This is a genomic window from Pauljensenia sp. C0254C2, from assembly GCF_056583835.1.
Genome location: NZ_JBWPJO010000002.1, coordinates 173,014 through 288,356 on the forward strand (window position 1 = coordinate 173,014; position 115,343 = coordinate 288,356).

At 57.1% G+C, this 115,343-nt stretch carries 107 protein-coding genes, 2 tRNA genes, 1 other RNA gene and 2 pseudogenes (2 of these 112 only partly in view); 41 read left to right on the top strand and 71 right to left on the bottom strand.

All coding sequences use genetic code 11. The annotated features are described in order from the left end of the window. The 5 genes from AC1DA5_RS02360 to AC1DA5_RS02380 form a co-directional block, all read right to left on the bottom strand. Nucleotides 1–391 carry the 5' end (the start) of a DEAD/DEAH box helicase gene (locus AC1DA5_RS02360; protein ID WP_070725263.1) on the bottom strand. The gene continues 2,180 nt to the left of window position 1, outside the view, so only the first 391 of its 2,571 coding nucleotides appear in the window; its start codon is at nt 389–391; its stop codon lies off the left edge, out of view. Then, nucleotides 384–863 carry a YbjN domain-containing protein gene (locus AC1DA5_RS02365; protein ID WP_480289118.1) on the bottom strand — a complete coding sequence of 160 codons (480 nt, stop codon included), beginning with the start codon at nt 861–863 and terminating at the stop codon, nt 384–386. The genes AC1DA5_RS02360 and AC1DA5_RS02365 overlap by 8 nt, the downstream gene beginning before the upstream one ends. Beyond that, on the bottom strand, nt 860–1,315 hold the full coding sequence (locus AC1DA5_RS02370; protein WP_058237451.1) for a hypothetical protein: 456 nt from the start codon (nt 1,313–1,315) through the stop codon (nt 860–862). Before AC1DA5_RS02370 ends, AC1DA5_RS02365 begins: the two co-directional genes overlap by 4 nt. 70 nt (nt 1,316–1,385) lie before the next feature. Then, nucleotides 1,386–1,874, bottom strand: coding sequence for a YbjN domain-containing protein (locus AC1DA5_RS02375; RefSeq protein WP_480289119.1), 489 nt, complete (start codon nt 1,872–1,874; stop codon nt 1,386–1,388). Nucleotides 1,875–1,876: 2 nt separating this feature from the next. Then, complete coding sequence (locus AC1DA5_RS02380; RefSeq protein ID WP_480289120.1) at nt 1,877–2,350, bottom strand: type III secretion system chaperone family protein; 474 nt, start codon at nt 2,348–2,350, stop codon at nt 1,877–1,879. Nucleotides 2,351–2,635: 285 nt separating this feature from the next. On the opposite strand from AC1DA5_RS02380, the gene AC1DA5_RS02385 reads away from it, so the two are divergent. The 4 genes from AC1DA5_RS02385 to AC1DA5_RS02400 all read left to right on the top strand — a co-directional run bounded on the left by AC1DA5_RS02385 (nt 2,636) and on the right by AC1DA5_RS02400 (nt 7,722). After that, complete coding sequence (locus AC1DA5_RS02385; RefSeq protein ID WP_480289121.1) at nt 2,636–3,667, top strand: phosphatase PAP2 family protein; 1,032 nt, start codon at nt 2,636–2,638, stop codon at nt 3,665–3,667. A gap of 330 nt (nt 3,668–3,997) precedes the next feature. Next, nucleotides 3,998–5,851, top strand: a complete 1,854-nt coding sequence (locus AC1DA5_RS02390) for a ribonucleoside triphosphate reductase (RefSeq protein WP_480289122.1) — start codon at nt 3,998–4,000, stop codon at nt 5,849–5,851. Next, the gene (locus tag AC1DA5_RS02395; protein WP_480289123.1) at nt 5,848–6,660 is read left to right on the top strand and encodes an anaerobic ribonucleoside-triphosphate reductase activating protein; all 813 of its coding nucleotides are present in this window, start codon (nt 5,848–5,850) and stop codon (nt 6,658–6,660) included. The genes AC1DA5_RS02390 and AC1DA5_RS02395 overlap by 4 nt, the downstream gene beginning before the upstream one ends. 117 nt (nt 6,661–6,777) lie before the next feature. After that, complete coding sequence (locus AC1DA5_RS02400; protein ID WP_480289124.1) at nt 6,778–7,722, top strand: variant leucine-rich repeat-containing protein; 945 nt, start codon at nt 6,778–6,780, stop codon at nt 7,720–7,722. Between the two features lie 82 nt (nt 7,723–7,804). On the opposite strand, the gene AC1DA5_RS02405 is transcribed toward AC1DA5_RS02400, so the two are convergent. Then, entirely contained in the window at nt 7,805–8,791 is a 987-nt protein-coding gene (locus AC1DA5_RS02405; protein ID WP_480289125.1) for a LacI family DNA-binding transcriptional regulator, read from the bottom strand. 141 nt (nt 8,792–8,932) lie between these two features. Here AC1DA5_RS02405 and AC1DA5_RS02410 point away from each other — a divergent pair, with 141 nt between their 5' ends. Beyond that, a complete protein-coding gene (locus tag AC1DA5_RS02410) occupies nt 8,933–11,029 on the top strand; it encodes a beta-galactosidase (protein ID WP_480289126.1) in 2,097 nt (698 codons plus the stop codon). A 48-nt stretch (nt 11,030–11,077) separates the two neighbouring features. Beyond that, nucleotides 11,078–12,349 carry an MFS transporter gene (locus AC1DA5_RS02415; RefSeq protein WP_480289127.1) on the top strand — a complete coding sequence of 424 codons (1,272 nt, stop codon included), beginning with the start codon at nt 11,078–11,080 and terminating at the stop codon, nt 12,347–12,349. A gap of 4 nt (nt 12,350–12,353) precedes the next feature. Here the strand turns inward: AC1DA5_RS02415 and AC1DA5_RS02420 are convergent, their stop codons facing one another. The 3 genes from AC1DA5_RS02420 to AC1DA5_RS02430 are packed head-to-tail and all read right to left on the bottom strand — an operon-like array spanning nt 12,354 to nt 14,446. Continuing rightward, nucleotides 12,354–13,202: an SIR2 family NAD-dependent protein deacylase gene (locus tag AC1DA5_RS02420; RefSeq protein ID WP_480289128.1), complete on the bottom strand. Its 849-nt coding sequence runs from the start codon at nt 13,200–13,202 to the stop codon at nt 12,354–12,356. Then, a complete protein-coding gene (locus tag AC1DA5_RS02425) occupies nt 13,202–13,939 on the bottom strand; it encodes a glutamine amidotransferase-related protein (protein WP_480289129.1) in 738 nt (245 codons plus the stop codon). The genes AC1DA5_RS02420 and AC1DA5_RS02425 overlap by 1 nt, the downstream gene beginning before the upstream one ends. 57 nt (nt 13,940–13,996) lie before the next feature. Next, entirely contained in the window at nt 13,997–14,446 is a 450-nt protein-coding gene (locus tag AC1DA5_RS02430; protein WP_092648899.1) for a hypothetical protein, read from the bottom strand. 284 nt (nt 14,447–14,730) lie between these two features. Here AC1DA5_RS02430 and AC1DA5_RS02435 point away from each other — a divergent pair, with 284 nt between their 5' ends. Continuing rightward, nucleotides 14,731–16,203 (top strand): uracil-xanthine permease family protein, encoded by a 1,473-nt coding sequence (locus tag AC1DA5_RS02435; RefSeq protein WP_092649153.1) that lies wholly within the window; start codon nt 14,731–14,733, stop codon nt 16,201–16,203. A 98-nt stretch (nt 16,204–16,301) separates the two neighbouring features. Here the strand turns inward: AC1DA5_RS02435 and AC1DA5_RS02440 are convergent, their stop codons facing one another. After that, the gene (locus AC1DA5_RS02440) at nt 16,302–16,976 is read right to left on the bottom strand and encodes a LytR C-terminal domain-containing protein (protein ID WP_157886399.1); all 675 of its coding nucleotides are present in this window, start codon (nt 16,974–16,976) and stop codon (nt 16,302–16,304) included. Between the two features lie 61 nt (nt 16,977–17,037). After that, a complete protein-coding gene (locus AC1DA5_RS02445; RefSeq protein ID WP_058237437.1) occupies nt 17,038–17,490 on the bottom strand; it encodes a hypothetical protein in 453 nt (150 codons plus the stop codon). 179 nt (nt 17,491–17,669) lie between these two features. On the opposite strand from AC1DA5_RS02445, the gene betT reads away from it, so the two are divergent. The 10 genes from betT to AC1DA5_RS02495 all read left to right on the top strand — a co-directional run bounded on the left by betT (nt 17,670) and on the right by AC1DA5_RS02495 (nt 28,474). Beyond that, nucleotides 17,670–19,967 carry a choline BCCT transporter BetT gene (gene betT / locus AC1DA5_RS02450; protein WP_092649152.1) on the top strand — a complete coding sequence of 766 codons (2,298 nt, stop codon included), beginning with the start codon at nt 17,670–17,672 and terminating at the stop codon, nt 19,965–19,967. 186 nt (nt 19,968–20,153) lie between these two features. Continuing rightward, nucleotides 20,154–20,238, top strand: a tRNA-Ser gene (locus AC1DA5_RS02455). A 110-nt stretch (nt 20,239–20,348) separates the two neighbouring features. Then, a complete protein-coding gene (locus tag AC1DA5_RS02460) occupies nt 20,349–20,585 on the top strand; it encodes a hypothetical protein (protein ID WP_480289130.1) in 237 nt (78 codons plus the stop codon). 4 nt (nt 20,586–20,589) lie between these two features. Next, nucleotides 20,590–20,823: a hypothetical protein gene (locus AC1DA5_RS02465; RefSeq protein WP_070725231.1), complete on the top strand. Its 234-nt coding sequence runs from the start codon at nt 20,590–20,592 to the stop codon at nt 20,821–20,823. Between the two features lie 709 nt (nt 20,824–21,532). Beyond that, a complete protein-coding gene (locus AC1DA5_RS02470) occupies nt 21,533–22,093 on the top strand; it encodes a TetR/AcrR family transcriptional regulator (RefSeq protein ID WP_480289131.1) in 561 nt (186 codons plus the stop codon). 129 nt (nt 22,094–22,222) lie between these two features. Continuing rightward, nucleotides 22,223–22,318: signal recognition particle sRNA small type (gene ffs, locus AC1DA5_RS02475), an RNA gene on the top strand. A gap of 68 nt (nt 22,319–22,386) precedes the next feature. After that, entirely contained in the window at nt 22,387–25,374 is a 2,988-nt protein-coding gene (locus AC1DA5_RS02480) for a DNA polymerase III subunit gamma and tau (protein ID WP_480289132.1), read from the top strand. A gap of 9 nt (nt 25,375–25,383) precedes the next feature. Further along, nucleotides 25,384–25,980: a recombination mediator RecR gene (recR, locus tag AC1DA5_RS02485; RefSeq protein ID WP_092648896.1), complete on the top strand. Its 597-nt coding sequence runs from the start codon at nt 25,384–25,386 to the stop codon at nt 25,978–25,980. Between the two features lie 101 nt (nt 25,981–26,081). Beyond that, nucleotides 26,082–27,398 carry an aspartate kinase gene (locus tag AC1DA5_RS02490; protein ID WP_058237420.1) on the top strand — a complete coding sequence of 439 codons (1,317 nt, stop codon included), beginning with the start codon at nt 26,082–26,084 and terminating at the stop codon, nt 27,396–27,398. Then, nucleotides 27,395–28,474, top strand: a complete 1,080-nt coding sequence (locus AC1DA5_RS02495) for an aspartate-semialdehyde dehydrogenase (RefSeq protein WP_480289133.1) — start codon at nt 27,395–27,397, stop codon at nt 28,472–28,474. Before AC1DA5_RS02490 ends, AC1DA5_RS02495 begins: the two co-directional genes overlap by 4 nt. Nucleotides 28,475–28,566: 92 nt before the next feature. On the opposite strand, the gene trxA is transcribed toward AC1DA5_RS02495, so the two are convergent. The 3 genes from trxA to AC1DA5_RS02510 all read right to left on the bottom strand — a co-directional run bounded on the left by trxA (nt 28,567) and on the right by AC1DA5_RS02510 (nt 30,416). Then, nucleotides 28,567–28,932: a thioredoxin gene (gene trxA, locus AC1DA5_RS02500; protein ID WP_058237418.1), complete on the bottom strand. Its 366-nt coding sequence runs from the start codon at nt 28,930–28,932 to the stop codon at nt 28,567–28,569. Nucleotides 28,933–29,093: 161 nt separating this feature from the next. Continuing rightward, complete coding sequence (locus AC1DA5_RS02505; RefSeq protein WP_480289134.1) at nt 29,094–29,864, bottom strand: TetR/AcrR family transcriptional regulator; 771 nt, start codon at nt 29,862–29,864, stop codon at nt 29,094–29,096. A gap of 114 nt (nt 29,865–29,978) precedes the next feature. Then, nucleotides 29,979–30,416, bottom strand: coding sequence for a (deoxy)nucleoside triphosphate pyrophosphohydrolase (locus AC1DA5_RS02510; protein WP_480289135.1), 438 nt, complete (start codon nt 30,414–30,416; stop codon nt 29,979–29,981). Between the two features lie 128 nt (nt 30,417–30,544). Between AC1DA5_RS02510 and AC1DA5_RS02515 the strand changes: the two genes are divergently transcribed. Further along, nucleotides 30,545–30,618: transfer RNA gene (locus AC1DA5_RS02515), tRNA-Gly, on the top strand. 149 nt (nt 30,619–30,767) lie between these two features. On the opposite strand, the gene AC1DA5_RS02520 is transcribed toward AC1DA5_RS02515, so the two are convergent. The 15 genes and pseudogenes from AC1DA5_RS02520 to AC1DA5_RS02590 form a co-directional block, all read right to left on the bottom strand. Continuing rightward, complete coding sequence (locus tag AC1DA5_RS02520) at nt 30,768–32,159, bottom strand: ABC transporter ATP-binding protein (protein WP_072510106.1); 1,392 nt, start codon at nt 32,157–32,159, stop codon at nt 30,768–30,770. Next, the gene (locus AC1DA5_RS02525; RefSeq protein ID WP_035757771.1) at nt 32,156–32,842 is read right to left on the bottom strand and encodes an energy-coupling factor transporter transmembrane component T family protein; all 687 of its coding nucleotides are present in this window, start codon (nt 32,840–32,842) and stop codon (nt 32,156–32,158) included. The genes AC1DA5_RS02520 and AC1DA5_RS02525 overlap by 4 nt, the downstream gene beginning before the upstream one ends. Next, complete coding sequence (locus tag AC1DA5_RS02530) at nt 32,835–33,431, bottom strand: MptD family putative ECF transporter S component (protein ID WP_072510107.1); 597 nt, start codon at nt 33,429–33,431, stop codon at nt 32,835–32,837. The genes AC1DA5_RS02525 and AC1DA5_RS02530 overlap by 8 nt, the downstream gene beginning before the upstream one ends. 36 nt (nt 33,432–33,467) lie before the next feature. Next, entirely contained in the window at nt 33,468–35,216 is a 1,749-nt protein-coding gene (locus tag AC1DA5_RS02535) for an ABC transporter ATP-binding protein (RefSeq protein WP_062613093.1), read from the bottom strand. Then, nucleotides 35,213–37,000 carry an ABC transporter ATP-binding protein gene (locus AC1DA5_RS02540; RefSeq protein ID WP_101486034.1) on the bottom strand — a complete coding sequence of 596 codons (1,788 nt, stop codon included), beginning with the start codon at nt 36,998–37,000 and terminating at the stop codon, nt 35,213–35,215. The genes AC1DA5_RS02535 and AC1DA5_RS02540 overlap by 4 nt, the downstream gene beginning before the upstream one ends. An 85-nt stretch (nt 37,001–37,085) precedes the next feature. Further along, the gene (locus AC1DA5_RS02545; RefSeq protein WP_101486043.1) at nt 37,086–38,663 is read right to left on the bottom strand and encodes a recombinase family protein; all 1,578 of its coding nucleotides are present in this window, start codon (nt 38,661–38,663) and stop codon (nt 37,086–37,088) included. Beyond that, nucleotides 38,660–39,910, bottom strand: a complete 1,251-nt coding sequence (locus tag AC1DA5_RS02550) for a recombinase family protein (protein WP_284896136.1) — start codon at nt 39,908–39,910, stop codon at nt 38,660–38,662. The genes AC1DA5_RS02545 and AC1DA5_RS02550 overlap by 4 nt, the downstream gene beginning before the upstream one ends. Before the next feature lie 46 nt (nt 39,911–39,956). Beyond that, nucleotides 39,957–40,166, bottom strand: a complete 210-nt coding sequence (locus AC1DA5_RS02555) for a hypothetical protein (RefSeq protein ID WP_048707921.1) — start codon at nt 40,164–40,166, stop codon at nt 39,957–39,959. A gap of 532 nt (nt 40,167–40,698) precedes the next feature. After that, nucleotides 40,699–41,514 (bottom strand): N-acetylmuramoyl-L-alanine amidase, encoded by an 816-nt coding sequence (locus AC1DA5_RS02560; RefSeq protein WP_072510112.1) that lies wholly within the window; start codon nt 41,512–41,514, stop codon nt 40,699–40,701. Further along, a complete protein-coding gene (locus tag AC1DA5_RS02565; protein WP_101486036.1) occupies nt 41,514–41,969 on the bottom strand; it encodes a phage holin family protein in 456 nt (151 codons plus the stop codon). The genes AC1DA5_RS02560 and AC1DA5_RS02565 overlap by 1 nt, the downstream gene beginning before the upstream one ends. Nucleotides 41,970–42,049: 80 nt before the next feature. After that, nucleotides 42,050–42,241, bottom strand: coding sequence for an acetyl-CoA carboxylase (locus AC1DA5_RS02570; protein WP_257876680.1), 192 nt, complete (start codon nt 42,239–42,241; stop codon nt 42,050–42,052). Nucleotides 42,242–42,267: 26 nt separating this feature from the next. Beyond that, nucleotides 42,268–42,690 carry a DUF1617 family protein gene (locus AC1DA5_RS02575; RefSeq protein ID WP_101486037.1) on the bottom strand — a complete coding sequence of 141 codons (423 nt, stop codon included), beginning with the start codon at nt 42,688–42,690 and terminating at the stop codon, nt 42,268–42,270. A 16-nt stretch (nt 42,691–42,706) separates the two neighbouring features. Then, nucleotides 42,707–45,304: pseudogene (locus tag AC1DA5_RS02580) on the bottom strand (phage tail spike protein). Between the two features lie 71 nt (nt 45,305–45,375). Beyond that, nucleotides 45,376–46,068 (bottom strand): hypothetical protein, encoded by a 693-nt coding sequence (locus AC1DA5_RS02585; protein WP_072510116.1) that lies wholly within the window; start codon nt 46,066–46,068, stop codon nt 45,376–45,378. 2 nt (nt 46,069–46,070) lie between these two features. Then, a complete protein-coding gene (locus AC1DA5_RS02590) occupies nt 46,071–48,746 on the bottom strand; it encodes a phage tail protein (RefSeq protein ID WP_480289136.1) in 2,676 nt (891 codons plus the stop codon). Between the two features lie 98 nt (nt 48,747–48,844). Here AC1DA5_RS02590 and AC1DA5_RS02595 point away from each other — a divergent pair, with 98 nt between their 5' ends. Both AC1DA5_RS02595 and AC1DA5_RS02600 read left to right on the top strand, forming a co-directional pair. Continuing rightward, nucleotides 48,845–49,009: a sodium:proton antiporter gene (locus AC1DA5_RS02595; protein WP_480289137.1), complete on the top strand. Its 165-nt coding sequence runs from the start codon at nt 48,845–48,847 to the stop codon at nt 49,007–49,009. After that, nucleotides 49,006–49,629 (top strand): alpha/beta fold hydrolase, encoded by a 624-nt coding sequence (locus AC1DA5_RS02600; RefSeq protein WP_048707946.1) that lies wholly within the window; start codon nt 49,006–49,008, stop codon nt 49,627–49,629. The genes AC1DA5_RS02595 and AC1DA5_RS02600 overlap by 4 nt, the downstream gene beginning before the upstream one ends. A gap of 190 nt (nt 49,630–49,819) precedes the next feature. Here AC1DA5_RS02600 and AC1DA5_RS02605 read toward each other — a convergent pair whose 3' ends face one another. Then, nucleotides 49,820–50,245 (bottom strand): polysaccharide deacetylase family protein, encoded by a 426-nt coding sequence (locus tag AC1DA5_RS02605; protein ID WP_024058997.1) that lies wholly within the window; start codon nt 50,243–50,245, stop codon nt 49,820–49,822. A 15-nt stretch (nt 50,246–50,260) separates the two neighbouring features. Then, the gene (locus tag AC1DA5_RS02610) at nt 50,261–50,869 is read right to left on the bottom strand and encodes a major tail protein (protein WP_101486039.1); all 609 of its coding nucleotides are present in this window, start codon (nt 50,867–50,869) and stop codon (nt 50,261–50,263) included. 60 nt (nt 50,870–50,929) lie between these two features. On the opposite strand from AC1DA5_RS02610, the gene AC1DA5_RS02615 reads away from it, so the two are divergent. Continuing rightward, nucleotides 50,930–51,442 (top strand): VanZ family protein, encoded by a 513-nt coding sequence (locus AC1DA5_RS02615; RefSeq protein WP_480289138.1) that lies wholly within the window; start codon nt 50,930–50,932, stop codon nt 51,440–51,442. 312 nt (nt 51,443–51,754) lie between these two features. On the opposite strand, the gene AC1DA5_RS02620 is transcribed toward AC1DA5_RS02615, so the two are convergent. Beyond that, nucleotides 51,755–52,456 carry a TetR/AcrR family transcriptional regulator gene (locus AC1DA5_RS02620; RefSeq protein ID WP_048707960.1) on the bottom strand — a complete coding sequence of 234 codons (702 nt, stop codon included), beginning with the start codon at nt 52,454–52,456 and terminating at the stop codon, nt 51,755–51,757. Between the two features lie 93 nt (nt 52,457–52,549). Between AC1DA5_RS02620 and AC1DA5_RS02625 the strand changes: the two genes are divergently transcribed. Together AC1DA5_RS02625 and AC1DA5_RS02630 are read left to right on the top strand one after the other, a co-directional pair. Beyond that, nucleotides 52,550–53,773, top strand: coding sequence for an MFS transporter (locus AC1DA5_RS02625; RefSeq protein WP_048707963.1), 1,224 nt, complete (start codon nt 52,550–52,552; stop codon nt 53,771–53,773). 161 nt (nt 53,774–53,934) lie between these two features. After that, nucleotides 53,935–54,687, top strand: a complete 753-nt coding sequence (locus AC1DA5_RS02630; RefSeq protein ID WP_101486040.1) for a GIY-YIG nuclease family protein — start codon at nt 53,935–53,937, stop codon at nt 54,685–54,687. On the opposite strand, the gene AC1DA5_RS02635 is transcribed toward AC1DA5_RS02630, so the two are convergent. The 7 genes from AC1DA5_RS02635 to AC1DA5_RS02665 are packed head-to-tail and all read right to left on the bottom strand — an operon-like array spanning nt 54,684 to nt 59,583. Next, entirely contained in the window at nt 54,684–55,031 is a 348-nt protein-coding gene (locus tag AC1DA5_RS02635; protein ID WP_048707966.1) for a hypothetical protein, read from the bottom strand. The genes AC1DA5_RS02630 and AC1DA5_RS02635 overlap by 4 nt on opposite strands. Continuing rightward, a complete protein-coding gene (locus tag AC1DA5_RS02640) occupies nt 55,028–55,465 on the bottom strand; it encodes an HK97-gp10 family putative phage morphogenesis protein (RefSeq protein WP_048707968.1) in 438 nt (145 codons plus the stop codon). Before AC1DA5_RS02640 ends, AC1DA5_RS02635 begins: the two co-directional genes overlap by 4 nt. Further along, nucleotides 55,465–55,797: a phage head completion protein gene (locus tag AC1DA5_RS02645; protein WP_465245940.1), complete on the bottom strand. Its 333-nt coding sequence runs from the start codon at nt 55,795–55,797 to the stop codon at nt 55,465–55,467. The genes AC1DA5_RS02640 and AC1DA5_RS02645 overlap by 1 nt, the downstream gene beginning before the upstream one ends. Before the next feature lie 16 nt (nt 55,798–55,813). Further along, complete coding sequence (locus tag AC1DA5_RS02650; RefSeq protein WP_101486012.1) at nt 55,814–56,131, bottom strand: head-tail connector protein; 318 nt, start codon at nt 56,129–56,131, stop codon at nt 55,814–55,816. A 29-nt stretch (nt 56,132–56,160) separates the two neighbouring features. Next, nucleotides 56,161–57,378: a phage major capsid protein gene (locus tag AC1DA5_RS02655; protein ID WP_480289139.1), complete on the bottom strand. Its 1,218-nt coding sequence runs from the start codon at nt 57,376–57,378 to the stop codon at nt 56,161–56,163. Between the two features lie 25 nt (nt 57,379–57,403). Next, nucleotides 57,404–58,273, bottom strand: a complete 870-nt coding sequence (locus AC1DA5_RS02660) for a head maturation protease, ClpP-related (protein WP_480289140.1) — start codon at nt 58,271–58,273, stop codon at nt 57,404–57,406. Beyond that, a complete protein-coding gene (locus AC1DA5_RS02665) occupies nt 58,270–59,583 on the bottom strand; it encodes a phage portal protein (RefSeq protein WP_048707984.1) in 1,314 nt (437 codons plus the stop codon). The genes AC1DA5_RS02660 and AC1DA5_RS02665 overlap by 4 nt, the downstream gene beginning before the upstream one ends. Before the next feature lie 30 nt (nt 59,584–59,613). On the opposite strand from AC1DA5_RS02665, the gene AC1DA5_RS02670 reads away from it, so the two are divergent. After that, nucleotides 59,614–60,288 (top strand): hypothetical protein, encoded by a 675-nt coding sequence (locus tag AC1DA5_RS02670; RefSeq protein WP_143484522.1) that lies wholly within the window; start codon nt 59,614–59,616, stop codon nt 60,286–60,288. A gap of 3 nt (nt 60,289–60,291) precedes the next feature. Here AC1DA5_RS02670 and AC1DA5_RS02675 read toward each other — a convergent pair whose 3' ends face one another. From AC1DA5_RS02675 to metK, 7 genes are all read right to left on the bottom strand, one after another. Then, nucleotides 60,292–61,896 (bottom strand): terminase large subunit, encoded by a 1,605-nt coding sequence (locus tag AC1DA5_RS02675; protein ID WP_278614602.1) that lies wholly within the window; start codon nt 61,894–61,896, stop codon nt 60,292–60,294. 75 nt (nt 61,897–61,971) lie between these two features. Then, nucleotides 61,972–62,256, bottom strand: a complete 285-nt coding sequence (locus AC1DA5_RS02680; RefSeq protein ID WP_048707996.1) for an Nmad4 family putative nucleotide modification protein — start codon at nt 62,254–62,256, stop codon at nt 61,972–61,974. 106 nt (nt 62,257–62,362) lie between these two features. Next, nucleotides 62,363–62,812 carry a virulence protein gene (locus AC1DA5_RS02685; RefSeq protein WP_278614601.1) on the bottom strand — a complete coding sequence of 150 codons (450 nt, stop codon included), beginning with the start codon at nt 62,810–62,812 and terminating at the stop codon, nt 62,363–62,365. Continuing rightward, complete coding sequence (locus AC1DA5_RS02690) at nt 62,806–63,021, bottom strand: hypothetical protein (RefSeq protein WP_072509750.1); 216 nt, start codon at nt 63,019–63,021, stop codon at nt 62,806–62,808. The genes AC1DA5_RS02685 and AC1DA5_RS02690 overlap by 7 nt, the downstream gene beginning before the upstream one ends. Nucleotides 63,022–63,103: 82 nt before the next feature. Next, nucleotides 63,104–64,630, bottom strand: a complete 1,527-nt coding sequence (locus AC1DA5_RS02695; RefSeq protein ID WP_285445076.1) for a DNA cytosine methyltransferase — start codon at nt 64,628–64,630, stop codon at nt 63,104–63,106. A 3-nt stretch (nt 64,631–64,633) separates the two neighbouring features. Beyond that, a complete protein-coding gene (locus AC1DA5_RS02700) occupies nt 64,634–65,890 on the bottom strand; it encodes a site-specific DNA-methyltransferase (protein ID WP_278614599.1) in 1,257 nt (418 codons plus the stop codon). Then, nucleotides 65,862–67,052, bottom strand: coding sequence for a methionine adenosyltransferase (gene metK, locus AC1DA5_RS02705; RefSeq protein ID WP_285445075.1), 1,191 nt, complete (start codon nt 67,050–67,052; stop codon nt 65,862–65,864). Before metK ends, AC1DA5_RS02700 begins: the two co-directional genes overlap by 29 nt. A gap of 115 nt (nt 67,053–67,167) precedes the next feature. Between metK and AC1DA5_RS02710 the strand changes: the two genes are divergently transcribed. Continuing rightward, nucleotides 67,168–67,377: a hypothetical protein gene (locus tag AC1DA5_RS02710; protein ID WP_251451831.1), complete on the top strand. Its 210-nt coding sequence runs from the start codon at nt 67,168–67,170 to the stop codon at nt 67,375–67,377. Between the two features lie 22 nt (nt 67,378–67,399). On the opposite strand, the gene AC1DA5_RS02715 is transcribed toward AC1DA5_RS02710, so the two are convergent. The 8 genes from AC1DA5_RS02715 to AC1DA5_RS02750 all read right to left on the bottom strand — a co-directional run bounded on the left by AC1DA5_RS02715 (nt 67,400) and on the right by AC1DA5_RS02750 (nt 74,416). Continuing rightward, nucleotides 67,400–67,972: a P27 family phage terminase small subunit gene (locus tag AC1DA5_RS02715; RefSeq protein WP_278614583.1), complete on the bottom strand. Its 573-nt coding sequence runs from the start codon at nt 67,970–67,972 to the stop codon at nt 67,400–67,402. 246 nt (nt 67,973–68,218) lie between these two features. Further along, nucleotides 68,219–68,596 (bottom strand): HNH endonuclease, encoded by a 378-nt coding sequence (locus AC1DA5_RS02720; RefSeq protein WP_004010825.1) that lies wholly within the window; start codon nt 68,594–68,596, stop codon nt 68,219–68,221. 143 nt (nt 68,597–68,739) lie between these two features. Beyond that, entirely contained in the window at nt 68,740–69,198 is a 459-nt protein-coding gene (locus tag AC1DA5_RS02725; protein WP_004007626.1) for a hypothetical protein, read from the bottom strand. Further along, nucleotides 69,189–70,565 (bottom strand): DEAD/DEAH box helicase, encoded by a 1,377-nt coding sequence (locus AC1DA5_RS02730; protein ID WP_285321200.1) that lies wholly within the window; start codon nt 70,563–70,565, stop codon nt 69,189–69,191. Before AC1DA5_RS02730 ends, AC1DA5_RS02725 begins: the two co-directional genes overlap by 10 nt. Continuing rightward, on the bottom strand, nt 70,546–70,824 hold the full coding sequence (locus AC1DA5_RS02735; RefSeq protein WP_101486025.1) for a VRR-NUC domain-containing protein: 279 nt from the start codon (nt 70,822–70,824) through the stop codon (nt 70,546–70,548). Before AC1DA5_RS02735 ends, AC1DA5_RS02730 begins: the two co-directional genes overlap by 20 nt. Before the next feature lie 135 nt (nt 70,825–70,959). Continuing rightward, entirely contained in the window at nt 70,960–73,221 is a 2,262-nt protein-coding gene (locus tag AC1DA5_RS02740; RefSeq protein ID WP_004010828.1) for a phage/plasmid primase, P4 family, read from the bottom strand. Further along, nucleotides 73,218–73,655: a DUF7768 domain-containing protein gene (locus tag AC1DA5_RS02745; protein ID WP_004010829.1), complete on the bottom strand. Its 438-nt coding sequence runs from the start codon at nt 73,653–73,655 to the stop codon at nt 73,218–73,220. Before AC1DA5_RS02745 ends, AC1DA5_RS02740 begins: the two co-directional genes overlap by 4 nt. Then, nucleotides 73,652–74,416, bottom strand: coding sequence for a phage antirepressor (locus AC1DA5_RS02750; protein WP_004010830.1), 765 nt, complete (start codon nt 74,414–74,416; stop codon nt 73,652–73,654). The genes AC1DA5_RS02745 and AC1DA5_RS02750 overlap by 4 nt, the downstream gene beginning before the upstream one ends. Nucleotides 74,417–74,897: 481 nt before the next feature. Between AC1DA5_RS02750 and AC1DA5_RS02755 the strand changes: the two genes are divergently transcribed. Next, complete coding sequence (locus tag AC1DA5_RS02755) at nt 74,898–75,842, top strand: Abi family protein (protein ID WP_036324253.1); 945 nt, start codon at nt 74,898–74,900, stop codon at nt 75,840–75,842. Here AC1DA5_RS02755 and AC1DA5_RS02760 read toward each other — a convergent pair. From AC1DA5_RS02760 to AC1DA5_RS02820, 13 genes are all read right to left on the bottom strand, one after another. After that, nucleotides 75,839–77,806 (bottom strand): DNA polymerase, encoded by a 1,968-nt coding sequence (locus tag AC1DA5_RS02760; protein ID WP_480289141.1) that lies wholly within the window; start codon nt 77,804–77,806, stop codon nt 75,839–75,841. The two genes, AC1DA5_RS02755 and AC1DA5_RS02760, sit on opposite strands and share 4 nt — an antisense overlap. Before the next feature lie 78 nt (nt 77,807–77,884). After that, a complete protein-coding gene (locus tag AC1DA5_RS02765) occupies nt 77,885–78,439 on the bottom strand; it encodes a DUF2815 family protein (protein ID WP_102216792.1) in 555 nt (184 codons plus the stop codon). An 18-nt stretch (nt 78,440–78,457) separates the two neighbouring features. Continuing rightward, the gene (locus AC1DA5_RS02770; RefSeq protein ID WP_004010834.1) at nt 78,458–79,594 is read right to left on the bottom strand and encodes a DUF2800 domain-containing protein; all 1,137 of its coding nucleotides are present in this window, start codon (nt 79,592–79,594) and stop codon (nt 78,458–78,460) included. Further along, nucleotides 79,587–79,994, bottom strand: a complete 408-nt coding sequence (locus tag AC1DA5_RS02775; RefSeq protein WP_004010835.1) for a hypothetical protein — start codon at nt 79,992–79,994, stop codon at nt 79,587–79,589. Before AC1DA5_RS02775 ends, AC1DA5_RS02770 begins: the two co-directional genes overlap by 8 nt. Next, entirely contained in the window at nt 79,991–80,236 is a 246-nt protein-coding gene (locus tag AC1DA5_RS02780) for a hypothetical protein (RefSeq protein WP_036324516.1), read from the bottom strand. The genes AC1DA5_RS02775 and AC1DA5_RS02780 overlap by 4 nt, the downstream gene beginning before the upstream one ends. Nucleotides 80,237–80,241: 5 nt before the next feature. Further along, the gene (locus AC1DA5_RS02785; protein ID WP_004010837.1) at nt 80,242–81,021 is read right to left on the bottom strand and encodes a sigma factor-like helix-turn-helix DNA-binding protein; all 780 of its coding nucleotides are present in this window, start codon (nt 81,019–81,021) and stop codon (nt 80,242–80,244) included. A 414-nt stretch (nt 81,022–81,435) separates the two neighbouring features. Further along, nucleotides 81,436–82,110 (bottom strand): ImmA/IrrE family metallo-endopeptidase, encoded by a 675-nt coding sequence (locus tag AC1DA5_RS02790; protein WP_480289142.1) that lies wholly within the window; start codon nt 82,108–82,110, stop codon nt 81,436–81,438. Beyond that, nucleotides 82,107–82,484, bottom strand: a complete 378-nt coding sequence (locus tag AC1DA5_RS02795; protein ID WP_004010839.1) for a helix-turn-helix domain-containing protein — start codon at nt 82,482–82,484, stop codon at nt 82,107–82,109. Before AC1DA5_RS02795 ends, AC1DA5_RS02790 begins: the two co-directional genes overlap by 4 nt. Before the next feature lie 69 nt (nt 82,485–82,553). Continuing rightward, the gene (locus AC1DA5_RS02800) at nt 82,554–85,583 is read right to left on the bottom strand and encodes a type I restriction endonuclease subunit R (RefSeq protein ID WP_480289143.1); all 3,030 of its coding nucleotides are present in this window, start codon (nt 85,581–85,583) and stop codon (nt 82,554–82,556) included. Beyond that, nucleotides 85,580–86,233: a restriction endonuclease subunit S gene (locus tag AC1DA5_RS02805; protein ID WP_102201770.1), complete on the bottom strand. Its 654-nt coding sequence runs from the start codon at nt 86,231–86,233 to the stop codon at nt 85,580–85,582. Before AC1DA5_RS02805 ends, AC1DA5_RS02800 begins: the two co-directional genes overlap by 4 nt. Beyond that, complete coding sequence (locus AC1DA5_RS02810) at nt 86,234–88,282, bottom strand: type I restriction-modification system subunit M (RefSeq protein WP_480289144.1); 2,049 nt, start codon at nt 88,280–88,282, stop codon at nt 86,234–86,236. Continuing rightward, nucleotides 88,272–88,481, bottom strand: a complete 210-nt coding sequence (locus tag AC1DA5_RS02815) for a type II toxin-antitoxin system Phd/YefM family antitoxin (protein WP_006548061.1) — start codon at nt 88,479–88,481, stop codon at nt 88,272–88,274. Before AC1DA5_RS02815 ends, AC1DA5_RS02810 begins: the two co-directional genes overlap by 11 nt. A 669-nt stretch (nt 88,482–89,150) precedes the next feature. Continuing rightward, nucleotides 89,151–91,151, bottom strand: a complete 2,001-nt coding sequence (locus tag AC1DA5_RS02820) for a SpaA isopeptide-forming pilin-related protein (protein ID WP_480289145.1) — start codon at nt 91,149–91,151, stop codon at nt 89,151–89,153. A 549-nt stretch (nt 91,152–91,700) separates the two neighbouring features. Between AC1DA5_RS02820 and AC1DA5_RS02825 the strand changes: the two genes are divergently transcribed. Continuing rightward, the gene (locus AC1DA5_RS02825; protein WP_480289146.1) at nt 91,701–92,594 is read left to right on the top strand and encodes a TIGR01777 family oxidoreductase; all 894 of its coding nucleotides are present in this window, start codon (nt 91,701–91,703) and stop codon (nt 92,592–92,594) included. Between the two features lie 454 nt (nt 92,595–93,048). On the opposite strand, the gene AC1DA5_RS02830 is transcribed toward AC1DA5_RS02825, so the two are convergent. Then, nucleotides 93,049–94,956 (bottom strand): alpha-glucosidase, encoded by a 1,908-nt coding sequence (locus AC1DA5_RS02830; protein ID WP_480289147.1) that lies wholly within the window; start codon nt 94,954–94,956, stop codon nt 93,049–93,051. Beyond that, a complete protein-coding gene (locus tag AC1DA5_RS02835; RefSeq protein ID WP_480289148.1) occupies nt 94,953–96,320 on the bottom strand; it encodes a glycoside-pentoside-hexuronide (GPH):cation symporter in 1,368 nt (455 codons plus the stop codon). The genes AC1DA5_RS02830 and AC1DA5_RS02835 overlap by 4 nt, the downstream gene beginning before the upstream one ends. Nucleotides 96,321–96,533: 213 nt before the next feature. Here AC1DA5_RS02835 and AC1DA5_RS02840 point away from each other — a divergent pair. From AC1DA5_RS02840 to AC1DA5_RS02880, 9 genes and pseudogenes are all read left to right on the top strand, one after another. Continuing rightward, nucleotides 96,534–97,817 (top strand): annotated as a pseudogene (locus tag AC1DA5_RS02840) (IS3 family transposase). A 201-nt stretch (nt 97,818–98,018) separates the two neighbouring features. Further along, on the top strand, nt 98,019–102,506 hold the full coding sequence (locus tag AC1DA5_RS02845) for a G5 domain-containing protein (protein WP_480289149.1): 4,488 nt from the start codon (nt 98,019–98,021) through the stop codon (nt 102,504–102,506). A gap of 49 nt (nt 102,507–102,555) precedes the next feature. Continuing rightward, nucleotides 102,556–103,596: a YPDG domain-containing protein gene (locus AC1DA5_RS02850; protein WP_480289150.1), complete on the top strand. Its 1,041-nt coding sequence runs from the start codon at nt 102,556–102,558 to the stop codon at nt 103,594–103,596. A 159-nt stretch (nt 103,597–103,755) separates the two neighbouring features. Beyond that, on the top strand, nt 103,756–104,025 hold the full coding sequence (locus AC1DA5_RS02855) for a hypothetical protein (RefSeq protein ID WP_480289151.1): 270 nt from the start codon (nt 103,756–103,758) through the stop codon (nt 104,023–104,025). Between the two features lie 670 nt (nt 104,026–104,695). Further along, entirely contained in the window at nt 104,696–105,013 is a 318-nt protein-coding gene (locus AC1DA5_RS02860) for a hypothetical protein (protein WP_070727911.1), read from the top strand. After that, on the top strand, nt 105,010–106,131 hold the full coding sequence (locus AC1DA5_RS02865; protein ID WP_480289152.1) for a hypothetical protein: 1,122 nt from the start codon (nt 105,010–105,012) through the stop codon (nt 106,129–106,131). Before AC1DA5_RS02860 ends, AC1DA5_RS02865 begins: the two co-directional genes overlap by 4 nt. A 198-nt stretch (nt 106,132–106,329) precedes the next feature. Beyond that, the gene (locus tag AC1DA5_RS02870) at nt 106,330–106,878 is read left to right on the top strand and encodes a hypothetical protein (RefSeq protein ID WP_480289153.1); all 549 of its coding nucleotides are present in this window, start codon (nt 106,330–106,332) and stop codon (nt 106,876–106,878) included. Next, nucleotides 106,878–107,384, top strand: coding sequence for a hypothetical protein (locus tag AC1DA5_RS02875; RefSeq protein WP_070727900.1), 507 nt, complete (start codon nt 106,878–106,880; stop codon nt 107,382–107,384). Before AC1DA5_RS02870 ends, AC1DA5_RS02875 begins: the two co-directional genes overlap by 1 nt. Then, a complete protein-coding gene (locus tag AC1DA5_RS02880; protein WP_480289154.1) occupies nt 107,381–108,106 on the top strand; it encodes a hypothetical protein in 726 nt (241 codons plus the stop codon). Before AC1DA5_RS02875 ends, AC1DA5_RS02880 begins: the two co-directional genes overlap by 4 nt. Nucleotides 108,107–108,211: 105 nt before the next feature. On the opposite strand, the gene AC1DA5_RS02885 is transcribed toward AC1DA5_RS02880, so the two are convergent. Both AC1DA5_RS02885 and AC1DA5_RS02890 read right to left on the bottom strand, forming a co-directional pair. Further along, nucleotides 108,212–109,411 (bottom strand): sensor histidine kinase, encoded by a 1,200-nt coding sequence (locus AC1DA5_RS02885; RefSeq protein ID WP_480289155.1) that lies wholly within the window; start codon nt 109,409–109,411, stop codon nt 108,212–108,214. Then, complete coding sequence (locus AC1DA5_RS02890) at nt 109,408–110,076, bottom strand: response regulator transcription factor (protein WP_058237373.1); 669 nt, start codon at nt 110,074–110,076, stop codon at nt 109,408–109,410. The genes AC1DA5_RS02885 and AC1DA5_RS02890 overlap by 4 nt, the downstream gene beginning before the upstream one ends. A gap of 248 nt (nt 110,077–110,324) precedes the next feature. On the opposite strand from AC1DA5_RS02890, the gene AC1DA5_RS02895 reads away from it, so the two are divergent. From AC1DA5_RS02895 to AC1DA5_RS02915, 5 genes are all read left to right on the top strand, one after another. Continuing rightward, the gene (locus AC1DA5_RS02895; protein WP_480289156.1) at nt 110,325–110,891 is read left to right on the top strand and encodes a hypothetical protein; all 567 of its coding nucleotides are present in this window, start codon (nt 110,325–110,327) and stop codon (nt 110,889–110,891) included. A 5-nt stretch (nt 110,892–110,896) separates the two neighbouring features. Beyond that, complete coding sequence (locus AC1DA5_RS02900) at nt 110,897–112,051, top strand: efflux RND transporter periplasmic adaptor subunit (RefSeq protein ID WP_480289164.1); 1,155 nt, start codon at nt 110,897–110,899, stop codon at nt 112,049–112,051. After that, entirely contained in the window at nt 112,048–112,812 is a 765-nt protein-coding gene (locus AC1DA5_RS02905) for an ABC transporter ATP-binding protein (protein ID WP_480289157.1), read from the top strand. Before AC1DA5_RS02900 ends, AC1DA5_RS02905 begins: the two co-directional genes overlap by 4 nt. Further along, nucleotides 112,796–114,013, top strand: coding sequence for an ABC transporter permease (locus tag AC1DA5_RS02910; RefSeq protein WP_480289158.1), 1,218 nt, complete (start codon nt 112,796–112,798; stop codon nt 114,011–114,013). The genes AC1DA5_RS02905 and AC1DA5_RS02910 overlap by 17 nt, the downstream gene beginning before the upstream one ends. A 112-nt stretch (nt 114,014–114,125) precedes the next feature. Continuing rightward, nucleotides 114,126–115,343, top strand: the 5' portion of a protein-coding gene (locus AC1DA5_RS02915) for a DUF4232 domain-containing protein (protein WP_480289159.1). 234 nt of this gene lie beyond the right edge of the window; 1,218 of the gene's 1,452 nt are visible here — the first part of the coding sequence; it begins with the start codon at nt 114,126–114,128; the stop codon falls past the right edge of the window.

Genomic DNA, 115,343 nt, shown 5'->3' on the forward strand with positions numbered 1-115,343 from the left:
GCCGGTGGTGCACTTCGGAGATACGCGCCGGCCTGTCGGATGCGGCGTGGTCGGCCAGATCGGACAGAATCGGCACCCATGCGACCAAAGACTTCCCGGAGCCAGTCCCGGTGGCGACAACTGTGTCCTGTCCGGCGTGCACGGCGTCCAGTGCGCGCCGCTGGTGCTCCCACACGTGCTCGATACCCAGGTCAGCGCCTGCGTGTGTGACGGAGGGGTTGATCCACCCAGGCCACGGTGCGGTGCGTGCCGGTCGTGCAGGAATGCTGTGAACGTGAACCAGCCGATCGTCACGCGCACCAATGCGCTCCAGCATCGCAAGAAGGTCGTCGATGCCCGCGCTCAGGGACGAGGGCGCCCTCGTCGAACCGGCACCTGCGACATCAGCCATTGGGACACGACGTATGGGTGAACGCTTGACGCATGTAGGCGATGGCTTCGAGGCCGGCACTCACCCCTGCTGCGAGGTTGTCGGACAATTGAGCGTCCGTGAGGCCGCACTGCGTGTCAACGGTAAAGTCAGCGCACACCTGGACGTGGTGATCGGGGCTGTTCATCGTGTAGACGGTGGGAATGAACTTCTCACGATTCCACCAGTCGGATGCGGCAAAGAGCTGCTTCTTGCACCGATCAGGCTGCGCATCGGTATCCCACACCGCGCGAACACACAGGAAACGCTCGCTCGCATCGAAGGAGAAGAGGAAAGGAACCTCCTCGATCACTACTCCGGCTGCCTGATCTTTGACGAGGACACCCAGCTCGTATGTCAACGCGTGGGCGCAGCTGATGACGCGATCCAGGCTGACCGGTGTGGGGCGCTCGGAATCCGCTGAATCAGGCACTGAATGCAGCGACGTGTTCATTGTGCCTCCTCCTCGCGTTCCCATGTAATGAATTCGGGCAGTGTTGCCTCCAGATCGTGGAAGAACGACATGGTCATCGCCATCGAGGTTTCGTAGAACGTGGAGAGCTGCTGGTCAGTCAGACCTGCTGACGTGAGGATGGCGCATTCGGTGTGGAGGCCGAAACTCGTCTGATCTTCCAGGGGCGCCAGGTAAGCCTTGGGCGCTGTGCGCATCGAGTTGCAGGCTTCGATTTCACATTCGAGTGCGTAGAACTGAGCGTCGTTGCGTGCGATGCCTCGCCAGATGCCCCGCATGATCAGCACATTCGGATACGTCGCATCCCACAGGTAAATCGCGTTCGGGGTGGGAACGACGAGTTGGTTGTTTTCCCAGTCATCAAAATGCACGTGATTGCCCGCAAGCAATGTGCGTATGCGCTGGACATCAATGGGACGGGACAACGCAACCATGACGACCTCCTCTGGCTCAGGACGAGTGGCGGATACGTGGAAAAGTGGGCGCACTGGCATTGCCAACACCCTATGACACGTCATCGCTTTCAGCGCGCTGAGATGTCGGGGCCGTAGCGGCTGGCGGCTGGCTTACGCCGTCAATGAAGTCCAGAGCCTGTCTGCCGCCCTTGAGCCCGACATTGACATTGGTTCGAAGCTGCGCATCTGACAGGCCGTGTGCTGTTGAGACGCGTAGGCGGGTAAAGACGAAGGAACGATCCTGAGCATCGGTCTGGACGAACGCCGTGGGTGTCACCCGCTGCGCATTCCACTGGTTGGCTCGTTCAATTAACGTGCCAGCCTGGCGCGAAAAGAGGCGTGTGATCAGGCGCGCAGCACTGACAGTCAGCCACGGATCGTCGCCCTCGGAAAGGGAGACGAAAAACAGGTCACTGCCAAGTCTGACCTGAAGCTGTGTCGGGTCGGACTCGGAGGGACGCGGATGTGTGCCCACGTCGCGCAGTGCGCGCTCAATGCGATCCAGGTCGACAGGAAGAATTGCAGGTACGTCAGACACGGTCAGCGATCCTCCTCGTGCGGTGCGTCCACATCCCAGGTCACCATGTCCGGCAATTGGCGTTCGAGGGCGTGCAGAACTTCAGCAATGGATGCCACCGAGCGCGTGATGAACCCGGTCAGCTGTTCGTCGCTGACGCCGTCCGCAATGATGAGGGTCGTCTCGGCTACGAGCTGGTACCCCTCATCGTCAGCCAGTGGCACGATAAAGAGCTTGGGGCTGAACTCGACTGGATTGATCTTGGCGGCCACCAGTTCAAGTTCGGTGCGGCTGTCTTCATCAGGAGCTTCACCGCGCCAGTGAGCGCGGATACGGAAGAAATCAGGGTGGGACAGATCCCAGGAGTAGAACGCGTTTTGTTCCAGGCTGGTGAACACTGCGTCATCGGTTGAGGAGGGGCGGAAATCGACATGAAGATCCGTCAGAGTCCGGTCCAGTCGGGTCGATGTGACGGGCGAAGTCTGTGATGGTGACACGCTCATCCCTCCCTTGCCAGCTGCCGATGCATTTTCATCATATGCGCTTATCGTGCCGTTTCCTGAGCGAGGTGCCCAGGCCTCATTTTCTTCATCCTACGTGAGGGAAAAGAGGGCGGCAGAACTTCGTTGCGAAGAGCCGCAAGATCCTACATGTCTAGACGAGTGTGACTCGCGCGTCTGGGCGGCGCGCGGCCGTGAAACCGTGCTCGGAAGTTGGCGCATCATGGAATACAGTTTCTATCGGGAATGCTCAACACGAACCGAGGAGTAAGCGAGATGGCCATGCCTGACGAGCCTCGCCCTGACGTGCGGCAGATGCCCGAAGATGGTGCTGGTCAGCGCGCAGCCGGACCACCGGCCTCATCCACATCGCCGTCCGCGCCCGACCAAATCGGGCCATCATCTCGCCCGGCGCAGCAGTGGGCCGCCCGCCCGGATGGATACAGCGCACGGCTGTTCCGCCGGATTGTGTCAGCCGTGGTGTATATCGTCGTGATCGTGGTGACGATTCGCGGCGCCGTCTTCACGGCAGTTGGGCAGGCCTGGGATACGGCATTGATGGAAACGCTGGCCACGTGGCGCCCCACTGTTGCGCCGGTGGGCCGCATCCTGGTTCACCTGGCCTCCTGGCAGGCCGTCGTTGTCATGTGTGTCGTTGTCGCGGCCGTTGCGATTGCGCGCAGGCGGTGGCACCTGGCCGTGCGTGCCGTCATCGTCGTCGTTGCGGCAAATCTGACCACGCAGCTGGTCAAACTCCTGATCGTGCGACCGGATCTGGGATCGTCGATCCACATCGCAAACTCACTGCCCTCCGGCCACACAACGTTTGCCGCATCCATCGCGCTCGCCTTGGTCATCGTGGCGCCTCGATGGGTGCGCACCCCGGCCGCCTACGTCGGGTGGATCTGGACCACGCTCATGGCCATGACCGTCATCATGTACGGCTGGCATCGTCCTTCCGATGTTCTGGTCGCAGTGCTGGTGGCCGGCACATGGGCGCAGCTGCTCGCACCTGTTGAACACCGCAGGCGGCACGGCGTGATGGCGCGGCGCATGTTGTCCTTCTTCTGTGGCTGCGCGATCATCTTCGCGCTCCTCATCGCATGGTATTTCATGCCCAACGTCGACATCGTCTCGCACTTTGCGCCGGGCGCGTGGGACATGGGTTACGCACAGTTCGTTGCCAGTGACCCGGCGCGCACCAGGTGGCTCGCCCTGGCCGTCATGTTCATGCTCAGTGGTGTCGCGGGCGCAGTAATGTGCGAGGTGGACCGCCTGTCGTGGGCACAGCCGCAATCTCGCAACAGTCGGTGAAACAGCGGGCGCGGTCGCCCTCGTCAATGACAACACGCACAAAGTGACCGACGAGAGGGACGCTGTGCAACGCCCACTGGGCGAGATGGGGACTTTCGGCCCATGCTCGACGAGGGAATCATAGCTGACGCATGCGACACGCCGAACCACGACATCTAGTGGGTGGAATTTAAAACGGCAACTAGATATGGTGTTCACGCAACGTCGACAAGGATGACGGCCTGACGCCGCAGCAGCCCGAGTGCGGGCTGTTTTCCCTGTGACGAAACCCCTGACGCGTGGCGGGCTTTCCGCGCGTCGACCCCACATCAAGGCAGAGGAGACTGAACCGTGCGCTATGACGTAGATGCCATCAGCACAATTGATGAATACCTGGAACGCTCCGACTGGCGCGTCAATGCGAACGCAAACCAGGGGTACTCCCTGGGCGGTTTGATCCTCAACGCCTCTGGCAAGATGGTCGCAAACTACTGGCTGGAAAAGATCTATTCACCGGAAGCCGGTGAAGCGCACCGCTCGGGAGCCCTGCACATTCACGACCTCGACATGTTCTCCGGGTACTGCGCAGGCTGGTCGCTCAAACGCCTCATCCAGGAAGGCTTCAACGGTGTGCCTGGTGCGATCGCCTCGGCCCCACCCAAACATTTCTCCTCTGCGTGCGGTCAGATCGTCAACTTTCTGGGCACGCTGCAAAACGAGTGGGCCGGTGCGCAGGCGTTTTCATCTTTCGATACCTACATGGCGCCATTCGTCCGCCTCGACAACATGACGTACGAGGAGATCGTCCAGTGCATGCAGGAACTGATCTTCAACCTGAATGTTCCTTCACGCTGGGGCTCGCAGTGCCCGTTCACGAACCTCACGTTCGACTGGACATGCCCCGACGATCTGATGGATGAAGCTCCGCTGATTGGCGACGAGATCTGCGACTTCACCTACGGCGACCTGCAGCATGAAATGGACCTGATCAACCAGGCGTTTATCGAAGTGATGACCGGGGGAGACGCTGACGGACGTGTCTTCACGTTCCCGATCCCGACGTACAACATCACCAGGGACTTCGACTGGGATTCGCCCAACACGCTGCGCCTGTTCGAAATGACCGCGAAGTACGGCCTGCCTTACTTCCAGAACTTCATCAATTCCGATCTGGATCCGCATATGATCCGATCAATGTGCTGCCGATTGCAGTTGGATCTGCGCGAACTGCTCAAGCGCGGCAACGGCCTGTTCGGGTCGGCTGAGCTGACCGGATCGGTGGGTGTGGTCACGCTTAACATGGCGCGTCTGGGCTACCTGTACAAGGGTGACCTGGACGGACTGATCGGTGCGATGGACCAGCTGATCGACATTGCCTCCGACACGCTGGAGCGCAAGCGCGAAACCATTTCCTACCACATGGAACACGGCCTGTTCCCCTACACGCGCCGCTACCTGGGGTCGCTGGATAACCACTTCTCCACCATCGGCGTGAACGGCATGAATGAGATGGTCCGCAACTTCACCGACGACCAGATGGACATCACGGATCCGCGTGGACGCGAGATGTGCGAAAAGATCCTCGATCGCGTGCGCGACCGCATGGTGCAGCTGCAGGAATCCACCGGTCACATGTACAACCTGGAGGCCACCCCTGCCGAAGGTACGACGTACCGCTTCGCCAAGGAAGACCGCAAACGCTACCCCGACATCCTGCAGGCCGGCTCCGCCGATCAGCCGTACTACACGAACTCCTCGCAGCTGCCCGTCGGCTACACCGACGACCCATTCCAGGCTCTGGAAGAGCAGGAAGTGCTGCAGGGCAAGTACACGGGCGGCACTGTGCTTCACCTGTACATGGGGGAGCGTGTCTCATCTGCGAAGGCCTGCATGGAAATGGTCCGTCGCTCTCTGACTGCTTTCAAGGTGCCGTACGTGACAATCACGCCGACCTTCTCGATTTGTCCGGTCCATGGGTATCTGGCGGGCGAGCACTTCACGTGTGAACGCTGCGCGGATGCCCACCCGAACAGTGCTCCGCAGACGTGTGAGGTGTGGACACGCGTCATGGGCTACTTCCGCCCCGTCCAGTCTTTCAACATCGGCAAGAAGGGTGAGTACGCCGAACGCACAATGTTCACTGAATCAGCCGCCTCTCAGCACGGCGAACTGGTCAGCGCCTTTCCTCCCGTCTCCCTTTCATGAAGGACGAGGCAGGCCGCGGGCGCCTTGTCAACGCCGACGACCTTCAAATAGCTGGGCTCACCCCGATGTCAACGGTGGACTGGCCTGGCAAGCTGGTCGCATCGGTGTTCTGCCAGGGATGTCCGTGGCTGTGCCCGTACTGCCATAACCACGCGATCATCGATCCGACGATCCCGGGCGTGGTCGCATGGTCATCGGTGGAGGATCTGCTGTCACGGCGCCGCGGACTGCTCGATGGCGTGGTGTTTTCCGGAGGCGAGGCCACACGCCAGCAGGCACTGATACCAGCGATGCGTCGGGTGCGCGAGATGGGATTCCTGATTGGTTTGCACACCGCAGGGCCGTATCCGCATCGCCTGCGTGATGTGCTGTCTGAGGGTCTGGTGGACTGGGTCGGGATTGATGTTAAAGCGATGCCGGACACGTATCAGGTCGTGGCGGGGCGCCAGGGAGCCGGCACGAAAGCGTGGGAGGCGCTGGACGTGCTGCTCGAGTATGCCGAACGCCGCCCAGGCGCGGATAGCGCTGGTTCGGCTGGCGACGAGGGTGATGACGGTGCGCGCTCGCGGTCGGTGGATTACGAAGTGCGCCTGACGGTGTATCCCGATGGGCCGCGTGACGGTTTGACGGTGGCGAGAGAAGCGTTCCGGCGCGGCGTTCGCCGCTTTGCCTTGCAGCAGGCCAGGGCGATGGGTGCGCCTGACGGTTTCCGCTCCGACGCGGTGGGGTGGGATGACCAGGTTGAGGCGCTGGCCCGCGACATCGAACAGATCGGGTTCGACACCTTCGCCTATCGGCCCGCGCACTGAATAGGTGAGTGCGGTGACCTCGGACAATAGGACAGAGTTCGCCCGCGCGATCGTCAGGCGTGCAGCGGTGCGCTAGGCTTGTCAGTAACACCATTGGAGCTGATGGAGGCAAACGCGATGAACAATCAGTCAGATCCTCGCAACCTACATCAACTGGCCGCTGACCCCAGTACGGATTATGAGACGCTGAGGGATATCGCCTACCGTCACCCGGAGCTGCGTGCCGTCGTTGCTCAGAATCCGCACACCTACTCGGGGCTGCTCGAGTGGTTGGGATCGTTGGGAGATCCCGCGGTGGACCAGGCGCTTGCTCAGAGGCGTGCATACGGGCAGCAGGGAGCGGGGCGTTTCCCACCTGTTTCTCAGGCGGCGTCCGGTACGGCCGCCCTCGACCAGGCCAGTCGCCAGCAGGGGAATCGAAGCGGTGAATCTGATGGATCGTCGCAGTCCAGAGTGGGACTGGTGCTCGGAATCCTCATCGCCATCGCTCTTGTGCTTGTGGTGATCTCGATCGTGGTATTCAAAGGGATTTTCCCCTCCCGTCCGGTTGATCCCAGCCCCGCGCCGGCTCCGCAGTCGTCTGCGCAGTCGACCGAGCCTGAAAGCAACGGGGCGGCTGAAGAGCAGTCGGAGGCCGAACCAGAGCAGGCTCAGTCAGATGAACAACCGATCGTGTACCCGGCACCGGCGGGTGCAGTTCAGGCCGGCGAGATCATGGCGCCCTCGGGCAATATTGCCTGCACCCTGTCCGACGAAACTGTCTCATGTGTCATTGTTGATGACGATTACGCAGCTGCCGGAGTTGAGAGCTGCGGTGACCGGCTGACAAATCTGGTTGCCACCGCCGAAGGAGCTTCGCGCAAATGCGTGGAGTCCGCACAAGGTGGTGGGCAGGCCCTTGAATACGGCAAGTTTGCAACCAGTGGTGACGTCGCATGTCAGTCGACGCAGAACGGCATGAGCTGCTGGAACGTGAAGTCCGGAGCTTCATTTGCCCTTGCCCGTCAAGGATGGATGGTCAGGGAGCAAGGCCCCATCGGTGAAGACCAGTTCAGATGGTGAGTATCGATACTTGCAGCACGGTCTGAATAGCCTAGTGTCTCGGGGATGCGAAGCGATTTTCATTAGTAATTTGGACTGTCTCTTAAGCTGATTGACGTTCGACGAGACGAGCGATAGGGGGTTTGGGGATTTCAATGTCCGCTGTGATTCCAAGCATGTTCAGTCCATCAGTAAGAAGCTGAGCTGCTGTCGGGTCGCCAGCGAGTGTGAAAGTGGTGAGAGGAATCGGCAGATACGAGTCGAATAACTCATCATCCACACCGACGATTGCGATATCATCGGGGATCGACATGCCTCTGCTGAGTACAGCATTCATGATCGGCATTGCGTGAACGTCGTTGTAACAGGCGAACGCATCTATCTCAGGATTCAAGTCGAGATAGTCGTTTACCATCTGTGTGAGTTCAGCCGAATCTCCTCCTTGTGGGATGGGGAGCACTAGCTCGAATGGGCTACGGTATCCCGCTTCGTTGAGTGCAGCTCGAGCGCCTTGTGCACGCGGAGCCGAAAAGATCTGCATCAGGGGATTGTCCGTAGTTGCGAGAGCAATCGTGTGAGAACCTCGTGAGAGCAAATAGTGGACTTGAGCCCTGCCTACCTCTAAGCCGGCAAGTTCCTGAGAATGTCCTCCTTCGACATGTGGAATCGACAAAGAATCGAAAGTTTCAATATCGTCTGTATCCAAGCCATATGGAGCAATTATCAGGGCTGGAGTGATCGCTGATAGCAGCGACGCTGTTAGCTCTTCATTTTCGTACCATAGAAGCGGGGTCAATCCGCATGAAGTGATTGCGGTGCTGAGTTGCTGGTAGTACTGCCCTAACTTGAATGTTGAGGGAAAAGGTGGCATGGCGATCACGACAACCCGCGAATGTCCCATTGCAAGATCGCGGGCAAGAGAATTGGGTGTGTAGCCCAGTTTCTGCGCCGCCTGAAGGACGCGTGCCCGCGTGGCACTCGAGATACTCTGCCCAGGCTTGTCATTAAGAACGTAGCTCACCGTGGCGCGCGAGGTGCGTGCCAATCTTGCGACATCGGCACTGGTGGGGCGGCGACGGACGTTAGCCATGATTGCTCATTTCCTGCGACTGCTGGGGCAATCAAATGATATCGCTTGACGATTTTGGGTTACGCGCTTAAGCTATGAGCTAACGGGTGCTTACGCGTGTAAGTCCGGTTGTGAACACCAATCAATGAAGAGGGACAGACAATGACGCACCCATGGCAGAACAAGATAGGGTTCGGTGCTGCGTATTATCACGAGTATCATTTCGAGGACCGTCTCGATAAGGACTTGGATCTCATGGTCGAGGGCGGTTTCAACATCATTCGAGTCGGTGAATCCGTCTGGTCAACGTGGGAGCCAGAAGACGGGGTCTTCAATCTTGAATGGCTTCAACCGATCCTTGATGGTGCCCATAAGCGTGGTATCGATGTCATCATCGGGACACCGACATATGCCGCGCCTCCGTGGATGAGAGTGCGATACCCCGAGACAACCTTGCAGGTCGCGACAGGTGTGGAAAAGCCATACGGCGGGCGACAGGACATCAACTACCACAACGCAACCTTCTGTCGTCTGGCCGAACGCGTCATACGGAAAATCGTTGAGCGCTACAAAGATCATCCTGCTGTGGTGGGATGGCAAGTGGATAATGAGCCCGGTCTGGCATTGATGTACAATCCGGATGTTTTCGCCGACTTCAAGAAATGGCTTCAGAAACGCTACGGTGACGTCGACACCCTCAACCGGAAGTGGGGCCTGACTTATTGGTCCCACAGAATCACCTCGTGGGATGAGCTGTGGACGCCCGACGGTAACACGGTACCTTCCTATGACCTAGCCTGGCGGCGATTCCAGGCAGAAATCACTCACGAGATGATTCAATGGCAGGCTGACTTGGTTCGCCAGATGGTCCCCGATCACCACATCGTTACCACGTGTATTGCAGCCAACCAGCCGGGACAAGACATTACAGAGGTGGCCAGCGCACTTGATATCGCCGGATCGAACATCTACTTTGCCGCACAGGTCGGCCTAGAAAAGCCTGGTATAGACGAACTGGATCCTCAAGGTGCTCCCGGTTGGATTCCCTGGTCTGGCCCCGCCTATGTTCAAATGCTTCTTGACGTCTCCCGCGGAATGAAAGACGCACCTTTTGTCGTCACCGAAACGGGAGCAACCTCAATTGGCTACTCCCATAACCTGATCGTGCCGTGGCCTGGCCAACGCCGACAGGTCATATGGCAGATGATTGCCCGCGGTGCTCAGATGATTGAATACTGGCACTGGCACACCAACAGATTTGGATTCGAGACATGGTGGGAAGGAATCCTCGGTCACTCGCTGACACCGACCCGTACCTATCACGAGTTGTCAGATGTGGCCCACGAGCTGGAAAGCTCACGCGAACTCATCTCAGGGCTCACACCGCATTCTGACATCGGAGTGATTGTCACGGCTGAATCGCGCTGGGCAACTGAATTCCAACCGCCCATTGGTGAAGGCATTCGCGGCGACCAGGGTGCCTACGACAAAGGCATGGCACTTCTCATGAGAGGTATCCAGGATGCCGGCCTGACCACCGATATTGTCAACATTGATCAACTTGGTACGAGCCCTGAGGAGATGGTCAAACGCTGGCCGGTGCTGGTTAGCGCTTTCCTCTACGTGCTTTCCGACCAGGACCTGCAGCTGCTGCGCGAATACGTCGCTGCAGGTGGCCACCTTGTCGTTATGCCGCGTACAGGGCTGGCAGATGCAGAAGCAATTGTTCGTGATTGCACCAAGCCAGGCGTACTTCGAACAGATGCTGGTGTCCATTACGACGAATCAACCACGCTGCTGCACCCCGTTGCAGTTCATGGGCAGTGGGAAGGACATGCGCAGTGGTATGCCGACTGCCTGATTCCGGACAGCGACGACGTCCTCGTCCTTGGTCACTACGATGACCCATTCCTAGACGACTACGCAGCTGCAACGACCCAGCAAACGGGCCAAGGGCGAGTAACCACCGTGGGGTGCTACCCGGATCGTGAACTGGCGCGTCACCTGTTCGAATGGGTTGATTCCACGTCGCTCGAGCCGGATCAGTGGCGAGCACATGCAGGCGAACAGCAAACCTACATGCGTGCTACGAGCACTCAGAACACAACGCTGCACTTCATACACAACTGGTCTTGGAAGCCCAGTACCTATGTTGTGCCTGAGCGTGCGACGGGACTTGACGGCGCAGTTTACAAGGCCGGGGAAGAAATCAAGCTTGGCGCATGGGACGTTGCAGTCGTTCATACGCCCTCTCACTGATCCACTGTTTCCGGTTCCCATTAACGAATAACGAAGAAAGAAAGCAAGATGAACACTGATACCGGCACGACGGGCACGCCACAGGTGACCCGTCCGAAATTGACAGCTGACACCATCCGCTTCGCAGCGGCTCTCGCGCTGTTCTCATTCTTGTGGATGGGCGGCCTGATGATTGTCTCGGGCGTCCTACTGCCGCAGCGGCTCACAGACATTGGCGTGGCGAATAAAGAGGCAGTATTCGGAGCCCTCAACACCATTACTGCAATCGTCTCGCTCCTGTCGAATCTGATTGCCGGTAACCTCTCAGACCGTACTCGCTCGGTGTTTGGCAAACGTACGCCCTGGGTTTTCACCGGCGGCATTTTAGGTGGCGCCTCGCTGTTCCTGATTCAGGTTCTACCCAATGCATTCCTGATCGGACTGTCCTACTCCATCTCCATGGTCGGTCTCAATATGATGATTGCCCCGGTGATCGCAACACTGTCGGACAGAATCCCCGAGCGTCAACGTGCCACTATGTCGGCATTTATCGCAGCAGGTACATTGGTTGGCCAATCAGTGGGCCAGCTGGTAGGTGCACGTTTCCTCGGCCAGACATTGCCCGGATTCGTTACGGCAGGAATCCTCATGGGGTTGGCAGGAATTCTCACGGTTATGGTGTGGCCACGGGAAGGCTCCTCCCGCAATGGCGAAACGCAGCATGAAAAAGAAACCCTGCTTGACTTGCTCAAGTCCTTCCGCCCACCTCGCAATGCCCCGGATTTCTGGCGCGCCTTTGTCGGCCGTTCACTGCTGATTCTGAGCTACTACATGATCCTCAACTACCAGCTGTACATCCTCCAGGATCACATTGGTGCAACAGAAGCCCAGGCCTCGGCGACGATCGCGACAATGGCAATAGTGACGCTGATTGTATCGGCGATTGCGACGGTTACGTCAGGACCGCTATCTGACTTGATTCACCGCAGGAAGATCCCTGTTGTCGTCGCCTCGATTCTGCTTGCAGTGGGATACCTGATCCCGTGGGTGATGCCGACAACAACAGGCATGATTCTGTTTGCCGCATTTGCAGGATTCGGATACGGCACGTATTCGTCAGTTGATCAGGCGCTCAATGTCGATGTGCTGCCATCGAAGGAAACTGCGGGTAAAGATCTGGGCATTTTGAACATAGCGACGACGCTTGGTCAGGCTGTTGGCCCGATCATCACGTCTGTACTTGTCACGGCCATGTCCTCATACTCGTTTGTGTTCCCGACAGCGATCGCATTTGCTGTCATTGCGTGCGTATTTATCATGCGGATCAAGTCTGTGCGGTAGGGCTTTACGCACCGAGGGCGTCTGCCAGCGCCTCGAGATAGTCACTGGCAGAGCCGTCGATGCGCAGGCGAACGGCAGAGTGATGATCGAGGTCGCACGGCCCACGATTGATGACGACCAGGTCAGCGCCACTGCTGATTGCCTGGTGAGCAATCCACACGGCGGTTGACACTTTCACTGACGTGCCCACGACCAGGAGCACGTCACACTGCGCAGCAAAGGTCAGTCCCTTGTCCATCTGGTCTGATGGCAGCATTTCACCGAAAAAGACGACGTTCGGTTTGAGGATCCCACCACACTGCGGGCAGGGAACCAGTGTGATTGCGGAAGCCTCGGCACCCTCGGGATCAACCTGAGCCAGAATCGCCACGTGAGTGGGATCAGGGTCGTCGACCAGATTTGGGTTGGCGGCGCGCAACTCGCCATCGAGCCATTCTCGGGGGTACCGCGCTGCGCACTGCATGCAGTCAACCGTCAAGAACGAGCCGTGAAGCAGAGCGAGCTGGTGGATCCCAGCCTTTTCATCTAGGCCATCCACATTCTGGGTGGCAACGCCGTGAAGGATTCCTGCCCGCTCCATGCGTGCGAGCGCCTCATGTCCACGTGTGGCGGGCAGGTCCTGCAACGCTCGCCACGTCACCTGGTTTCGCTCCCACACCCAGCGTTGCCATTTCGGATCCGACAGGAACAGGTCGATATCCACTGTCGGCGTGCCTGACGATCCGGTTCCGCGATAGTCCGGAAGCCCTGAATCAGTGGATATTCCGGCACCTGTCAGAGCAGCCAGACGCTTACCCGCACACAGCTCGACCAGCTCATCCAGATGAGGCAGCGAGGATGACGACCGTGGCATTACTGCTGCCTGAACCTTTCCACGAACTTCTTCACAATTTGCCCCGCCTGGTGGGTTCCTTCACCCATGTGCCCGATCTGCACCAGGGTCTCCAGATCGTCAGTGCCTGAGTAGCCGGCATCGGCATAGATCGCCAGGCGCTGATTGATCGCGTCGGAGTCAAGTTCAGGGTTGAACTGCGTAGCCCAAAAAGCCGGCCCAAAACGCATCATCTGCGTGGGACACGTGACTGATGTAGCAAGAACCGTCGTGCCCGGCGGCACTTCTTCTACTGCTTCGTGGTGGCCGACGTAGGTTGTGAATGTGCGCGGAAAGTCCTCAAGCAGCGGGTCATCCTCGGCCTCCTCAGTCAGGGTGATTGTCACCATCGAAGCCGGTTCAGCCCACCGTGTCGTCACCGTGCCGCCCAGAACCGTCGCGGCAACCTCCGTTCCGTAACCCGTGGTCAGACATGGGGTTTTCGCCTCGAGGATCTGATGGAACAAGTGAGCCAGATCTTCCTCAGTTCTGCGCTGGGACGATGACTTCTTCTCAGTGGGAGTAGTGGTGCCGTAAGGCGATCCAGCCACGAAGATGCCGCTGTAGGCATTGACGTCAACTTCGGGCAGCCCCAGCATATCCATGCGAACCTGTTCGAGCGTGGACGGCGTCAAACCGCTGACCAGGAGGTACGAATGGTATTCAGCGTCGATCGCTTCTTCTTCGGGGCGTGTTGATACCAGCAAGAAAGGCTTCATGCTTCAAGTGTAGGCAAAGAAAGAATTTCCGGTACCCTTACGGTCGAAACATGGGATCTACAGACCGGCCGTGAAACCGATGACGAAGATGCCGACAACGAGACAGATCGAGATGATCACGATGCCCGATACAACAAGCCCGGCGACGGCCTCGTGCCTTCCTCGACCACCGCGTGAAAACGAGGTGATGAGTCCGGCAATACTCAAGATCAGGGCGAAGATTGTCAGAGGGAACGCCAGCAGGGAAAGGGCTGCCATCCACAGGCCAATCGTGGCGGCAGTGTTGGAGTTATGGCGAGGGGCGTTGTATCCGGGGGCCGAGAAAACCATGGCCGGGTCAATGTTCTGAGTTCCGGGGAAAACGAACTGGGGCGACGACGGATCCAGTGCAGGATCAAGGGATGGATCCAAGGACGGATCCAGCGTCGGGTTTTCTGTGGCACTGTGTGAGGAATCAAGAGAAGGATCCAGCACGTGCAACTGCGGACCTGTCGCTGGCTGACTCACCAGTTCCCCCCTCACTCCCCGCGGCCCTGTGCTGACCGAGGGCATCTTTGGTATCCCCTTGTGACGATCCTGCTACGTCCCACCCTACGGCATGACGACTGGGTTCATCTATGGTCACAGCTTATCTGCACGCTCAGGCAACTCGCCCATCAGTTCACCCGTGTGAAATCAACCATGATTTGCCGCGGAATTTAGCCTTTTGTCGGCAAGTTCGATACTGTGATGTTCCGACCGGTGAACGGCCTGCACTTTTGCATCCTTATCAACTGATCGGAGACATCCGCATGAGCGGTTCAGCTACCCCTCGCGCCTCGCGCGAGTCTTCCCATTCGTCAAGTCGTCCTCGGGGCGGCTTTTTTTCATGGCGACTTCACGGTGATGGCACGTCAATCGCTCCCGGCGAGGTTGTCGCCCCCGAAGAGCGTCTGTCGTGGCCGCGCACCATCGGAATCGGTGCGCAGCACGTTGTCGCCATGTTCGGTGCGACGTTCCTCGTCCCTCTGATCACAGGCTTCCCACCTTCGACCACGCTGTTCTTCTGCGCAGTCGGCACACTGCTGTTCTTCCTGATCACCGGCGGACGCATGCCGTCCTACCTCGGATCATCTTTCGCGCTGATTGCGCCGATCACCGCTGTCACACAGACCCTCGGCCACAACTATGCCCTGGGTGGCGTAATCGCCACCGGTGCAACCCTGACCCTGGTCGGCGTCATCGTGCACTTCGCCGGCGCACACTGGATCGACGTCGTGATGCCCCCGGTCGTCACCGGTGCAATTGTCGCGCTGATCGGCCTGAACCTTGCGCCAGCCGCATGGAACTGGGTCAAGGAAGGCCCACTGACGGCAGTGGTCACCATCGTGTCAATCTGCCTGATCACCGTGCTCTTCAAGGGTATTATCGGACGCCTGTCCATCCTGTTCGGCGTGCTGATCGGCTACGTTGCAGCAATCCTCCAGAACGAGGTTGACTTCTCACGCGTTGCTGAAGCCTCCTGGATCGGTCTGCCTGAGTTCTCCACACCTGCTTTTGATCCATCGACGCTGGGCCTGTTTGTCCCGGTTGTCTTCGTCCTTATTGCTGAAAACGTTGGTCACGTGAAGTCGGTGTCAGCGATGACCGGGCGCGATCTTGACGGCATCACCGGGCGTGCACTGATCGCTGACGGCTGCTCCACCATGCTTGCCGGTGCCGGCGGTGGTTCAGGTACCACGACGTATGCGGAAAACATCGGTGTGATGGCTGCGACCCGCGTGTACTCCACGGCCGCGTACCTGGTCGCCTCAGGCATGGCGTTCCTTCTGGCTCTCACGCCCAAGTTCGGCGCCCTCATTTCGACGATTCCGGCTGGCGTTCTGGGCGGTGCAGGCACCGTCCTGTACGGCATGATCGGCATGCTGGGCGTGCGTATCTGGGTGCAGAACCAGGTGGACTTCTCTGACCCGGTTAACCTCAACACCGCTGCGGTTTCCCTGATCGTCGCAATCGCGAACTTCACGTGGGTTGCCGGCGGCATGCAGTTCGAAGGTATTGCACTGGGTTCAGGTGCAGCATTGCTGATCTACCATGTCATGCGCTGGATTTCTAAGCTGCGCGGCACGACGCTTGAGGCTGCTTCACCTGCGTCAGCCCCGTCAGGTACCGAGTTGGAGTCGACGGCCTATTCGACCCGTCATCATTCACGAGGGGAACTGGCGGACGCTGCTGAACTGGCAGATGGCACCGAACAGACTGGCGGCGCTGAACAGGCTCGCTAAGCCAATTCTTCAGGTATCAAACGAGGGCGGCTCACGTGAGTCGCCCTCGTTCCTATTAAAAGCGGACGCAACGTCACTGCTGTGACACCGCGGCGACGCTACTCGGATTGTCCCTCTGACTGACTGCCGTCGCCTGACTGATCATCGTCGCCGGTTTGGGTGGTCGCGGGCGCAAGAAGCTCCGGGTCGACAGGCAGGCACGAGTCGCTGCCTTTCAAGGCGCTTTGAGCCTCTGCGATTTTCTTGATATCTTCCTTAGGCAGCAGTGAATCGAAGAATGTACCGAGGATGACCTGGACAACCTCGTCGGTGCCTTCGCTCAGCACCACGCGCGCATCAGGGAAGAAGCGCGCAACCGTGTAGCCGGCATCAATGTTCTTGGGGGAGACGTCAATTTCGACGGTGCCGGTCAACTCACTTGCCGCGTTGGCAGGATCCTGCATGACAAATCCCTGCTCGGCCAGCATCGTCGTCACCGAGCTGGCCAGGCCCGACTGTGAGGTGGCGTTGAGAACCTGAACATGGATCGTGTCTGCCGGCAGCGGTGTCGTACCTTCCGTCGGGCACACAATGTCGCCCAGACCTGCCGTCTTTTCCGTCTTGGAGAACTCTTCGGAGGGCATCGAAATGATGTTCGTGATCACGAGGAGCGCAGCAATGACCAGTACTGCCATGACGGATGCCACGACGGAAAATGTCAGATTCTGCTTACTCTGTCGGGCATCAAGGAAGCGTTGACGTGCTGATCGACGCCGAGATTGCTGCGGGTTCACGTCACTAACTTAGCCGAAATACACTGTGAATGTGACCTCGCCATGCACGGGCGGTGAAAGCTCAGCTGCCGCTGTCCAAGTCCTCGAGCATCTTGTCAAGCTCCTCGAGCTGCTCATCCAATTCTGCGAACTGGTCGTCAAGGTCACTCGTGAGGTTTTCGACGTCACCCGAGAAAGTGTCTGGATAGCAGAACTGTGCCTGATCCATCGACACGTTGACAATACCCATGTCATCGCCCTGCTCAGCCTTGTCGGCCAGTGAGAGTAGGTTCTTCTTCGTGCGATCGTCGTCTGTGAGCCGCCCGGCGTGAGGCCCGTGGATTGGGGGGGACGGGGCGGGAGCCGGCGCCGGGGTGGGAGTCGGAGTTGGAGTTGGAACGGGCTGCGTGCTTTGCGGTGTGGGTTGGATGCCCTGTGCAGTGGGGTCCTTTTTGACGAGTGGTCCACATGCACTCAGGGTCATGGTGATGGCGACTGTGCTCAGGAGCGCGAGAATTTTGGTCGGTTTTCTCACATTTTGGAGTCTGTCACGACGAAGGCGCCATGAGAACCCTCGTCGATAAGGTTGATATGCAGTTGTCACCATCAACGCCTTATGGTGATAGAGCAGTGTGCGGCTCCCAGCTGTCGCGCACACGAGCGAAAGGACGATGTGTGAGCGCGCACATCAACACAAACAGCGCAAGTCACGATATGGATGAGCAGGCAGAATCCTCACCGGACGGACGGCCTCGCGAAGGGGAGATCGCCACTCGACCCACACCCCAATCACCACCAGTCAACTACCCGGTATTCATCGGATCAGCTCTGATCGTTGCGGTCATTGCCATCATCGCGATCGCATCACCGCAAAGCGTGGAGGCAGGGTTTACCGTGGCGGTGGATTGGATCAGTCACTGGTTCGGATCTTTCTATATTTTTCTCGCAACCTTCATCCTGGTGTTCGTCGTTGTGCTCGCTTTGAGCAAGTTCGGCAACGTGAGGCTGGGGCCAGATAACGCGACACCTGACTTCTCGACTTTCTCATGGGCAGCCATGCTGTTTGCCGCAGGTATCGGTACCGACATCATGTTCTTTGCTGTCGCAGAGCCGATCGCGCAGTACATGGCGCCTCCCACCGGTGAAGCTCAGACAGTGGAAGCTGCCCGCGCCGGCGTGGTCTACACGCTCTTCCACTACGGCATCACAGGGTGGGGCATGTACGCGCTGGTCGGAATTGCTCTGGGATACTTCGCCTACCGTCACCAGCACCACCTCGCGGTGCGGTCAGCCTTGCGGCCTCTTTTCGGCAAACATGTGGACGGCCCGCTGGGCAACATCATTGACGGCGCAGTCGTTGTGGGCGGTGTCTTCGGTATCGCCGCATCCCTGGGCGTGGGCATCATTCAGCTGAATGTCGGTCTGACGATACTGTTCGGACTGCCGCAGACAACCTCCACTCAGATCGGATTGATCGCACTGAGTGTCATCATGGCGACAGTTTCCGCTGTTTCCGGCGTCGATCGCGGCGTGCGCGTTCTGTCCAACGTGAACGTACTGTTGGCAATCGGTCTGGCCGTGTGGGTTCTGGTCACCCAAAACACCGCGTACCTGCTGGACTCGCTGGTTCGTTCCGTGGGCGACCTGGTGCGCATGTTCCCCGCCCTCACATTGGAAACCTACGCTGACCTGCGTGTGAACCCGGCAACGGCAGATGTGATCAACACGTGGCTCAATAGCTGGACCTTGTTCTTCTGGGCGTGGTGGATCACCTGGGCCGCATTCGTCGGAATGTTCCTGGCACGTATTTCACGCGGCCGCACCATCCGTGAGTTCGTCATGGGCTCACTGATCCTGCCCCTGAACTACGTCATCATGTGGGTGTCAATTTTCGGTAACGCTGCACTGGAACTCGTGATGAACGGTGACAGGGAATTCGCAGAAATCACTGTGAACGCTCCGGAACAGGGGTTCTACGCCCTGCTGCAACGAGTACCTGGCTCAACAGTGGTTGTCGCCGTCGCACTGTTCGTCGGAATCCTGTTCTATGTCACCAGCGCGGACTCAGGCTCCCTCGTCATGTCAAACCTGTCCAGCCGCATCACGAACGCTCGCCAGGACGCTGTGCCGTGGCTGCGTATCTTCTGGGCGACGCTGACCGGTGTGCTGACCATTGCGATGCTGGTTGCCGGTGGGTTGACGATCCTGCAGCAAGCCACGATCGTTATGGCGCTGCCATTCTCCTTCGTCCTTGTGCTGGTGATGATCGGCTTGTGGCGCTCGCTGTCGCAAGAGGCGTCGATGGCTCAGCGTCGTCGCCGCATCGTCCAAAACCGCGTGCTCGCATCAGGAGCCGGAACGATGGCTCGCCGCTCCTGGCGTGACCGTCTGAGCAAGACATTCGACGTTGTCACCCCTGTGCGCGCTCAGCGTGTCCTTGACAGGCGAGTGGTTCCCGCATTGCAGGCTGTGGCCGATGAACTCCACAAGGAAGATCTGCCCGCATGGGTGGTTGTTGAGGGTCCCGAAGCACAGGATCCGGATGACGAGCGTAACTTCCTGGGCCGCGTCACGCTGACAGTTGGCGGCGAATCGGAGGCCAGGGCATCGGGCGCGCAGGAGTGGGATTCAGGTGCTCAGACCACTGATACGGGCGAGCAACCGCAGACCGATTCCACCACTGAGCTGCACGAGCAGATCAATGAAATGTTTGATGATGCGAAGCCTCGAACGGCCGGGAGTACTTCTGCTGACGGAGCTGAACCGAGCATCGCGGGCCTGCTGACCGAGCATCCGTTCCGCTACACCGTGCGAGTGGTCGAGTCTCCCGTTCCGTCTGTGGGCACCGCGATGGTTGCTGAGGCGAATGACGTGACGGTGCGCCTGGAAGTGCGTCCCTCGGGCGGTGGTCAGGGGTACGACATTGTGGGGTGGTCCTCTGACCAGATCGCGCACGACGTTCTGGATCATTACGAAGGGTGGCTAGACTACCTGGGCGTGTACGACGAGTAGCACATGGGTCGCCCTCGTTGATTGATTGCATTGACGAGGGCGACCACGCTGCACCTGGCTGGCGCTGCGTGAGCGATTACACCCTGATGTGAACGCTGCGAGGTGGCCGAAAGGGCGGTCAATCAGATATGCTCCTATGTTGTTGCACGTATTGATTGGCGTATCGTCAAATCGGTGCAGCGCCTTGGAGGATTCGCCTAGTGGCCTATGGCGCACGCTTGGAAAGCGTGTTGGGTGCAAGCCCTCGGGGGTTCGAATCCCCCATCCTCCGCAAACGCCCCGCTGTTTCGTTGGAACGGCGGGGTTTTTCGTTTTCCCCACGCCAGCGCACCAAGCCAGCAAGGGTTGACACCCCCATGCCGTCAACTTACAGTTGACAGTGTGAAAGTTCTTCCCAGCGCCCACAAGCACGGCATCACACATGCTGACATTACACACGCGTGGGAAAACGCCATACGGATAATCGAATACGAATACCACGGACAAGACCGCATGCTCCTGATCGGGCCCGCCGCCGACGGCACACTGCTCGAACTCGTCGCAGTCCCAGCCCCAACGCCCGACCGAATCATTCACGCTGACAGACTCAGAGCAAAGTTCTACGACTTTTTGAGGTAAAAACATGACATACGCAACCGACACCGACACCGGGCTTGACGAACTCGACGTCACCACACACCACGCGCGAGACGCACAAAACTTCAGGAAAATAGTCGCAGCCAACAAGCAAGTAGAAGAAGCCGAAAGGCGCCTACGCCAAGCCGTCGACGACGCACGCCAGGCAGGCGACTCGTGGACCATCATCGGAGCCGCGCTCGGCATCACCCGACAAGGCGCACAAAAACGATTCGGATAACCAAACCTGAATGTGTGTGCTGAACCCCAATTCTTGGACAGTGATGTGCGATGGCTTTGAGTGTACCGCCGTTGCCGTCAATTGTGATGACCCGCGGGGCTGGGATGGTGGACAGGAGTTTTCCGTAGGCTGTGCTGTTTTCCGTGTGGCACCATTGCCAGGCCACTACTGGTCCTGTGCTTGCTCAGGCTATGAGGACGCATCAGCCGTAGGCGAGGTAGGTCCCGTCAATGAAGATCTGATCATGGACCTGGCCTGTGCAAGGTGGCGGGGGGATTGGGATATTCCAGCACCATGCGCTGTGGCGGCGTAGGGTGCGTCCTGTTGTGGTGGCGTCACAGTCCCTTTGGGGGCGTTGGTCTTTGACCCGTGTTAGGAAGCGTTGGAATGTTGTCAGCTCGCCGGCGTGTTCGCGGAGCCGTAAAGTGCTGGAGCCGCACTTGACGTTCCGTCATCGGGTTTTGCCGCCCCGAGTCCCGTTACATGTGAGCCCAGGTTCGCCACACGTTGGGTATTTTCTTGTTGATGCAGGTCGTGCCATGCAGGAAGCAGACCAAGAAAGACGTTTAGCATACAAAACCGCGATATGTGGGATTTGCTCAGCTTTACCTCACCATAAGGTTCACAATCATTAGAAACACGATTTTCGGCAGTATACCAACGAAAAGTCAATAGTTTAGACACCAAAAATGGCCGCTATCTCCCTTATATGAACAGTCAGCGTCGACGAACAAGGATTATTGCTGCTGCTGTTAAGGCCATCGGTGAAAACGGATTTCGTCACCTCTCGATGCGTCAACTTGCCGATGAAATAGGCATCTCGCATACGACGCTCTTGAGGTATTTCGGCTCAAAAGACGATTTGCTTCAAGCTGTGCTGGAGCAGCGAGAAGAAAGTGAGAGAGACTGGCGATCTGAATTGATTGAACAGCGGGGGCTCTTGGCTGCTCTACCTGAAGTCTTGGCACACAATATGACCATGCCGGCCATTATCAGGTTGGACACAACTTTGACGCTGGAGGCGATCGACGCGGAGCATCCCGCCCATGACTTCGTCCGCCAGCGCGAGGAGGACTTTCAAGAATCATTGTGCATCGAACTGCTTCGGGAACAGCGTGTTGGCAGGCTGTCAAACGACGTTGATGTTGAGCAGTTGGCGCATGAAATTAGGGCGTTAGTCGAAGGTTTGCAGCTGCTGTGGCTCAATGACCCCTCTCTGGATATTGCTGAAACGATGCGCGATTTTATCCAGCACGTGACCGCCTCGTGAATGCCAGTGAGAAAGGGTATGAGGAAACGATTCCTGAATTATCAGCTGGCAACTCATGGCCTCATTGGTCGAAGTAATTGACGAGGGTGACGCGGCGCGCTGAGCGGACTGGAATTGTGTAGACTAGATGGCGGTCCTCCGCGTGACGGTACCGTCCGAACCTCCCCAGGGCTGGAAGGCAGCAAGGATAAGGGCGCTCTGCCGGGTGCGCGGAGGATCTTTATTATCATCGTCGTTGCTGTTCAGGACGGTTGGTGTCGCCAAATGCCTATGGATACCTTTAAGGTTCGAGTGTGACCACAGCTCTGTACCGCCGCTATCGGCCCGATACGTTTGATGAGATGATCGGCCAGGATCACGTGACGCAGCCGTTACGTGCAGCTCTTCGTGCCGACCGAGTGACACATGCCTACTTGTTCTCAGGTCCACGCGGATGTGGAAAGACCACGTCGGCACGTATCCTGGCACGCTGTCTGAACTGCGCGGAGGGGCCGACCGACACCCCATGCGGACAGTGTGAATCATGCCGCGAACTGGCAACTGGCGGGCCCGGTTCCCTCGACGTTGTGGAAATTGACGCAGCCTCACACCGCGGCGTTGACGATGCCAGGGATCTGCGTGAGCGCGCCACCTTTGCGCCCGTGCGCGACCGCTACAAGGTGTTCATTATCGACGAAGCCCACATGGTCACCAAAGAGGGCTCGAACGCGATGCTGAAGCTGGTTGAAGAACCCCCTGAGCATGTGAAGTTTGTGTTCGCCACGACTGAGCCCGAAAAAGTGATCGGGACGATTCGTTCGCGTACTCATCACTACCCGTTCCGACTGGTGCCGCCGGACGTGATGCAACCGTATCTGGAGCATCTGTGTGAGGAAGAAGGGATTCATCCAGACGCGGGCGTGCTTCCCCTCGTGATGCGGTCGGGTGGAGGGTCTGTGCGCGACACGTTGTCGGTCCTCGATCAACTGATGGCTGGCGCAGTGGAGGGGGCGCTGAGCTATGACCTTGCTGTTGCGTTGCTGGGGTACACCGACACTGCTCTGCTTGATCAGACGGTTGATGCGCTCGCGGGCGGTGATGGTGCTGCCGCTTTCCGAGTTGTGGAGCACATGGTGGAGTCGGGCCATGATCCTCGTCGGTTCGTTGAGGACCTCCTGCAGCGTTTGCGTGACCTCCTGATTATCGCCGTGTCGGGAGATGCGGCAGTCGATGTCCTGGCGGGAACGCCCAGTGACCAGTTTGAACGCATGCAGGTGCAGGCCCGAAATTGGGGGCCGTACCACCTGTCGCGCGCAGCCGATCTGACTGATATGGCCTTGCGTTCGATGGTGGGCGCGACATCTCCGCGTATACAGCTGGAGTTGTTGTTGGGCCGAATCCTGGTGCCGTCACAGACTTCACCTGCATCCCGCACAGAGGTGGCAGCGCCGCAGGACCAGGAGGGCTTCCCCGGAACAGTAGGAACAGTCGGCGGAGGTGCACCGAATTACCAGTCGCCAGGCGGTGATGCTGGACATGGCAGTGCCGGAAGTGGCAGCGGGTCTGGTCGTGCGAGTGGTGCTGGCGATGGTCAGTATGACCACGAGCGCGGCGGAACTTATGGCGCGGCTCAGGCGAAAGCGGATCTGCGTCGTCGTCGCGAGCAACAATCTCAGCATTCCCAGCAAACCGGGGAGACGCAGGGGGCACCTAGGCCCCAAGCCGGCACGCAGGACAGGCCGGCACACGCAACGCGGGCATCTGACGTGGCACCGGGAGCCGAGCGTGGTCGGCCAGAACACAGCCAACATGGCCAGCGCCAGGCTGAACAGCGCCCGACTGAGCAGTGTCAGGCTGAGCAGAGGCGTCCTGAACCTGACCGCCCCGGCCACCACCCTGCGCCTGAACAGCACGCTGCGTCCGAACAATCTCATCGAAGCGGCGCGGTTGCAGATTCGATTCGCATGCGCTGGCAGGAAATTGTCGATCGTATCGCTTCGCTCAGCCGAGCCACATGGTCGCTCGTGGACTCTCACGCCCAGCTGGGAGGCGTGGACGAATCTACCGTGATCCTCAGCTTCACCACTCCAGGATTGGTAAAGGCATTCGACTCGGGTTCCCGAGCTCAGGACGTCGCTCGCGCAGTCCACGACGTGTGCGGTGCAGACGTGCAGGTCAGGGCTCAGATCGCGCAGTCAGTAGGCGGCGCGTCGCTGACTACGCCTGCATCGGTTCCACAGCAATCGCAACGCACTGATCATCAGGCACACGGGCCCAGTAACGAGGGCACGCCCCAGCGCACTGCAGGTCACGAGCCGCCCTTGTCCACTCAGCAGCACGGTGCGATGCCCGGCCAACAGTCGATGCGCTCTGAACAGGCAACGCACGACGAACAGGCAGCGCAGGCGCCGTCACGCCCACAAATTGATCAGCCTTCAGCGCCGCCCTCACCCTCGACTCCGACAGTTAACGACGATGACGATGATGACGGCTGGGGGCCGGTAGCCATACCCGGTGGCGGACGTGCCGAGGCATCTGAACCGGCCGCATCGGCGTCTTCCTCCGAGCCCGTCCACTCTGACCCGGTAGCGCGTGATCACCAGTCAGAGCGTGACGCTCATCCGGCAGCACGCCAGTATCGTCCATTTGAGCGCGAGAATGGCACAGAACAGCCGCCTCGAGCCGCACATGGCCCGATCTTTGATGACGAGGACGACGAAAACGACGAGGGCGAGGGAGACGGAGCGACTTCCGGTCGCGCCGAACCCTTGCGCGACCGCGACCATGACGAGCAGAACGCCGAGCACGCCGCACAATTAGTGGAGCAGAAGATCGGCAGTCGTCCTCAAGGAGTGGCACACGCTGTTGAGGATGTGCGAGACAGTGGTGACACAGAACCGACCGCCCCGTCGACAGCTCACTCATCCACACCACCTGAACCGCAGGGTGAGGACGCCCCTTCACCAGGCAGCGTGGAGGAGATGCGCGCCGAAGCGATCCGTGAAGTGCAGCAGGAACGAGCTGACGAAACAGGGGAGCAGGGCACAGGCGATACTCACGCCCACGAGGCAGAGGTGCGCGGTACACGGCCGCATCGCCAGCAGGAGCATTTCGCTGCCCCATACGGCCACGACGCACCTGGTGGTGAACCTGACCCAGTTATCGTGCCGCCCAATGAGGATGACTCGGCCAGCATGGATGACGTGGATCTGGAGATGTCGACCAGCGTCGGGTTGCCGGCCATACTGGAGATACTCGGCGGTACAGTGATCGAAGAAAAAGACCAGAGCGAAGAAAGATGAGTGTGACTCGTGTTTGAAGGCGCCTTACAGACCCTGATCGATGAATTGGGAATGCTGCCCGGTGTCGGACCCAAGTCAGCTCAACGCATGGCCCTGTATCTGCTCGACGCTGAACCCGATGACGTGACGCACCTGGTGGACGCCATCCAGGCCGTGCGCGAAAAAGTACACCACTGCGAAATCTGCGGTGATCTCACCGAAGCCGACCAGTGCACCATCTGCCGTAACCCCGCGCGCGACGGATCAGTGATCTGCGTTGTCGAAGAGCCCAAAGATATTCGTGCCATTGAGAATGCGAGGGTGTTCAAAGGTCGCTATCACGTCCTGGGCGGAGCGATCGACCCGATTCATGGCGTGGGGCCTGATCAACTGCGTGTGCGTCAACTGCTCACGCGCCTTCAGGACGGCACGGTTCAGGAAGTTATCGTGGCCACGAACCCCACCATTGAAGGCGAAGCAACCGCCTCCTACCTCTCGCGCACCCTGTCTACAATCGGCGTGATGACCTCGCGCCTGGCTATGGGACTGCCAATGGGTGGCGACCTGGAATACGCCGATCCCGTGACGTTGGGGCGCGCGCTCGAAGGCCGCCGTCGCGCCGAATAACTCCACGCGACCGCATAGCGGGCACCTTTCCGTCACGAGTCGCAGACTCATAGGATGAAGGGGAAACCCATCCCAGGTTGATCACAAGGAAACGAGACAAAGTGGCACTGATTGTTCAGAAATACGGTGGCTCATCTGTCGCGGATGTAGACGCGATGAAGAGGGTCGCCCAGCGTGTCGTGGACACTCGAAATGCAGGACACCAGGTCGTCGTGGTGGTCTCAGCGATGGGTGACACAACAGATGATCTGCTGGACACAGCCGCCCAGATCACCAGCGCACCACCTGACCGCGAACTCGACATCCTGCTGACAGCCGGGGAAAGAATCTCCATGTCACTGCTGGCAATGGCGGTCAATGAATGCGGCGTGCCTGCACAGGCCTACACCGGTGCACAAGCCGGCATCCGTACCGACACTCACTTCGGTAAAGCACAAATCGTCGGCATGGTGCCCGAACGCGTAGCGCGCTCCATCCGTGACGGTCAGGTCGCCATCGTCGCAGGATTCCAGGGAATATCAGAAGATGACGAAACAACGACGCTGGGTCGCGGCGGCTCCGATACGACAGCGGTCGCCCTGGCTGCCGCTTTGCACGCCGACGTGTGCGAAATCTACACCGACGTTGACGGGCTGTTCACTGCTGACCCGCGCATTGTGCCGACCGCGCGGCGCGTGCGCACCATCAGCCAGGAAGAAACACTCGAACTTGCCGCACATGGAGCAAAGATTCTGCACCTTCGGGCAGTGGAATTCGCTCGTCGATACCACGTTCCGCTGCACGTGCGCTCATCTTTTTCCGACAAGAATGGGACATGGATTTCCGACAGACCCGCAAACCCTGCACTGGCCGGCCTCGTCCCTCAAGCTGCGTTAGCTGCCAACCAGGAGGACCCAATGGAAGAGCCGATTATCTCCGGCATTGCTCACGACCGGTCACAGGACAAGATCACCGTGGTCGGCATTGCGAATTCACCCGGCATGGCCGCACGCCTGTTTGAGCTGGTGGCGCAGCAAGGTGCGAACATTGACATGATCGTGCAGAACATTCCCGTCACCTTGGAAAATCGCGCCAACATCTCCTTCACACTGCCCGCCGAGGACGCCGACCACGTCATGCAGGCGCTGGAAGCTGCGCGCGAAGAACTGGGCTTCAAGGAACTCAAGTACAACCCCGATATCGGCAAACTGTCCCTGGTTGGAGCTGGCATGCGAACCAACCCCGGCGTATCGGCCAAACTGTTCGGCGCACTGTCCCAGGCCGGCATCAACATTGATCTTATTTCCACCTCAGAGATCCGCATCTCTGTGGTGACCAAGCTGGAAGACCTTGACCGCGCCGTGCAGGCAGTGCACACCGCTTTCGGTCTGGATTCCACCGAATCTGAAGCCGTCGTATATGGAGGAACAGGACGATGACCACGCCTGAAACCCGTAGTCACACCCAGCGCGACTTGAGCGTCGCCGTCGTAGGAGCCACCGGCCAGGTCGGCTCCGTCATGCGCACCCTGCTCGATGAGCGCGACTTCCCGTTGACCAGCCTGCGTTTTTTTGCCACCGCACGTTCAGCAGGCAAGACACTGACCTGGCGTGACCAGGACATCGTCGTCGAAGACGTGGCAACCGCTGACCTGTCCGGTATCGACATCGCAATCTTCTCCGCCGGAGCCACCGCCTCACGCATCTACGCCCCACGTTTCGTTGAAAAAGGCGCAGTCGTGGTGGACAACTCCTCCGGCTGGCGCAAAGATCCGAACGTGCCGCTGGTCGTGTCCGAAGTTAACGGCGAGGATATCGCGCAGCGTCCCAAAGGCATCATTGCGAACCCGAACTGCACCACGATGGCCGCGATGCCGGTACTGAAAGTCCTGCACGACGAGGGTGTCCTGCGCCGCCTCTTCGTCTCCAGCTATCAGGCTGTCTCCGGATCCGGGCTGAAAGGCGTGCGTGAACTGGAAGAAGGTATTCGTGCCGGTGCGCACCAGGATCTGAGCAAACTGACACTGGACGGCCAGGCCGTCACCTTGCCGGAACCGTCCACATATGTCGCACCGATCGCCTTTGACGTGGTGCCCTTCGCGGGGGCGCTCGTCGATGACGGGTCAGACGAAACCGATGAGGAGCAGAAGCTGCGCAATGAGTCGCGCCGCATCCTGCACGTCCCGGATCTGAAGGTGTCGGGAACGTGTGTGCGCGTGCCCGTGTTCACTGGCCACACTCTGACGATCCACGCCGAATTCGACCGCGCGATCACTCCTGACCGTGCGCGCGAACTGTTGGCCGAGGCTCCCGGAGTGCGCCTGGTGGATGTGCCCACACCGCTCGAATGCGCCGGCATTGATGACGTGCTGGTCGGCAGGATCCGCGAGGATCAGGCCGTTGATGACGGTAAGGGGCTTGTGCTGGTAGTGGCCGGTGACAACCTGCGTAAAGGCGCAGCATTGAACTCGGTGCAGCTGGCCGAACTGGTCGCTCAGGAGCTGCTCGCCGGCTAGCTTCCATCCACCTGCGCCCCAGACAAACAGCGTCGCCCTCGTCAATTACTTACTGACGAGGGCGACTGCGTTCACGCGTGAGTGCGAAAAGCCTACTGGTTCTTCTGCTCTGCGATCTTGGCGCGCACATCATCCATGTCGAGGTTCTGAATCTGAGTGATCAGATCCTCCAGCGCGACTGCCGGCAGAGCGCCGGATTGGCGGAAAACGGCAATACCATCGCGGAAACCCATCACCGTGGGGATTGAGCTGATCTGCATGGCGGTGGCCAGTTCCTGCTGCTGATCGGTGTCGATCTTGCCGAAGACGATGTCCTCGTGCTTGTTCGACGCTTCTTCGAAAACAGGGCCGAACTGCTGGCACGGTCCGCACCACGTTGCCCAGAAGTCGACCAGGACAATGTCATTGTCCTTGATTGTCTGCTCGAATGTCTCTTTGGTCAGTTCAACAGTGCTCATAGGGCCTCCCATCATGAGTGGTCTACGGTCGGTCCGCAGCCTTTCACCTATCTCAACTGTGCTGTATGCACGATTATTCCATGACTGGAGCAATCAGGCTGTGAAGATCCTCGCCTCACTGTGAGTCAGGAAACTCGTGCTGAGTGGCCGTATTGTGAGTATCAGCCGTGCGCAACAGGGCAGCGCAGTATCGCGAGAGAATCGGTGCTGCCGGAGGTTTGCGAGTGTGCTCGTTCAAGCTGCTCAGCTGGAGGCAGGGAAACTTCGTCGCCAGCTACACCGACCGCTTTGAGAATAAACGCCACGACGGTGCCGATTGTGGCTTCTCGGGCATCGGTGAGGCTCGCGGCATCCTCGTCGCTTCCTGCGCGCGCGTTGTCAGGCGCATCTGCCGGTGAGTCTGCAGACGAATGTGTCGGTACTCGCACGCCGGCCAGACATGAGTGAATCAGCGCAACCAGCGTCAACAAGTTCTGCTGTGGAATGCGCCCCTGTGTCATTGCTGCTTCCAGGATGTGGAACAGGATATGCTCAACGATTCCGGCGTGGTCATGGAGGCGGGCAGTGTGCTGTGACGATACCTGCTTGCTCAGCGTGATGCTCGATGCGAGATGAAACTGATCTTTGAGATCGAGATAGGAGCGCAGATATACGGTGAGTTGTTCGATCGGATCGTCAATTCCGGCCAGCTTGTCCCTGAGGAGGTTAGCGAACTTGGCGGTGGTATCCTCCATGAATGCCAGCAGCAGCGCTTCCTTGTCGCTGAAGTGGTTATACACGGCAGTTCGACCCACTTCGGCACGTTCGGCAATCTGTGACATGGTGATGGCATCGAACGGTTCTTCGGACAGCAGTTCTGACAGTGCAGTAAAAAGTCGGCTGCGAGTCAGCTCGCGATGAGCCGCAAGAGTCGATCCAATAATCTTCGGCATAATCGTATTCTGACAGAAGCGTACTGTGTGTCGTCAAATTATGTTGAAATCTGCTGGGTGCACGAATAGCGCGGTGCCAGCGGAAAATGAGAGCGCGGATTCACCCGTGTTGGTTCATGTGCACTGGTCAACGATCGCCTGCACGATTGGAAAATCAGGATCCAGCCAGTTCAACCTCAGCGCTTCCTCGAGCGGAACCCATTGAATACGCTGATGGGAGGATCCAGCTCGCGGCGCCTTGGAACCCGGCGAGACCTGCGCCAGCCACACGGCCATTGTGCGTGTCCCAAGGATCGGCCACCATCCGTCGAGCGGTCCTGCGACCTGGGCGCCCAGTTCAATAGTCGTCCCTAGTTCTTCACGCACCTCACGGACGAGGGCGTCCATCGCGTTCTCACCTGGCTCCACTTTTCCGCCGGGAAGTTCGAACCGGCCGGCCAACTCGGGTGGATAGGAGCGTGCCGCTGCCAGGAGCTGGTGGGGCCGGTCAAGACTGTCGACGATTGCTGCGCCCACGACGGGGCGTACCGGTTGATGCTGCGTGATGGTCACGGCCTCTATGGTAGGCGTAATGCGTGTGGCGCGATTTGCGTGGGTGTCCACTTTGTGTTCTGAATTGGTGTTAGCGCTCGGAAACAGTTATCATCGTGAAGCGTCTTTGAGAAGAAAGTGACGCCATTGCGGGCGTAGTTCATCGGTAGAACGACAGCTTCCCAAGCTGTAAAGGCGGGTTCGATTCCCGTCGCCCGCTCCACTATGACGTCGAAAATGATAAGTACCCTTTTGCGTTAGCGAGTACGCCCCAAGGGGGTCAAGAAAATCGCTTGCGTTAGCGAGTGTATAGCGCGTTTGCCCTGACCTGCGGAAATGCTTTCCTCTCTTTCGACCGAGCGAGCGTTTGCGTTAGCAGGCGTTGATTTGGTCGAGGTGGATAGCGTGGTCGGCGACCTCGGTAACGAGTTCAGCATCGTGGGTGATGACGATGACGACGGCACCAGTGTCAGCGAGTTTACGCATTACTCGGGAAATCGCGACAAGGTGCTTGTAGCCAACACCTGATGTCGGCTCGTCGAAGATGTAGACCTTCTTGTTCGCGGCAAGCGCTGTAGCAATAACCAGACGTTGACGTTGCCCACCAGAGAGTGCTTGGGGATGATCAGCCTCATGGTCGGTGAGGTCGAGTTCTTTAAGGATCGCCTGGGCGTCGATGTGTTGTTTTTCGGCTCTCGTTATCCCGAGCGTGACTTCGTCAATAGCGGTGTCTGAGAATAGCTGCCGGGTGGGGTCTTGCATGACAAGGTATGCGTCCCGGTTGGTGAATTTTTGCCTATTGAGTGTGATGGATGCACCTTTGGCTTTTTCGAGTCCGCAGATGATGCGTGCCAGTGTTGATTTGCCTGACCCGCACGGGCCGAGGAGCGCTGTGATTTTCCCTGCCGGAAAGAGCAGATGGCCGATGTTGAGAACCGTGTTTCCGTGGCGGTAGGCGAAGGTGAGGTTGTCAATCTCAAGCCCATCTCCTGCCGGTTGCGGAAGTTGTGGCATAGGCACAGTCACTAGGGATCGCAGCCCAAGCTGTTTGCGCTCCTCATCCGAGGTAGCGTAGAACTCTTCGCCGGTTGCGGTGAGGGCGATGTTACCTTTATCGAAGCAGTAGACACGGTCAGCGATCCCGGAAAGGAAACTTAGCCGGTGTTCAGCAATGATGATGGTGTGTCCATCAGCTTTGAGCCTGGCGATGAGTGTGGCGAGTTGGTCGATAACGTCAGCGGACAAGTTCGCGGTTGGCTCGTCAAAGACGATCATCGACGTGTTGTTGCACATGGTGACGGCGCAGGCCACGCGTTGCATCTGCCCACCCGACAGTTGTGTGACGCGGGATTCCAACAGGTCGGCGATACCTAACTCGGCTGCAACCTCGTCAATGCGGGCACAGATCTCCTGCGGGTCGCGGCCGAGATTTTCTGGGCCGAAGGCGAGTTCTTGGCGCACGTGGGTGGTGTAGAACTGGGTGCGCGGGTTTTGAAACACTGTCGAACAGTGGTGGGCAAGCTCTGATAGATCTACTCGTGCCACGTCAATGTCGTCGACTGTGACGCTTCCGGTAAGGTCGCCGTCGTGGAAGTGCGGGATGAGCCCGTTAAATAGCCGTAGTGCGGTGGTTTTTCCTGACCCTGACGCGCCACACAGCAAGGTGACAGTTCCCTGCGAAATAGTGAGGTTGGCGCCATTGATTGAGGGGTGGTCTGCTCCTCGATAGGTGAAGGTGACCCCAGTTGCTTGGGCTATTGTCATAGGACGATTCTCCATATCGCGAAGCTGATAACGATGAGCAGAATGACCGCGTCGATCACACGGAATTTCACGACCGTGACTGAGGTGGGCTTTGCGGTTCCGCCCAGTCCGCGTACAAGGGCAGCAGATGCCAGTTCGTCTCCGCTGCGTACCACGGTCGATAGCAGCGGGATTGTGAAGTATTGCGCCGCACGCAGGGAAAGCGCGGACATGCCGCGTAGTTTCATGGCATCTGAGATCGCTTTAACCTCGTGGCCGATCACGGGCAGCACACGTAACGCGACTGAGATCGGGATCGTGAAACAGGTCGGGATTCGTGAGCTGGCGAGTGCTTTTTGCAAGGTGGCAGGTCGGATCACACCGATCGCGTAGGCTCCCATTCCTGCGCTGACACTGAATCGCCACATCCACTGCAAAAACAGCACGAGGAACGCGCTGGCCGTTGACTTCCACACCAGTGGTATCACGAAGACGAGTGTGCCGAGAGCCGCAAACGTGGCCAGGTAGACGGCAACCCAGCTCGGGCGCACGAGCGTGTTGGGGTTGATCGTAGCGCTCGCCAGCATCACGGCGGCGAATCCGCCCAGAGCACACACGAACCACGGCGAGTAGGCACTGTAGATCGTGGTGGAGACGATGACGAGCGCTACGATAATCGTGCGCGGGTCGGGAAGTTTAGACAAGACCGGCCCGTTCAAAGTGTTTGCGCGCCACCCGGGTTCCCAACAGACCAGCAAGCCAGCCAACGATGAGCATCACGACGAAGAAGCCCAACAGAATCGGAATCGTGACAACCTGCGCCATCTTCGCGGCATACTCGGCACCCATTTGTTCGGCGATCTGCGACATATATGCGTCTTGGTTCATAAATAGCGGAATCCACGGGGAAACATAGATCGGCAGGATAAACAGTGCATATGCCAGCGGGACACGAACTTTCACGCTCTTCGGCCCCTTGGTGATCACCAAGTCAGCGAGCAGGCCGAACACAGCGGCGATCGCAATTCCTCCCACCCAGTGACCCGTTACGAAGAAGAGGACTTCGATGAGGATCAGCATGATTGTCAATGCCCCCATCTTCGGAGTGCGGGCAGTAAACAGCGCAAAGACGATGCCGTTAACGAGGATAGAAAGCAGGAAACCGGCATACATGGCAGCCGGAATGAACCCGAGCATTCCGAATGCAAACACGATGACAAACATCAAAGCGGTGAAGACGCCGATATTGATGAAGTCGCGCGTGTTTAGGCGCGAGGACGTGGGTGTGGACATAGTTATTCCTTTCATGATTGTGAACAGTGCTGTGTTTTAGACGAGTTGCCATCCGGCGGCGTTGATGCGCTCTTGCCAGAAATCGCGGTATTGACCTGGCTGGTTGACCAGCTCGTCGTGGCACCCGCGCTGGGCGATACGCCCACCGTGGGAGAGCACAATGATTTGGTCAGCTTGGCGAATGGTTTCAAGTTTGTGGGCGATCACGATCAGTGTGGAGTGCTTGCGTAGCTCGTTCATCGCCGCAACAATGTTGGCTTCATTTTCCGCATCCAACGCGCTGGTGGCCTCATCGAACAGCGCGATCGGGGCCTTCTTCACCAAGGCGCGGGCGATAGAGACGCGTTGGCGTTCCCCACCTGACAGTGCGCGCCCGCCAGCACCCGCCAATGAATTCCAGCCGTCTGGGAGCCGGTTGACGATTTCGGTCACGCCCGACAGGTCAGCGGCCCACCTGATTTCTTCATCGGTAGCTTCTGGGTTGCCAAGGCGAATGTTGGCTTCGAGCGTGTCATTGAATAAATAGACGTCTTGGAAAACGAGAGACACCTGGCGCATCAAATCTTCGGTGGTCTGCTCGCGCACATCAACCCCGCCAACGTATACGCTGCCGGACTGCACATCCCAGAAACGTGCAACCAACCTCGCGATTGTGGTTTTTCCGCAGCCGGAAGGGCCAACCAGGGCACACATGCCGCCTTGCGGGACATGGAAGGAAATATCACGGAGAACCGGGGTGTCCGGATCGTAGCCGAAGGCGACGTCCTCGAAACGAACATCACCAGGAGCGCTCACCGGTGTGGAGACATCGGGTTCGGACAGTTCGGGAGCGTCCATGATCTTGTCGACGTGATTCATTTGCTGGCGGCGTTCTTCCAGCCCGGTCATGCAGCCACCGATGTCTTGGAGCATGGTGGTGAACCGCAGGCACATGCCGATGGTGACCACAGCGTTCAACGCATTCATCTGCCCGCCGAGGGCGAGTTGGGCGGTCAGCCAAATCATTACCACGACAAGGGCTTGGACGAACATTCCGTTTATCAGGTTCGCTAATGTTTCGATCCACAATGCTTTGCGGCTTTTGCGGTCAGCCTGTTTGAATGCCCGATCAAGGGCCGGGTAGTCGTCGGCGACATGGCAGGAGCGCAGCGCGCCTTGGCAGGTGGAGAATTCGACCATGCGAGCCGCCAGCTCCGATTCTGCTGGTTCGGAAACCTGTTTGCCCTTATCGAGAAGCACACGGGAGATATGAAGGAAGGCGAGCATGATCGGGAAGGCGATCGTCAAGGTCAGTCCCAGTCGCCAATCCCAGAACCACGTGCCCACAGTGATCACCAGCACGGCTGAGAGTTTTTGGACGAGGGAGAAAATGAAATGTGCCGCCGACTCGCCCAAGTTCATCATTTCCTGGGTGACCATGCGCGACAGCCGTCCAGAACTACCCGAATCAAACACTCCCAACGGTAGGCGGGCTACCTTGTTGCCGACCGCTTGGTGTACGTCGTGAATGAACCCGAGCGCGCCGATATAGCCGGTGCGCATGCCATAAAACTCCGTGCCCACGCCCAGCATCGCGATTACCGCCAAGGCGATGAGCCAGCCCCAAAACGACAGCCCCCACACCGGCATTCCGGTCGCTAGGGCACTTGCTGCGGGAAGCAAAGTCAGCAGGGCAAAGCCGTGACACAGTCCTGAGACCGCACCCCACGCTTGACCGACCGAGAGGTCTCGCCACGAGGCGGGTTCCATCAAACGCTTAAAGCGTGGCAGCAATAGTTGATTCATCGTGTCATCTCCTCGCATGCACCTTGGGCAAGAAGTGCCTGATAGTGCGCATTACCCAACAGCTCGTCGTGTTTACCGACCACAGCAATGCGCCCGCGTTCCATGACGACGATTTGGTCTGCCCCTCTGATCGAGGCCAGTCGGTGGGCGATCACAATCACGGTTCTGCCTTTGGCAAGAGTCGAGAGAGCTTGTTGGATTTTCGATTCCGATTCCGGGTCCGCCATCGCCGTCGCCTCGTCCAACACCAACACTGGGGCATCAACCATGAGCGCCCGGGCGATCGCGATACGGGCTGCCTGCCCGCCCGAAACGTGGGTATCCTCACCCAACACAGTGTCGTAACCATCTGGCAGGCTCATGATGAACTCATCGATCTGCGCCGCCCGCGCCGCCTGCCGCACCTGATCCAAGGTTGCGTCTGGCGCGCCAAGAGCGATGTTGTTTCGAATGGTGTCGCGAATAAGCTGTGCATCTTGCAGGACAAATGCGACCGTCGAATACAACACATCCTGGGAAATGCTCTTTAGATCAACCCCGCCAATAGTGATCGTGCCAGCATCTGGATCATCGAAGCGGGCAATCAAACTCGCCAACGTCGACTTTCCCGCGCCCGAAGGCCCAACCAGCGCGGTCACCGTGCCTGCCGGAATGCTCAGGCTCACTTCGTCTAACGCTTGGGTCTCGTCATAGGCATACGACACACCCCGAATCTCGATATCATGACCCTTTGGCGTCTGCGGCATATCTGGCTGAGGCAATGCCGGTAGCTCCATGACGTTCACCAGCCGTACTGCCGCAGACCCTGCGAGCTGGTACGACCAGGCGATGGTTGCGACTGCCATCAACGCTCCCGGCAACACCAAGGCGATCAACGTGGTCGTTATCACCTCGTAGATGCTCACCCAACCGGCGTTCATCATCAACGCGCCACCGCCAAGGTTCACGATCAACAACACCGGGATCGACACCCACGAAAATGAGGCGACCGACATCGACACCAGCGGCATGCACCATGCCCGGTAGAACTTAGAAAACTCGTTAGCTGCATCTAAATAGGCTTTATGTGCTTGGCCGACCTTGCCGAACGCTTTCACCACTGAGATACCGGCAACGAACTCGGCCATCGTTGCCGAAACCTGAGCGAGCTTGGTATCCATTTGTGCGGTCTTCTCATTCATCCCACGCATCGACATGCCATACATGCCCACATAGATCGGAATCGTCGCGATCGACAGCAGAGCGAGCCGCCAATCCACCACGAACGCATAGGCTAACAAGGCGAGCGGGGATACGATCGCGTTCAGTTTCTCAATCGGCCCGTGCGCGATCACTGTGTGCACCGTGGCCGTATCATCCTGAATGGTCTTGCGGATCTTCCCCTCACCCTCGCGGGTAAACCACGACAGCGGAGCAGTCGACATGCGGGCGGCAATCTGGCGGCGCATTTGATTACGCAACGACAGGTCAATAAAATGCGTCACGCCCAATGCAACAAAATATAAGGTCAACCGGGCCATGTATGCGCTGACGAGGAGCATCACGATCCAGTTCACCCGCGCCGGGTCCACCCGGTCTTGCATCAGCGCAGCTCCCAGCTCCACCAAAGCCACATAGGGTGCGATAGCCAACACACCAGAGAGAAAAGCTAAAACCTGCGCGATAAACAGTTTGCCTTTCACCGGCTGCGATAGCTGACGGATCGCGTTCTGGCCAGCGACAGATTTTTCCTTCGCCGACTCATACTCGCCTTCAACAACCTGATCCATTACACTATCGTTCACGCAAACACCATCCTTATTAGATAAGGGTAACCTTACTTTATTTCTGGGAGGTGTACCTAACCGTGCACGTCAACTGATATGAGCATCACCCTTTCAGGGCAATCCTCACCTGTTCACCGGTGCGGAACACGAACCGGATCCCGTCCTCGTCTACGATGGCGTGGTCGATCAGTGCGCTCCACTGCGCGGGGCGAAAATCGTTCACAGGTTCGCCCGCCAGATCGCCTAGGGCTGTGGTGACGGCGGCATGCTTGGCAGTGTTCGCTGCAATATCTGCCTCTAGGCTCGCTTTGCATGCGAGTGTCTTACGGCAGGCAGTATCGAGCTCTGTGTACTTGTTTTGGTAGGCGTCTTGGTCGAGCGCGCGTTGCTGGTTTTTCGCTATCAGTGCTTCGATCTGCTCAGTGAGTTCCACGATTTTTGTTTGGCAGGCGGCGGCTTGTTCTTCCAAACGGCTCGTATCAAACATGGAGTCAAAGATTTGCAGTAGCTGGCTTTGCCGTGGCTGGCGGGCGATCAGTTGATTGAGCGCTTGGACGAAAGCGTTCTTGATATCTTCGTCCTTCACAGTCGCGCTGCTGCAGGGCTTGTCGCCTGCGTATTTATGGTTGCATTGCCAGACTGTGTACTTATATTTCGTGTTCGACGCCCACGTCTTACGCCCATACCACGACCCACACTGCGCACACTTGAGCCTGGTGGAGAACAAGCCGACCTTCGCTGAGGATATGTTGCCATGCCTGGTGGCGAGCTCGTATTGCACCTGATCCCAGATGCGTGGAGCAATAATCGGCTCGTGATTGCCTGTTACGTAGTATTGGGGTACTTCGCCCTCGTTGACCTTCATCTTTTTAGTAAGGAAATCGGTGGTGAACGTCTTTTGCAGCAGGGCGTCGCCTTTATATTTTTCATTGGACAGGATGGAGCGCACTGTCGAGGTTGACCACACTTCTTTCCCGCGCGGGGTGAGAATCTTGCGAGCAGCGAGCTCGGTTTTAATCTCACTGATCGCCATCCCGTCAAGGAAAAGCTGGTAGATCAACCGCACGGTCGGAGCCTGCGTCTCGTCGATGACGAGACTGCCGTCCGCTCCTTTCTTATATCCGAGTAGTGATGCATAGGGAACCATAATCTTCCCATCTTGAAAACGCTTCCTGTGTCCCCAGGTGACGTTCTCAGAGATGGAACGTGATTCTTCTTGCGCCAAGCTCGACATGATCGTGATGAGTAGTTCGCCTTTGGCGTCGAAGGTGTAAATATTTTCCTTCTCAAAATAGACCTCGACGCCTGCATCCTTGAGCTTGCGCACGGTAGTGAGCGAGTCGACGGTGTTGCGTGCGAACCGGGACACACTCTTGGTGAGGATCAGGTCGATTTTGCCTGCCAGGGCGTCATTGATCATGGTTTGGAAACCTTCGCGACGTTTCATAGAGGTGCCAGAGATGCCCTCATCGGAGTACATGCCCGCGAACCGCCAATCACTACGTGAGCGAATGTAGGTGGTGTAGTAGTCGATCTGAGCCTCATACGAGGAGGTTTGTTCTTCCATCTCAGTAGAAACGCGAGCATACGCCGCCACCCGTCTGCGCGCTGGTACCCCGGACGGGGTTGTGACATTCCCAAGTTTCTTTGTTGCGGGTATCGCTGTGACCGTGCGACTCATGCCAACCACCCCTCACTGGTTAAGCCCACCGGCATCATGGTTCCATCTGCGAGGTGGAAGGTGAGCTGATGCTCGAAGGCCTCGATCATCACGACCTGCTCGCCAACCTGGACAGGGTCGAAACCCTGGGTGCCGAGCATGTCTGCGCAGGCGTGTTCGAGGAGCGTTTCGCGCAGGTTGTGCCCCCTACAGGGGTTTCCGTTTCCGGTGCAGGCACTCCAGCAGCGCCAGAACTTGTATGAGGTTCCAGACTTGTAGGTGCGGGTTTTGCGTTGATAGTTCTTCCCGCACGCGCCGCAGCAGATCCGCCCGGTGAATACGCCCGTGTTTTTTGACGGGGTGGCAGCCGGGCCCACCTCACGCCTGTGCGCGATTTCTTTCTGAACGGCGTCAAAGGTTGTTTCGTCAATGATGGCTGGTAGTGCATTGTCGACCCAGTATCGCGGCAGCTCCCCGTCGTTGAGGGAGCGTGTGGGTGCTTGGATTGTGGGGCGGTACATTTTCTGTAGCATTTGGCAGCCCTTGTAGCGCTCATTTTCGAGCATGCGACGAAACACTGACCCGTAGAACCGTCCCCCTCCCCGAGAGCGTTTACCTTCAGCATTGAGCATCGTCGCGGTTTTCTCCGGGCTAATCCCGTCCAAGAAATTCGCAAACAGTAAGCGCACGATCTTGGCTTCCTCTTCGATGATGGTGAACTGGCCGTCTGCCCATTTGTATCCATAGACAACGAAGGAGTTTGTGCCCCCGCTCTTGTATCGGTTCCGGATCGCCCATTTCACGTTCTGGGATAGCGAGCGTGATTCTTCTTGGGCGAATGAGGCCAGCAAGGTTAACAGCAGTTCCCCGTCAGCGCTAAGGGTGTCGATGCGTTCGCGTTCGAACCGTACGGCCACGCCAAGGTCTTTCAGCTCACGGACCGTAGCGAGCAGGTCGATTGTGTTGCGGGCTAGGCGTGAGATTGATTTACACAACACAATATCGACACCCCCACTCCTGGCTGCGTCCATCAGATCGGCCAGGCCTTGTCGGGATTTTGTTGACGTGCCGGTGATACCCTCGTCGGTGAACACGCCGACGTAGGCCCATCCGGGTGTGGATTGGATCAGGCGCGAGTAATACGAAACCTGCGCCGATAGGGATGCTAACTGCTCTGTGCCGTTGGTTGAGACCCTCGCGTATGCCGCCACGTTGACCAGTTTCGGGGCAGGCGACCGAACTGGTGTCACCACACTGATGTGTGCCACGTTTTCTCCTTTCGCGTTAGGTCTATACACGCTCTAAACCAAGTGTTTATCCAGTCGTTTCGCCCACAATCTGTGGTTGATAGATCGGCGTCCACGCCTTCCATAACAACCGGTGAGCACGCTGATACTCTGCGGGTGTGAGCACGCCCCGCCCCGCCAGCACGCTCAACGTGTGAGAGTCCGTGATGAAGGCGAGTTCTCGGGCGAACACGTCAGGCTGTGTCATCTGATCAACCCGAGCCGTGAGAGCGTTCATGGTCGTCCGCCCCTGGTGCCAAAGCGAGCACGCACATAGCAGGCGTGACAGCAAAACTTTTGACCTGGTTTGTCCACGATCGCGAAGCGGCGTCCGCAGTGCGTACAGGTCTGCTCGCGCGCAGGCTCGGTTTTCTGTCGATGCCGCCACGCTTTATGCCTGCAGGCGGGCGAGCAAAACCGAGCCCGAGCTGCTCCCTGTATAGGGCTGGCACACCAGTGGCATACCTGCCAGGCCATCACCGGAGCGGCGTCAAGGTTTCGGGTTGTGCAGTACGAGCGGACCTGGTCACGAGTTAGGGCGCAAAACTCGGCAATCGCTTTATACCCCCAGCCCGCCGTGCGCAGGTTGCGGATACGTTGTTCATCAAGATCATTCACAGTGGGGTCACTCCCTTCACCCCACTGCCGACAAACCCCCGATTGTTAAATCCGTCCATGAAACGACGAAAAGCCCCGCCACCACCGGCTCCCCGAGGATTGGGAAGTCACAGTGGTGACGGGGCTCAGTCGCTCCGACGTGGCGCGGATGTTTAGTAGCCGAGCTTGGCATTCACGCGAGCTTGTACGGCGCTGTAGAGATTTCCGAGTCGGCGCTTACGTTCCTCACCGTTGCCGTACTCGCCGCGAATAACGGCATCGGCAAGAGCATCAATGTTCGGCCCTGCTGGCTTCGCGGCAGGTGCGTTGCCAGAGAGCTTCTCGTTCACGCGCTGCTGGACAGCCGCATAGTTGGCTCCGAGGCAACGCTTACGCTCCTCACCGTTCCCGTAATCGCCGCGAATCACTGCATCAGCGAGAGCGTCGATATTCGGCGCTGCAGGAGCGGGTGCTGGTGCACTACCGCTCATCTGGTCATACCAAGACTGTGCGCGGGACATGTAGGCAGCATGCTGAGAACCAGCAAGAGAAGCCGGACAAGCAGTCGCAGAAAAGTCCTTGTGCCCGAAGACGTTCTTGCCCCAAGCCGGGCGGCCAAGACCGTAGAACTTGCAAACGGCCGCCACGAGGTGTGCTCCGTTATCGAGGCACGCCTCCGACACAGCCCACGGGTTCGAGGACACATCCGCATGCTCGATGCCGATACTGGTGGTGTTGGCGGCAAAGTTGCCTGCATGCCAGGCGGTATCGCGATCCCACACCAACTGGCCGATGCGTCCGTCGGTTTGGACTTGGTAGTGGGCGGAAGCTGGACGCGTTTGCCACACGTCGTAGCAGCCCCTAATGGTGAGGTTTCCGGCGTTGTGGTGAATGATGACCTTATCGATCCGCCTACCATTCCTGCCGGGCGTGTAGTGTGTGTTCATGATGAGGTCGATGTCAGCCTCAAGCGTGTTCCAATTCTTCATCAGTGAATCTCCTTTTCAGTGGTTGGTGGTTCGGTCAGTGAGGGTCTTGTTTCGGCGCGGTTGGCGATCGCATCGAGCGCCCCACGCATTTGGGATGGGACGGGTAGGCCGAGGCGGGTGGCGTTCTCCACGAGGGAGATGCCTTCGTTGGATAGGTAGAAGAAGATGACCGCCGCTCGCAGCACGCCGGGTGCTCCGAGAATATGGACGTCGATCAAATGGGCGAGGCCGACGAGGGTGAAGATGAGGATTTTGCGGCTGATACCCCTAAAACCGACGGATGAGCTGAGGCGGCGTTCGTTGATGGCGGCCAGCACCCCGGTGATGTAGTCGGCGATAGTGAAAACAATCAGCGCATAGACGAGGCCGTCGAGCCCTCCAAGATAAGCGGCGAGCCACGCACCAATACCAGCGATGCCGGCTTGAATGGCGTGCCAGATGGCGTGTAGGGACATGGGTATTCCTTTCTGTGGGCATAAAAATTGCCCACACCCATCTGGGGTGAAGGCATCAAAAATTGGTGTAGCGCAGCGTGTTACATGGTCGGGTCAGTGAGGACCTCGAGAATTGGCAGGCTCAAGTCGAAGGACGCCACCTTGGGCGCTGGGAGTTCTTGGGCTTCGATGGCCTCTGCTGGTGGTGCGGGCGTGGCATCGGACTCAACTGGGACGATGGGTAGCTGTACTTCTTCGCTAGACGTTGACTCATCATCTGAAACGTCGGTCATTTCTGTGTCCTTTTCTTCCTTGTCCTTCATTGGCCACCCTTGGTGATGGCGTCGTAGAGGACGTCGTAGGCTTCCGCCGCCACGCCAGACAGTTCACCCTCATAGCCGTCAAGAAGTGCTTTCACGTCCTTGTCGTGGCCGTCGTAGGTGGGCCCCGACACTTCCGCAACAGATGCCAGCAGATTCTGACGGGCATCGAGGAATTCACTGGCTTTGTCGGGGTCGGCGAGCATGAAGGTGCCGTCATCTGCGAACACTGGGCGACCATGATCGTCGAGTGTTGCATAGTGGGTGACGAGGTCGTATTCGTCTTCCCCGAACCGTGCAATCGCTTCCTTCACTAGCGTGAGGAGTTTGGAGCGCGCCCTGGATTGAGCGGCTTTGAGCGGCATGTTCTCGAGTAGGTCGGCGATGGGTTGCAAATGGTGGTTGGCGAGCATGATCTTCATCAGGGTTTCCTTTTACTTATGCGAGGTTGGTGGACATGGCCGACAGGCCTGTGTTGGAGAAGTACCGCCACGTGATGTTCGAGCCGGTTCCGGATATGGATGTGATCCACCCTTGATTGAGTAAGCTGAGGATCGCGTTCATCCGCGACATCAAATCTTTGGTGCGATCAAAGAGACGGGTCATGTTGTAATACGAGCCGTTGGTGACGACCATGACGTCGTAGGTGTGGAAGACGATCTTCGCCAGCCCATTGCTCGACACCCACCCGGCGTAGGTGCCTTTCCCGGTGAGCGTGCAGTCTTGCAAGGTCACGTAGCGTGAGCCGGTGGTGTAGAACTTGTAGCCGTTGGTGCGCAAGTCAGCACCAAGATGAATGCCGGCCTTGCCGTAGAAGCGTCCCTTCGGATCCAGGGTGAGGCAGGTGAAGTAGCCACCGCCGGAAACCGTCTGGTATGTCCAGGCCACATAGTCGCCTTGATAGGCGACCTGGTTGACGACGCCTTGCACGTCGGGCTTGTCCTTGTGGGCACGGCGTGCCATCTCCCCGATGTAGCGGGTGCCGTACCAGAACTGCATGCCCGCGCTCGTAATCTTTCCCTCCAACGTCGAGCCGTTATACCAAGCGATCTGATACGGGGTGATGCGGATAGATTGCGTCCAGCCTGCCAGGCCTACTTGGATGGCGTTGGTCGCGAGCTTGTCGGCCGTAATCGAGCGCGCCCCAATCCGAGCCGCCGACAACGTGCCGGTGGTGATCTTCCCAGCATCCAGCGAGGCGATCTTCGCGGATGTGACCGCCGCGTCCTTGATCATCGCATTGGTGATGTATCCGTTGGCGATCGTCAACTTGTCGGATGTAATCGATCCGGCGGCAATCCGCCCAGCAGCTAAATACCCGGAGGTGATCTTCGAGGCCGAGAGCGACCCGATTTTCGCGTCGGTGATCGCGGCGTCTGCGATGTGTGCGGTGCCGATGGCGGCGTCTGCGATGTGTGCTTGGCTGATCGCTTTCGACCCGATCATCGCAGCCCCAACCGGTGTTTGTTCCCATTGGTTGTTGGTGAGGATGTATTGGCGGGCGATCACGCCGTCTACGCGCACTTGCCATAGCGAGCCCTCCGGTCGGCCAGCCGCGTCCGCTACGCTCGGGTCAACAACGGCAACCGTGAGCCGCCCATCCGAAGTCATCGCAACGTCGTGGGCATCTTGCGCCAACTGGGTAGCACCAGCGGCTGCGGTCTTGGCTTGGTCGACCTCTGCGCGTGCTGCGTCGAGTTACGCGCTGATCTGTGCATGGTTCAGATCAGTAGCGAGTGCCACCCAGTCGGGCTGCCCGGTGTCGGTGAGCCGGTAGATCCAGATTTCGGTGGTTTCGCCGTTCTGCTTGAACCATGTGTCGCCGAGCTGTGCCTTCTCGGGTTGGGCACTGCCGTAGTGGTTGGTGTTCTTCCCATCCGCTGAGGCAAGTGCGAATCCTGCCGTATCCGACGCAGCCACCGCCGTATTGATGGCGGTCTTGACTTGCCGGGTGACAGACGTGAACTTCCGAGCTACGGTTCCAAGTTCGACCGAGATGTATTGACCTGTGAGCGGGTTGTATTCGTATGCCACCACCCGTGCCGTGAGCGCGACACCAAGATCAGCGTGGCGGACGGTCACGGTGTCGCCAATTTCGACGGTTTCCAGGCGTGCAAGGTCAGCGTATTCGCGGGTTTGTGAAAGGTCAGTGAAGTGGATCTTGTACGAAGCGGACGGCTCATCCACATGCTTGGCGTTGAATTCTGCTGCCGCCAGTCGGCGTAGTTCGCCGTGTGCTTGGTCGAGTGGAAGCTCGCCTTCACGTGGGTTGTCTTTATCCGTGATGGCTTTGACTTGTCCGTAGCGGATGACGCGGATACGCGGCACCACATAGTCCCCCAATTTCGGGCTATCCACATAGAGTTCAGGCAAGAGCAGGCCGTCGTAGCCAATCGGCAAAATCCGCATCACCACCGTCGAAAAATCAATGGATGATTCGAAGCCGGTGAGGTTCTTCCGATCACTGATGACCATCCCGTGGTTGGCTCCGCGCATGGGCGCGTGATGGATATGGAAATTATCGCGGGTCAGTTCGCCGCCCCAACGCGCAGCGAACGTATTGTCCTCGCCCGCATCCATGAGAGCGGCGGCGATGGGCATGCGCACCAACCGCGCCGAAGACCTAGTCACCGTATCCGATGAGGTAGCAGTAAACCCGTGCTTAGTGTTCGCCGCCCCAAGGATCTGCGTCAGTGCGCCTTTCGCGGTTTTGTTGACCACGTAGGTGTCGGCGATGAGATTCGCCGCCAAATCATAGAAGACATGAAACGCCGTTACTTCGAGCATTCCTTCGAGGGTGGTGACGACCTCGCTAATCCGGAAACCCTGACGTTGCTCCAGCCTTGGCACGGGCGCTGCCACAATGTTCTCAAGTACGATGTGCGTGGCAGCAGGTCCATCTGCCGGGTAGGTGAAGGTCAGGGAGAATTCGCCACCCAGTTCTTCCGTCACGATCGGGTTGATGATCTCCCGATCCAAGACTCCTAGCCCGGTGGCGGTGAATGTCGTGGCGGTGCGGTCGTGAACCGTAATCATCAAAATGCCTCCAAACAGCATGAAGGCCGCCCACCACAGGACGGCTAGGAACAATTGAGCGAACGGGGTGGTTAGGGGTTGCGCCAATTCGGCACGACGACGACCTTGCTGATGCCGGTGCCGAGGGTGATCCTGTTCAACCCAGGCTTCAAGGTTGGGAAAGTTTCGGTGAGCGCATCGGTCTGCACGCGACCTGATACGTGTGCGACGAGACGCGCGCTGTCGAGCGTGATAGAGCCTGCTGGCGAATTCACGTGGTAGACGCGCGCATTGATCGTCAAAGACAACGCTCCGGTGCCAGTAACGGTGATGATCGGATCGGCATCGAGTAGGCCGGGGTTGGTGATCGTCCCCGACTCCGAGATAGTTACGGGCTTCAAGCCCTCGGTCAGGTAAGTGAAGGGCTGGCAGGTCAGGCGTGCGGTGAAGAACCCCCACCCCGACAACTCCCGGCGCAGCTCGCTCACTTCGCAGTGCTTAACCTTCCGATACACACCCGACTCACCAGTGAACGCGATCGTCTGGGCATTGGTGAGCTCGTGAGTGGCCCGCCGGTACTGGTCGAGCCCATCACGGATAGGAACGGCGAGCTCAAGCTCAAGTTCGGTGTCCTCCCAGCCCGTGAACCTGGTCAGGGTCCCGGCGCGGCCTTCGACCTCAATATCTTCCACCGCACGGACGGCTGCGGGTATCGCCACCGGGGCGGTCAAGCGCAGACCAAGCGACGTAGAGGTCACCGCGCTGTTGAGGGTGAAGCCAAACATGATCAGTAGCCTCCTGCCATCACGGTCTGCCGCCGATCAAGACGAGCAAGTTGTTTGTCGAGGGCGGGTGCGAGTTTGCCGACCAGCGTCCCATCCGACAAAGTCACCGAAATATCCAAAGACCCGAGGATGCGCTTTGCAGTCGCATCCACGATCCCAGCGACATCCACACGCTCGTCAGAGACGTCGCTGATCCGCTGAGATACAGTCACGGGCTGTGGGGTGAGGTCAACGGCAGGTACCTGCAGGTCAGCGACCGCCTCGATCGGCACGGCCAGCCCGTCCTCAAGGTCGGCGAAGGCGTCCATCGTGTCCCTAGCCAAACCAGTGGCAGCGGTGACGGCTTTGTTGCCATCGGTTTTGATCGAGCCTGCCAGGCCTTCAACGAGCATCCGTCCAGCCCAGGCCATCTTGCGAGACGGGCTGTGGATGCCGAAGAAGCCAGTGATCGAGTCCCAAATCCCGCTTGCCCAGTTCGAGACCCGATTCCACAGCCAGCCCGCCAAGCCTTGGATTCCGTTCCACAGGCCGTAGACGAGGTTTTTACCCGCCTCCACCATCTGCCACACGCCCTGCCCAACAGCAGACACAATCCCAGAAATAATCGATGGGATTGCTGCGACGATCGTGGAAATAATCTGCGGTAGGTTTCGCACCAACGCGGTCAAGAGTTGAATTCCGGCTTGGATGAGTTGCGGGATTGCCCCACCAATCGCCGACACAATCGCGCCGATGATCTGGGGCAACGCGGCCACGATCGTCGTAATGATTTGGGGCAAGGCACCAATCAACGCCGTCAGTAGCTGAATGCCAGCGTCGATGAGCTGTGGGATCGCGCCGACCACGCCGCTGACGATCGCGGTAATAATCTGCGGGAGCGCAGCAACGATCGCTGTGATGATCTGCGGTAGCGCACCAATCAAGGCGGTCAGCAGTTGGATTCCTGCTTCGATGATTTGCGGGATAGCATCCACAAGGAACGTGACAATCCCCGTGATGATTTGTGGCAGGGCTTCGATGATGACGGGGATTGATGCGATGAGGCCTTCGGCGAGTCCGGTGATGAGTTGCAACGCCGCATCAAGAAGCAACGGGAGGTTGTCCACCAGGCCCTGCACCAAAGCCATGAGCATCTCCACCGCCGCAGGGATCAGTTCTGGCAAGGCTTCACCGATACCTGAGACGAGGGTGGCAATAATCTGCACCGCTGCCTCAAGCAGACTCGGTAGGGCTTCGATGATTGCCTCGACCAGCGCGATAATCAGCGTTACCGCTGTTTCCGCTACTTGTGGCAACACCTTGATAATGCCTTCGAGCAGGGCGGTCAAAATGCTCATGCCGGTTTCAACCACCATCGGTAGCTGCTCAGCAATAAATGCGAGGGCTTCCTGTAAGACTTGGCCGAGGGCGTCGATGAGTGCGGGTGTTCCGCCTTCTTCAAACGCTGCGGTGAGTTCGTCGATCCACCCGTTGACCATCGGCAACACCGAACCAGCCAACGCCTCCGACAGGCCACCAGCCAACAACCCCTTGAGATTTTCCACCCCGTCCTGCATCGTGGCAAGCTGCCCGGAGAAGGTCTTGGATTGGGCGTCCATGGCCCCGTAGAAACGCCCGCCTTCAGCAGTAGCACTGGCGAATGCGTCAGCGACCATGTCAGCCGAAATAGCACCCTTGGCCATATCCTCTTTCAGTTCACCGATGGACTTGCCGGTCTTGCGGGAGATCTCTTCGAGCGGGTTGAATCCGGCGTTGATCATCTGCAGTAAGTCCTGACCCGTGAGCTTGCCGGTCGAGGACATTTGGGCGAAGGCGAGCGTTAGCGATTCCATCTTCACCGCATCGCCTTGGGAGATATCGCCGATTTCGTTCAGGTGCTTTTTCGCATCCTCCAACGACATGCCAAAGCTCAGGAGGGTTTGCATGTTGCCCGCGAGGTCCTCCATACCAAACGGAGTCTTCGCCGCCTGAACTTTCAGGTCGTTAACGAGTTGTTGGGCTTTGGCTTGGTCACCCAGCATCGTCGTAAAGGACGTGGAGTATTGCTCCATACGGGCGTTGTACTCCACGCCCGCTTTGAGGGCTCCGGCCATGCCGCGACCGATCGAGGCGATCGCATGCCCGATACCCTTCACCCCGGCAATGATGGCTTCGGAGGCGAGGTTGGCTTTCAACACGTCGCCGAAAATGCGGGTCTTGGAGCTGGTGGTGTCCATCTCGTCCCCGAGATCATCCACCGCGCCCTCAAGACGTCCTGCGTCCTTTGCCGCGCCCTTGGCATCGTCACCGGCACCGTCAGCCTCGTTCCCGAAATCCGACAGGGCGTCGTTGTTGGCTTTCAGCTCGCCTTCAAGCCGGTTGAGTTCAGCGCCTGCGTTATTGAGTTGGATCTGCCAATTCTTCGTCCGGTTATCATTCTCACCAAAGCTCGTGGCGGAGTTTTCGAGTGCGGCGCGCAGGGTCTCAATCTTCGACTTTTGAGCCTCGATTTCTTTGCCCAGCACTTGGTTACGAGCCGTAAGCGCTGAAGCGGACTTATCGTTCCTATCGAACTGAGAAGCCGCCAACTTCATCTCGGATCCCAAAACCCGCATCTCACGATTAATATCCGTGATCGCGCGCTTAAACTCCCGCTCACCCTCAAGACCAATCTTCAAACCAAAAGACGAATCAGCCATGAGTGTTTACCTTTCTTTCCGGTAACGACAGTTATGGGATAATCAGTGAACGAACACGTAAAAGCGAAAGGGCATATATGGCAAAGAACAATGCGCGAGTGCGTAACTGGTTAATGCTGGTAGCCGTTGGGCTATTATTTGCAGCTATCTGTTTTGCTATTTTCGGGTTCACGCACGTGATTTCACCGGTCACCGCTATCGGAAATGCTGCTGGTTTTCTGATAACTAGCCTGGTTGCAGGTTTTTTCGCGCTGCGTAAATGAGCGATGCGCAAAAGGTAGTGTTCTTGCACGGGTTGGGTGAAACCCGTGATGTTTGGAACCCAGTAATAAAACAGCTGCCACAAACCGAGTGCATATCTCTAGACGTTTTGACAACGAAACCGCCGCTGGCTTCTTGGTTGCTTGAAGACGTATGCGCCCAGATTGCTAACTCGCTGACCGAACCAGTGCACCTGGTCGGGGTATCGTTGGGCGCAGTGATTGCTTTAAATATCGCGCTCACCCATCCGGGCAAGGTGTCCTCACTGTTTGTTTCAGCTCCGCAAGCTAAACCCCCAAAACTGTTGATGAATCTGCAAAAGACACTAATGCGAGTTCTACCAACAAAATGGGTCTGTCCGCCGCAGCTTAGCAAACCTGAGCTGGTGGGTGTGCTCGATAGTTTGAAAGATTTAGACCTTACTTCGCAGCTTCCAGCTTTATCTATGCCCGTAACTGTGGTTTGCGGCAGCAAAGATAAAGCAAACCTGCCTGCAGCCCGCAAAATCGCCGGCCTTATCCCCACAGCTCACCTAGAAGTGATCCAAGGTGCAGGGCACCAGTGGCACGCCGCCCATCCTCAGCTATTCGCCTGTTATCTCACGAAACATTTAGATCGCTAAACCCCAGCAGGAATAATATCGTCGATAAACCAGATGCGTTTCGGCTGGGCTCTGCCGGTTTCGATACGCCAGCAATCCACCAGGTCCAATAGTTCACCGAATATGGTCAGCTCGATTTGCATGCGGGTCAGTCCCAGGTGGGCGAGCCCGATATAGGTCAGGCGGGTAAAGATTGCCTCGTCACTATCTATTAAGTGTCCTTTTTCTTGGTTTGCCCTTTTGGGTCTGGGGTCTCGGTCATGATTGCTCGCCGGGTGCCGCGTTGGAGTGCCTGGGCGATAGCCTCTCGGTAGTCAGCTAAATCTGCAGGCACAGTTAGTAACTCCACTGCTTCTGCGGTCAGCTCTGGGCGCTTATCGTCCGGATGGGTGAGGTTGTGTATTTGTACGGACTGGTTAGCGAGCAGGGCGATGAGCCAGATTACCTCACCGAGTGACTTATCCATATCTTCGCTAGTTTCCAGGGCTTGACCTAAATGTTCTAGCCCTCCGTAACGTTGAGCTATAAGGCGGGTCGCACGGGTAGTGAGGACAAGCTCGTATTCTTGACCTGCGATAGTGATTGTCGCGCTTTTTAAAGAGGTGCTGGCCGGGCTGGTTTGGGTTTTCGCTGTCATGGCTTACCTGCATTTCTAGTTGTTTGTCGGTTTAATGCTGGTTGTAGCGGCAGGCTCATACACCTGCCTGTACCAGCTGGAGATCGTCTCAGCTTTCACGCCGGTGGCTCCTTCGGTGACTTCGGCTTTCCACGGGTGCTTACCGGTAGCGTCTGGTTTGTTACGCCGCAGAATCGTTCCCTCAATACTCGGGGTAGAGAACGTGATCGAATCAGCTTTGGTCGCCAGCGTGGCTCCCGGCAGAGCAAATTTGACGCGGTAAAGCCAAAAATACTGGTACTTCCCGTTAGAGCGTGCAGCTCTAAAACCAATAGCCACGGGTGCGCCACCATCCTCAGAAGTACTGATAAGTACCCCGTTCGCGTCCAGTCTCGCACCAGTTAAGGCAGCTGCAGCCTCAGCCCCGAGATCATCAACCCCAAGAGTGAGCGTTCCAGATTTGAATTCCTTGACAATCTCGGATGCCCCGTCATCGGCATACAAAATTGCCTCAGCCACCTCCACAGACAATTCTGCAGATATTGCTTTAGCCAGCGGTTTAGGAACGGCATAAGTTTCCTCACCGCTAGTGGGATCTTCGCTAATGCTCGCGTAGTAGAGCTTGTCTAAACCAATAGTTGCCATGATGTTTCTCCTTTTGGGTAGTAATTTTCGTTAGATGTCATCGAGAGATAGAATTGGGGCATGAGAGAGAAAACGCGACGCTTGACCTATGCGGTGTTCGGGATTTATCTGCTCTTGTTGTTGTGGATGGTGCTGTTCAAATTCGCCACCAGCGTTGACGACATACTGAGCATGCGGCATGCGCGCTACTTAAATCTGATCCCATTTACAGATTCTGCGAATCTTTACGGGTCGAACTTCTTTGATGAGATCGTGGTCAACTTCCTTATTTTCATCCCGTTTGGCTTGTACATGAGGATGTTGTTGAAACGGCGCTCATGGTTAATTCAATTGCTCCCACCGTTTTTAGCAAGCGTGGCATTCGAGGTCGTTCAGTACGTTTTCGCTATTGGGGTCAGCGATATCACCGATGTCATAATGAACACTGCTGGAGCCGCTACTGGCTTAGTAGTTTTTGCTCTGCTAGCCAGATTCTGGCCTGAAAAGAGCGAAAAAGTCATTAACGTCATCGGGTTAGTCCTGGAGATCTTGTTCATCGGATTTTTGGCTTTCCTGATCATTGCAAACTCTTAAGGACAGGCTCTAAAACTCGAAACATCGATGGAATAGTGGTGAAAACCGGTATCCGCCTCGTATCCGATATAGCGGATTCCTGGGAGAAGCCTGTGTACTGTGAAGGGCGATAGCTAGTTCATTGGTAGTGCAGTATTTGATGTAGTCGTACCAGTTGTTTGGGAAGCTCTGGATATAGTGGATCTTCTTGTATTTATTGGAAAATCGCAGGAAATAGAGGGAGAGGCTGAAAAGCTTTGCTCTTAGCTGGATGCCTTGCGATTTTGGGAAATATTTTATGAGTATTGATGATTTCTCTTGTTCACGGGTTCGTTAGGCGTTTTCGCGAGGCAAGATTGCTATCTCTAAACCGGCGAGTACGACTTCTATGATGATTTCAAAGTATTCCTGACTCATGCGGTCTTCGTTTTTCGGGTTGGCTAGCGGAATTAAGTAGCCCTGGATGATGTCAGCCAGCGTTGTGGAGCAGACAGCTAGGGGCTGAAGTTGGGTAATCATTTGGCCTAGGTCGTGGCGCTGTTCCTGCTTGGTTGGGCTGCGCAAGTTGCGAGCAGTAATGCTCCATAGCATCGTGTTGATGATAATTGAGTATGCGATGTGAATGTACTTGCTAAAACCAGCATCCCGTAGTTTTTCGTAAGCCACCTCCAAGATTGGTATCAACGCGGCGTTCATATGTCCATACATCAGTTTGTCGGTGACTCCGGGGAATTCAAGAAAGACAGGCCTGACATTTTTTGCTAGGGAGATGAACCAATCTTTCCATTCCAGCTGCTCGTCCGGTAGTTCGATGGTGCTAGTGATCTCGCCTATTACAGAAGCGGTAATGGCGTCACGGTTTTGGTAATGGTGGTAGATGACAGAGGGAACTACTCCCAGACGCTGCGCAAGGTCACGAATCGACCATTTTTCTAGACCGCACTCTCGGGTCAGTTCCATTGCGGTGTACATGATCTTTTCCTGCGTCAGCCAGGCGCGTCTACCCGTGTTTACCCGCTTGTCTTTATTCCCCACGAAAACAGCATACCCTCAACCTCGACAATACTAGAACATTGTTCTAGTATTGTCTCAGCTTGATTGGTAGCTCACTTTGGAAAGGATGTTTTAATGTGCGCCACTAATGAACGAAACGAGAAAGTCGAATCAAAAATAGCGGGACTGTTTCCCTTGTTTTTGACGGTGTTACTGGCATATATGGGGCAGATGATTCTTAATCCAATTCTGGCTCCGCTATCGCGCGAAATCGGGCTGAAGGAATGGCACATTGGCGCCACCATTTCGTTAGCTGCCATAATGTTTTCTCTTACCTCCACCAGGTGGGGACGGGTCTCATTGCGATGGGGATCTCGGCGTATCTTGCTTATTGGCATGCTTGCCGGAATCCTGGCTCTAAGCGGATTCGCTATGGTGGTGTGGCTAGGATTTAAGGGTCTGCTCACCGGCATAGCGTTGATCATAGGAGTAGTCATAACTAGGGGAGTGCTGTACGGCGGTGCCATCGCATCAGTTTCCCCAGCCGCGCAAACCTACGTTGTGACTCATACCTACAATGAGACGCAACGGGTAAAGGGTCTGGGAGTCTTGGGTGCTGCACAAGGATTCTCGTCTATTCTTGGAGCCTTATTGGGCGGCAGCCTTGCAGCTATAGGAGGTTTCATGATGCCCTTGCTGGTGATGCCTCTGGTCATGCTTTTAGGCGTTGCCGTTTTGCTGCTAACATTCAAACCCACAGGTAGCGAAGAAAAAGTCGCTCAACCGGCAAAAGTTTCCTATTTTGATTCAAGAGTATTCGTGTTCCTGGCTTGCGGTTTCCTAATGTTTACCGCTTTTTCTACCGTGGCTACACTTTTCGGCTTTTTACTGCAGGATGTTTTGAAGCTAGCGGCCGGCGCAACAGCAGGGCTCACCGCTTTGTGCATGTCAATAATGGGTGTGGTGATGATACTGGCGCAGGCCTTGGTGGCTCCAAGGTTAAACTGGGGTGCTAAAAAACTCTTTAGAAGAGGATTAATAATCGTTCTTCTCGGGTTACTACTCTTGGTTTATCCACTAAATCTTGGACTGTTCATCGTGGCCAGCATCTTGACAGGCTTTGGTCTAGGCCTGGCGATGCCTGGCTACAACACGGCGCCTACTTTGCAAATGAAGCCCGAAGAACAAGGTGGGCTGGCCGGGTTGATTAATGCTAACAATGGTGCTGCCTATGTAGTGGCACCGATAGCCTCTACCGCACTTTACGGACTCTCTCCGTGGCTACCAATGACATGTTGCGCAGTCCTGATAGCTGCGGCAATTTTGCTGAGTTTTTACCATCCCGAGTTCCGCAAATAATCTCTTTATGATTAGAAGCAAAAACCATAAAAATTCCTGCTAAAGCGGTGTTGACTTCAGCAGAACTATGATGTCTAGTCGCTACGAGGTTCAAACAAACTCAAACGTCTCAAAAACCCCATGCAAACACGGGGTCATTCAGCTCAATCGCTTGTAATGGTGTGTATATTCTTCTTGGTAATGACCCTGAAGCTATTGAGAACACTTGGTGCTATATAGGCAAGACAGAAGACTTTGTAGAGCGCCTGCGTGATCATGACAAAAAGAAGCCGCAGTGGGAAAAGGTTGTTATTATTGCTAGCTTGCAGCGGTCTTTTAACGAGGGGCATTGGGGTTATTTAGAAGCCCGTCTGGTTGAAATCGCTAAGAATGCTGAGCGTTGTTCTATGCCTGATAACAGACAAACTCCTCGGGTTAGGAAGCTTTCTGAAGCGCAACGAGCATCAGCCGAGTCGTTCTTAGATAATGTGAAGCTGATTTTGCCGATCCTGGGAGTCAATGTTTTGCGTTCCCTAGAAAATACTGTGCAAGCAGCTACCGCTCAGATAGTTTCTTCGCCTGTTTTCCATCTGCGCAGACAAAAAGATCAGATAGACGCCTCGATGCAGCTGATTGATGGCGAGTTTTTCCTCCTCAAGGGATTAATAGTGGTTGCGAATTGGGAAACCAGTAAAGCCAGAAGTCAGGCAACGGTTAACTCGTATGCGACTATAGCTAGTCGTCACCAAAAGCTAGTTAGTGACGGTTCAATCCGTCTAGAAAATAAGCGGGGCGTGGTTACCCGGGATATTGCTTTTGCTTCTCCTTCTGCAGCAGCGGCCATAGTGTTAGGTACCTCCGCCAATGGTAGAGCGCGCTGGGTCAATGATGAGGGACAAAATTATGGAGTCTGGGAGGAAAGCAACAACTCCTAGAAAGTAGTCGGTGAATAATTCGCGATGTCGATTGAATAGTGGTGGTAGCCGGTATCGTCCTCGTATCCGATATAGCGCCTGCCTGTAATAACCAGGCGAGCGCTAATTAGAGCTTTCGTGATCTGGTCTCTTAGAGCTAAGTAGTTGGTTTTCGTGAACAGGCTGATTCGAGCTTCTTCTATTTCGACGCCTGGGGTGTTGTCGGCGAAGATCTCGAAAGAATCTGTTAACGGGGTGAATACTAGATACGTGTCTGGGGCTGGGGAATCGGTGTAGCAGCTGACTGCATAGGCGAGCCCAAGTTGTTTAGCGATGTGGCTTATGTTTTCTAAAAGCCCGCTCATGGTTTCACCTGCTGGATTCGCGCGGCTAGGGTTTGTTTCATTGCGGTGATTGCGGCTCGCCTGGTTTGTGAACGCGTAGGGGCTAGGAAGGGTCTAGCGGGCTGGTTGGAGCGCCCGTGTTCAAGAACGTTAGCGATTAGTGCGTTAGCTCTACCATCGTCTCGGTTCTCGGCGAAACCAACTTTGACGTTGTAGTCTCCGCGGCTATTGACTTTTACTGGCGCGGTTCCTAACGCTTTGGCGAGCTGACCGGTAGAGCGGGAGGGCTGTTTCGTTGAGCTGCCGATTGCTGCAGAAAGGTTAGAGCGCATACGCGGCTCCACAATATTAGCCCCGGCTTTAAGTACTTGCTCAGCGGAGTTATCAATGAGGCTGCTGGCTGAGTCGAGTGCGTCAATGAAATCGTTGGGAAGCCGGATTTGTACGCGAGCCATCAGGGTGCTCCTTCTGCTTCGGTGCGGTGAGCCAAAATCTCGACATAGCGGCCGAGGTATTCGACCGCATCAATAACGTACCTGCCACGTGCGGAGCTGATTTCCATCGCCTCGGTTATATTTATGCCGGGTATTGCTCGGATCCTAAATAACAGGTCTGCTTTGGTGTAGGCGGCGCGGTTGACCCACGCACCACTTGCGTGCCGCACTTCCATATATGCGCGCACCGAAGCAATAACCTCGTCACCAGTAGTGGCGAACCCGGCAGCGTCCTTAACCACTACAGGTTGTATTAGGTCGATGTGCTCGCTCATTTTTCCTAGCGTTGCCACAAGGCGCGTCCTTTCTTTAGATTTTCCAGTCCCGATCCAGACGAAGCAGGGTGTTGACTGCGTTCCACACGGCGCGGGCAGCATCGGTTTTGTCTGCCCAAAACCCGGCGGTTGCTCCATCTCTGGATTCGTAGAAATGGGTGGCGAGCATGATAATGCCTTGCCGGGTTGCCTGCGACATGGGCTCCGTTTGGTAGTAGCCCTCGGGCAGATGTTGGTAAGCGGTAGCGTAGGAGATGGCAGCCAAAACAAACGAGGCAATCAAAGAATCATCCTCGCTATGTTCAACCAGCAGATTTTGCTTGACTAAGGCCATGAGTTCGTCTGTTTTCATGGCTGCCACCTCCTAACTATTTTTCTGGTTTACCCGGCGGTCTTTTGGGTAAGAACCTTGATCGCTTCGGGCAAGACTAGCTTGCCGTCTAGGCGTTGGGAGGCGAGGAACCCGATCTGCCCGGTGGTTGCAAATAGCTCGTTTAGGCGTTTGAAGGAGCGGCCTTGCCGGTCAGCAATCGAATAAAAACCGAGGTCACCGAACGCTACTGTGCGCGCCCCCGCTTTAAGCTCAGGCACAAAAACACTGGTGTAGACGGGTCGGCCAAGGATCATGTCTGGATTCCCAGCAGTCAGGGCTGGCTGCCACAGGTACTGCCCGTTACCGTCCTTGAGCTTGCGTATGGTCTTTACTGTTGCATCGTTCATCAGCCACACCGCGCGCGCCCGGTAGGGGGAGCGCAAACTATAGTGCAGATCGATGAGTTCATCAGCGCTAATGTCGGTAGGCTTACTGGTGGTCACGCCTAAGTCTGCTCCGCCGGTTGGGTTGAAGATGCCGGTGGGTTTACCTTTACCATCTCCAATCAGGAAGGCTTCTTCTTCAGCAGCTCCAATACGGCGAGCAAACTCGCTGGCTAGGTATTGTTCAACGTTAAACGCTGCATCGTTGAGCAGTTCTTCGCTGATTTTGAGGAAGGTACCCAGCTTGAACGCCGACAGGGAGATTTGGGTGAAGGCTTCATCGGATTCGCTATATGGTTTGCCTTCATCCAGCCAGGTAGCGGTGCCATGGGTAGACACGACAGGGATCTTGCGATCCCCGCTAGTGGTCTGAATAACCTTGGCGAGGCTTCGCATGATGTTTTGGTCAGCTAAAGACTGCACTAGGGTGCGTTCGAACTCGTCAGGCACTAGGTATCCGCCCTCAGAATCCACCCCCTCACTTAGCGCATTCCTTACTTCCATGGGGGAGGTGTTAAGCCGCATCGCATCCCAAAACGCGCGCTTGTAGGAAACGGTGGCGCGAGCCGGTCTCGCCTTGCCGTCCTCATCAGGGCTGGCGCCGGGTGTAGCAGTGATGGGTGCCCGAGTCGCCTGCGCGAGGTTGGCTTCTGTGCGTTCGGCCCGCTCGGATCGAGCGATCTCGTTAGAAAGCGCCTCGATCTCAGCCTCCATCTTCGCGTAAGCCGCATCGTCCTCAGCGCTCAGGCAGCCGGTCTCAAAGTTACGGCGCTCATCCAGAAAAGCCTTCGCCTTATTCCAGGTTTCGGCACGGCGAGCATAAAGATCAGTAACAGTAGTCATGATAAAAAGTTCCTCTCTTAAGGGTTTAGTGGGGTTGATCAGTTAGTTGGGCGTATAAATCAACAACCCGCCGACCACAAGAGACAGCGGGCTGCAAAGAACAACGGGTATCAGGAGATGGCAGTGAGCCAGGCGGAGCACTATCTTTTCGCTGGCCAGCTAACTGCGCGACGAGGCGCTGTTCCGCGGCCTTTCTGGAAAACACCACACCACCCTTGTTTTTGGGCGGCAACGGCGGCTTCTTACGGGCAGGGCCTTGCTCGTCATCCCCGCCGGAATCGTCCTCATCCGGCTCTTCAGATTCTTCGTCCTCTTTTTCTGGGGTTGGTGCTCGTTTACCAGTCAGCAGCTCGTCGGCGAACCCAAGTTCGATGGCTGCAGTTGCGTCCATCCAGGTCTCGGCATCCATCAACTTCGACAACTTCGCCCTGCTCAACCCAGTCTTGAGCTGGTAAGCATTGATAATCGAGTCCTTGACACTCTCAAGCATGTCGAGGGCACGCGAGAGTTCGGTTTTATCGCCCATCGCCAACGTTGCTGGGTTGTGGATCATCAACATCGACACCGGCGACATCGCCACATGACTTGCTGCCATGGCGATCACGCTCGCTGCGGATGCTGCGATGCCATCAATATTGACTGTCACGGTTCCTGGGTAGTCCAGAAGCATGTTGTAAATCCTGGCTGCCGCCACGACATCGCCACCGGGACTGTTGAGCCAAACAGTGACCGGTCCTGATCCGGCATTTAGTTCAGATGCGAAGATGGCGGGTGTTACGTCATCGTCGAGCCAGGATTCTTCGGCGATAGCCCCGTTGATACGCAAAACCCGAACATCCTCTTGGGTGTCCGGGTTGGTTGTTTCTGGTGGTATCCAGTTCCAAAAACGCTTCACATTCTCCTCCTCAAAATTTGGTTCTTTTCAGGTTGTTCTTCCAGCTGCTCATCGTTAGCTGCGACAGCGTCGGCTTGTTTGGTGGCGGCATAAGCGCCTGCCATATCGAGTGGCAGCATGTTGCCGTTGACCAGGTAGAGATCCCCGCCATCGGCCTCATCGATGCGGTCGAGATTCTCTAGCTCGCGGATGTCGTTGGCGCTCATCCACCCGTTCTGCCTGGCTACCGCGTAGCCCTCCATACGCGACTGGTAATCCCCGCGCAGCAGCCCCTCAACATTGAACTTCACAAACAACTGCTGCTTTTCACGCGGGTTCAAGAGAGTTTTCGTGATTGCTTGTTCCCAGCGGATCACCCACGGATCAAGCGTGTACTTCACAAACTCCAGAGACTGCTGCTCAATATTAGAAAAGGAACTCTTTTCCAGATCGCCGATCATGTGCGGCGGAATACGGAAAATCCGGGCAATCTCGTTGAGCTGAAACTTCCGTGTTTCAAGAAACTGTGCCTGCTCCGGAGACACGCTAATAGGCGTGTACTTCATGCCCTCTTCTAAAACAGCGACCTTATTGCCGTTCTTCGCACCACCAAAGGTAGCCTGCCAAGACTCACGCACCCGAGAAGGATCCTTAATCGTGCCAGGATGCTCCAACACCCCACCAGGAGCAGCACCATTAGCAAAAAACGACGCCCCGTAATCTTCGGTGGCTTGTGCCAGGCCGATAGCATTGCGGGCCATCGCAATCGGTGAATAACCCACTAAACCGTCGAAGCCGAGACCTGGGATGTGCAGGACGTCTGCTGGGGTCAGCCGGATGGTTTTGTATTCGCCTGCCGGCTCATCCCAGGAGGTCTGGTACTCGTAATACAAAGCCTTAGTGTCCAAGTCTCTGCCTACGCTCATGCGGTTTGGCTGCAACGGATAGAGCCCTATGATTTCACCTAGGCCGTTGCGTACGACCTGGGCGAACGCGTTACCCCACAAAAGCAGATGCGTCATCAAAGTTTCGCGGAAAACAAACGACGTCATCTCGGGGTTCGGCTCATCATGAAGAAGCCGATACAAACCATGATCGGTAGCTTTTTCTTTACCGCCACCTTCCGTATGTCGGTAAACATGCAGTGGCAAACCCGCGATAGCCTCAGCCAGGATACGCACGCATGAATGCACAGCGGTCATTTGCATCGCGCTGCGTTCTGTTACCGGACGACCAGAAGACGTAGGTCCGAACAAGAACGAGTAAGACGAGCCAATCGTATGGTTTTCGGTCTCGCGGGGTCTACCGCGTAGCCAGTTGCGTATCCCCATGGAGCACTCCTTGCATGGATAATTTGTTATGTGAATAAACGTAGATCACCGGAAGAACGCATAAACGAACCAGGCTCAATGCAGTCGGAACGAATCGATGGCTTTGAGAACATAGAAACGGGTACCCCAGTCCTGTACCGGTGGATTTATGACCGAATATTTTGGGATCTCGACCATGCAGAAGTCGAGCTGACAGGAAGTCGCGTCGATTTCGCTAATCTAATTCACGCAGCTGCTCACCTACGTCTCGTTTTGGAGCGCGTAGTTACAGCTTCCTTTGCCGCTAGCAAAAGGCTTTTCGACAAGGCACAGAAAAAGATGGAAAGCGCAAAAGACTTCGGAGAGATGCGAAAACGTTTGAAGGAGCTTAATCCAAACTATTGGCCATGTTCGTTCGGATATGTTACCCATGATGGAACTGTGGGGCAAGGCGTACGACCGGAAGTTGGACTCCAGGAATCCGAAGTCGGACGCAGTTTTGGTCTTGTCAGCGCGATCCTCCATGCACCTAATCCATTCAAAAAGAATGAGACTTCTCCTGAAGAGAACTTCGAAGCACTTAGAGCTTTGTGCCTATTTTTGCGAGAGCTGCTTGAATCCCACATTGTTCAACTTGCAGATTCCTCCGAGTTTCTTCTACTTCGACGTGACGGTAACGGAGAAATTCGAGTTCAAAGTATCAAGACTGACCGACCACTTTTGTAAGTATTAGAGCACAAGTAGTCCCCGCGAGTCGTAAACCGAACCACCACTAAGTGCGTTGCCACACCTGATAGCCCGATCCAAGGCCATGATGGTGGCGACCACCCCGTCGATTTTCTCCGTGGATTTTTGCTTATCTGGCTTGATGTTGCCAGCTGGGTCGGTGCGTACGTGAATGTTATCGACCATCCAGGCCAGCACCGGGTGCCCGCCGTGCGCGAGCTTGCCTTCCAACGCCAGCTTCATCAGTTCCTTGGATGGCGGGGACATGTCTTTGAAGCCTTGCCCAAACGGCACTACCGTGAAACCAGCATCCTCAAGGTTTTGGCTCATTTGGACCGCACCCCACCGGTCGAAAGCGATTTCTCGGATATTAAACCGGGTGCCCAGATCCTCAATGAACTTCTCGATATACCCGTAGTGCACCACGTTGCCCTCAGTCGTGAGTAGGTGGCCTTGCTGATGCCATAGGTCGTAGGGGACGTGATCGCGGGCGACCCTCAGTTTCAGGTTGTCTTCGGGAATCCAAAACCACGGCGCAACCGTGTATTTGTCATCGTCATCCGTGGGTGGGAAGACGAGCACGAACGCGGTGATGTCGGTTGTGGAGGCGAGGTCGAGGCCGCCGTAACAAACACGGCCTTCTAACTCATCCAAGTGGACTGGGCCATCGTTCTTGTTCCAGGTATTCATAGGCATCCACCGCACAGACTGTTTGACCCACTGGTTCAAACGCAACTGTCTGAAGGTGTTTTCTTCAGCCGGATTCTGCCTGGCACTATTACAAGCGTCCCTAACTTTCTGGATTGGCACCGTCACGTCCAAGGATGGGTTGGCTTTATGCCACACGTCCTCATCGGTCCAATCATCATCTTGCGCCGCCCCATAGATCACCGGGTAGAACGTGGGGTCGTGCTTTTTGCCATCTAGGATGTCTTGGGCTTTTTGGTGTTGCTCATAACAAATGCTATGCGTATCGGTACCCGCTGTCGTGATCAAGAAGTACAGCGGCTGGGTGCGCGCATCCCCACTGCCTTTGGTCATCACGTCGAAGAGCGCCCGGTTGGGTTGGGTGTGTAGCTCATCGAATACCACGCCGGAAATATTGAATCCGTGTTTGGAATAAGCCTCGGCCGATAGTACCTGGTAGAAGGAATTGGTGGGGGAGTAGATGATACGTTTTTGGCTTCTAAGGATCTTTACCCGCTTGGCTAGTGGGGGACACATTCTCACCATGTCGGCTGCCACTTCGAACACGATGGATGCTTGTTGCCGATCGGCAGCACACCCATAAACTTCAGCGCGTTCCTCGCCATCGCCGCAACACAGTAAGAGTGCGACGGCGGCGGCAAGTTCACTCTTGCCCTGTTTCTTCGGGATCTCCACGTAAGCCGTAGTGAATTGGCGAAACCCGTCAGGTTTGACCACCCCGAAAAGGTCGCGAATGATTTGTTCTTGCCAATCAATCAACTTAAAAGGTTTTCCTGCCCACCGGCCTTTCGTATGCTTTAAAGCTTCGATAAACGCGACCGCAAAATCAGCTCGGCGCTTGTCATAGCGCGAGCTTTCAGCCATGAACCGGGTCGGGTGATAATCAGCTAGCTCACGCATACGAATCAGTTACCTTCTATTGGTTAAAAAATCAGTTACTACCAGCGATAACAGGCGCCCTCAAGCCTTGTGGGGCTAGGCTTCGGGCAGATTAGCTAACGCCCAGGCGAGCGCGTGACCGTCGTCAGGGAAAATCTGGTCGGCTTGCTTGATCAGTTCGAGGCCGCATTCGATGAAGGACTTACCCTGCCAGGGGTTCTCGGAGGGGGTTTCGGTCAGGTGGTAGATGCAGGCGTCGTTGCCATAAACCCCGCCCTTGTGCCAACTGTAGCTGGTGGCGATCACTAGGTTGCCGTAGCGCACCACCGCACCGTAGCTATCGGTGGCCATTTGCAGGCGTTCCATCGTTGTCGTTTCCATCGCTGTATTTCCTTTCTTCGCGTACCGTTTTGGTATGTATATACAGCCATAGACTTCGCTACTTATCCAGTCATTTTGCCACCTATTTTGCCTAATAAATAGTGGTTTACATCTCTTGGTTAGTGTTTATTAGTGGCGGGGTTTTCCACGCAGAATCACCGCTTAATGGTGCAAGTAAAATCTTGCGTACTTCCTTATGTTCTTTACCAGAAAGTCCGATGCGGTAAAGCAGGGAGCGCAGTTCATACTTCTCATTACTTACCTGTCTTGTACTGCGGGTTACGGTGCGGTGGATCTGTTTGGCGTAGGCGATCAGCTTCGTTAAGAACTCGGTGTAGGCTGTGATCTTCTCGAACTCGGGTAGCTCATCCCACCACGGGAAACTCAGCCCCTCACTACTGGTGGTGATGTCGAGCCGGCTCGCGCCGAGCGCTTTAGCGATCAAGTCTTTCTTGGCTGCAATAAGTCCATGCAGCCTTGCCAGCTCAGTCTCATCAAGCGTGGCGGGCAGGGTGACTACGAGCCCGTAGTTTTCAGCCTTTTTGGTGTTCACCATTGCTCATCCTCCTCACCATCAAACTCGATGCTTTGAACGTCCATCCATGTGCGGATGAGGCGCATGAAGTCGTGTGGGAAGTTGGACACGATGGCTTCTACCTGCCCATAACCGCGCTGTTTAGCAGCGTGTTTAACCGCATTAATACAGGTCAGGTCGACTCCGAGGCTTTCGATTTCTTCTAGATCGGCGTATAGCTGTCCCATCATCACCAAACCCTCTCTTTCTTGTGTTTTGTTTGGTCATGTACATACAGCCATAGGTTCGCGGGCTTATCCAGTCATTTTCGCCTTAAAATCCAGGAGTTTTAGTGTTCTCGGCGACTATCTGGGAAAGTACGAGTTTGGCGCACGGCAAAGCTATCCCGTTTCCCCACAGCTTGTATAACGCCCGGTCGGTTCCAGGATTGGTGAGCCAGGAGCGTACTTGGTTGCGGGTTTTAGGATTTTTCAATCCTTGCACCTTGGCCCAGCTGGCCCAGACCTGCCACCAGTAATCCAACTGTGAATCTGTAGGATCGCTGATTGCTAAATCTCGTGTCCAATCATCAGGGAATCCTTGTAGGCGGGCGCATTCGGTGGGGGTTAATCGTCTCACGCGGTATTCGGGCATTCTAGGGTCGGTGACCAGGGGTGGCTCAGTTGGGTCCGAAGCCAACAATGCTCCTGCAATATTGACGTTGCCTCGGCAGAAGAAGTCTGCCTTCGAGGCACTCACAACGTCGGGTTCGACGATGGCGATGCCGCCTTGGTTACAGGTCGGAGCTATCCCTGACGTATCGAGCGTCTTTGATACCTCGGTTGAATAACCGTACCTGCCCACTGCCGCGCCGCGTCCCTCATGTAACGCATTGAAACCGTAGGCGGTAGCGATGATGGGAGTATTGCCTCCGCCAGTGCCGTAACGAGCGGTCACGGTTGGTGCTATCTGGCATGGTCCGCCCACTCTGGCATCATGAGGATGATGGTCAAATAGTAGCGGCTCAATAATACTCTGATCGTTACTGCATCCGAGCGTGCCTGACAGATTTGTTTGCACGAGCGGGCCTTTACCACCACCTGGTTTACCTGCCCGCATTCGCAAGGCGAACACATCTAAAGATTTGCTTGCCTCGTGAGTGCCTGCTCGAGGATTGGTGGGAGGGTTTTGCTTTTCACTGCAGCCCTGCGCAAGATCCCTTGAGCTGCACGAGGGCTCAAAGAGTATGTGTCCGGCACGCTCGCTTGCAAAATCTGCGATAAGGTAGATTCTTCTACGTCGTTGGGGTACTCCGAAAAATTGCGCGTCCAATACTCGCCACGCAATACTCCATTGGTCTGCCACGATCGCTCCGGCTTTTTGCCACTTTTGTACTCGAGGTAGGTCAGCCGCTGCTTGCCCGTCGACAACCGAGATGAGGTTTTGCAGGACGCTGTGGAAGTCTGCTCCTTTATTGCTTGAGAAGGCTCCGGGCACGTTTTCCCAAACAGCGAATCTTGGATATAGACCATGACTTGCCTTTCTCATTTCTCTGATGACTCTGACAGCTTGGTGGAATAGACCGGAGCGTTCGCCAGCTAAGCCTGCCCTTTTACCTGCTACCGACAGGTCTTGGCAAGGAGAGCCAAACGTGACCACATCCACCGGCTCTAGCTGACTGCCGTCAATTTCGCAGATGTCGCCTAGGTGTTGCATTTGCGGAAGGCGCGTGGTGGTGACGAGGATCGGGAAGGGCTCAATCTCGCTTGCCCACACAGGTTCGATACCAACCTTGGTGGCGGCGAGTGGGAAACCACCTGAGCCATCAAAAAGCGAGCCAAGCCTTAAAGTTTGTCTCACGAGTTAGCCTTTCTGCTTGGGACGGTCGACTTCTTTGACCAGATCCAGGTAGGCGTATTGTTTGCCGCCTCGCTCACACGTGATCCCTGCTGCGTCTCCGGTTGCTTCGGCATAGCGGCGCAGAATCACGGAAGCGTATTTCTCATCCAGCTCCATGCAATAGCAAGTGCGGTCTGTGGCTTGTGCAGCCATTAGCGTGGAACCAGAGCCAGCAAACGTATCTAGTATTATCGCGTTGGTTTGGGTGGAGTTACGAATCGGGTAAGCCAACAGGTCTAGTGGCTTGGAAGTCGGATGGTCGCTGTTTTTGCGGGGCTTGGCGAAATTCCACACCGTGGTTTGTTTGCGATTCGCATACCAAGCGTGAGAGCCGTCTTTCTTCCACCCATAAAGCACCGGTTCGTGCTGCCACTGATATGGGGAACGACCAAGTACGAGGGAGTCTTTGACCCAAATACAACAGCCCGACAGGTAGAAGCCAGCATCAAGAAACGCTTTACGGAAGTTGAGGCCTTCGGTGTCGGCGTGGAAAACATAGGCTGACCCGCCCTTAGCTAGGGATGCCGCCATGTTGGTGAATGCAGCTAGTAGGAACTGGTAGAAGGTGCCTGCGTCTTGTTTGTCGCCTGCGATTTTCAGGCCGCTGTTCGATTTGAAGTCCACGTTGTAAGGCGGGTCTGTGACCACCAGGTTAGCCTGTTTGCCATCCATCAAGGTTTCGACGTCGCTTGGGTTTGTGGCGTCCGCGCACATTAGGCGATGCCTACCAACAGTCCAGATATCGCCGCGCTGGACGAAAGCTGCTGCTTCTAGGGCGGCGTTCAGGTCGAAGTTGTCATCCTCGATACTGTCGCCGTCAAGAGAACCTATTAACTGTTGTATTTCGGATTCGTCGAAACCGGTGAGTTCAACGTCGAAATCGGAAGCATCCAGGTCGGCTATGAGTAGGGCGAGTTTGGATTCATCCCAATCGCCACTGATCTTGTTTAGAGCAACGTTGAGCGCTTTTTCGCGGGTTTCGTCTAGCTCAACGACCACGCAGTCCACGGTTTTATAGCCCAGATCAGCGAGTACTTTCAGACGCTGATGCCCACCCACAATATTTCCGGTGGTTTTGTTCCAGATGACTGGCTCCACATACCCAAACTCACTTAGCGAGCGTTTGAGTTTGTCGTAGTCGAGGTCACCGGGTTGTAGGTCTTTGCGGGGGTTGTAGTCAGCAGGGGTGAGATCAGTTAGCGCTATTTGCTTGATGCGCATGGTTTTTCACCGCCTTTATAAGCTCACGGCTAGTAGTCCAGGTGTCTTCCCACTTGCGTGTGTAATCCCCGAAATGCCCATACGTCGAATAGCGCACATAGCCGGGTGCTCGCAGCCCAAACTGGTCGATGATCGCAGCCGGACGAAGATTAAAGACATCTTGAGCTGCAGCCGTGAGAATCTGGTCGCTGTATTGGCCGGTGCCGAGCGTGTCCACACTGAAAGCAACCGGGTCGGCTTTGCCAATCGCGTAACTAATCGCCACCTGGCACCGGGATGCAAGATCCGCATCCACCACGGTTTTCGCGATCAGCCGCGCCATATAAGCACCCGACCGGTCAACCTTAGAAGCATCTTTACCACAGAAAGCTCCACCACCATGTCCGGCCAGCCCGCCATAGGCGTCAACCATAAGTTTTCGGCCAGTGAGTCCGGTGTCAGCTTTAGGGCCGCCCTCCACGAACCGCCCAGAAGGATTCACCAAAATAGTCGTGTTCTCATCGACAGGAAGATACGAAGAGCAAGCTGGACCGATAATCATCGAGGTGATTTCACGGCGCAACACCTCGAAATCCTTGGATTTATCGTGCTGGACGGAAACCACCACCGTCTCTACGGCTTGCGGTTTTCCTGCGTCGTTGTAGCGCACCGAAACTAGTGCTTTACCATCTGAGAAGATCCCAGTGATGGTTCCTTGCTTGCGCGCGGCATCTAGCCGCTTACAAATCTCGTGGGCTAAAACAAGAGGCAACGGTAAACGCTCAGGAGTATCAGTGCAGGCATAACCATAGACCGTGCCTTGATCACCAGCCCCCTGAAGACAATAAGCGGACTCATCGCCATGGCGAGCCTCTAAAGATGTGCTCACCCCGTCGTTAATATCGTTAGATTGACGCCTCACCCATACGTATACCAAAAATCTCCACGGCTTATAGCCAGCTGCAGTCAGGGCTGTGCGTACGCAATCACGCAAGTCCACACGAGCATTAGTGCTGATTTCACCAGTGACAATAATGCGTCGCCCAGTAGCCATGACCTCTACCGCGACGCGGGCGTTGGGATCGGCGTAGAGAATCTCGTCGAGAATCTGATCAGCAATTAAATCGCACAGTTTATCGGGGTGACCGATACACACTGCTTCAGCGCTGCGAACCATAGTCATAGGAATGCCCTTTCAGTAGAAAAATCAAAAGAAACAAAAACTCCCCACCATGACAGCCAGGAGCAGGGAGCGAAGAAAACGAGGAAAACCCGAATCGTGTGTGATACTGGAATACGTGGAAGACGAAACGAGTAAACCTAATCCGCAGGAGCAGGAGCCTTCTGGTGGCGATGGTAAAGCCGTGGCTTACGGAATGATTGCCGGGATAATGACCGCCATAATTTTTCGGTTCATTATGGACGATAATGCCTTAGCGATAACTATTGGCACGGGAGTCGGAATCGCGCTAGGGGCAGGCTTCAGCGCAACAAAACGCCCCAAATAAGCTCAAAAACACTAGGACGCATCTAGGAGCGGGCTTTCAACAACTGCTCCATAACCTCATCACCAGGAGCCGCACCCGAATAGTCACTAGTGCAGTTAGCCCGCACAATCTCAAAAATCTCATACCAATACACATTCGCCTGCTTACCAAAAGACTGGCTCATCGCAACAAACGGGGAAGCGATAGCAGCCCCCGTCGTCGGGTGCTTACCTAGCAAACCAAACTTGGAAATCGCCTGCTCACACTGCACATACCGGGCGAACGCCTGGGCGTAGGCCTCAATCAGACGCTTAGAAACAAACCTCGTGCAGCCACGCTCATCCAACCACCGCCAGGTTTCTTTGTAGACAAGGTCAGCACCCAAGGGTTTGCCATCGCGTTGAACCTCCGACAGATACTCAGACGGCTCCGGCATCACCTCACCAGCAAGCACCGCGCCATCACCAACATCTGCACCCTCAAAATCGAAAGGGCTCGCTAGCGGATCTTCCAGGCGAGTAGCAGGCAGACCCTTGGCGAGTTTCTCGTTGAGTGGGTCGGGTTTCGCGCCTGCCCTCACGCGCCGCCCACCGCGATTGGTTCCGTCTTTCGCCATGAAATCTCGCCTCCTTCCAGGCGGTTAGCCCGGTGATGGAGGGCTTGCGGGTTAATACCCTGTTTGATTCGGTCTTTTTGTGTACGGTTGGCCCCGCCCGCTGACCTCTGACCTGCGGTTAGAGATTGAGAACCCCCACCCCCTCACCAGGCTTTCGACGTTGCCCCGTGTCCGCCGAACACCATCAAGGTGGGTAACTTTGAGGTTCCAGAACTTCGGCGCAACAGTGGACAACGTGGGTGCTCGTCAGTAGGTGTAGACCCGAGGTTGTTGCCGCCATCGGTCATCATCGAGCGCGGTCTGCCTGGAGTGGCAAGGCTTGCACAGGCTTCGGAGGTTGTCGAAGTTGTGGGTGCCGCCGTGTTCGAGCGGGAGAATGTGGTGAACCTCTTGTACTGGCGTGTAGAGACCGGCCTCTAGGCAGTCTTCGCAGAGCGGGTGGGCGGCGACGTAGGCGGCGCGGATCTTGCGCCACCGTGAGCCGTAGCGGCGATTGATCTTCGGATCACGCTGATACTTCCGATACCGGGCGTCCTCTGCCTTGGCATGTTGTTCGCAGTAGCGGTCGTGGGTGAGCTCGGGACAACCAGGGTGAGAGCACGGGGAGGCTGGTTTGACCGGCATCGCTGGCTCCTTCCCCCCCGGATGTGGTGAAGCCCCAAGATTCCCGTGTGTGGGTTCTTGGGGCTTCACCTAGTTTTCAATCACTTATATGTTCTCACACTGATATGCGGTTTTCTATCGCATGTTTCGGATACCCGCTAACGCTAGAGCTGTCCATACAAGGCGGTGGCGAACCTGTCGAGGGCCCGGTTCTTGCGCCGATAGACCGTGTCACGCTCGACGTAGAAATGATCGGCTATCATCGACACCTTCTCATCTTGCGTCCCCTCGCTGAGGAAGAAGCCTTCGAGGATGAAGCGGTCGTCTTCAGCGATGACTTCCCACGCAGGCAGAAACCAGTCCATGTACTGGCGAGCCTGCAGGTAGCGAGCCTTGTACGCATCGATCCGCTCAATGCTCGCAACGATCCTGTTCTCCGAAGCGTGCAGATCACCCGAGGGTGGTGTGCCGTCCATACGCGGAGAAGCAGGACTAGCAGCATCAGCATAAGCCGCCTTGATCTGCTCGTCAGTACTCTCGATGATCTGTTCCATCACCGCATAATCCTGCAGAGCTGCGATCGCGGCTTTCCTTGTGTCGAGGTATTTCGTCATCACATGCATGAGCTTGTCCTTTCAGTGGTTGTGTGGATTTCGTGTGCGACCGCGTCGATCAACGCAGCCTGCGTAGCATCTTTCGCATCAAGAGCTTTGAGCACGGCTTCATCGAGCGTCCCTTCCGCAACCAGATGCGTGATCGTCACAGGTTCGGATTGACCTTGCCGATACAAGCGAGCGTTCGTCTGTTGATAAAGCTCCAGGCTCCACGTCAACGAGAACCACACCAGCAGATGCCCGCCTGCCTGGAGGTTCAATCCGTGACCCGCCGATGCTGGGTGGATCAAGCCGAGGGTGATCTCACCTTTGTTCCATGTCTCGATATCCGCGCTTGCTTTAAGTTCGCGAGCCTGCGGGAAGCGGGCGGTGATGCGCTGACGGTCATGGGTAAACCAGTAGGCCACGAGCAGTGGGTTGCCGTTGGCTGCCTCGATGAGATCTTCGAGGACGTCGAGCTTGCGCTCATGAACCGCCGTCCATTGACCGTTGCTGGTGTAGATCGCGCCGCTCGCGAGTTGGAGTAGCTTGCCGGACAAAGCTGCGGCGTTCGCGGCATCAATCGTCGCCCCATCAAGGTCGAGAACGAGGTCAGCTTTGAGTTGCTCGTAGACCTTGCGCTCTTTCGGCTCCAGCACCACAGGCATTGTCGTCACCGTCAATTCCGGTAATTGCAGGTGGTCGGTGGTTCTCATCGACAACGTCATGTCACCAATCACACCGTAGATCTCATCTTCGGCACCCGCGCGGGGCTTATAGGTGAACACCTGCATCCCGTTGCGTTTATCGGGTACGAACCAACGCTCCCGATAACGAGTAATAAACCGGCCCAAACGCTCGCCGCCGTCGAGAAGCCGGAACTGCGCCCACACGTCCATGAGCCCGTTCGAGGCTGGCGTGCCGGTCAGCCCGACCCAGCGTTTAACGAAGGGGCGCATTTTCACCAGCGCCGTGAACCGTTTCGCACGGTGGTTTTTGAAGCTGGAGAGTTCGTCGATGACGACCATGTCGAACGGCCAGCTACCGCCCATCTGGTTCACGAGCCAGGGAATGTTTTCACGGTTGATGATGGTCACCATCGCAGACTTGGCTAACGCCGCCAGCCGGTCAGCTTTGGTGCCGACAGCAACCGCGACGGTGAGCCCGTCAAGGTGATCCCACTTGCGAATTTCGGCGGGCCAGGTGTCTCGCGCTACTCGAAGCGGTGCGACAACCAGCACGCGGGAGATGGTGAAGTAGTCGAGCATGAGCTGCCAGATCGCCGTCAACGTGATCACGCTCTTGCCCAAACCCATGCCAAGGAGAATCGCGGCCTCGTCATGGTCGATGATGAACTCGGTGGCGGTGGATTGGTAGTTATGCGGCGTGTAGTGCATCAAGCACCTCCCGTATGCCGTCCACCGAATCAACAACGAAGGTCTGAAAACCCTGGTCGCGCAGTTGGCTCATCCGACGCTGCTGGATTGGCCTGGGTTGTTTGCCTGCTGCTTTGAGTTCAACGAAAACAACCCGGCTGTTCATCAGACATATCCGGTCAGGTACGCCGCTGGTTCCAGGGCAGACAAGCTTCCAGCACAAGCCACCGCAGGCTTCGACGGCTTTCTTCAGTTGGTGTTCTATGGTTCGTTCGTTCATGGTCACTCCTTGAGTTCACTTTTAGGGGTGACGGCATGTGACGAGTCGTTCCTAACCTTTTATATAGAGAAAAACACCATGTAATTTCACATGCGTAAGGTAGGGAATGGCTCGTCACAGCTCGTCACCATGGGGTTAGTTGCCGAACTCGGATGCGATCGCGAGCCCGTAGACGTACATGCCGTGCTTGGTCTTTTTCCGCACGAATCCGGCTTGTTCGACCGCAGCGTTGAAGTCGACCATCGGGCGCGCCCATCCTGAGGTGTTTTGCGCCCACGCCCGATACGTCTGATAGAGGTCACCAGCCCTCTCCGATAAGCCATCCTCGACGTCGCATGAGTCCTCAAGGAACTGCGAGAACCAGTCGTTATCCTCCTTATATGCTTGCGAGGCTTGAACCACCTGAGGCGGGGCTTTGAGCTTGTAGCCCTCGGCGTGGATGAGGCGCGCGCCCTCCATAATCCACGTAAGGATTGCTCCGCCCGCGTTTTCGAACAGGTGGTCGGCGTAGTTCTTCACGTCCGTATCACCTTCGATGGTGGCGTTAAACGGGATGACGATGAGCCTGCGCCAGATGCCTGCGTCCATGGCTCCCACACGCGGCAGGTGATTCGTGTAGAGCACGAGGGTGTGGGAGGGGGTGAAGGCGAAGGGGTCCTTGAACTTTTTCTCTGCCGAGATCTGATCGGTCGAGGCAAGCTGTTTGACGTTCGAGGTTGATAGGCGCATACCTTCTTCGGTTTCAGCCGCGATCAAGAGACGTTTGCCTCTGGCTTCGGCGAGTTCGGGTTTGACGTTGCGGCGCACCCCGACCGTGAGCGCGTCGGCTGAGATCGTGCCCGAATACGTCCCCAACACGCGGGCGATTGTGTTCCAGAAGGTGGATTTGCCGTTTCGCCCGTCCCCGTAGGCGATGACGAGCGCTTCGACGAAAACCTGGCCGATAGCCGCCAAGCCAACAATGCGCTGCACGTAACTAATCAGCTCAGGATCTCCTTGGAAGAACACGTCGAGCGCGTCGGCCCAGATCTGTGCACCCTCATCGCTGGGGCTGACAGCGGTCTGCTTGGTCAGCAGATCGGCTGGGTTGTGCTCGTGGCTTGTGCCGTCGCGCAGATCCCAGGTGCCTGCCGGGGTGTTGAGCTGGTAGGGGTCGACGTCAAGGTCACGGATACGTACCTGCAAGATCGGCCCGGCTTCTTTCAACGTGGCCGTGATGTTGCGTGACAAACGCCTGGAGAGAACGAACTTGTGGTAGTTCTTTGCCTCATCCCACGCCCGGAACGCGGTCGCTTGCACAGGCGTGAGCTTGGCGATGCCGCGTGCTTTCGACGAGGCGGAGGCCATCACGAGATCTGCACCGGTTGCCGTCATGGTCTCCCACGTGGACGCGATCAAGCGGTCGGCTTCCTCGAGCTGGCGGGAGGTCAATTCCTGAACGACGCCTTGTGCAGATAAGTCGTTCTCATCCCACACGCCATGGTCGTAGACAAGCCACTTGGTAGCCAGTGAGTAGCGGATCTTGTTCGCGTATTCGCCAGCTAATGTGTCTGCCTGACCGACATCGGAAAAATCATCCGGACGCAAACCCGCCAACGCCTCATAAGCCTCTGGCGGCAGATAGCCTGGATCAGCAGCGACCTTCGAAGCGAACCTGCACGCGCTATTCCAAATCGTCTGTAATTCGCCCTCGTTGAGCGGTGGTTCGCAAAGGTTGGCTTTGCGATTGAAGAGGTCTCGTGCTTGGTCGGTATCGCCGTAGCGGATGAGGACCCTGCCTGCGAAGCGCGACAACGTAGCGTTGCGCGAGCCTTCACCAATCACAAGAGTGGAAGCATCAAATGCGGCGAACACGTCCTGCTCATCAGCGTTATCGAGCCACGCATCGAGCAACTGGTCGCCCTCACGCACCGTAACTTGTGGGTTAGAGGTGCCGTAGATGAAGCGTCCTGCGTCAAGAGCGTTGCGATCGAAGAAAGCAAACCGCGACGCGAGGCGGTGTTTCAATCCTGCGTATTCGTCTGCGCCTTGTACTTCTCGGATTGGGAAGTAAACGTGGAAACGCGGCCGCGCAGACAACACACCCTTCGCCTTCATGTGATTACGAGACGTGGCGGCCATGAACTCCACGCCCGCCATCACCTCGCCAAGCTTCTCAGGCGTGACCCACTCGGACTCGGTGTCGGTGTGATCGTTGTCGATATCCATCACCACGCAGTCCGAGGCTATGAAGGCTGCAGTTGAGCGGCGATCATTCGCATAGGTTGCGGCTACGTGATCGAAGCCCGCGACTGCAGACAGGGATGCCACGTCGGCGATGGTTTGCTGGTTCGGGTAGTGGTTGTTGTTCTGCACGCCGCTCACATTCGCGGCATAGAGGGTGAAGGGCGTGGTCATGGCGTGACCTCCTTGAAATCAGAATCGAAAAACTTAATCGGCAACTCGAGGTCGCGCGCCCACCCGATCTCTAAGCGCATACCAAGGCTGACGCGTCCCACGTATGCCCAGAGGGCTTCGCATTTAGCGAGCAGCACCCTGTTGAAGAACATCGCCAGCTCCCGCTGATCAGGGTCTGCGTCATCCATGAACTGCGGGAACAACAGGTGTGGGGCGAATGGGATTTTGCCCGCGCTCACTGCGAAGGAGCAGAATTGGCGGGCGAGCTCAACGTTCGCTTGCACGTCGCCTGAGTAGGGCGAGCAGATATAAATCAAGGGCCGGTAGCCGAATTGTTCGCGCTGCAGCTTTTTGAGCGCGTGGTAGCTGGTTAGGTCCAGGTAGCCTTCGGTGTTCTTCTTCGAAAACCCAATATCGAGTGTCGTGGCGGTCATGCTTGCACCTGACCTTGACGCTCGATGACAGGCAGAATGCCGAGCTGGTTCTTGAGCAGGTCGTAGATGAACAGACGCCCCTTTTGCGTCCAGTACATGTGGGTGCGGGTCTGCCCCTCGCCGTATTCGTGGGTCTTGGACTGGGTGTATCCCTGCTCGGCGTACTTCGCGTACAGGAACCACCGGTCCGACTGATGGAACTGCACGTGAGCATCACGCAGGATCCGGTTGAGTTTCTTCGCGGAAAGTCCGTAGTCCTTCGCAATCGCGGTCGTCGTCAACAACGAATCGGACTGCAACACGAGGTCGTAGTACGAGACTTTCGGTGCCGCCTCAAGTAAGGCTTGCTCTGCTGCCAGGCGCTTGGCCCGCTCAGCACGCAGCGTGGCGATGGCATGCTCGAGGAACTCATCATCAGCGAGCAGTTCGTCGTATGCGTACATGCCGTGGCGGCGAATCGTCGGCAACACCTCATCGAACACCCAGGCTTCGAACTTCTGCGCTGCCGGGAGCTTTGAGGAGATGATGAGGCGGTACAGGTTGCCCTCGGTAATGAAGCGGACCTGCTGGATTCCACCAGCGGTCTCAAGGGGGTGGTAATTTGCCACCCCCTTGCAGTGTAGCTTCACCGCGTTCGTCGGATCCTGGTAGCCGAGCGCGGTGGCGACGTCCTTGCCGCAGAAAAGGATCTGGCCATCAGTGGTGATGGTGCGAATGGTGCCGAACACGTCGTTGGTGAATGTTTGAATCTGGTTTCCCATGGCGGGGTTCCTTCCCGAGACCCCGTCGAGAAAAAATCGTGCCGGTCGACACAAGGAGTTAAGGGCCTCACCCCACTGCCGACGAGCCCGAAAGTGTTAAATCACGGGTACTCAATCGCTTCTCGTTCTGGCACGATTGGTGTTGAAGCCCCGGTGGAGCGCTATCTGTTAGAGCAATCTGGCAGGTATTCTCGCCGGGGCATAGACAAATTTCTCGAGTGCTCTGTGTGGAAGAACCATCATTCTCTTGCTACAGCGGTGCCGACACGGTGGTCTTTTAGACAACATGACCGGTTCCGCTGCCCGCCTCGGTGGGAGCGCAGGGTCGGTTCTCGTTTCTTAGCGGTCTTGGATAAGCTTTCTTCTCTGATGGTGATACTTCGCCGAGTTCTTGATTCTGTCGCTGTTTTCGCGGTATAGTGATTACCACTAGTATCGGCTCGCTTGTATCGGTTTCCGAGACAGGTCAGAGCCGGTCTTCATGTTTTTGGAAGCAGGTGGGCTGGTGGTCGATAAACCGTGGGCCAGTATCGATGAGCAGATTAATATTCTCACTCGTCGTGGCCTATTGGATGCCGGTGATTACCGCCGCGAGTTATCTACTGTCGGCTATTACCGGCTTTCGGGATACTCCTACCCGTTGCGTCAGATCGCTCCATCTGATTCGCCGCAACGGCGTTTGGACCATTTCGTTCTCGGTGCACGTATGGGGCATGTGGTAGAGCTGTACGAGTTTGATGAGCGGCTACGCTTGGCTGTGTGGCAGGCGCTATGCAAGCTGGAGGTGTGCCTGCGAGTTGACGTGGGGCACGTGCTGGGTGAGATCGATCCGTTCATTCACCTCGACCTCGAACGGATTTGGCCATCGGGGGCGATGAATCACAGAGCAGCATTCTTTACGCAGAAGCTCACCCAAACACAGTCGCGCTCTACAGAAGATTTCGTCAAGCATTACAACCAGACCCACGACGGTCGTTTGCCGGTGTGGGTGGTTACCGAGATTCTTGAGTTCGGACAACTCGTGACCCTGTTTTCGTTGGCTCCCTTCGAACAGCGTCGTCGCATTGCTGACAAGTACTTGGCACGTGCCGACGAGTTGGAATCGTGGATGCGCACTGCGAATTACATTCGTAACATATGCGCTCACCACGCCAGACTATGGAATAGGCAACTCGTTATCCGTCCACTGGTCAAACACCGCCGCAACGACCAAACGCTATCGGCCGTGACACATTCTTCAGGACGTATGTACACCGCGCTGGTGATCACCGCATTCCTCTTGCGACGAGGAAATTTCACCGCTGAAATACAGGCCATCAGCGACGTCCTAGACAGTTTCCCCACCGAAATTCCTGGCGTCGATCTAACGCACATAGGTGCCAGCCCCAGCTGGAAACAAGATCCCATCTGGACAATCAACAGCTAATCCTTACGGTAATAGGCGCACTCATACCCATCCGCGTCCAACGGCAAACCTTCGGCCCAGGCTGGGAGCGTCGACATAAGAGCACATGCATCAGTCACGGTGAAGCCGGAATTTTCGGGTTCGTCGATGACGATTTCGTCGTGAACATGCATCACAATCTGGTGCCCCGCCTTGGCGACTGCGTGCATGCCAGTGACGAGAAGGTCGCGAGCGATCGCCTGGACGATGTTCTCGACGAGTTTTCCACCGTAGGTTTCTAACTGTCCCCAGCGTCTGGCTGTGGTGGTTCCGGTGTAGGTGACGCTGGTGCCGCCCCAACGGTTCTCACCCAGACGCGGCTGCACATAGGCAAGCCGTCTACCAGAGGGCAGTTCGATGAAGAAAATCCCAGACTCAACGCTAAAGCGCAGGTTGCGTAGCCGGATCGGCTGGCGCGACGAGATCGCAGCGATGGCTGCTTCTTCGACGTCCGCCCAGAGCCCAACGATGTGCGGGTTAGCTTGCCGCCATGCGTCCACGATCGGTTTGAGTTCGTGCTCAGCGAGTCCCATATTGAGGGCTCCCATAGCTTTGAGAGCACCGACCGAGCCGCCATAACCACAGGCGAGCACCGCAATCTTCCCCTTCTGACGAAGCTCACCATTAACGCCGTGCTTTTCGACTGGGACGCCGAACATGCGCGACGCGGTCTCGCAGTAGAGGTCTTTCCCCTCACGAAACGCTTCAAGAGTCGAGGTTTCTCCTGCGAGCCATGCGATAACGCGCGCCTCGATTGCAGAAAAGTCCGCGACAATAAACCTGTGGCCGGTACTAGGGATGAAGGCGGTCCGGATGAGTTGGCTGAGCGTGTCGGGCACGGACTCGTAGAGCAGCTCAAGTGCGTCCAGGTTGCCCGCTCTGACGAGCGTGCGCGCTTGGTCGAGATCAGGCAGGTAATTCCTTGGCAGGTTTTGGACTTGGACGAGGCGTCCGGCGAAGCGCCCGGTACGTCCTGCTCCGTAGAACTGGATGAGCCCACGAGCCCGGCCGTCACTGCCTGCGACGTTTTGCATCGCCTGGTATTTCTTCACCGAAGATTTAGCCAGATCGCCGCGAAGTTCGAGGACTTCCTTCACCGCGCCAGTCGCGGTATCGAGGGCGGAATCGACCTCGGCTTTCGCTAGCGATTCGAGTTCGCAACCTCTGGTGGCAAGCCATTGTTTGAGCTGGATCGGCGAGTTAGGATTGTCCAACCCCGTGAGCTTCTGCGCCCGAGCAAGCGACGCGTTGCGGTGGTGCTCGTCCACGGCAACGGCATTATCGACGAGCGTGTGGTCGAGAAGAATCCCGGCATCATTAATGCGTTGGTCAAGAGCGTAGGTGTCCCATTCGGACTCTGGCATCGGAAAACAAGCCAGTCTGTCGTGGATGGCTTGTTCGACTTCGACGTCACGACGGTTGTAGTCAATGAAATGTGCCCATCCGGTCGGATCAGCCGATGGTGGATTCCTGTGTTTGCCGCCATTCAAGACCGAGGGCGTGGCGGGTGTACAAAACTGCTTGATCAGCTTGCGTCCGGCGCTGTCTTTCTGCACGTCAAGCTTCAAAACCGCGGCTATCGCGTCGAGGCTCATCGGCAACCCCAAATAGGCGCTCCACACCATAGTGCAGCGCCACTGCCTTGGGTCAAGAAACCCATCACCGAGAAGCTCGGAATGATGGCGGTGTAGCCATGCTGAGAGGCAGACTCGTTCGAAGGCGGCGTTATGCGCCCACTTGACCACATCCGGATCCACCAGTGCCGCCAGCACCTCGTCGGGCATTGATTGTCCGTTGGCGAGATCCACTATTTCGACCGGGCCGCCGTCGACCGAATAGCTGAAGAGCAACAGGTCGAAGTCTGGGTGCTCGCAATACGGGTAAACACCCGCCTTGGCGAGCTGAACAGGACTGAAAGTCTCGATATCGCAGAAGAGTGTTCGCATGACGGGGTTCCTTTCACATCAGAGGAAAAGTGGAGGGAACCAACAAGATGTGCTGATTCCCTCCACGTGTGGGGATGGTTAGTTCAGGAAGTCGTCATCAGCCGCGAAGGAACCGAAGTCGGTCTCAGCGGAAACTCGTCCACCGCCAAGGCTCTCGCCGTCACGGGTCTTTTGGATATTGCCCAGTGCGCAGGCGATGCCACGGTTCCCGTTCGTGTTGAACGCATAGAAACTCAAGGAAACGCGGGCGTAGCAGCCAGAATAAACCTCGGCACGACCAAGAATCGGAGCCACGTTCATATCAACAATCTGTGGAGCAGTCAGAGAATTGGCATTCAAGAAGTAGGCGCCCTTGTAGGCTTCGTCGTCACGCTCAATATCTCCATCGCGCAGCGGGAGCTTGAGGGCTGCCTTGTTGGGTCGCTTGCCACCAAACTTCCCGATACCTGCTTCGATGGCTGCTTCCACGGCCTTCTCGATCGCGGTGATAGTGGCGGTGTCGGACTTGGGGATAATCAGGGAGACGGAGTACTTCGGTTTGCCTCCTTGGATGGAGTTCGGCTCCCAAATATGGGCGTAGCTGAGTCGTACTTCGCCGGTAACAATGCGAGTTGGGTTAGTAGCGGTTGTCATGTTTCTTTCTTCTTTCTTCTAGTTGTCGTTACTGAAATCGGTGGCCGCACTCACCAGGTCGAGCGCTGGCCGTTTATCGGACGCAGGAACCAACGTGGGTTTGCCTGCAGGTTTGGTGACGTACTCGCTGAGGATCTCGTTGAAGGCGGGTTTACCCATCAGCTTTTCCATGGCTGTGAGGGTGATGAGCTTGCGATCCCAGATGTCCCTATAGCCAGCAGCCTCAGCAGCCTTCGCAACATCGGTTTCGGAGGTGTATTTGCGTACCGACCGTCCGGCGACGAGCTTGAACCCCTCAAAGACCACGCCCTGATTGACGGCCTTGGACAGCGCGTAGGCTTCCACGTCCGACGCCCAGGTTTTGAGCTGCGGAATCCGTGTGAGCACGTCAGCAATCTCTACGTCCGTTAGTTCTGCTGGTGGGGCGAATTCGAGCTTGGCAAGTTGAAGATTGGCTTCGGCTCGTGCCCGACACGTGGGTGTGATCTTGCAGAACTGGCACCACGACCCTGGACAAAACTCGCCCTCGCCAGCCGCTGCCAGCTCAGCCTTCGGTTTCACGTCCGTTTCAGCCCAGTGTTCGAGCTCGGCGACGGAGGTTTCCCAGGTGTCGACGTTGCCCCGGCGAGGCTGGTAGATCGTGACCGCCACCGTCTCGATGTCATACAGGCTCCCGAACGCATGGAGCGCTCCGAGGGCGTAAAGCATGAGTTGCGGGTTCTGCTCGGCTTCAACCAACACGCCTTGCCCGTACTTCAGATCAATGATCTGGAGTGTGGGTTCAGCGATGATAACGGCGTCGCCGGTACCGAAACCGCCCGGCACGATGTGGGAGAAGTCGAGACGCTGCTCGATCAGCACCTGCGGATCACCACAGGTTTCCCGCGCGATTGAGATGTGTTCCTGGACAAAGGCGACGTAGTCGTCGGTCAGGTGTTCCATCTCGGTATCGATCCAGTCGGATTCCGGTTTGAAGGCTGGTGCCTGGTGGAGGGCGCGCCGCAGTTTCCACTCTGCGAGGGCGTGTGCTGCGGTGCCCTGTTCGGCAGCCGCCGACGAGGTATCCGGCTCGCGTGACTCCAGGACTGCGCTGGGTGGGCAGTTCAGCCAACGGTGCGCACCCGACGCCGAGAGCAGCGAGTGCTGGTCAGGCATCGGACAGCTCCTTCGCCTTGTCGAGCAGCCACGAGTATTTGGCCGGGTCGACCACCGACAACTTGTCTGCGCCGGTGGCGACGATCAGCTCACGTATCTGCTCGGTCAAGCCTTGGCTGGAGAGCCCGGCGAGCACCCCACGCACCTGCGCCAGCGACACCGGATCCGGCTCAGGTGCGGGTTCGGGTGACTGCTGGTGGGTGGCCTCGTACTCGGCGGCTGCTTGCTCAAGGTCGGGTTGGGCGAGCCCGGCGGCGGCGATCGGACGCGCACCAGGCATCTCGGCATGATCCTCAAATGAGCCCCACGCGGTCTCCTCGATCGCGGCCGCGAGCATGGTCACGCCTTCGGCGATCCGGTTGAGTGCCGCGATGTGCTTGTTCGCGTCGGTGACATTCACGCCGCATCACCGCCCTTGTGGGTGACGCCGACCGCGTCGGCCAGCGCCATCAGATCGTCGTCGGTTTCGGCGATGTCGATCTGTTTGACCGAGTTGCCGGGCACGACGATGGTGACGCGCTGCTTGCGGCCCAGGAGCTTGCGCATGATGCGTTCGCGCAGGGTGACTGTGCGGGTGCCGACGATCCCCGGATCATCGGGGATGTGCTTGGCGATATGGAGCTTGAGCCGATGCTGGGTCATCTCCTTCACCTGCCTTCCTTACTGGTGGGAGTGGCCCGGGTGGCTGCTCCCTTCACCCCACTGCCGACACCATCGGAAGTGTTAAATCGCGTCGCCTCCACCGCTGCGCGAAGGACCGCAGCTGCTTCCTTGAACAGTTGTGAGACCCGGGCTCGCGACAGGCCCAGGGCGCGGGCAACGTCAGACTGCTTCATGTCCGCGTCGGCGAGCATCAGCTCCATCACTTGTTTGTGCTTGCCCTCCAGGCCAGCGATCGCCTCCCGCAGCGCTTGGAATTCGCGGGCCTTCCGAGTGGTGTCTTCAGCGGCGATCAGTTGGTCTTCGGGCGACGCGGTGATATCCTCGACAACCGCAGATGGATCGTCGGACTTGTCAACAACGAATTCCGGTTCACGGTCGATCTCCATGAACCAGTCGAGCGACCACGGCGCGTTTTTCGGCACCCGGCAGCCACGGCGCGGACCGCACCCGGCACCGCAGCTGCACTTGCGAGCGCCGGGGCCACGATCACCCCGATAGGCCTCGTGGAAGACGGCCTCTTCCTGCCGAGCCAGTTCATCGAGAATCTGCTGCGGATACCTCGGCTTGATCTCATCGACCGGACGGCCTGCCTGTTCGGCGCGTTCACGCCGGTCGGTTTCCACCATCACGGCAAACTCACCAGAGTCGATCTCGTAGACGTCGGTGACGGATTCATGCTTGTTGTTGTCGGCTTCGTGCCTAAAGCGGATTGTGAGCGCAGCGTTGTTGTTCTGCGTTTCCTGCGCGTCCGTACGCTTGGACATTGGGGATCTCCTGTCGGATTGGGATCCGCAGGAGTCCGCAACGCCGCAGAAACGGCAAGACGGGCAGGTTCACGCGCCTCAAAGTCGAGGTGATGCGTGATCCTTGCCCGTCTAGCGGTTCTGCGGATCGAACTGTTTATGTCGGTATTCAGTTGTGTTTCAGTGGGTTATCGATAGTGCGGTTCAGGTAGGGGCCGTCGTTCGTGACATTGATGAAAGCCCCCGCAGTCGTCGAACCAGAGCCGGGAGAGGCATCCCTTATGGACGATCTCGATCTGCCTACGCTCTAGGTCGACACGGCAAATCGTTTTGCCTCCCGCGTTCTTTACTGTTTCCATAACACCTCCTATTCACTAGTTAGCTAAGTTGCTTACAAAATGGGTAAAAAAGAGAACCCGACTCGTAGCGAATGAATTACGCGGCGAGCTTCAGGTTCTTGATGCGGATTGCGGCAGCCTGCTTAGAAACCTCGAAAGTCCTAGCGAGTTCCCGGACAACACGGCGCTTGCGTCGCTCATCCAATGATCGCCAGCCTTCGGGGGCAAGCTCGGTGAATGCCTGCGAGAACGGGTCGCGGGGCATGAGCGGCGCAGCCCCGAGGTAGTTGGCTTGGAACTCGGCGCGGTCTACCTTGTTGTCGGCGCGAACGCCCTTCGAGGTAGTAGTGAACGGGCGATACCCTGTTCCTCCCTTGCACTTCATCCGAGGGTCTCGGTAGTAGATATGCCGATGCAGGAGGAGGTGAGCGCACTCATGGGCAATCGTGAAACGCAGTCGACTGTCCGGGGAGTCACGCAAGGCATCGTCGTCGATAACGATTGTTCGTTCTGGAAAAACGATGTCAACCCTTGCGCCGGTAGACTCGAAGACAGGGATGGACAGCTCCTGGAAGATCGACATTCCAAGCACGCTGCCGTCCGACGAAAGCCGCTGATAGTCCAGTGCCGCTCCCAGGTGAAACTCGGCGAAGCTGTCGACGTCGAGCGGGATAGGCGCCACCAGTTGAGCGCCACCGGCGAATTTCTCGAGCTCCTTCTCTGCGCGAGCCTCGAGTCGCTCCTTACTGAGGTATTTGGGGTCAAGGCTCACTGGTCAGCTTCCCCGCCTTCAATGATGTCGATGATGTCCCGCCACTGCTGGTCACTCAGGTCATGTTCTTTCGCCCGGCGAAGAGCGACGCGAGCCATGTCGGTTTGCATAATGTAGCCCGACAGGTCGGTAGACACCTGGTTCTCGCGAGTCAATGCTGCCAGGTCATACATCCGCTCCCTCTCGGAGCGGGAGAGTCGCAATGTCTCGGCGATGTCCCCCAGCTTGCCGTCCGGGGCAGCGCGGCGCCCTTTCTCGATGTCACTCAGGTATGGAGCGGTCACACCGATGGCGTCCGCGAATTTGCGCATGGTTAAGCCCTGCGTCTTCCTATGTGCTTCCAGGAAGGCACCGAAGCTCTCTGATTTGGTCATTGGAACAGCCTCCTCACGTCTGTTAGCAACTAAGCTAACACGTGAAGTTAACTGGTGCAAGTCTACGGATCAGGAGCCGTCTCGCTGGCTGTCCTTGTGCCGGGGTCGGTTGAGACGGTCGTGGATGAGCGGGAGCAGGATCGCGTCCACGTCGGCGCGGAAGGCTTTGTCCGACAGGTACTTCATGGAGAAGTCGTGATTCTGGGTCATCCGCGCCAGCATGACGTCGGGCATCTTCTCGTCGTAGATGATCTTGAACAGGTCGAGCGGATTATGGGCTCGCAGCTGGATCTCGTTGTCTTGGGCGAGGTCGTCGGCGACCTGTTCGAGCACTTTGTCCATGTTGGTGAACTCGGTGCCCCATCGTTCGTTGAGGGAGTCGAGGATCTTGGAGAGTCGCTCGCGGTCGTCTTCGGTGGGCATGCCCAGCTTGGGCGAGTTGTTCAACTCACCCACCTGGTCTTGTAGGTCGATGGAACCCTCGTAGGCCGACTGGAGCCGGTAGTACTGCAAGGTGACCTCATCATCCAGGTGTGGGGCAGGGTCGCCGTCGATGTGGAGCTTGCGGGTCAGCAGCTTCGCGTATGCGGCGAACTTATGCAGCTGCTCGTCGTCGAAGCGGATGATGTGGGTCAAGAACTCGTAGTTGCGGTTGAACTTGTTGAACGCCGAGCGCACCTCGAGCTTTTCCTCATCGTCAAGCGCGTCGAAGCGGCCGACCGCAGGGTCGAGGTAGGCGTTGAGCCTGCCGAAGTCGAGGTTGGTCTGCTGCTTTTGCTCTCTGAAGAACACGGTCGCGAATCCGTCGATCTCTTCGTCTCGCCACAGCTGGTAGGAGGCGATCAGGTGGTAGAGGTCGTAGACGATGTTCGGGTCGGTTTCCTCGCTGATCGAGGTCGACACGTAATAGTCTTGGAACGCCGCCTGAATGTCGTCAGCGCTGTTGACGAAGTCCAACACGAACGTATCTGATTTGCCCGGGCACATCCGGTTGATCCGCGACAGGGTCTGCACGGCCTTGACCCCGTGGAGCTTCTTGTCCACATACATGGTCTGTAGCAGGGGCTGGTCGAATCCGGTCTGGTATTTCTCGGCCACCAACAGGATCTGGTACTCACCGGTGTCGAACCGATCGGGCAGCTCGGCTTCGGGGAAGCCGTTGAGTTGCTCCTCGGTGTAGTCCTGCCCATCGTCTTCGACGGTGCCGGAGAACGCCACCAGCACACCCAGGTCGGTGTAGCCCTTGGCTTTGATGTAGTTGGCGAACGCGAAGTAGTAGCGCACAGCGTGCAACCGGGAGCCGGTCACCAGCATTGCCTTGGCTTTGCCGCCGATCTTGTGCGCCACGTTGCTGCGGAAGTGCTCGATGATGATCTCGGCTTTTTGCCGCAGATTGTGCGGATGCAGGGCTAAGTATTTGCCCAGCGCCTTGTTGGCCTGCTTCTTGGCGTACTCCGGATCCTCAGCGGTGGCCTTACCAACCTTGTAGTACGTCTGGTAGGTGGTGTAATTTGCCAGCACGTCGAGGATGAATCCTTCCTCGATCGCCTGCTTCATCGAATACACATGGAACGGGCGCGGCGTGCCACCAGGAGTCGGGGTGCCGAAGATTTCGAGGGTCTTCTGCTTCGGGGTGGCCGTGAACGCGAAGAACGATAGGTTCGCCTGCCGTCCATGGGTCGCCATATCCGCCGCGATCTGTTCGTCAACCTCGAGCTCCTCGGCCTCTACCTGAGCCTCAGCTCGAGCGTAACGATCCAGCAGCTCTGCCTCGGACTCCTGACCCGCTTGGGCAGTGTCAGCCAGCACCTGCTTGAGCCGCTCAGACGCCTGCCCGGTCTGCGACGAGTGTGCCTCATCCACAATCACCGCGAACCGCTTCCCAGCCGTCGCGATGTTGGACACGTCAACGAACGGGAACTTCTGCAACGTCGAAATGATGATCCGAGCACCCCGACCCAGCGCATCAGTGAGCTGGCGGGCGTTCTTATCAACCTTTACGACGACGCCTGCTGTGTGATCCATCGAAAACACCGTGTCTTGGAGCTGCTTATCCAACACGCGCCGGTCGGTGATCACGATGATCGAATCGAACACCACCCGCTGCTGGTCGTCGTGCAGATTCGATAAGTGGTGAGCGAGCCACGCGATCGTGTTCGACTTGCCCGAGCCCGCCGAATGCTGCACCAAATAGTTGTGCCCAGCACCGTTCGCCTTCGCGTCCGCGATGAGTTTGCGGACCGCATCGAGCTGGTGGAAGCGCGGGAAGATCACCTTGTCTTTCGACTTCGCCGGACGCCCCTCAGGGGTCTTGCCGGGCACGAACTGCACGAACCGGTGCAGAATGTCGAGCAACGAGTCTTTCGCAAGCACCTGCTCCCACAAGTAGGACGTCTTGAACTTGCCCTCCACCGGCGGATTACCAGCACCGTTGCTGAAACCACGGTTGAACGGCAGGAACACCGTATCTTGGCCGGCAAGTTTCGTAGTCATCCACACCTCATCGGTGTCAACCGCAAAGTGTACCACCGCGCGTTTACCCAGGGCGAAGAGCTTTTCCGACGGGGAACGGTCCATCTTGTACTGTCGGATCGCATCACGATAGGTCTGCCCAGTCAGCTGATTTTTCAACTCGAGTGTCACCACTGGGATGCCGTTCACCAACAGCACCGTGTCAACCGAGTTCTCGTTACGCGTTGAATACCGTAGCTGGCGCACGATGCTCATCTCGTTCGCCCAGTACTTTTCAGCAAGAACCTCATTCAAGTCGGTGCCGGGAGCGAAGTACACCAGCTTGAACCGAGCACCCACATCCTCAATGCCACGGCGCAGCACGTCGATCACACCACGCTGATCAAGCTGCGCAGCGACACGCTTCAGAAACTTCTGCTCCGCGTTACCCCGGTAAGTGCGTTCCAGTTTGGCCCATTGATCCGGTTGCGTTGTTTTCACGAACTCAATCAAGTCAGCTGGATACAGGCACAGCTCGCGATCAAAACCCTGCGGGTCACGCGTCTCAAACCGGTCAAAATCCGATCCCTGGGTAGTCAGCCAGTATTCGATCTCGGACTCAAACCTGCGCTCCGACGTATCCATCATGCCTCCTCACTAACGCGGACCTTGCCCGTCACCACATCGTTAATAACCTGCTTGCGATACCGCCTCAACAACTCAACCTGACGATCCAAATCGGTAATCAAACCATCGATCCCTTTCAGCCGTTGAACAAGGTAATCAACGATTTGCCTTTGCTCTTCCACCGGAGGAACAAATAGTGGAATATTTCGGAGCGCCTGTACCTTAAAGTCCCATTGATCTGTGCGAATTCCGTAAGAATCCCTGCCAAAGAAGGGAATATATGCTTTTGACCGTATAGCCCAGTTGAAGAATTCAGAATCCACGGAAGACGCTAAATCGAAGGTGTAATACGCAGGACTGACAATCCCGTCATACAGCGACACTCCATATGATCCTTGCCAAGCCTTCATTTTGTTCATAACAAATTGACCGTTCCGAACTACCAAATAACCACTCAAATCATCTGGTAGACGGTTGTTGTTATCTGGCGACCCTTCAAGTTCACGATCTACAACCCCACGCTCACGTTCAACAGAAAGAACTCTCCAGGAAGGCTCACCCTTACGCGATTTACGGGTCAACAGAGATTTCAGAGAACGAGAATGCCAGCTATTTGGAATCTTCCCAATCCAGTCAATACCGCTGTCTTTGTAGTGTTCGTAGGCATCCATTTAGTTCACCTGCTCGTTGAATAGTTTGGCGATGGAGGCTTGGATTTCGGCTCCGAGGGTTTGGATTTCGGCCAGGGTTTGGGTGGGGTTGCCGAGTTCTTCGTACTGGTAGAAGTAGCGGGTGAAGGGGATCTCGTAGCCGATCTTGGTCTTGTCGGGGTCGACGTAGGCGTCAGCCGCGTAGGGGATGACTTCGCGTTGGATGTAGGCGTCGATGTCTTCGGCGAGCGGGATCTGTTCGGTGTCACGTAGCGCCGGGTCAGGTTCCGGGTTGCCCTTGGCGTCGCGGCAGATGTCTGCGGTCGGATCGGTTTCACCCAGGGCCGTCACGATTGCTTTTAGCAGCGGGGCACGCACAGCCAACCCAGCGCCCTTGAAGGCACTCTTGAGTACGGCCGTGAACTCGTCTCGGTTCTTCCACACCTGCTGCCCGTCGAGGGTTTCGAGGGTATCGATGATCGCCTGTTGGGTCTTCTTGCCGTCCTTGATCTCTTGGCTACGGGCGGGTTCGCTGCGTTTCTTCGAGGTGGCCAGATTCTTGAACGGGGTCTGCTCCCAGAGTCGCTCGATTCGTTCGGGTGTGGCGGTGAAGTTCAAACGTAGCGGACGTTCCACCGTGACTTCATGGAAGCCGAACTCGCAGGTGTCAAAGATCTTGGAGTGCTCGTCCTCGGTGAAGTCGCCGTAGATGCGCGCGATCTGGGCGATGTTGTCCTCGGTCAAGTATTTGCGTTTTTCGCCGAGCGGTTTGCGCATCCTGGCGAAGAGTCCGGTGGCGTCGATCAGTTGCACCTTGTTTTTGCGGATTGACGCTTTACGGTTGGAGAGCACCCAAACGTAGGTGAGGATACCGGTGTTGTAGAACATCTGGTCAGGCAGGGCGATGATGGCTTCCAGCCAGTCGTTTTCAAGAATCCAGCGGCGAATGTTCGACTCACCTTGCCCAGCCGAGCCGGTGAACAGCGGCGATCCATTGAACACGATCCCGATCCGAGTGCCCGGCGCGTTCTGGATATCAGCCGGATCGTAGGGCTTCATCTTCGAGATCATGTGTTGCAAGAACAGGAACGACCCGTCCGAAATACGCGGCAGACCGGCACCGAACCGGCCCTTCCACCCTCGCTTCTCGGCTTCGTCTTTGATCGGGTCGGCGTACTTCTTCCATTCCACGCCAAAGGGCGGGTTGCACAGCATGTAGTTGAACGTTCGTCCAGCTGTTCTGTCAGCGGTCAGCGAGTTGCCGAAGTAGATGCGTTCGGCGTCGTCACCTTTGATGAGGATGTCGGACTTTGCCACCGCGTAGGTTTGCGGGTTGAGTTCCTGCCCGTACACCTCAATCCGCGCCCCTTCGTTGAGCTCGTGGGCTCGTTCAATCGCGGCAGAAAGCATGCCACCGGTGCCGACCCCTGGGTCATACAGCGATGCCATGAAGCCGGGCTCGCAGATCGCGTTCATGTCTGGGTCGAACAGCACCTCGACCATGAGCTGGATGACTTCACGCGGGGTGAAGTGCTCACCTGCGGTTTCGTTCGACAGTTCGTTGAAGCGCCGGATCAGTTCTTCAAAGATCGAACCCATATCCTCGTTGGAGACCGCTGCAGGTGAGAAGTCTACGGCTGGGTCGGTGAAAGCATCGACGATTTGGTAGAGCAGATCGGAGCGATCCAGCCGATCGATCACGGTGTAGAAGTCGTAGGACTTCAGCACGTCGCGGGCGTTCCGCGAAAAGCCCTCCACGTAGGAGCGCAGGTTGCCCTCCAGGTTGTCAGGATCGTTCTTGAGCGTGTGCAGCGTGAACCTGGAGGCGTTCCAGAACGGATAGCCGGTAGCTCTCGCGTATTGGATGCGCTTGACCTCAGCCGGGACACCCTTCTGGTCACGGATTGCAAGCACGTCGGTCTTCGTGTCAACGAGCACGGAGTCGAGTCGGGTGAGCACCGTGAACGGCAAGATCACGTCTCCGTACTCGTGCTCCTTGTAGTCACTGCGCAGCAGGTTGGCGATCTTCCAAATGAAGCTGACATAGTTCGTTGTTTTCTCAGTGCTCATTCGGGTCAACTCCATCTTCCATCAATCGCTCGTAACGCTCATGCGACATGACCACCACGAGAGGCTTTCCGTAACGCAACACGTAGGCCACATCGTCACCATCAGCCACTTCCTTGAGCAGCTTCGATGCCTGACCACGTCCAAGGTCGCCGATGTTGATGTGCTTCATCGACTTCTTCGCCGTACGCTTCCGCACCATCGCCTCCTTCACCACGAGTTACCGTCAACGCCTCATTTTACCATAAATGCATGCAAAATATCGTCACAATATGCGCGAGATACTACATGTAATTTTGCATGTGATTCTTCGTGAAGATGGAGACATGCGCGCGAGCCAGGACGCCCCACAAGGTCGAAGGTGGGAACGGTCTTATCAATCACAATTGAGGGCACGCCCCCTCGCCAGATATCCGCTAACGCAAGCCCACCAGCAGACCCCCTCAACCAGAAATATGCACCAATCCAACGGGAAGATCGGGGACGAGCACCCGATTACTGAACCTCCAGCACGCCAGCGAACAACCCCAGAAACGACAAAACCCCTGCTCAACAGGGATTCAAGGGCTAAAGTGGTTTTTATCATTTTCGACGTCTAAGTATCCACGTTTCTTGCGTAGCATCAACGAAAAGGCGTGATGATGCGCTGCTGTTTCCGGCGTCCAGCAGATAGGTCTGCATCATGCAACTCTTGACTGGCATACCGAATGAATCAGTGTGGGGCGCATTGTGCGGATGTGTGACCTCCAGAAGCTACGAATCATGATCTGCAGATATGAAAGCCGGGCTCGCTACCGTGAAGGTAACGAACCCGGCGGATATTGAGCGATGCCGTTGAGGGGCGGTCAGTTGACGACGCCCTCGGCAACAGCTACTTGGACGAGCGGCGGCGAAGCGTCAGCGTCGCGCCACCTGCAGCCATCAGGGCGACGCACGCAGCTGCAAGATCTGCAGCGTTGGCGCCTGTATTCGACAGGACGATCTTTGTGGGCGGGGTCTTCGTCGGCGGTGTTGGAGGCACTTCCGGCGGAGGAACCGATTCGGGGTTCTTGACTGTCACCGTCGGGGTCGACACAGTCTGGTCGTCAGATGTCTGCAACGGAACATTGAACTGCGTCCACGCGTTGTCGATGCGGTAGGGATCGGGAACAGCGACCTCCTTGAGCAGGTAGGTGGCATCAGACGCCAGTGACTGTTCAGGTGCCGCATAAGCGCCCTCAGCGTCAGTGATGATCTTGCCATCAGTCATGTTGTCCAAAGTGATGCGGCGAACCGTCTTGCTGCACTCGGGGGCAGTGTTTTCAGCGCCGTTCTTGAGCGGGCAGATATTCACCGTACTCGTATCGGTCAGATCCGGTTGCACGCCGCAGGCACTGACCGTGGGATCGATAACCTGGTAGAGCTCAAACTCAGCTCCGGCAATGGGAGTCTTATCGAGCGTGCTCACCTTCGACAAGTTGAAGGCTCCCTTGATCTTCTCATAGGTGTAGTAGAAGTGCTGAGTCTTTTCATTCGACTTGTGATATCTGGACGCCACGTTCGGGCCGTCCTGGTATTCAGGATAACCTTTACTGGTCAGGCCCTTATATGCGCCGTCTTTCATCGTCGGCAGGTCGAAGCCGACATACTTGTATCCCGGAATGTCGGCAATGAGGGACTGCGGCGTCGGCCTATATGGGAAAACAAGCTGATTACCATCTTTATCGGTGAATGGCTCAAATTCCCCTGTCTCAGAATTGAGATTCATGTACCTTTGCCCCGAAAGGGAATCCCACGTCCGTCCGCCGGTGAGGTAATACTGGTAGGGATATCGTGCGAAGAACGCAGTACCCGGCGCTGCCTCGAGCGGAACAGCCGCGTCAGAATTCAGGTTCGGGTAAATCTTGTTGATCGGCACTGAATTGGCAAGCTCGGTAAGCTGCTGACCTTCAAGGCAGTCAAGCGTTGTGTAGGTTGAGCCCTCGAATTGGCCACCCCATCCGGCTTGTGGGCGTGCCGTATACTGGTTCTTCAATACTTCGTCTTTGCCGGCAATTTCGTTCGGAAGACCTGCCGACTGGGATTCATCGGTCGGGCTGCTGGATGCCTGAGGAAAACCACGAGCTGCACGATACTCGGAGTCGAGGACGTAGCGTACATCCATGCTCGCAGCGATCGGCACAGTCATACCGTTCGCCTTCGCGCCGATCGATCCGCCGTGTGTGTCGCCCGTGGACCCGGTGCCAAAAGTCATGCCGCCCCAGTCAGCGTTGTACGGCAAATAGACGTCGTATTGCATGGTGTGCTCAACGCCCGGGCCGAAGGTGTCTTCAAAGACAAAGTGAATAGGCTCGTAGAACCCCTTGCCGTTGTGCATACGCACAAAATTGCCGTTGCTGTCCTTGACCACCGGATCGTCGGCCTTATAAATGTCGGTTGGCTGCCCGTCGTAGAGGAAATTCTCCACGGGCTTCCAGATATACGCATTGGAATCGGGATTATCGACCTGCGTGTACTGCCACGTCGTGCCGAAGCGGAATTCGAGCGTAGGAGCAGTAGTTTCGGAATCAAGGCTCTTGTCGTAGAACCACCGAACTTTTACGCGCATGCCGTCACACTGGTTGATGGCGGCCGATTCGAAGCCAAAGAAGGGGAGGGGCGCCAGCTCCGGATTTGCTGAGTGAATGCATCCGTCACCCTCATCGGTCTCAGGATTGAAATTTGGATCTTTCTGTCCAACGATGCGTTGGTACGACAGCTCGTAACTAGGGAATGGTCGCTCTGCAGCCTGGCTGCTCTGCTGTACCGGTACAACAAACGCTGTGGCAGCTACGATCGACGCCCCGAGCAGCGCCGCGACTTTTCTGGCACGCACTGTGAAGTGAGATTTCATGGCGTTTTCAGCCCTTTCGTCTGTTGCGTTGCCGACTGCTGGCATCGCAACGTCGTAGGTCAGTGAGCACGAGACGGGATAGTCGGGCGCTCACAGTTGAGTTAAAGAATCTGTTGAGTCCCATTGCACCCGATGGGCATTGTGTGTGAAGCGCCACGGCGTCTTATCGTCCTTGTGCAGTGACGAGGGCGTCTGTGAAAACCCGCACTGAATGTCATCAGGTCTAGATGAGATGCAGAAAAATTATACCAGTCTGCGCAGATTCTGGAGAAAATTCCCTTATTTTCGATCGTCTGAAAAGTAAGTGAACGGTAAGTATTGCTGAGTGTGAGTTCACGTAGGAGCGTATGCGTAGGAACCAATCGTATCGCAGTGCCGAGGAGAGCAGGTCGGCCAGAGAGACCTCGTCATCGACAATCAGGGCTCGGAGGCCTTCCGTCGGCGTGGAGATGGGGCTGTGAAGTCATGGGGTCATTATCGCAGCGCGCGTCTCAGTCGCGTGGTCGATCGTCGCCACCGAGCACGAACCGTCGTGTAGCGTGAGCACTGATGGTACAGGAAACTGTGGTTGTTGCCGGCGCGTCAGGCCTGATCGGTCGAACCTTGTCGCGATCGTTGCACGAAGACGGGTACCGGGTGATTGCGCTGGTCAGGCGTCCGGCGCGCACCGCCAACGAAGTACAGTGGGCACCCAGCTCAGCCCCGCTTGACCCTCGCGTGATCGAGGGTGCTCGAGCCGTTGTCACATTGAACGGCGCGAGCATCGCGTCCTTCCCGTGGACGAAACGGTACCGTGAGACGCTGCTGCATTCGCGTGTGGATCCCACCCGCACTGTTGCTCAGGCATTGGCGCAGATCGGGCAGGGTGCGCCACAGTTTGTGGCCGGATCGGCCGTGGGTATTTATGGGGATCGTCCCGGTGAAGAACTTGATGAAGAGTCGAGTAGCGGTGACACCTATCTGGCGTCGATTTGTCGCGCGTGGGAAGACGAAGCGCGCCAGTCTGAAGACGTGACGACCGTGGCGAGGTGCCGCACATCCTCGATCATCCACCGTGAAGCCCTGTTGAAACCGCTGATTCCTCTGACGAAGTTGTGCGTGAGTGGGCCACTGGGAGATGGCCAGCAGCATATTCCGTGGATCTCTCTGATTGATGAGGTGCGCGCATTGCGATGCGTGATCGACCAACGCCTTGGCGGACCGATCAACCTGACGGCGCCCGAAATGGCAACCATGAATGACATTGGCTCTGAGCTGGCTGATCGGCTGAGCCGCCCCTTCTGGCTCCCGGTTCCGAAGTGGGCGCTGCGCATGTCGCTCACGCGAGATGCCGCCGATTCCTTACTGATGGCCGACCAGCGTGTGCATGCGCGCGTCCTGGAAGAAGCTGGCTTCACCTTTGTGCACACGACCGTGTCGCGCGCAATGTCCTTTGCTCTGTGACGGAGGTCGTCGAGGGTATCCTCGCCCCGCGGTTGAGTCGGTTGCAGATTGGGACCGGGCCGCTTATGGCGCGAGCGTGGTGTGATCATCTCCGCCTCGTGCACATACCCCTAAAAAGTAGCGCTCGCGTGCACATACCCCTAGATCTAACGGCTCCTCGTTATGGCATTTTTCTATTTCTGCTGGTCAGAGTGTGTACGGATTTCACTGCTCGCGGCTCGAGGTCTTAAATCTAGGGGTATGTGCATACAAGGCCTTAGAACTAGAGGTATGTGCACAAAGCGCGTATGAATCTAGGGGTATGTGCACGCCAGGGGTTTAAATCTAGGGGAATGTGCATAGCGGCGGCGGTGGCGGAGTTGCACCGGCGGAGCGGCACAGAATCGAAAGCTACTGCCGTGGCGAGTGCGAGGCTCAGATGCCCGCTCGCCGGAGCGTGGATCGCTCCTGAGTGCTAGTCGAGTAGTCGGATCAGCACGCCATACGGCGGCAATTCATCGGGACGAGGGCGTTCACTCCTAACCGTTGACCCCAGTGATGTCATCACAGTTCGGCCGGTCAGCCGGCTCACACTCACGGAACGCCTGATCGTTCGCTCTGACAAGTTGACCTCAACCAGGTAGTGCCCGCGCGTCCACGCTGCATAGTGCCCGCTGCGTGCGAGCAGCGTGAAGTCATCGTGTGCAAAGTACTGGCGCGCACTGATCAGATAGCGGTAGAAGTTCAGAACTGAATGCTCATCGTCCAGCTGTTCGGCGGCGCTCCATCCCGCCTCCATGTCGGTCCCCGTAATCCATGGCTGGCCGGTCGTGAAGCCACCCTCGGCAGTCCAGCGCATGGGGACGCGCGCATGATCGCGTGAACCCGCGAGAATGCGGTCCCAGGCCTCATCGCGCGCCGCACCGCCGTCGATGAGTTCGCGGAAATAGTTCAGTGATTCGACGTCGCGAAGCTGGTCGAGGCCGGTGAAATTCTGGTTGACTGCGCCGAGCTCCTGCCCCTGGAAAATGAAGGGCGTGCCGGGCAGGGTCAGTGAAATCGCGGCTATCAGTTTGGCCGCCGCGCCGCGCCAGCGCGGATCGAGGGTGATCTTGCTGACGATGCGCGGATTATCGTGATTCTCCGCGAAAATCGCCATCTGGTCGCTGGGTCCCAGACGGCGCAGGTAGCGCAGATAGAAATCCAGGAAGTAGGCGGGGGGATAGCGGTAGTCATCCCAGCGGATCTTTCCGGGCGGCTCAAGGACGTCGAAGTTGAAGATCAGATCCATTTCGCGACGCTGCCGATTGGTCAGAAGGCGGCCCACCTCGATGCCGATCCCCGGTGTTTCGCCCACCATGAGGGCGTGGGAGCCGTCCGGTCGTGTGAAGCCTGCCGACCTCAGCTCACGCAGGTATTCGTGCAGATGAGGCCCGATGAAGTAGCGCTCGATGCCGGTGAAACCGACCAGCTCACCCACTGCCGGCACGCCGTTGGGCAGGCCCGCGGTTTTCGAGATGTAGTTGATGACATCCATGCGGAAACCGTCGATACCTCGAGCCAGCCAGAACTGCACAATGTCGGCAACTTCGCGCCGAACTGCGGGATTGTCCCAGTTCAGGTCCATCTGCGAGGGTGCGAATAGGTGCATGCCCCAGCGCTTGATGTCATCAAACCAGCGCCAGGCCGACCCGGAAAAGAACGACACCCAGTTGTTGGGCGGCGCGTCGGGAGAGCCTTCACGAAGGAAGTAGTACGCCGCCTTGTCGCCGTCTGGATCACGCAGCGCTTCCTGGAACCATTCGTGCTCGGCGGAGGAGTGGTTGACAACCAGGTCCAAAATAATGCGCATATCGCGCGCGTGAACCTGTTCAATCAGCTCGTCCAGATCCTCCATCGACCCCATCAGATCCATGACTGCGCGATAATCTCGCACGTCATAGCCCATATCATCGTTGGGTGAATCGAAAATGGGGGAGAGCCACAGGCAGTCGACGCCCAGTGTTTGCAGGTAATCAAGTTTGCTGATGATGCCGCGCAGATCACCGATCCCGTCGCCGTTTGAGTCTGCGAAACTGCGCGGATAGATCTGGTAGAAAACGGCGCCCTGCCACCAGGGGGGCTCGGACTGTCCCTCGGTGTGGGTGTCGGCGTCATCGAGCCGGTCGGGATTCATCTCCAACAAATCTGTGAGCGCCTCGACCAGCCCCGGCGCTGCTCGCCCAGCCACGCGATCCAGAACCGTCAATGGGATCCGGCGCGTCAGCGGGTTCACGATGAACGAGGGCGACACTCCGATCTGCAACGCGATTTTGTCCAGAACGTCGCGTCCAACAGGGTGGTCGTACACATCGCCGAGGGTGCGCACAGCGTGTCGCGTCATCGTGCTTCCTCCTCGGGTGTGCTGGTTTTTTCACTGTCTTGCAGGCTTGCGACAATTGAACTGTATGTGGCTTCGTCAATGCGATAGCCGTGCCGGAACACCAGGAACGCCGCGACGGTCAGAATCAGGGGGACAACCATCATGAACAGTCGGAAAATCCACGTGCCCGACTCGGTGACATCGGCAGGGCCGGTGGCGCTCTCCACACCCGACCAGATCAGGCAGATACCCATCAGGCCCGAGGAAATTGCACCGGACAGCTTATAGATGAAAGGCTGCAGGGAAAAAGTGATGGACTCGTTGCGCCGCCCCAGCTTCCATTCGCCGTACTCCACACTGTCCGCGATGTACATCATGAGCAGCACCTGGAACAGTGCCTCCCCGAAGAACAGGAACAACCCGGCGCACAAAATGACGACCATGCTGCTGCCGGCAGAGATGAACACCACGTATCCCACGACGGAAGCGCCGCATCCCAGGGTGAAGACCTGTCGCCTCGGCATGCGGGCAGAAATCAAGGGGAATGCCAGCAGCGTGCCCAGCTGGGTGACGCCCAGAACCAGCGCGAAAATCGGGTACTTGCCTTCGTCTCCCACCAGGTACTTAAAGTAGTGCAATCCCAAACTAGTCAGCAGCGTGTACCCGGACATATACAGCAGGAATGTTAACGACACCCACAGCAGCTGATCGTTCTTGAAGATGACGCTGACGAGTTCACGTAGCGGCGTCGATTCCGACTTCACATGCACGGTTTCGTGCGCAAAGATCAGCGTGATGGACTGGAAAGCGATCGCAATGACTGACAACACGATTGCCAGCAGCTGCCAGGCACGCTGCGCATCCCCCAGCACACCTGTGAGCCACTGAGTCACCGGCACGATGCCGACAACAATGGAGAACAGGCCGATGTTCGCGCAGATACGTGTGACCACTCCGATGCGTTCACGCTCAGCCTTGTCGCGGGTCAGTGATGGCATCATCCCGTAGTACGATATGTCGTTCATCGTGTAGGCGACCTCGAACACCAGGTAGACCACGACGAACAGTGTGATGAATTGCCAGCCTCGCACTCCCCAGTCGGTGAACAGCAGCACCGTGCCGATGCACCATCCGCATGCGCCGATCGTGATCCACGGTTTGAATTTGCCCCAGCGTGTGTGCGTGTTGTCCACGACGTAACCCATAAACGGATCGTTTACGGCGTCGAAGATCCGCATGAGCACCAGCACGACGGTGACCGCTGCGAGCGCACCGGTCGACAGGTCCAAGACGTCGGTGAGGTAGAACATGAGGTACATCGACACCATTCCGTACATCATGTCGCGCCCCAGCGTCCCTAAACCGAAACCCAAGGCGTTCTTCATGGCGTCAATCCTCACTGTTTGATGCGCAGCCTGCTCGCGGCAGGTAGCGCCACCATTGTACTGAGTGTGCAGACCGCGTGGCCTTTAATGGGGCATGTCGCTTATGAAGTGTCCCCCGGAAGTTGGACTGGATTATTCAGTTTCTTTTTCCGGGGGACATTTTCATGCTTTCTTCTTTATCTTCATTGACTGAGTCTGATCAGACGTTTTTAGTTGCTTTGTTTGAGCAGGGGTGTGGTGCCGCAGCGGCTGCTTCTTGCCTTGGCTTGAGTTTCAAGCCGTGCGATCGTTTCTATAATCGGTGGCGTATTCATGGCAGGCTTGTTCTTGTGAATAAGTCACATAAGCGAGTTTTTACCTTTGAAGTCAAACGTGATGCTGTTCAACGCTTTCTGGCCGGCGAGACCCGGATGAGTATCGCGCAGGACTTGGGATTGGCTTCTGTCAACGTGGTGACGAGCTGGGTGCGGATCTATCGCGACCAAGGCGAAGACGCTTGCGCCCTAAGCCTAAGGGCAGGCGACCTAAGACCGGTCCCAGGGTGTTATCTCAAACTGAGGAACTTGAACAACGGATCAGGGACTTAGAAGCGGAGAACGCCTACCTAAAAGCATTAAGGGACTTGATGAACAACGAGCAATAGACCGAGCTCGAGTAATCGTTACACTCAAGTCCCACCATGATCTCGATGTTCTTTTGCGGGTAGCGCGATTGGCCAGATCAACGTTCTACTACCATCAAGCCCGCCTAGGACAGCCAGATAAACATGCTGATCTTCGAGCCACGATCAGAACAATTTTTGAAGCTTCGGGCGGTCGGTATGGTCACCGTAGGATCCGACTCGCCCTACACCGCCAGGGCCTGGTGGTCTCTCGTAAACTCGTCGCCAAGCTTATGAAGCGTGAAGGACTGACCTGCCTGGTCCGTCAGAAGAAACGCTATAACTCTTACCGAGGCACACTATCGACCATTGCCCCAAACGTGTTAGCCCGCGACTTCACTGCTACTAGCCCGAACCAAAAATGGGTCTCTGACGTTACCGAGTTCCGTCTCGGATCGTCCAAGATCTATCTCTCACCAATCATCCACTTGTTCGATCACTCAGTCGTTTCCTACACGGTCGGGAAATCACCCAATCTTGAACTGACCAACACCAGTCTCCGCAAGGCTTTGAACAAGGCTAAGCCGGGCCCGGGTCTGGTAGCCCGCACCGACCAAGGATTCCAATACCAGCACCACTCGTGGCGAAAGCAACTCAGCCGTTCCCACGCAGTCCAGTCAATGTCTCGCAAGGCAAACTGTTACGACAACGCCGTAGCCGAGAACTTCTTCGGCCACCTCAAATCAGAGATGTTCTACAACAACACCTTCACATCCACTGAGCACCTGGTCAACCAGATCAAGGCATACATCCACTGGTACAACAACAAACGCATCCAGGAACGACTCGAGGGCATGACCCCGAACGAATATCGGAATCATGCCCTCGCAGCCTAAAGGACCGTAATATCGCCTGCATAATGTATACACTCGCCTGTAAAGCCGTTGCCCGCGAGTGGTATAGTATAGGGGGCTCCACGGACGAGAACGAAGTCATAGCGCGTCGGAGTATATGGGCGGCCACAAGACAATACTGACTTCATTGGGGCCATTGAGACTTCCAGAATGTCCCAGGACTAGTTGGAGTAAGGAAAATACATGCGTATGCCACAACCCGCCACCGAACCAAAACGCGCTTTGCGTCGTTCTTGGGTTACGCTATCAGTCGTAGCTTTGGTAGGAAGCGCGCTTGGAGTTGCACCAAGCTTTATCGCCCCGCAGTCAGCTGCTGCGGCAACATTTACCGGCGGCATCCTCGAAAAATCCGGAGCGATTGAGAAGGATGCTCAACTGGCCTCGGATTTGCCGGCTGGCTCGTGTGTTGTTTCTGCAGAAGACAAAGAAGCTAGTGAGGGTAGCCAGGCTGGTTTCAGCTGGTATACTTTTGAGCCGGCTGTCGAAAGCCCCTCGAAAACCCGGTGGGGTTTGAGCGTCGCCTTCGATAACTCACAGGACCGCACGTTCGCTGATTGGGGCTTTACCAATTCAGGCTTAATGGGTAAGTACCTCGACGCGGCTCAAATTCCCGCTATGGATCCCGGTCAGACCCTTGTTGACAAAATTGTCACTCACAAGGCCGACGAAATCCTCGTAATTGATGGTTATAGGCAACAACGGAACTTGAACCTTGTCGCAGAACTGACCGATCAGAAAGTCAAGCAGTTCGCTGAGGCCACAGCCGCTAACCCGGTACGTTACGCCTGGCAGGGCGACTATAAGCAGGAAAATCCTCAGGGACCAAGGGCTACCACGGGAAGCAGCGTAACCTTTACGGCCATCGTGAACCCCTGGCCGAGCGAGAACATCGAATGTAACCCGATCACGGTGTCGTGGGAGAACTTCGAAAAGCACGTGATCGTCCCTGGGGTCGAGGGCGAAACCAAGGTCGGTACAATCAACATCCCAGCTGTGACCGGCCAAGGTACGGATGACTCGATGGCCCGTATGGTTGTGGAGGCCTACGACGGCAACGGCAAGTTCATCGGCACCTCGGACACGGAGGCATCCGGCGGCACTCAAAACCTGCGTATCGACGAAACGACCGGCGACATCTACTTCACGTGGCCTGAATACCGTGGTACCGACCTGGCCACTGACAAGAACGTGAACTTTTCGGTAATCGCGAAGCCGCGTACAGTAGAGCAGCTTCAGGCTGCCGGAGAAAACAACGATCTGTATGGCGCGCCAAAGACGTTCGACAGCTCCAACTCGCTGACCCGTTACAACAAGGCGAACGTCATCGACTCCAAGGCGTTCTCCCTGGACGACACCGAATACCACAACCCGCAGTACGACAAGACCGATGCCTCGATTATTTCGGGTGTAGATAGCCCAACCGGCCCGCTGGCCACCGAGCCGCAAAAGGTCACCTTCACTCAGACCGCTGACTTGATCAAGGAGCTGGCAAAGAAAAAGACCGAGGGCGGATTCGAGGCCAAGGTCGAGCTGGACGAGAAGTACGTCTATGAGGGTTGGACCGTTGAGATGGACGGTGACTACAACGTCACCGTCACTGCTCCAGAGAACCCGAAACCGGGTGCTTTCGCGCAGCCGAAGATCACGGTGGAGTACTCTAACGGCTCCACTGACGTGCTACAGCTTATGGTAGTTGTTGATCCGAACAACACGCAGGTGACCGACCTGGTACGCCCGGGCCTGTCCAAGGGCAAACTCAACCAGGAAATCACGTCCCAGGTGGGCACTAGGTCCATCATGAAGGGCCACAAGCCTGTCCACCCGGCCAAGTTCGAGATCGACCCAGCCACCATTCCAGCCGGCTGGACCGTGACCGTCGATGAGACCGGTAAGGTCACCGCGAAGGCAGATGACACCGTTGCATCGGGTACGATCATCACCCCGAAGGTGAAGGCCACCTACCCGGACCAGACCACAGATGAGATCGAGGTCCAGTTCCAGGCGATCGCGGACATCAAGATCCCGAACTATGACACGGTTACGGGGCAACCAAACGCGAACGTCAGCCTTATTCCGGAAATCCCGGAGCGCGGTCTGAGTGGTAACACGTCAGATGAGGCGCCGCAGCGCTACACCTTCGAAGACGGCACGAACAAAACCACTCTTACCAGCAAGGACGGTAAGACATGGACCGTTTACGTCGACGAGAAGACTGGCGAGATTACAACCACGATTCCGAAGGGAGCGCAGGAAGGCGACATCCTGAACGTTCCCGTCCAGGCCCACTACAGTGAGGAAGGCAAGCAGAAGCCGCAGACGGTTATAGGCACTGTCGTCGTCATCAAGGGTGACTTGAAAGCGTCATACGACGTCCAGGAGACCGGGCCGAATCAGGCCGTCGACCACCATGTTGATGGTGCTCCAGACGGCTCCACGTTCTCGTTCGGCTACGCGGACGGCAAGCCCGTGCTGACGCAGACCACGGATAACGGCTGGAAGTACACTATCGATCCTAATACCGGCGTGGTTTCCTCCACTCCGCCGGCCAATTCGAAGCCGGGTGACAAGAACACCGTTACTGTCAAGGTGAATGCGCCTGGCGGTCTGACCACCGAGGTTCCTGTAACCACAGTGGTGAAGTTGATGAACAACTGGGAGTCCAACCCGGTTATCCCGCCGAAGACGGTGTACCCGGGCGACACGGTGACATCGCCGCTGGCAATCGAAAAGCCGGAAGACATCAAGGTTGCTGAGAACAAGCCTTACGAGATTGTTCCGTTACCGGAGCACATCACTCCGACCGGCGACACGAACGAGTTTGGCAACCCGACCTACACGCTGAAGACTGATAACGGCGACTGGATCGTTAGCCTGGATAAAGATGGCCACGTCATCTCCACCGCGCCTAAGACCGCGAAGCCGGGCGACCAGGTCAAGATTCCCGTAACCGTGACTTATGAGGACGGTTCTAAGGACGTCACATCCGCTGTGGTCAACGTTGTTAAAGTTCCGGAGCGTGAAGTCCCGTTCAAGGTCGAGTACAAGTACGACGACACCATTCCTGCCGGCGAGTACAAGGTTGAAACTAAGGGCGTGCCTGGCGCTGAGAAGATGAACGCGGACGGCACGTGGGAGAGCACCAAGGCGCCGGTCAACGAGGTTGTCCTCGTCGGTACCAAGCCTGCTGAGAGCGCCAAGGACGTGACCTGGACGGTTCCGATCCCGTACCCAACCGAGGTTCGCGAAAACCCGGATCTAGCCCCTGGTGAGAGAAAGGTTGTCCAGGAAGGTGAGAACGGCGAGAAGACCTACACCGCTAAGTTCACCGCTAAGGGGTCCGAGGCTCAGGTTGCAGAGGAAGAGACCACTAAGGAAGCGAAACCTCGCATCATCGAGTATGGTCCTGGCTTGAATCCTTCAGAACTGGTAACCAAGACCGAGAAGCCGATTCCGTTCGATACTCAAGTTGTCTTCGATGACTCCTTGGAAGCGGGCAAGCAGGTTGTTGATCAGAAGGGCGAGCTTGGCACTGAGGTTGTGACCTCGACTCAGAAGATCGTGAACGGCAAGCCAGAAGGTGACCCGGAAGTGACTACTGAGCGTACCAAGGAGCCCACCAAGCAGATCATTCGCGTAGGCACCAAGACCACTGGTACTAAGACCTCTGAATACGAGGTAAATGTCCCGTTCGAGACTGTAATCCAGCTTGATGACACGATGGACGCCGGTACGCGGGAAACTGTGCAGAAAGGTAAGCTCGGCAAGGATAAGGTAACCACCACCGAGACCATTGAAAATTCGAAGGTTGTGAACACCAAGACCGATACTGAGCGCGTGACGGAGCCAGTCAACGAGATCATCAAGGTTGGTACCAAGGGCAAGCCTGCCTCAACCACGGTTGAGTGGACGGAAAAGACTCCGTTCGAGGTCGAGGTGCGGGTCAACCCTGAACTGAAGCCTGGTGAAACCAAGGTTGTTCAGGAAGGCAAGCAGGGCGAGATCAAGCACACCGTCACGGTGAATGTTGAGAACGGGGAGGTCTCCAAGAAGGATTCCTCCGAGAAGATCAGCGATCCGGTTAAGCACATCGTTGAGGTTGGCCCTGCCAAGACTCAGACCACGTTGACGGACAAGCACACGGAGAAAACTCCGTATGACACTGAGATTGAGTTCGATCCGAACCTCGAAGTTGGCAAGATTGTTGAGGACCAGGCCGGTGTATTCGGCGAGAAGGAAATCACCAAGACCTGGAAGCTCGAGAATGGAGAGCCGGTAGGCGATCCGGAAACGTCCGAGAAGATCATCAAGGATCCGACAACGCGCAAGCTACGCGTTGGCACCAAGTGCGTCTGTGAAGATCCGACGGACCCAGCTAACCCGTGTGACCCGACGGACCCAGCTAACCCGTCTGACCCGACGGACCCAGCTAACCCGTCTGACCCGACGCAACCTGGTGACAACCCAGGTGAGACAACGCCGGGCACGACGCCAAGCGACAAGGTGACTACTCCGAGCACTGAGGGCAGCAAGTCTGCTAAGTCGGGCGTTCAGAGCGGTTCATCACTGGCCCGCACCGGTGTGAGCGTCGAGGGCACACTAGCAGCGGCCGCAGCGTTGCTACTGGCAGGCGCAGGCCTCACCGCGATGCGCAGGCGAAACTCCCAGCGCTAAACGAGCAGTAGCGAGCCTTAGGGTAATAGTGACCGGAGTGTACGGCATAATGCCGTACACTCCGGTCACTATTACCGCCGACTACAATGCAACGGATAAGCCGGCTGCGCCTGGCGTAACGGTTACTCCTGCGTTTAACGGTGACCTGTCAGCTCTGCCTTCGAAGGTTGAGTGGCGTGACTCCAAGGGCACAGTCTTAAAGACCTGTGAACTTGACCAGTCCAAGGGCATCAAGGCTCAGGTTGCAGCTAGCACCTTTGATATCCCCGAGACTGCCAAGAAGGGCGACTACTTCAACGTGGTTCTAGTTTCTGGTGGTAACGATGTGTCCGCATGGACTGTTCTGGTGACCAAGGAATCAGACGAATACGAGCCTGCGTATGAGGGTAAGTTGGTTGTTCCTGGTAAGGAGACCAAGTCGTCCCCGACCTTTACTGGTAAGGATGGTAAGGGTGTAGATGTTCCTGAGGGTTCGAAGTTCTCGATTGGTGATTACAAGGCTCCTGAGGGCTATGTAGTGACGATCGATGAGAACACTGGTGAGATTACGGTTACGTTCCCGGATGGGTCGAAGCTGAATAAGGACACTGTTGAGGAGTTTGATGTTCCTGTTGTTGTGACCTACCCGGATGACTCGACGGACACGGTTGAAGTTACTGTGACTGTTGAGAAACCTGACACCAAGACTCCGGACTGGAAGGACGGCTCTGGCGAACCGGGTGGCAAGGTCGTAATCCCGAACGATGGCGGCCCTGTTGAGGACGGTACGACGGTCGACACCGACGGCCCCGGCAAGGCAAAAATCGATGGCGACGGCAACCTCGTTGTTGACATCGACGGCAACGCTAAGCCTGGTGACAAGATCGTAGTTATCGTCAAGGACAAGAACGGCAACGAGATTGATCGCGTGACGGTCACCGTTGAGAAGCCTGCCGCTGGCGATATGACCACCGAGCCGGGAGTCAAGAAGTTTAAGCTTGTACGCACCGGCGCGCAGGTATCAGGACTCGTTGGTATCGCAGCCGCAATGGGCGTAGCAGGCCTTGGCCTGGCGCTCGTGCGACGCCGTCGAGAAGGCGAGGAGAGCTAATCGCCTAGCCGACGAAACACCGGCATAACAGTACGGGGGTGAGACCTTAAACGGTCTCACCCCCGTCGCCAATTTCTCCTATAGTCCGAACAGTGCTGAACGAAATTGCGGTGAGGCACCAAAACAACGTTGTTTGCTCCGCCCGGCCAAATCCGTGATATGTACGAGCGCAAATCTGTAAGACCTTCGTCTCAAGTGAAGTTAAAGTACAAAAGTAACCTTGCCTGTTTTGTTTTGAAAACCAAAACCTTCATTTATGGCACCCTAGTGGACCACGACTACTTCACCGGGCAGCCCTTTGGCTCTTCCAAACCCCAAAATGTTCGCGGTATGGATCACCCCTCAACGGCAATCCAGAACGTTCGTGAAGAAAAAGGTAAGAACGCCGTGCTGCTTCTAGACAACGGCGACGCTGCGCAGGGCTCATGAATCGAAATGGTGTACCACTCGAACCGGACAGATAGCACTGTTGACCCGATGGCTAGTGTGTTCAACTACTTGAAATACGATGCGGTGGGTGCTGGTAACCACGAATTCAACTACGGCCTTGAAGACCTAACCGCCTAGAATTAAACCAGTCCAACTTTCAGGGGCTAGTTCACTTAACAGGGCATGTCGCTGCGTGGTGGAGCACTGGCGGGGCGTGCCAGGTTGATCTGTCTTCGGCTCTCACGCCCGTCCATATAGTGAAATTCCAGTGCGGAAGCCAGAAACGCCCGGTTCGATGTGGCTGTTCTTGATGTGGTCGACTTCACGATGAGGTGTCGGGGGTGGGTGCGTGAGGGCCTGCGGTTCCCCTCCTCAATAATCGTAACGCTCGCGCGCGAGGTAGGAGCGTAGATGTGTGTTCTTCCTCGTGAGAGAGGTGCCCGCGGACGTGGATTATGCAGCCCGGTGGATGCTGGAGGCGGCAAGGTCTCGCTCAGTGTTGGCGTGATTGACGAGGGCGGCCGACCCGCTTGTGACGGGCGCCTGAAAACTGCTCACATTCTGTTTACCCACTGTTTAATCTGAATCCCTAACCTAAGTGCGGCAATCGAAGAGTTGGCGTGGCGCGTTGGTCACGACGTATCTGCGATGAGACATGTAAGGGGATCGTATGGGCGATCTGAAATGGAAGCAGGATCGGTCGCAAGCAGCGCAAGGGCGATTGAACGAGGCGAACAGCACGTTCGCGGGAGTGAATTTTGGGGCACCGCCTGATTTTGGCAAGTCCACGGCAAGTGTGAATGCTGTACTGAGCAAGTTTACTGAAGGCCTGAAAGCCCTAGCTGATGGAACAGCGAAGGTGAGTGGCAGTCTGTCGACCGCTGATCAGAATTTCGAAGCTTCAGAAGCTCGAATCTTTAGCGAACTTACCTCGGTTTACCCCCAGGGCGGGGTTTACTACCCCCAGTCAGGAGGAATGGGTAAATGATTGACACCAAGCTCGATATAGAACCCGAAACGCTCTCCTCCTGGAAGAGTGGAGTCCTCCTGCATGGCAGGGGCCAAGTGTACGACGGTATTAAGGACCTCGATCGGGCCAATAGCATCGTGCAGTCTGAGCTGGTGGGCTACACGGCAGCTGAAGCGTCCGCGGCTATCCAGTCTGCCACTAAATCAGCGCAGGAGATCCATGATGAGATCGAAACTTTTGCTGGTGCCGTTGACTCATTTGTGACGTTGATTCGTTCATGTAAGACCCGCCTCAAAGACATTGAAGGTCGGGCGGCAGCAGGCAAGCTGATTGTTATCCCCAAGACTTCAATCGAACTGCCTCCGCCTCCGCTGCCGGTTCCGGCGGATCCGGTGACGAATGCGGCTCTCATCCAGGCGTGGACTGAGTACATGGAAAAGCAGGCCCTCTATTCGACCCTCGCGGGAGAGGTGAGCATCGTCCGCCGCGATGAGGACGTTGCTCACAGTGAGCTGCAGAACGCATGCAGTGCCGTTACTTCCGCCAACTGGCTGGTCAAGGCTTTCACTGGGATGTTCTCAGGTGGCGGTACGACGCTGGGCTTCCTGAAGATGCTGAAGTCCCGCACCGGCGATGCCGTCAAGCTTATTAAGGGCATCAACTTCAAGCTCAACGGTGCCACGTTCGATCCGAAGAGACTCGGAAAGCATTTCAAAGATACGCCAGAGGTTCAGTTCCTCAGATTTAAAGACAAGGTCAACCTTGGTAAGGGATGGGGAGATTCGCCAGAGATCCTCGACAAAGTCAGCAAGGTCACGAAGCATGCTGGGCGTGTGCTCACCGCTGTTGATGCTGGCACCACCGCTTACGACCAGTGGAAGACGGACAGTGCGCTCAATCCTGGTATGGGAACCGGAGAAAAGGTTGCACGTGCCGGAACCCGAACGCTGCTGGAAGTCGGCGGTGGCTGGGCTGGCGGCAAAGCTGGTGCGATGGGTGGCGCAGCTATTGGTATGGCTGTTGGCGGACCGATCGGAGCGGCCGTTGGCGGCATCATCGGTGGCGTCGCGGGTGGTGCCGGCGGTAAGTGGCTTGGCGGAAAAGCAACAGATTTTACCTTCGGCCTGTTCGATTAGCGCCAGCAAGACCGATACTGATGTGTGAGTGTTGTGCATGGTGATTAACGCTGCGAGGCGTAGTGACCTCAAGGTAATCTGACGAGAGCCGAGGATTTGGATGTGGCTGCGGACTGACGGCGAAACCACTTCTTGCGTTGTCCCGCCGCTGCTCCGGCCACGGCAGTACAGGCTCTGTAGCTGAGGATGAGGAAATCGATGGATGATTTTTCGAGTAGTGATACCTTCTGGATGATCACACTGGCATTCCTGTTTGGGGGCCTCATCCTGGCTCAATGGGCTCTTGCGATGTTTTCAGACTCCACGCTCGGAAAACTCGCCCGCTCAGTTGGGAACATTTTCGGATGGTGGAAAAACTCCGAAGCACTCACCACTCCTGCCATCGGTCTGGCGTTCCTGCTTTTCGGAGTTGCATTTACTGCTGGAACACTGGGGATGAGCAAACAGGGAATGCGTATCATCGTCATCGTTGCAATGGCCTGTATGGTTGTCGCGCTGATATCAGTGATCCCCTTCCGTCTGCCTGACGCGATGTATCCGGAGAAGCGGTTGGAAAAACGTCAGCAGCAAGCCCTGACTCAAGTCGATTCGGGCTCATACCCGGCCGATCGCCATTTTGCTGAAGGTATCGTCCCGCCTTCCCACAGTGATCCGACTACTTCCCACAGTGATCCGACCCGCCTGACCCAGCCCGAACATCAAGAATTTAAGTCCGACAATAACCACCGAAGCGATGGAGGATTTTGATGAGTCCAACGAGTAGTGACGCTGAGTTCGTCACTCTTCCCGCAGACTGGGAAGAACTCAGCACTGAAGAAAAAGCGCAATTCACCCAGCAAGTGCCGGAAGAAGGCCCGACTCAGCAGATGCTCCAGGAAGTTGAGAGCACCTTCCCGCTGATCGCACTTGGTCCTGAAGCTGCATCAGGGTTCCGCCCCAGCCTCGTCGTGACGAAAGCCGCGACCGGCTCGGACGATCCGATCGACTGGTACGACGGCACGTTGCGTCAACTCGTCGAATCTATCCCCGGATTCCTGGTGCTGGAAAACGCAGCATGGGAAAACGAACACCTCAATGGTGTAGCCCGCATGGGGGTCTACATGATGGAAGATCTGTCCGTGTCGTCGTGCCAGTGGCTGTGGGTGAACGGCGAGGCCGGACTGACCGCCACCCTGACATGCGCGACACGCGAATTTGACCCGATGTACGACACGTTTGTTGAAATGTCGAATAGCTTGAGGAACCCACAATGAGCCGTTTTAACCCGGAAGAATCAGCTGCAATTCTCAACGAGGCCGACTGGGAAGCCCTAACCGATTTGCTGGACGGCAAAGCTGACACGAATTCAGACGGCTGGAAGAATCTGGTCGACCTGGGATTCATCAGCGATGAGGAATCCCTGACGGACGGTGCCGAACGCCTTTTCGCCGGTCTGTTTCAGCGTTCCCACATGATTCAACTGACCCGCATCGCACCGTCGGAAGACGTCAAACGGATCACCCTCACCGTGTGGATTTCTTCAACGGACGTCACGTGGATCGTGCCCGAGGGTGACTCGATGAACCTGTTCCGCTCCGACCCGGAAGAAGTTCCCTCACTGATTCTGCGTTGGCTGGTTTTCGGGCCGCACATGAATGTTTTCGACGGCCCACTTCACCTGCCCTCCGACGTCATTCGTCTGGCACACCAAGGTGATGTCGATCAGCTGCAACGCGTCATCGCCAGTGAATGCCGAGATCACGACGACACAGGATTTGGCAAGGCCGGTCTTGAGGGAACCTGGGCGATGAATGTGTTCGACATTTTCGTCGCGGTGGACGAGCAGATGGCGCCCGCTGGATCCCTGCTCTTCCTGAGTACTCCGACGTGCCTGTACGCGATGGACGGCACCAAGGCCGATGAACCGGAAGTGGAGTTGGCAGGGCTGACATCGCCGCTCGCGTGGCAGATGATCAACCCCTACCTGTTCGCCTGATCGATCCTGCGGCCTCCACGTGAGGCCGCAGGTCTTTGCTGAGCTGCCCGCCATATCTCTGGGGTGGCAATACTGACCGGGATCACTGTCTGGGGCCGGACGTCTTCACGTGGTGCTGGGCGTAGCCCGTGTCGCATCCACTGAACGGCTGGCAATGCGCACTGTTGCAGGAACGGTGAGTGTCACGCTCAGACCACCCTCGTCGAGTGCGGAAATAGTGACTCTGCCGCGGTGAGCTTGAGCGACAGCCTGCACGATTGCGAGTCCCAGGCCATGTCCGCGCGTGGTACCGGCTGTACGTCTAGATCCACGCACGAAAGGCTCACACAGTGAGCTGACGGTATCAGCATCGACGAGGGGGCCGGTGTTGGTCACGTTCAGCACTGCGCAGGAAGCACTGGCATCAGACGAATGGTGTACCTGCAGGGTGACGTTCACAGATCCATCCGCCTGGTTGTAGGTGACGGCGTTGCGCAGCAGGTTCGAGACTGCCTGGCGCAGCAGCACCTGATCTCCAGTAACTGCAGCGGGAGTGATGCTCGTATGGATGGCTATACCATGGTCTTTCGCCAGAGATTCAACTTCATGGATGGCTTGGCGAACAATTTCGGCTAGATCCACCTCTTCGCGCGCCAGCATCCCGCCTTGAGCTGCCGACAGATCCAGCAGCGCATCCACAGTCTGAGCGTTGGCGTGATTGGTTTCGCGTACCCGTCGCAGAAGGTCCCGCAGTTCCTGAGTGGTCGCATCCGGATCAGACAGCGTCACATCAATCATTGTCTGAGTCGTGGCAAGAGGAGTACGCAGCTCATGCGACGCGTTGGCCGCGAACTGCTGCTGGGAGCGCAGTGATTGATCGACCGAATCAAGCATCGCGTCGAACATAACGCCCAGCTCGCGCACCTCATCATCCGGTCCCTTCAGGTTCAGGCGGTAACTGTAATCGCCTGATGTTGCCAGAGCTGCAGCTTTCTTCATGTCAACCAGCGGCGCCATCACGCGTCCCGCCACGATCCACCCGACCAGGCCGGAAAGAAGCGTCAGAATCGTCAGAACCAGAAGCGATGTGACCAGCATGGTGTTGAGCATGGAGCGGGCCACTGGGATCACCAGGTCAAAACTGGCGCTTTGCCCGTCAGGCGCGGGAGGAGCGAACGTGGTGTTCAGTCGCATCGGCACCAGGCGCATATAGGCGTACACCAGGCCAATCATCACCAGGCCCACACCGCCCACCAGTCCCGCATACGACAAGGTCAGGCGCATTCGCAGGGTCAGGCGGCGTTCCCCGCGCGGTGTCCTCGTCATCTGTCTGCCTCCCCAAAGCGATATCCTGCGCCCGGCACGGTTTGAATAACCCAGGGGGATCCGAGGCGCTGCCGCAGATGTGAAATAGTGACGCGAATCGAATTGGTGAAGGGATCAGCGTTCGCGTCCCATGCGCGCTCCAGCAGCGTTTCCTGGCTGAGGACCCCGCCGTCAGCCTCCATCAGCAATTCCAGAACCGCGAACTCCTTGGGGCTCAGACGGACGAAGCGCCCATTGCGGTAAACTTCGCGACGGAACGGGTCCAGACGCACTCCGCACGATTCAAGGACAGGTTCTCGTGCCGGTTGAGAGCGGCGGCCGAGAGCTCGCAGTCTGGCAACCAGCTCCGGGAACTCAAACGGTTTGACCAGATAGTCGTCAGCTCCCAGTTCGAACCCCGTGACGCGTGCGTTGAGCGTGCGGGCGGCAGTGAGCATCAGGATGCGCACCTCAGGGTAGTGGTGCGCGAGAATCCTGCACACCTCGTCACCATGAGTTCCCGGCAAATCACGATCCAGAACTATCGCGTCGTAGGAAGAACTACGCACCATCTCCAGCGCGTCATCGCCATCGAAAGTCACGTCAACAACCATTGCTTCGCGCCTCAGCCCCTGGGCGATTGCCTGTGCGAGATATTCTTCATCCTCGGCGATGAGAACCTTCATAGTGGTGTGCCTTTCATTCATTCCTCTTGACGAGGGCGACTCAGTTGAGCCCCTTCCGCTGGCGACATCTTAACGATGTCAGTGTTAGCAAAACATAAACAAAAACCGCAACGCTACGGCAACGCATGATGCGTTTAAATCTCTTCAGACGCGTGGAGTACTGATCCGGGTACCTCGCGCAAACTGCAGGACCAAATACGTGGAGGAAATTGACGATGCAACTGCGCATACATGGTAGGGCTTCGAACGTGACGGCAGAGAGCTCAGTTGGAGGCGTGCTGAAAGCTTTCAGGGCGCGCGCGGTGACTGGAGCTGCGCTGATGAGCCTGGTCGCGCTTGCAGGCTGTTCGAGCAATATGCCGGTCGGAAGCGACGCAGCCGGATCGGACGGCAACGCTGCGGGCAAGGGCGCTGGCGCATCAGAGTCAGAGACCAAAGCTGTGGAAGAATACAATCTCAAATTTGCTGCCTGTATGCGTGAAGCCGGTGTGAATGTGCCCGACGACCTTCAAAATTACGGCCCGGGCGAAGATTTTGGTGTCGATGCGAACGCGTGGAACACCGCCGTGCAGGGCTGCTGGGAAAAAGTCGGTGACAGCCCAACGGCAGGTGCGGACAGTGAAATGACTGACCAAGAATTCGATCGGCTTGTGCGTGTCGCTCAATGCCTGCGCCAGGACGGCTATCACGTGGAAGATCCAGTGCGAGGCCAGGGAATCCGACTCAACGACGTGCCGCCAGCAGCCATTTCTCAATGCTTCGACAAGGCTGATGCGGCCAATGCCTCCAACACCGGGACGGAGAACACCAAGTGAAAGCTATGACGAAGCGGCGCACGCTTGTCATCCTCGGCATTGCGGCAATCCTGGTTGTGGCGCTGGTGGTGGCAAGTGCCATCTGGCTCAGGCACGGCGGGCAGGCCAATGCCGCACAATCGGGTCAGAGCGGTGCAACGGGGCAGGCAGGCTCTGCAATTGCCACCGAACCCGTTGTGCGCGAGGATCTGCATGGCAGTGTGAATGTTGCCGGCACGTTACATTACGCTGATTCGCACCAGCTTCGTGCCGGATACGACGGAATCGTGACACAGCTGCCTGAACCGGGCACTCAAATCAGCGCCGGTGCACAGCTGTACCAGGTAGGTGACGACCCGGCCTACCTCATGCGCGGTGCCACCCCTGCGTGGCGTGACTTTGAAGACGGTATGAGTAACGGGCAGGACGTTCAGCAGCTCGAACAGTCCCTCAAGGATCTGGGCTATTTTGCCGATGAGCCAGATGAGCGCTTCGATGCGCAGACGATCAGTGCGATCAGGAACTGGCAGGACGCAGTCGGACTGACACGTAGTGGTCGCCTGCAGCTGGGACGAATCATTTTTGCTCCAGCTGACCTGCGCGTCGGAACACTGTCTACCCGTGTGGGAGATCGAGTCACGCTGGACACCAGCCTTTTCACCGTGTCCTCCATGCAACAGGTCGTGGATGCGAACGTCTCGCTCGCACAGCAGGACCTGGCTGAAAAGGGCCGCGAGGTGACGATTCAGCTTCCCGACGGGTCAACAACGCCGGGCACTATCAGCTCAGTTGGCACCCCGGTTGAGCGTGGCGCTGGAAACGGTCAGGACAGCCAGGCCGACGGGCAGGGCTCACAGGCAAACCAGGCAGGCCCGGCTGCGGGAAACAAGGAACGCATCCTTCCCATCACCGTGACCCCCTCCGACCCGGAAGCCACATCAACGCTCCAGGAAGCATCCGTGACAGTGGCGCTACCGTCCCAAACCCGCGAAAACGTGCTGACCGTTCCAGTCAACGCCCTGCTCGCCCTGACACCGACACAGTTCGGCGTGGAAATCGCACGCGAGGACGGCTCATTTTCACAGATACCTGTTGAAACGGGACTGTTTGCAGCCGGACGCGTGGAAGTATCCGGAGACGACCTTGCCGAAGGCCAGCACGTGGTGGTGCCATCACGATGACCGACGCATTGGTGCAACTGGATGACGTGACTCGTTCGTTCGGCTTCCCGCCCGTCAAGGCGTGTGCGGGCGTGAGCATGACGATTCACCGCGGCGAATTCACGGCCATTGTCGGACCGAGCGGATCAGGTAAAACGACGTTGCTCAACATGATCGGCACACTGGATACTCCCACGTCGGGACGGGTCCTCATTGATGGAATCAACGTCAGTGAACTTGATGATGCAGGTGTGTCAGCGGTGCGCGCCCGCATGATCGGATTCGTCTTTCAACAGTTCCATCTCTCACCGGGAGTGAACGCCCTGGACAATGTGGCTGACGGATTACTGTACCTGGGCGTAGCGCGCTCGCAGCGCCGCGAGCGGGCACGAGCAGCGCTGGAACGCGTCGGACTGGGGCATCGTCTGGAGCACAGACCCCACCAGATGTCAGGTGGAGAACGCCAGCGTGTGGCGATTGCACGAGCTGTTGTCGCTGAACCGCCGCTGCTGCTGGCAGACGAGCCGACAGGCAATCTGGATTCACGCTCGGGTGAATCAATCGTCCAGCTTCTCCACGACTTGAATGAGGCGGGCACAACCATCGTTGTCATTACACACGACAACGACCTGGCTGCGCGCCTGCCGCGCAGAATCGCCATCCGTGACGGACGGATCGTGGCTGACTCGGCCGACGGTGCGGCAGGCGGCGCGACAGGCGGTTCGACTGAATGCCCGGCGGGCGGCGTGGCTGGAAGGGAGCACCATGACTCACACATCTGATCACATTCGTTCAGCGCCGGCCGCGTCAACGCTTCTGGCATCAGATGCGGTGCGGCTCGGCACAGTGGGGCTGCGCTCACGCCCGATGCGTGCCTTCCTGTCAGCACTGGGCATCGCGATCGGGATCGCAGCAATGGTGGCGGTGATCGGAATTTCCACCTCCAGCAGAGCTCAACTGACTCGACAGTTGGACGCCCTCGGCACAAATCTGCTGACAGTCACTGCCGGAAGCGACATGACGGGAGCCGCTGCCACACTGCCACCAGACGCTGCAGCGAAAGTGGCGCTCCTGCCGGGTGTTACCGATGCGACCAGCACAGCTGCCCTGACCGACATCAAGGTCTATCGCAGCTCGCTGATTCCTGCAGAAGAAACAGGTGGGATCGCGACCGTCTCCACTGATCTGACACTGCTGGACGTGGTGGCAGGCGAAGTGGCGCATGGAACGTGGCTCAACGAAGCGCTCGCGCAGTATCCGACAACCGTTTTGGGGGCGAGTGCAGCCCAGCGCCTCGGCATTGTCACTCCCGGAACACAGATCTGGATGGGCAACCAGCTCGTCACGGTGGCCGGTATCCTCAAACCGGTACCACTGGCACCGGAACTGGACTCCGCGGCGCTGATCAGTCGCACAGCGGCGCAACGACTGTACGGCCATGATGACCATCCCACCACAGTGTACGAGCGCAGCGCCGATGACCAGGTCGCCCGGATCCGTGACCTCCTGGCACCGACCATTTCACCGCAGGCATCAGGTGGTATCAAAGTGTCGCGACCTTCAGAAGCGCTCAGTGCGAAAGCCGCTGCCGATCATGCATTCACGACGCTGCTGGCCGGCGTCGGATCAATTGCTCTGCTGGTCGGCGGTATCGGCGTTGCCAACACGATGATCATTTCAGTCCTCGAGCGCCGCCAGGAAATCGGCTTGCGTCGGGCCATGGGAGCAACGCGCGCTCACATCCGTATCCAGTTCCTGTCTGAAGCACTGCTGCTGGCCGGTATCGGCGGAGCACTCGGCTGCATCATCGGCACACTGATCACTGCTGTCGTGGCCACCGTCAGTGGATGGCTGTTCGTCATGCCGCTGTACGTGGTGGCCGCAGGTCTGGCCGTGACCGTGGTGATTGGCGCTGTCGCCGGCCTGTACCCGGCAGTGCGCGCCGCACGCACACCCCCCACAGCTGCCCTGAACTCGCAATAGATCCAGAACTGAGGCTGCAGTCCTGCCCGCGTGGCATGTCCTGCCGGATGTGCCTGTCATCTCTTACAGGCACATCCGGTTGGCTGTGCCGCCTGTGTGGCACACTGGTACTGTGAACTGCTCAAGGCGGCGACGCACTCACTCAGATGCAGATTCCGCTGTGCTCGGGCGCAAGCTGCTGGGCACCGCAGTGCTCCTCGGCCTCGCACTGGGCGCACTGATCGTCATCACGGGACAGGACATCCGCATGCCCGGTCCCGAACTCCAGTTCGACTGCAATGACTTCCCCGGGCAGTGCCGTGACTACCCCTTCCCCTACGGCTACCTCATCGCGATGCTGCTGCTCATCATCGCCGTTATCGGGTTGTGGGTCGCGCTGGCGCGCCAACTGACAGACAACTGGTCGTGGACACCGCTTCTTGACCGCTCTGCCGGATTATCGGATCAGTCGCGCAGGAGCCCCACGCGTTCACGGACAACCAGCCAATGGGTCTCCCTCGTCGTTGATGTGGCACTATGCGTCGTTGCGCCGCCGATCCTGGCAGTCGGTGGCCTGGCGCTGACCTTCGGTGGATACGCCGCGGCACTTGGATTTGCGGGCGTGGCCGGCGTGCTGCTCGCGTTGATGTTCGCCCTCACGACCAGTATTCAGACTCGCACAACCCGACCAGCCTGGATTGCAGGCGGAGCCGTCGCGCTCACAGCGATCATCGCAGTCTTCATCTCCGGAATCGCGCTGCTTTTCACTGGGCCGGGCCTGTTCGCGGTTCCTGTTATCGGGATTGTCGCCATGCTGCTGGCTCGCGCCGCCGCCTACGAGAGCATTCGCGAAAACTCTGCCGTCGAGTATGAAGGCGGTGCTCCATCCTCGGCAATCATCATCGACGAGGGTGACCCGACCACTGCTGCGTGGCGTCCTATCGCCCGATGCGCGGCGGTGGTGTGCACGGTGGCGGGGATTGTCAGTGTGAGCGCCCTGATGATTCTGCCTGCACCGGCTGACCGGTCGACCCCGATTGATCAGACTCCACCTGCTTCGTCTTCGGTGCCGCCGGAAGAAGCTGAGTCTGGAGCTGCGGTGGCTGTTGAATCTGGGGCGGTCGCTGAGTCTGGAGCGGTCGCTGAGTCTGGGGGTGAAGCGATGTCGGCGGTGGAGCCACTGTGCAGCCCGGACTCTCTTACTGCCGTGCTCGGTCCGGTGCAGGGAGCGCTGGGTGCTCGAGGCGCGATACTGACAGTGATTAACAATGGTGACACCGCGTGCTCTGTGAGCGGTGTGCCCGACCTGCAGATCACGATGAGTGGAGCAGACCTAGCGGTGAGCACTGTT

Bases quoted from the DNA above. Each gene is read 5' to 3' on its own strand.
- AC1DA5_RS02365 (WP_480289118.1), bottom strand. From the start codon at position 863: ATGAACACGTCGCTGCATTCAGTGCCTGATTCAGCGGATTCCGAGCGC.
- AC1DA5_RS02370 (WP_058237451.1), bottom strand. From the start codon at position 1,315: ATGGTTGCGTTGTCCCGTCCCATTGATGTCCAGCGCATACGCACATTG.
- AC1DA5_RS02385 (WP_480289121.1), top strand. From the start codon at position 2,636: ATGCCTGACGAGCCTCGCCCTGACGTGCGGCAGATGCCCGAAGATGGT.
- AC1DA5_RS02395 (WP_480289123.1), top strand. From the start codon at position 5,848: ATGAAGGACGAGGCAGGCCGCGGGCGCCTTGTCAACGCCGACGACCTT.
- AC1DA5_RS02400 (WP_480289124.1), top strand. From the start codon at position 6,778: ATGAACAATCAGTCAGATCCTCGCAACCTACATCAACTGGCCGCTGAC.
- AC1DA5_RS02405 (WP_480289125.1), bottom strand. From the start codon at position 8,791: ATGGCTAACGTCCGTCGCCGCCCCACCAGTGCCGATGTCGCAAGATTG.
- AC1DA5_RS02410 (WP_480289126.1), top strand. From the start codon at position 8,933: ATGACGCACCCATGGCAGAACAAGATAGGGTTCGGTGCTGCGTATTAT.
- AC1DA5_RS02415 (WP_480289127.1), top strand. From the start codon at position 11,078: ATGAACACTGATACCGGCACGACGGGCACGCCACAGGTGACCCGTCCG.
- AC1DA5_RS02420 (WP_480289128.1), bottom strand. From the start codon at position 13,202: ATGCCACGGTCGTCATCCTCGCTGCCTCATCTGGATGAGCTGGTCGAG.
- AC1DA5_RS02425 (WP_480289129.1), bottom strand. From the start codon at position 13,939: ATGAAGCCTTTCTTGCTGGTATCAACACGCCCCGAAGAAGAAGCGATC.
- AC1DA5_RS02435 (WP_092649153.1), top strand. From the start codon at position 14,731: ATGAGCGGTTCAGCTACCCCTCGCGCCTCGCGCGAGTCTTCCCATTCG.
- betT (WP_092649152.1), top strand. From the start codon at position 17,670: ATGGATGAGCAGGCAGAATCCTCACCGGACGGACGGCCTCGCGAAGGG.
- AC1DA5_RS02465 (WP_070725231.1), top strand. From the start codon at position 20,590: ATGACATACGCAACCGACACCGACACCGGGCTTGACGAACTCGACGTC.
- AC1DA5_RS02470 (WP_480289131.1), top strand. From the start codon at position 21,533: ATGAACAGTCAGCGTCGACGAACAAGGATTATTGCTGCTGCTGTTAAG.
- AC1DA5_RS02495 (WP_480289133.1), top strand. From the start codon at position 27,395: ATGACCACGCCTGAAACCCGTAGTCACACCCAGCGCGACTTGAGCGTC.
- trxA (WP_058237418.1), bottom strand. From the start codon at position 28,932: ATGAGCACTGTTGAACTGACCAAAGAGACATTCGAGCAGACAATCAAG.
- AC1DA5_RS02505 (WP_480289134.1), bottom strand. From the start codon at position 29,864: ATGCCGAAGATTATTGGATCGACTCTTGCGGCTCATCGCGAGCTGACT.
- AC1DA5_RS02520 (WP_072510106.1), bottom strand. From the start codon at position 32,159: ATGACAATAGCCCAAGCAACTGGGGTCACCTTCACCTATCGAGGAGCA.
- AC1DA5_RS02530 (WP_072510107.1), bottom strand. From the start codon at position 33,431: ATGTCCACACCCACGTCCTCGCGCCTAAACACGCGCGACTTCATCAAT.
- AC1DA5_RS02535 (WP_062613093.1), bottom strand. From the start codon at position 35,216: ATGAATCAACTATTGCTGCCACGCTTTAAGCGTTTGATGGAACCCGCC.
- AC1DA5_RS02545 (WP_101486043.1), bottom strand. From the start codon at position 38,663: ATGAGTCGCACGGTCACAGCGATACCCGCAACAAAGAAACTTGGGAAT.
- AC1DA5_RS02555 (WP_048707921.1), bottom strand. From the start codon at position 40,166: ATGAACGCTCTCACGGCTCGGGTTGATCAGATGACACAGCCTGACGTG.
- AC1DA5_RS02560 (WP_072510112.1), bottom strand. From the start codon at position 41,514: ATGAAGAATTGGAACACGCTTGAGGCTGACATCGACCTCATCATGAAC.
- AC1DA5_RS02565 (WP_101486036.1), bottom strand. From the start codon at position 41,969: ATGTCCCTACACGCCATCTGGCACGCCATTCAAGCCGGCATCGCTGGT.
- AC1DA5_RS02570 (WP_257876680.1), bottom strand. From the start codon at position 42,241: ATGACCGACGTTTCAGATGATGAGTCAACGTCTAGCGAAGAAGTACAG.
- AC1DA5_RS02575 (WP_101486037.1), bottom strand. From the start codon at position 42,690: ATGAAGATCATGCTCGCCAACCACCATTTGCAACCCATCGCCGACCTA.
- AC1DA5_RS02585 (WP_072510116.1), bottom strand. From the start codon at position 46,068: ATGTTTGGCTTCACCCTCAACAGCGCGGTGACCTCTACGTCGCTTGGT.
- AC1DA5_RS02590 (WP_480289136.1), bottom strand. From the start codon at position 48,746: ATGGCTGATTCGTCTTTTGGTTTGAAGATTGGTCTTGAGGGTGAGCGG.
- AC1DA5_RS02600 (WP_048707946.1), top strand. From the start codon at position 49,006: ATGAGCGATGCGCAAAAGGTAGTGTTCTTGCACGGGTTGGGTGAAACC.
- AC1DA5_RS02605 (WP_024058997.1), bottom strand. From the start codon at position 50,245: ATGACAGCGAAAACCCAAACCAGCCCGGCCAGCACCTCTTTAAAAAGC.
- AC1DA5_RS02610 (WP_101486039.1), bottom strand. From the start codon at position 50,869: ATGGCAACTATTGGTTTAGACAAGCTCTACTACGCGAGCATTAGCGAA.
- AC1DA5_RS02615 (WP_480289138.1), top strand. From the start codon at position 50,930: ATGAGAGAGAAAACGCGACGCTTGACCTATGCGGTGTTCGGGATTTAT.
- AC1DA5_RS02625 (WP_048707963.1), top strand. From the start codon at position 52,550: ATGTGCGCCACTAATGAACGAAACGAGAAAGTCGAATCAAAAATAGCG.
- AC1DA5_RS02635 (WP_048707966.1), bottom strand. From the start codon at position 55,031: ATGAGCGGGCTTTTAGAAAACATAAGCCACATCGCTAAACAACTTGGG.
- AC1DA5_RS02640 (WP_048707968.1), bottom strand. From the start codon at position 55,465: ATGGCTCGCGTACAAATCCGGCTTCCCAACGATTTCATTGACGCACTC.
- AC1DA5_RS02650 (WP_101486012.1), bottom strand. From the start codon at position 56,131: ATGAAAACAGACGAACTCATGGCCTTAGTCAAGCAAAATCTGCTGGTT.
- AC1DA5_RS02655 (WP_480289139.1), bottom strand. From the start codon at position 57,378: ATGACTACTGTTACTGATCTTTATGCTCGCCGTGCCGAAACCTGGAAT.
- AC1DA5_RS02665 (WP_048707984.1), bottom strand. From the start codon at position 59,583: ATGGGGATACGCAACTGGCTACGCGGTAGACCCCGCGAGACCGAAAAC.
- AC1DA5_RS02675 (WP_278614602.1), bottom strand. From the start codon at position 61,896: ATGCGTGAGCTAGCTGATTATCACCCGACCCGGTTCATGGCTGAAAGC.
- AC1DA5_RS02680 (WP_048707996.1), bottom strand. From the start codon at position 62,256: ATGGAAACGACAACGATGGAACGCCTGCAAATGGCCACCGATAGCTAC.
- AC1DA5_RS02685 (WP_278614601.1), bottom strand. From the start codon at position 62,812: ATGGTGAACACCAAAAAGGCTGAAAACTACGGGCTCGTAGTCACCCTG.
- AC1DA5_RS02690 (WP_072509750.1), bottom strand. From the start codon at position 63,021: ATGATGGGACAGCTATACGCCGATCTAGAAGAAATCGAAAGCCTCGGA.
- AC1DA5_RS02700 (WP_278614599.1), bottom strand. From the start codon at position 65,890: ATGCGCATCAAGCAAATAGCGCTAACTGATCTCACCCCTGCTGACTAC.
- metK (WP_285445075.1), bottom strand. From the start codon at position 67,052: ATGACTATGGTTCGCAGCGCTGAAGCAGTGTGTATCGGTCACCCCGAT.
- AC1DA5_RS02715 (WP_278614583.1), bottom strand. From the start codon at position 67,972: ATGGCGAAAGACGGAACCAATCGCGGTGGGCGGCGCGTGAGGGCAGGC.
- AC1DA5_RS02720 (WP_004010825.1), bottom strand. From the start codon at position 68,596: ATGCCGGTCAAACCAGCCTCCCCGTGCTCTCACCCTGGTTGTCCCGAG.
- AC1DA5_RS02725 (WP_004007626.1), bottom strand. From the start codon at position 69,198: ATGCATGTGATGACGAAATACCTCGACACAAGGAAAGCCGCGATCGCA.
- AC1DA5_RS02730 (WP_285321200.1), bottom strand. From the start codon at position 70,565: ATGCACTACACGCCGCATAACTACCAATCCACCGCCACCGAGTTCATC.
- AC1DA5_RS02735 (WP_101486025.1), bottom strand. From the start codon at position 70,824: ATGAACGAACGAACCATAGAACACCAACTGAAGAAAGCCGTCGAAGCC.
- AC1DA5_RS02740 (WP_004010828.1), bottom strand. From the start codon at position 73,221: ATGACCACGCCCTTCACCCTCTATGCCGCGAATGTGAGCGGCGTGCAG.
- AC1DA5_RS02745 (WP_004010829.1), bottom strand. From the start codon at position 73,655: ATGACCGCCACGACACTCGATATTGGGTTTTCGAAGAAGAACACCGAA.
- AC1DA5_RS02750 (WP_004010830.1), bottom strand. From the start codon at position 74,416: ATGGGAAACCAGATTCAAACATTCACCAACGACGTGTTCGGCACCATT.
- AC1DA5_RS02755 (WP_036324253.1), top strand. From the start codon at position 74,898: ATGTTTTTGGAAGCAGGTGGGCTGGTGGTCGATAAACCGTGGGCCAGT.
- AC1DA5_RS02760 (WP_480289141.1), bottom strand. From the start codon at position 77,806: ATGCGAACACTCTTCTGCGATATCGAGACTTTCAGTCCTGTTCAGCTC.
- AC1DA5_RS02765 (WP_102216792.1), bottom strand. From the start codon at position 78,439: ATGACAACCGCTACTAACCCAACTCGCATTGTTACCGGCGAAGTACGA.
- AC1DA5_RS02770 (WP_004010834.1), bottom strand. From the start codon at position 79,594: ATGCCTGACCAGCACTCGCTGCTCTCGGCGTCGGGTGCGCACCGTTGG.
- AC1DA5_RS02780 (WP_036324516.1), bottom strand. From the start codon at position 80,236: ATGACCCAGCATCGGCTCAAGCTCCATATCGCCAAGCACATCCCCGAT.
- AC1DA5_RS02785 (WP_004010837.1), bottom strand. From the start codon at position 81,021: ATGTCCAAGCGTACGGACGCGCAGGAAACGCAGAACAACAACGCTGCG.
- AC1DA5_RS02795 (WP_004010839.1), bottom strand. From the start codon at position 82,484: ATGACCAAATCAGAGAGCTTCGGTGCCTTCCTGGAAGCACATAGGAAG.
- AC1DA5_RS02800 (WP_480289143.1), bottom strand. From the start codon at position 85,583: ATGATGGATACGTCGGAGCGCAGGTTTGAGTCCGAGATCGAATACTGG.
- AC1DA5_RS02805 (WP_102201770.1), bottom strand. From the start codon at position 86,233: ATGGATGCCTACGAACACTACAAAGACAGCGGTATTGACTGGATTGGG.
- AC1DA5_RS02810 (WP_480289144.1), bottom strand. From the start codon at position 88,282: ATGAGCACTGAGAAAACAACGAACTATGTCAGCTTCATTTGGAAGATC.
- AC1DA5_RS02815 (WP_006548061.1), bottom strand. From the start codon at position 88,481: ATGGTGCGGAAGCGTACGGCGAAGAAGTCGATGAAGCACATCAACATC.
- AC1DA5_RS02820 (WP_480289145.1), bottom strand. From the start codon at position 91,151: ATGAAATCTCACTTCACAGTGCGTGCCAGAAAAGTCGCGGCGCTGCTC.
- AC1DA5_RS02825 (WP_480289146.1), top strand. From the start codon at position 91,701: ATGGTACAGGAAACTGTGGTTGTTGCCGGCGCGTCAGGCCTGATCGGT.
- AC1DA5_RS02830 (WP_480289147.1), bottom strand. From the start codon at position 94,956: ATGACGCGACACGCTGTGCGCACCCTCGGCGATGTGTACGACCACCCT.
- AC1DA5_RS02835 (WP_480289148.1), bottom strand. From the start codon at position 96,320: ATGAAGAACGCCTTGGGTTTCGGTTTAGGGACGCTGGGGCGCGACATG.
- AC1DA5_RS02845 (WP_480289149.1), top strand. From the start codon at position 98,019: ATGCGTATGCCACAACCCGCCACCGAACCAAAACGCGCTTTGCGTCGT.
- AC1DA5_RS02850 (WP_480289150.1), top strand. From the start codon at position 102,556: ATGCCGTACACTCCGGTCACTATTACCGCCGACTACAATGCAACGGAT.
- AC1DA5_RS02855 (WP_480289151.1), top strand. From the start codon at position 103,756: ATGTACGAGCGCAAATCTGTAAGACCTTCGTCTCAAGTGAAGTTAAAG.
- AC1DA5_RS02860 (WP_070727911.1), top strand. From the start codon at position 104,696: ATGGGCGATCTGAAATGGAAGCAGGATCGGTCGCAAGCAGCGCAAGGG.
- AC1DA5_RS02865 (WP_480289152.1), top strand. From the start codon at position 105,010: ATGATTGACACCAAGCTCGATATAGAACCCGAAACGCTCTCCTCCTGG.
- AC1DA5_RS02870 (WP_480289153.1), top strand. From the start codon at position 106,330: ATGGATGATTTTTCGAGTAGTGATACCTTCTGGATGATCACACTGGCA.
- AC1DA5_RS02875 (WP_070727900.1), top strand. From the start codon at position 106,878: ATGAGTCCAACGAGTAGTGACGCTGAGTTCGTCACTCTTCCCGCAGAC.
- AC1DA5_RS02880 (WP_480289154.1), top strand. From the start codon at position 107,381: ATGAGCCGTTTTAACCCGGAAGAATCAGCTGCAATTCTCAACGAGGCC.
- AC1DA5_RS02885 (WP_480289155.1), bottom strand. From the start codon at position 109,411: ATGACGAGGACACCGCGCGGGGAACGCCGCCTGACCCTGCGAATGCGC.
- AC1DA5_RS02890 (WP_058237373.1), bottom strand. From the start codon at position 110,076: ATGAAGGTTCTCATCGCCGAGGATGAAGAATATCTCGCACAGGCAATC.
- AC1DA5_RS02900 (WP_480289164.1), top strand. From the start codon at position 110,897: ATGACGAAGCGGCGCACGCTTGTCATCCTCGGCATTGCGGCAATCCTG.
- AC1DA5_RS02905 (WP_480289157.1), top strand. From the start codon at position 112,048: ATGACCGACGCATTGGTGCAACTGGATGACGTGACTCGTTCGTTCGGC.
- AC1DA5_RS02910 (WP_480289158.1), top strand. From the start codon at position 112,796: ATGACTCACACATCTGATCACATTCGTTCAGCGCCGGCCGCGTCAACG.